67 protein-coding genes, 7 tRNA genes and 8 pseudogenes are annotated in these 84,266 nt (G+C 50.7%); 24 read left to right on the top strand and 58 right to left on the bottom strand.

Annotated features, from left to right (window positions below; translation table 11 throughout):
- The 6 genes and pseudogenes from ACRPFF_RS01495 to ACRPFF_RS01470 form a co-directional block, all read right to left on the bottom strand.
- A pseudogene (locus ACRPFF_RS01495) lies at positions 1-618 on the bottom strand (hypothetical protein); the annotation flags it as partial.
- 727 nt (positions 619-1,345) lie between these two features.
- On the bottom strand, positions 1,346-2,491 hold the full coding sequence (dapE, locus tag ACRPFF_RS01490; protein ID WP_432673608.1) for a succinyl-diaminopimelate desuccinylase: 1,146 nt from the start codon (positions 2,489-2,491) through the stop codon (positions 1,346-1,348).
- Between the two features lie 99 nt (positions 2,492-2,590).
- Positions 2,591-3,211, bottom strand: coding sequence for an HI_0552 family protein (locus ACRPFF_RS01485; protein ID WP_432673601.1), 621 nt, complete (start codon positions 3,209-3,211; stop codon positions 2,591-2,593).
- Positions 3,212-3,330: 119 nt separating this feature from the next.
- Positions 3,331-3,840 (bottom strand): hemerythrin domain-containing protein, encoded by a 510-nt coding sequence (locus ACRPFF_RS01480; RefSeq protein ID WP_432673600.1) that lies wholly within the window; start codon positions 3,838-3,840, stop codon positions 3,331-3,333.
- A 92-nt stretch (positions 3,841-3,932) separates the two neighbouring features.
- The gene (gene azu / locus ACRPFF_RS01475; RefSeq protein WP_050388281.1) at positions 3,933-4,487 is read right to left on the bottom strand and encodes an azurin; all 555 of its coding nucleotides are present in this window, start codon (positions 4,485-4,487) and stop codon (positions 3,933-3,935) included.
- Between the two features lie 279 nt (positions 4,488-4,766).
- Complete coding sequence (locus tag ACRPFF_RS01470; RefSeq protein ID WP_050388284.1) at positions 4,767-5,189, bottom strand: DciA family protein; 423 nt, start codon at positions 5,187-5,189, stop codon at positions 4,767-4,769.
- 130 nt (positions 5,190-5,319) lie between these two features.
- Between ACRPFF_RS01470 and secA the strand changes: the two genes are divergently transcribed.
- The 3 genes from secA (at position 5,320) to rpoD (ending at position 12,099) form a co-directional block, all read left to right on the top strand.
- Positions 5,320-8,070, top strand: a complete 2,751-nt coding sequence (gene secA, locus ACRPFF_RS01465) for a preprotein translocase subunit SecA (RefSeq protein WP_432673599.1) — start codon at positions 5,320-5,322, stop codon at positions 8,068-8,070.
- A gap of 143 nt (positions 8,071-8,213) precedes the next feature.
- Complete coding sequence (gene dnaG / locus ACRPFF_RS01460; protein WP_432673598.1) at positions 8,214-9,986, top strand: DNA primase; 1,773 nt, start codon at positions 8,214-8,216, stop codon at positions 9,984-9,986.
- Positions 9,987-10,170: 184 nt separating this feature from the next.
- Complete coding sequence (gene rpoD, locus ACRPFF_RS01455) at positions 10,171-12,099, top strand: RNA polymerase sigma factor RpoD (protein WP_432673597.1); 1,929 nt, start codon at positions 10,171-10,173, stop codon at positions 12,097-12,099.
- Between the two features lie 40 nt (positions 12,100-12,139).
- Here the strand turns inward: rpoD and cas4 (ACRPFF_RS01450) are convergent.
- The 27 genes and pseudogenes from cas4 (ACRPFF_RS01450) to ACRPFF_RS01320 form a co-directional block, all read right to left on the bottom strand.
- Positions 12,140-12,636: pseudogene (gene cas4 / locus ACRPFF_RS01450) on the bottom strand (CRISPR-associated protein Cas4).
- Positions 12,597-12,953 (bottom strand): annotated as a pseudogene (locus ACRPFF_RS01445) (CRISPR-associated endonuclease Cas1); the annotation flags it as partial. The pseudogenes cas4 (ACRPFF_RS01450) and ACRPFF_RS01445, both read right to left, overlap by 40 nt.
- A gap of 44 nt (positions 12,954-12,997) precedes the next feature.
- Positions 12,998-13,903: a hypothetical protein gene (locus ACRPFF_RS01440; protein WP_411712319.1), complete on the bottom strand. Its 906-nt coding sequence runs from the start codon at positions 13,901-13,903 to the stop codon at positions 12,998-13,000.
- A 193-nt stretch (positions 13,904-14,096) separates the two neighbouring features.
- Entirely contained in the window at positions 14,097-15,008 is a 912-nt protein-coding gene (locus ACRPFF_RS01435; protein WP_432673596.1) for a hypothetical protein, read from the bottom strand.
- A complete protein-coding gene (cas4, locus tag ACRPFF_RS01430; RefSeq protein WP_432673607.1) occupies positions 15,005-15,793 on the bottom strand; it encodes a CRISPR-associated protein Cas4 in 789 nt (262 codons plus the stop codon). The genes ACRPFF_RS01435 and cas4 (ACRPFF_RS01430) overlap by 4 nt, the downstream gene beginning before the upstream one ends.
- A complete protein-coding gene (cas7c, locus tag ACRPFF_RS01425; protein ID WP_432673595.1) occupies positions 15,703-16,569 on the bottom strand; it encodes a type I-C CRISPR-associated protein Cas7/Csd2 in 867 nt (288 codons plus the stop codon). The genes cas4 (ACRPFF_RS01430) and cas7c overlap by 91 nt, the downstream gene beginning before the upstream one ends.
- A gap of 11 nt (positions 16,570-16,580) precedes the next feature.
- Positions 16,581-17,709 (bottom strand): annotated as a pseudogene (locus ACRPFF_RS01420) (type I-C CRISPR-associated protein Cas8c/Csd1).
- Positions 17,706-18,310, bottom strand: a pseudogene (gene cas5c, locus ACRPFF_RS01415) (type I-C CRISPR-associated protein Cas5c). Before cas5c ends, ACRPFF_RS01420 begins: the two co-directional pseudogenes overlap by 4 nt.
- 123 nt (positions 18,311-18,433) lie before the next feature.
- Positions 18,434-20,263 carry an ATP-dependent nuclease gene (locus ACRPFF_RS01410; protein ID WP_411712322.1) on the bottom strand — a complete coding sequence of 610 codons (1,830 nt, stop codon included), beginning with the start codon at positions 20,261-20,263 and terminating at the stop codon, positions 18,434-18,436.
- Positions 20,264-20,333: 70 nt separating this feature from the next.
- A complete protein-coding gene (locus tag ACRPFF_RS01405; RefSeq protein WP_411712323.1) occupies positions 20,334-20,621 on the bottom strand; it encodes a hypothetical protein in 288 nt (95 codons plus the stop codon).
- Positions 20,590-21,135 carry a CRISPR-associated endonuclease Cas3'' gene (locus ACRPFF_RS01400; protein ID WP_411712324.1) on the bottom strand — a complete coding sequence of 182 codons (546 nt, stop codon included), beginning with the start codon at positions 21,133-21,135 and terminating at the stop codon, positions 20,590-20,592. The genes ACRPFF_RS01405 and ACRPFF_RS01400 overlap by 32 nt, the downstream gene beginning before the upstream one ends.
- Positions 21,136-21,440: 305 nt before the next feature.
- A complete protein-coding gene (locus ACRPFF_RS01395; RefSeq protein ID WP_127220657.1) occupies positions 21,441-23,075 on the bottom strand; it encodes a CTP synthase in 1,635 nt (544 codons plus the stop codon).
- Between the two features lie 111 nt (positions 23,076-23,186).
- Positions 23,187-24,857, bottom strand: coding sequence for an AMP-binding protein (locus ACRPFF_RS01390; protein ID WP_432673594.1), 1,671 nt, complete (start codon positions 24,855-24,857; stop codon positions 23,187-23,189).
- A 70-nt stretch (positions 24,858-24,927) separates the two neighbouring features.
- Positions 24,928-26,031 (bottom strand): tRNA 2-thiouridine(34) synthase MnmA, encoded by a 1,104-nt coding sequence (gene mnmA / locus ACRPFF_RS01385; protein ID WP_432673593.1) that lies wholly within the window; start codon positions 26,029-26,031, stop codon positions 24,928-24,930.
- Positions 26,032-26,155: 124 nt separating this feature from the next.
- Complete coding sequence (locus tag ACRPFF_RS01380) at positions 26,156-26,629, bottom strand: copper chaperone PCu(A)C (RefSeq protein WP_101036645.1); 474 nt, start codon at positions 26,627-26,629, stop codon at positions 26,156-26,158.
- Between the two features lie 136 nt (positions 26,630-26,765).
- Positions 26,766-27,149: a diacylglycerol kinase gene (locus tag ACRPFF_RS01375; protein WP_432673592.1), complete on the bottom strand. Its 384-nt coding sequence runs from the start codon at positions 27,147-27,149 to the stop codon at positions 26,766-26,768.
- A 311-nt stretch (positions 27,150-27,460) separates the two neighbouring features.
- Positions 27,461-28,417: a glutathione synthase gene (gshB, locus tag ACRPFF_RS01370; protein ID WP_432673606.1), complete on the bottom strand. Its 957-nt coding sequence runs from the start codon at positions 28,415-28,417 to the stop codon at positions 27,461-27,463.
- Positions 28,418-28,509: 92 nt separating this feature from the next.
- Positions 28,510-30,198, bottom strand: a complete 1,689-nt coding sequence (locus tag ACRPFF_RS01365) for a glutamine--tRNA ligase/YqeY domain fusion protein (RefSeq protein WP_432673605.1) — start codon at positions 30,196-30,198, stop codon at positions 28,510-28,512.
- Between the two features lie 110 nt (positions 30,199-30,308).
- Positions 30,309-31,082 carry a DeoR/GlpR family DNA-binding transcription regulator gene (locus ACRPFF_RS01360; protein WP_432673591.1) on the bottom strand — a complete coding sequence of 258 codons (774 nt, stop codon included), beginning with the start codon at positions 31,080-31,082 and terminating at the stop codon, positions 30,309-30,311.
- A gap of 42 nt (positions 31,083-31,124) precedes the next feature.
- Positions 31,125-32,027 (bottom strand): lysine exporter LysO family protein, encoded by a 903-nt coding sequence (locus ACRPFF_RS01355; RefSeq protein WP_432673590.1) that lies wholly within the window; start codon positions 32,025-32,027, stop codon positions 31,125-31,127.
- 149 nt (positions 32,028-32,176) lie between these two features.
- A complete protein-coding gene (locus ACRPFF_RS01350) occupies positions 32,177-32,893 on the bottom strand; it encodes a GntR family transcriptional regulator (RefSeq protein ID WP_308031590.1) in 717 nt (238 codons plus the stop codon).
- A gap of 255 nt (positions 32,894-33,148) precedes the next feature.
- Complete coding sequence (locus ACRPFF_RS01345) at positions 33,149-33,571, bottom strand: OsmC family protein (RefSeq protein ID WP_107996571.1); 423 nt, start codon at positions 33,569-33,571, stop codon at positions 33,149-33,151.
- 117 nt (positions 33,572-33,688) lie between these two features.
- A complete protein-coding gene (locus ACRPFF_RS01340; protein WP_432673589.1) occupies positions 33,689-34,360 on the bottom strand; it encodes a DUF3108 domain-containing protein in 672 nt (223 codons plus the stop codon).
- 15 nt (positions 34,361-34,375) lie between these two features.
- Positions 34,376-35,002 (bottom strand): phosphoribosylglycinamide formyltransferase, encoded by a 627-nt coding sequence (gene purN / locus ACRPFF_RS01335; RefSeq protein ID WP_432673604.1) that lies wholly within the window; start codon positions 35,000-35,002, stop codon positions 34,376-34,378.
- Between the two features lie 106 nt (positions 35,003-35,108).
- Entirely contained in the window at positions 35,109-35,930 is an 822-nt protein-coding gene (locus ACRPFF_RS01330; protein WP_432673588.1) for an FKBP-type peptidyl-prolyl cis-trans isomerase, read from the bottom strand.
- Between the two features lie 107 nt (positions 35,931-36,037).
- Entirely contained in the window at positions 36,038-36,478 is a 441-nt protein-coding gene (locus tag ACRPFF_RS01325; protein ID WP_432673587.1) for a DNA polymerase III subunit chi, read from the bottom strand.
- Between the two features lie 62 nt (positions 36,479-36,540).
- Positions 36,541-37,947 (bottom strand): leucyl aminopeptidase, encoded by a 1,407-nt coding sequence (locus ACRPFF_RS01320; protein ID WP_432673586.1) that lies wholly within the window; start codon positions 37,945-37,947, stop codon positions 36,541-36,543.
- 151 nt (positions 37,948-38,098) lie between these two features.
- On the opposite strand from ACRPFF_RS01320, the gene lptF reads away from it, so the two are divergent.
- From lptF to ACRPFF_RS01300, 4 genes are all read left to right on the top strand, one after another.
- The gene (gene lptF / locus ACRPFF_RS01315; RefSeq protein WP_432673585.1) at positions 38,099-39,214 is read left to right on the top strand and encodes an LPS export ABC transporter permease LptF; all 1,116 of its coding nucleotides are present in this window, start codon (positions 38,099-38,101) and stop codon (positions 39,212-39,214) included.
- Positions 39,211-40,281 (top strand): LPS export ABC transporter permease LptG, encoded by a 1,071-nt coding sequence (gene lptG / locus ACRPFF_RS01310; RefSeq protein ID WP_432673584.1) that lies wholly within the window; start codon positions 39,211-39,213, stop codon positions 40,279-40,281. The genes lptF and lptG overlap by 4 nt, the downstream gene beginning before the upstream one ends.
- Before the next feature lie 209 nt (positions 40,282-40,490).
- Positions 40,491-43,076, top strand: a complete 2,586-nt coding sequence (acnB, locus tag ACRPFF_RS01305; RefSeq protein ID WP_432673583.1) for a bifunctional aconitate hydratase 2/2-methylisocitrate dehydratase — start codon at positions 40,491-40,493, stop codon at positions 43,074-43,076.
- A 144-nt stretch (positions 43,077-43,220) separates the two neighbouring features.
- The gene (locus ACRPFF_RS01300; protein WP_411712337.1) at positions 43,221-44,216 is read left to right on the top strand and encodes an ornithine carbamoyltransferase; all 996 of its coding nucleotides are present in this window, start codon (positions 43,221-43,223) and stop codon (positions 44,214-44,216) included.
- A gap of 117 nt (positions 44,217-44,333) precedes the next feature.
- Here the strand turns inward: ACRPFF_RS01300 and ilvC are convergent, their stop codons facing one another.
- The 5 genes from ilvC to ACRPFF_RS01275 all read right to left on the bottom strand — a co-directional run bounded on the left by ilvC (position 44,334) and on the right by ACRPFF_RS01275 (position 48,664).
- Entirely contained in the window at positions 44,334-45,347 is a 1,014-nt protein-coding gene (gene ilvC / locus ACRPFF_RS01295) for a ketol-acid reductoisomerase (protein WP_250314224.1), read from the bottom strand.
- A 73-nt stretch (positions 45,348-45,420) separates the two neighbouring features.
- Entirely contained in the window at positions 45,421-45,714 is a 294-nt protein-coding gene (locus ACRPFF_RS01290) for a putative quinol monooxygenase (protein WP_107819372.1), read from the bottom strand.
- Between the two features lie 59 nt (positions 45,715-45,773).
- Positions 45,774-46,265, bottom strand: a complete 492-nt coding sequence (gene ilvN, locus ACRPFF_RS01285; RefSeq protein ID WP_107859720.1) for an acetolactate synthase small subunit — start codon at positions 46,263-46,265, stop codon at positions 45,774-45,776.
- A gap of 11 nt (positions 46,266-46,276) precedes the next feature.
- Positions 46,277-48,004, bottom strand: a complete 1,728-nt coding sequence (gene ilvB, locus ACRPFF_RS01280) for a biosynthetic-type acetolactate synthase large subunit (RefSeq protein ID WP_432673582.1) — start codon at positions 48,002-48,004, stop codon at positions 46,277-46,279.
- A gap of 575 nt (positions 48,005-48,579) precedes the next feature.
- A tRNA-Leu gene (locus tag ACRPFF_RS01275) sits at positions 48,580-48,664 on the bottom strand.
- Between the two features lie 287 nt (positions 48,665-48,951).
- Between ACRPFF_RS01275 and ACRPFF_RS01270 the strand changes: the two genes are divergently transcribed.
- Positions 48,952-49,608: an SCO family protein gene (locus ACRPFF_RS01270; RefSeq protein WP_411712339.1), complete on the top strand. Its 657-nt coding sequence runs from the start codon at positions 48,952-48,954 to the stop codon at positions 49,606-49,608.
- Between the two features lie 217 nt (positions 49,609-49,825).
- On the opposite strand, the gene ACRPFF_RS01265 is transcribed toward ACRPFF_RS01270, so the two are convergent.
- Positions 49,826-49,984 (bottom strand): hypothetical protein, encoded by a 159-nt coding sequence (locus ACRPFF_RS01265; RefSeq protein ID WP_308031581.1) that lies wholly within the window; start codon positions 49,982-49,984, stop codon positions 49,826-49,828.
- 35 nt (positions 49,985-50,019) lie between these two features.
- On the opposite strand from ACRPFF_RS01265, the gene ACRPFF_RS01260 reads away from it, so the two are divergent.
- The 4 genes and pseudogenes from ACRPFF_RS01260 to ACRPFF_RS01245 form a co-directional block, all read left to right on the top strand.
- A complete protein-coding gene (locus ACRPFF_RS01260) occupies positions 50,020-50,769 on the top strand; it encodes an endonuclease (RefSeq protein ID WP_308031580.1) in 750 nt (249 codons plus the stop codon).
- Positions 50,770-50,904: 135 nt separating this feature from the next.
- Complete coding sequence (locus tag ACRPFF_RS01255; RefSeq protein WP_432673581.1) at positions 50,905-51,774, top strand: NAD(P)-dependent oxidoreductase; 870 nt, start codon at positions 50,905-50,907, stop codon at positions 51,772-51,774.
- Between the two features lie 86 nt (positions 51,775-51,860).
- Positions 51,861-52,163 (top strand): annotated as a pseudogene (locus ACRPFF_RS01250) (ABC transporter six-transmembrane domain-containing protein); the annotation flags it as partial.
- Positions 52,164-52,267: 104 nt separating this feature from the next.
- A pseudogene (locus ACRPFF_RS01245) lies at positions 52,268-52,830 on the top strand (ABC transporter six-transmembrane domain-containing protein); the annotation flags it as partial.
- A 50-nt stretch (positions 52,831-52,880) separates the two neighbouring features.
- On the opposite strand, the gene sohB reads toward ACRPFF_RS01245, so the two are convergent.
- The 11 genes and pseudogenes from sohB to ACRPFF_RS01190 all read right to left on the bottom strand — a co-directional run bounded on the left by sohB (position 52,881) and on the right by ACRPFF_RS01190 (position 56,489).
- Complete coding sequence (gene sohB, locus ACRPFF_RS01240) at positions 52,881-53,933, bottom strand: protease SohB (protein WP_411712340.1); 1,053 nt, start codon at positions 53,931-53,933, stop codon at positions 52,881-52,883.
- Positions 53,934-54,036: 103 nt separating this feature from the next.
- Positions 54,037-54,126, bottom strand: a tRNA-Leu gene (locus ACRPFF_RS01235).
- A gap of 102 nt (positions 54,127-54,228) precedes the next feature.
- Positions 54,229-54,302: transfer RNA gene (locus ACRPFF_RS01230), tRNA-Cys, on the bottom strand.
- Positions 54,303-54,326: 24 nt separating this feature from the next.
- Positions 54,327-54,402 (bottom strand) — tRNA-Gly (locus tag ACRPFF_RS01225).
- A 21-nt stretch (positions 54,403-54,423) separates the two neighbouring features.
- Positions 54,424-54,499, bottom strand: a tRNA-Gly gene (locus ACRPFF_RS01220).
- A 23-nt stretch (positions 54,500-54,522) separates the two neighbouring features.
- Positions 54,523-54,598, bottom strand: a tRNA-Gly gene (locus tag ACRPFF_RS01215).
- 25 nt (positions 54,599-54,623) lie between these two features.
- A tRNA-Gly gene (locus tag ACRPFF_RS01210) sits at positions 54,624-54,699 on the bottom strand.
- Positions 54,700-54,779: 80 nt separating this feature from the next.
- The gene (gene pgsA, locus ACRPFF_RS01205; RefSeq protein WP_025456682.1) at positions 54,780-55,343 is read right to left on the bottom strand and encodes a CDP-diacylglycerol--glycerol-3-phosphate 3-phosphatidyltransferase; all 564 of its coding nucleotides are present in this window, start codon (positions 55,341-55,343) and stop codon (positions 54,780-54,782) included.
- 105 nt (positions 55,344-55,448) lie between these two features.
- Complete coding sequence (locus ACRPFF_RS01200; protein WP_250314927.1) at positions 55,449-55,871, bottom strand: hypothetical protein; 423 nt, start codon at positions 55,869-55,871, stop codon at positions 55,449-55,451.
- Between the two features lie 39 nt (positions 55,872-55,910).
- Positions 55,911-56,021, bottom strand: a pseudogene (locus tag ACRPFF_RS01195) (IS5/IS1182 family transposase); the annotation flags it as partial.
- Between the two features lie 132 nt (positions 56,022-56,153).
- Positions 56,154-56,489 (bottom strand): carboxymuconolactone decarboxylase family protein, encoded by a 336-nt coding sequence (locus ACRPFF_RS01190; RefSeq protein ID WP_003678017.1) that lies wholly within the window; start codon positions 56,487-56,489, stop codon positions 56,154-56,156.
- A 128-nt stretch (positions 56,490-56,617) separates the two neighbouring features.
- On the opposite strand from ACRPFF_RS01190, the gene ACRPFF_RS01185 reads away from it, so the two are divergent.
- A complete protein-coding gene (locus ACRPFF_RS01185; RefSeq protein ID WP_432673580.1) occupies positions 56,618-57,523 on the top strand; it encodes an AraC family transcriptional regulator in 906 nt (301 codons plus the stop codon).
- Positions 57,524-57,588: 65 nt separating this feature from the next.
- Here the strand turns inward: ACRPFF_RS01185 and ACRPFF_RS01180 are convergent, their stop codons facing one another.
- Positions 57,589-58,062 carry a prokaryotic membrane lipolipid attachment site family protein gene (locus ACRPFF_RS01180; protein WP_432673603.1) on the bottom strand — a complete coding sequence of 158 codons (474 nt, stop codon included), beginning with the start codon at positions 58,060-58,062 and terminating at the stop codon, positions 57,589-57,591.
- Positions 58,063-58,224: 162 nt separating this feature from the next.
- Here ACRPFF_RS01180 and ACRPFF_RS01175 point away from each other — a divergent pair, with 162 nt between their 5' ends.
- Positions 58,225-59,127: a DMT family transporter gene (locus ACRPFF_RS01175; RefSeq protein ID WP_432673579.1), complete on the top strand. Its 903-nt coding sequence runs from the start codon at positions 58,225-58,227 to the stop codon at positions 59,125-59,127.
- Between the two features lie 40 nt (positions 59,128-59,167).
- Here the strand turns inward: ACRPFF_RS01175 and ACRPFF_RS01170 are convergent, their stop codons facing one another.
- Positions 59,168-60,298, bottom strand: coding sequence for a polyamine ABC transporter substrate-binding protein (locus ACRPFF_RS01170; protein ID WP_432673578.1), 1,131 nt, complete (start codon positions 60,296-60,298; stop codon positions 59,168-59,170).
- Between the two features lie 203 nt (positions 60,299-60,501).
- Here ACRPFF_RS01170 and alaS point away from each other — a divergent pair, with 203 nt between their 5' ends.
- A complete protein-coding gene (gene alaS / locus ACRPFF_RS01165) occupies positions 60,502-63,126 on the top strand; it encodes an alanine--tRNA ligase (protein ID WP_432673577.1) in 2,625 nt (874 codons plus the stop codon).
- Positions 63,127-64,334: 1,208 nt separating this feature from the next.
- Here alaS and ACRPFF_RS01160 read toward each other — a convergent pair.
- Positions 64,335-65,018, bottom strand: a complete 684-nt coding sequence (locus tag ACRPFF_RS01160) for a 2,3-diphosphoglycerate-dependent phosphoglycerate mutase (protein WP_432673576.1) — start codon at positions 65,016-65,018, stop codon at positions 64,335-64,337.
- Positions 65,019-65,167: 149 nt separating this feature from the next.
- On the opposite strand from ACRPFF_RS01160, the gene parC reads away from it, so the two are divergent.
- From parC to ACRPFF_RS01140, 4 genes are all read left to right on the top strand, one after another.
- Positions 65,168-67,471: a DNA topoisomerase IV subunit A gene (parC, locus tag ACRPFF_RS01155; RefSeq protein ID WP_432673575.1), complete on the top strand. Its 2,304-nt coding sequence runs from the start codon at positions 65,168-65,170 to the stop codon at positions 67,469-67,471.
- A gap of 19 nt (positions 67,472-67,490) precedes the next feature.
- Positions 67,491-69,083: a sensor histidine kinase gene (locus ACRPFF_RS01150; protein WP_432673574.1), complete on the top strand. Its 1,593-nt coding sequence runs from the start codon at positions 67,491-67,493 to the stop codon at positions 69,081-69,083.
- On the top strand, positions 69,076-70,593 hold the full coding sequence (locus ACRPFF_RS01145) for a sigma-54-dependent transcriptional regulator (RefSeq protein WP_432673573.1): 1,518 nt from the start codon (positions 69,076-69,078) through the stop codon (positions 70,591-70,593). The genes ACRPFF_RS01150 and ACRPFF_RS01145 overlap by 8 nt, the downstream gene beginning before the upstream one ends.
- A gap of 105 nt (positions 70,594-70,698) precedes the next feature.
- Positions 70,699-71,451, top strand: coding sequence for a class I SAM-dependent methyltransferase (locus ACRPFF_RS01140; protein ID WP_432673572.1), 753 nt, complete (start codon positions 70,699-70,701; stop codon positions 71,449-71,451).
- A 1,313-nt stretch (positions 71,452-72,764) separates the two neighbouring features.
- Here ACRPFF_RS01140 and ACRPFF_RS01135 read toward each other — a convergent pair.
- From ACRPFF_RS01135 to ACRPFF_RS01125, 3 genes are all read right to left on the bottom strand, one after another.
- A complete protein-coding gene (locus tag ACRPFF_RS01135) occupies positions 72,765-72,971 on the bottom strand; it encodes a DUF2788 domain-containing protein (RefSeq protein WP_002212781.1) in 207 nt (68 codons plus the stop codon).
- 85 nt (positions 72,972-73,056) lie between these two features.
- Positions 73,057-74,226 carry an O-succinylhomoserine sulfhydrylase gene (gene metZ, locus ACRPFF_RS01130; RefSeq protein ID WP_432673571.1) on the bottom strand — a complete coding sequence of 390 codons (1,170 nt, stop codon included), beginning with the start codon at positions 74,224-74,226 and terminating at the stop codon, positions 73,057-73,059.
- A gap of 144 nt (positions 74,227-74,370) precedes the next feature.
- The gene (locus ACRPFF_RS01125) at positions 74,371-75,141 is read right to left on the bottom strand and encodes a hypothetical protein (protein ID WP_432673570.1); all 771 of its coding nucleotides are present in this window, start codon (positions 75,139-75,141) and stop codon (positions 74,371-74,373) included.
- 206 nt (positions 75,142-75,347) lie between these two features.
- On the opposite strand from ACRPFF_RS01125, the gene ACRPFF_RS01120 reads away from it, so the two are divergent.
- Entirely contained in the window at positions 75,348-75,599 is a 252-nt protein-coding gene (locus ACRPFF_RS01120; protein ID WP_432673569.1) for an NGO1151 family protein, read from the top strand.
- A gap of 51 nt (positions 75,600-75,650) precedes the next feature.
- Positions 75,651-76,457 (top strand): basic amino acid ABC transporter substrate-binding protein, encoded by an 807-nt coding sequence (locus ACRPFF_RS01115; protein ID WP_314169948.1) that lies wholly within the window; start codon positions 75,651-75,653, stop codon positions 76,455-76,457.
- 287 nt (positions 76,458-76,744) lie between these two features.
- Here the strand turns inward: ACRPFF_RS01115 and ACRPFF_RS01110 are convergent, their stop codons facing one another.
- Positions 76,745-76,960, bottom strand: a complete 216-nt coding sequence (locus ACRPFF_RS01110; protein WP_432673602.1) for a glutathione peroxidase — start codon at positions 76,958-76,960, stop codon at positions 76,745-76,747.
- Here ACRPFF_RS01110 and ACRPFF_RS01105 point away from each other — a divergent pair.
- From ACRPFF_RS01105 to ACRPFF_RS01095, 3 genes are all read left to right on the top strand, one after another.
- Positions 76,959-78,482 (top strand): fumarate hydratase, encoded by a 1,524-nt coding sequence (locus ACRPFF_RS01105; protein ID WP_432673568.1) that lies wholly within the window; start codon positions 76,959-76,961, stop codon positions 78,480-78,482. The genes ACRPFF_RS01110 and ACRPFF_RS01105 overlap by 2 nt on opposite strands.
- Positions 78,483-78,579: 97 nt before the next feature.
- Positions 78,580-79,992, top strand: a complete 1,413-nt coding sequence (gene trkA, locus ACRPFF_RS01100; protein WP_432673567.1) for a Trk system potassium transporter TrkA — start codon at positions 78,580-78,582, stop codon at positions 79,990-79,992.
- 522 nt (positions 79,993-80,514) lie between these two features.
- Positions 80,515-80,799 (top strand): GIY-YIG nuclease family protein, encoded by a 285-nt coding sequence (locus ACRPFF_RS01095; RefSeq protein ID WP_250314247.1) that lies wholly within the window; start codon positions 80,515-80,517, stop codon positions 80,797-80,799.
- Positions 80,800-81,224: 425 nt separating this feature from the next.
- On the opposite strand, the gene ACRPFF_RS01090 is transcribed toward ACRPFF_RS01095, so the two are convergent.
- Positions 81,225-84,212 (bottom strand): autotransporter outer membrane beta-barrel domain-containing protein, encoded by a 2,988-nt coding sequence (locus ACRPFF_RS01090; protein WP_432673566.1) that lies wholly within the window; start codon positions 84,210-84,212, stop codon positions 81,225-81,227.
- Positions 84,213-84,266 lie beyond the last annotated feature (54 nt).

Here is an 84,266-nt window from a genome sequence, read left to right as displayed (position 1 = left end):
GAAGCCGGATATCGGCAATATCGGCGCATTTTTGCCGACGTGGCCGCTGTTTGCCGCTTTGGGCGTGCTGCTGCCGTCCGTATTCGTGATAATGGGCAAATCTGTAGAAGCCGCCGGTATCGTCAAAGCGGTAATCAGTTTGCGGATTTGCCGCATCAGGTTGCCGCCTCCGTACACGGCAAAACCGATGCCGTCATGCTGCAACCACGCCAACACGCCGCAAAGTGCGGCCTCCGCCGCATTGTGCGGCACTTCTTCATCCGCCAGTACCGCAGCCGCATAATCAAACGCCGCGTTCATCCGCCCGGGATGCGGCAGCTTCACCGCATCGCACACTGCCTGCGCCGTCCCGTATTGTGCGGCAAACCTTTCTACGGTTTCCTGTTCGAAAGCAATCCATTGCGCCTGATAGAGGCCGTCTGAATCGGGAATATTGATGACGTCAAACGTCTGTCCGCCTGCCAAGGCGACCGCCTCACCCGCCGCAATCCTCAATTCGTGCCCTGCCCAGCGCAGCTTCTTGCATCCGCGCCGCACGATAAGCACGGTCGGTTCATGTACCGCCACGCTGCGGTACAAGGCGGTATGATGTTGCACGATGCCGCCCAAAGCACCCAATCGTTCGCGCGTATGAAAGTAATTTGACGGCACGGTTATATTCCTCAATGTTTCAACACACAGGGCCGCACATAAGGCGCAGCCCTGTTTACCCTGATTTGGGAGGGTTACTTCCCAAAAATAAACCAAAATCCCACCGCCCCGAATAGACGGGTTTCAACCATATTCCGTCGGCGTACCTGCAACTTGGCTCCCTCCCCTGTGAGGGAGGGTCGGGGAGAGGGTAAAACGGGGCAGATACAGGCAATATTTCCGTTGCCGCCCCAATGCCCTCTCCCTAACCCTCTCCCTCGGGAGAGGGAATGGATTGCCGTTCAAATAAATCGCTCTACATAAAAATCAATGCGTTATCTCAAACTCACATTAGGTCTAATCAAATGGTCGGATATCCATATTCGGCAAGCAATCTGCTTTCAGACGGCCTTGCAAATTTAAGTTTGACGTGCGTTCGAAATAAGGCAGTTAATGCGAAGCGAAATTCCGTCGGCGTGCCTGCAACTTGACCCCCTCCCCTGTCGGGGAGGGTCGGGGAGAGGGTAAAACGGGGAAGATACAGACAATATTTCCGTTGCTGACCCAATGCCCTCTCTCTAACCCTCTCCCTCGGGAGAGGGAATGGATTGCCGTTCAAATAAATCGCTCTACATAAAAATCAATGCGTTATCTCAAACTCACACTAGGTCTAATCAAATTGTCGGATATCCGTATCCGACAGCCCATTTTCTTTTCAGACGGCCTTTTCAGCCAACAACCGCGCCAATATCCCCTCATACACCGCCGACAGCTTCGGAATATCGTCCAGCCGCACGTTTTCGTTGATTTGGTGGATGGTGGCATTGGACGGGCCTAATTCGATGAGTTCTTTCGCAATGGCTTTAATGAAGCGTCCGTCCGAAGTGCCGCCGGTGGTGGACAATTCGGTCTCTACGCTGCAGGTTTCGGCAATGGCTGCGCGTGCCACGTCGGTCAGTTTGCCCGCATGGGTCAGAAAGGGCTGCCCCGAACACGACCACTGCAAATCGTATTGCACGCCGTGTTTGTCCAAAATGGCGTGGACGCGTTGTTTCAGCCCTGCTTCGGTGGACTCGGTGGAGAAGCGGAAATTGAATTTGACGTTCAGCTCGCCCGGAATGACGTTGGTCGCGCCTGTACCGCCGTTGATATTGGAAATTTGAAAGCTGGTCGGCGGGAAGTATTCGTTGCCTTCGTCCCAGATTTCCTGCGTCAGCTCTAACAAGGCCGGGGCAAAAGTATGCACGGGATTGATTGCCAAATGCGGATAGGCAATATGGCCTTGCTTACCTTTGACGGTCAGGTTGCCCGACAGCGAGCCGCGTCGGCCGTTTTTAATCATATCGCCCAATTTGTCCACGGCGGTCGGTTCGCCGACGATGCAGTAGTCGATAAGCTCGTTGCGCGCTTTCAATACATCGACGACTTTGGTCGTGCCGTCCAGCGCGTCGCCTTCTTCGTCGGAAGTAATCAGAAGCGCAATGCTGCCTTGGTAGTTGGGATGTTCGGCAACGAAGCGTTCGCAGGCGGTAACGAAGCAGGCGATGCTGGTTTTCATGTCCGCCGCGCCGCGCCCGTATAATCTTCCGTCGCGCTCGGTCGGTTCGAACGGGGGCGAATCCCATTTTTCGACAGGGCCCGTCGGCACAACGTCGGTATGCCCTGCAAAACAGACGACGGGAGCTTTCGTGCCGCGTCGCAACCAGATGTTTTTGGTGTCGCCGAAATGGAGTTCTTCAGCTGCAAAACCGATTTTGTGCAGGCGTTCGGCAAGGAGTTTTTGGCAATTTTGGTCATCCGGCGTAACGGACGGGCAGGAAATCAACGCTTTGGCGAGTTCTAGGGATCGGATTTCGGTCATTTTTCGGCTTTTCTGTTTGAGATGCCGTCTGAACGGAGTTTCAGACGGCATTTGATGTTGAATGGAACGGGCTAACGATAGCGAAGCGGGTTCTTCAGGTCAAGCACCATGACACGCTTCGTAAAGCGGCAGCAAATCTTCCACCGTTTCCGCTATCCATTTCGCGACATCCTGCCTGCCCAAATCGTCGCGTTCGATGTGTTTGCCGATGCAGAAAAAGTCTTCGTCGTTTTGCAACTTTCGGTCGGATTCATTTTGCTGCGCGACGGTGCGGTAGTCGTCGTATTCGCTTTCCGCGCCGTGCCACATATCGAATGCGGCGTATTTGTCGGTATCGAAATCATCCAGCCAGCGGTTGTATTCCGGCAGTGCAATCGGCGACACGTCGGCTTTGTAGCAGTGCCAATCCAAGCTGACGCTCAGACGGCGGCGGTTAAGTAGTATCGACAGGATGGCAGCAGAGTTCTTGTATTGGGCATATTTGAAATAGGCAAAGAAATGGGCGCGAACCTGCCAGCCGTTGCACCAGCGTTCGATATGCGGCGGGGCGAAAGGTTCGCCCAATTCGGCGGCAACCTGCTGAATCAACTGCTGCCATATCTGCCAGTTTTCCTTGTAATCGGCTTTGATTTGCGGAATGCTTTCGGGCTGGTATTTCTTGAGCTGGGCAAACTGGAAAAACGGGATATTGAACAAATCGCAGCGTTTCGGGGTCAGCATGGTTGGCTTCCTTTTCAGACGATGTGGTTGTGTTACGGGGGATACTGAGGCCGTCTGAAAATCTGTTTTCAAGTTTTCAGACAACTTTTGTTTGAAAAAACGGCAATCTGCAAACGACCTTATCTGCACCGACGCGCCGCCATAATTTCGCCGATTTCGGTCAGTTTCTCTTTGGGGATAAACGTTTTGCCCATGTCGAACAAAGGCTCTTCAATCGCCAGATGCACATCATATCCCTCCACAAAGCGTTTGAACGCTTCCGCATCGGGGATATAAGCGTTGTCTGCTTCGAGTTTGGCAAATTCAGTAGCCACGGCATCCCAGTTGCCATGTAGGCTTACATGTTGGCGCAAAAGCTCGTCCACGCTTTCTTGGGCTTGCGGCGCATATTGCAGCAGGAGCGGGAAGAAGTTTTCTTCTTCGTCTTCATGGTGCAGCGGCGCGGCAACGTTGAAATACTGGGCGATTTGGCGAATGGTTTGCAAAACAATCTGATTGCAGCCGTTTTTGGCGATATAGTCCGACAGCATGGCGACTTGTCCGCAGAAACGGCGCACTTTGCCGTGGCAGGCATACAGCATTTCAATCGGTTCGGCAAAGGTAACGCTTTTGGTTTCAAACGGATTCATGGTTTTTAGGTTTTATTCTTAAATTAACATTTCCAGATTATAACAAAACAGCCTGCGCAAGGCAGGCTGTCTGTTTTCAAGCTTTAGACGGATTAGTCAACCAAAGTAACTTTACCGTTCATCAAAGCACCGTGACCTGGGAAGGTACAAGCGAATTTATATTCGCCGCCGGCCAATTTAGCAGGATCCAGAGTCAGGGAAGCTTCTTCGCCGCCGCCAATCAGTTTGGTGTGGGCAACAACGCGTGCATCATCAGGTTTAACATAATCGGTATCGGCAGCACCTACGCCGTCTTTAAATACGCCGTCCATGTCTTCAGCTTTGGCAATCACGAGGTTGTGACCCATGCTGGCTTTGGGTTGCGTACCGGTATGTTTCAGAGTGATGGTAAACTCTTTACAAGCCTTGCTGACTTGGATGTCTTTGGTGTTGAACTGCATATTGTCGTTGGCTTCAACAGTAGTTGCACAGTTGCCGGCGGCAGGTGCGGCTGCGGCATCAGCCGGTGCAGCCTCAGAGGCTGCAGGTGCTTCAGCGGCAGGAGCCTCAGAAGCTGCAGGAGCCTCGGCAGCAGGTGCAGCAGGTTCTTGAGAGCAGGCAGCCAAACCGATAACGGCAGCAGAAATCAGAGCCAGATAAGCTTTCATAACAAATCTCCAATTGATGAAATTGTGTTAAATTTTACGAAAATTAAAATGCAACCGATATTAACAAACCTTAAAAAAGCATGGCAACGATTGCATAAACAGATGTCTCAGTACGGTATTTTGCTACAAACTTTACTTGAAATCAAAGCCTGTTTATAAGTTTACACCAGTTTACCCAAAAACCAAGAATACTCACCTTAAGACTATGTATTTAGTATTAGGTTAACCACCATTTTACTTCGAGAATTAACTTAAATTTACAATTTCCGAAAGTAAATTTTATGCACCGTGTTTCCTGACCAATTCCGCCAAAGCTTCTGCCAATTCAGGATGTCGCTTTTCCAGCTTGGCTGCTGCCGAATCAAAACTTTCCAATGCAGCTTTGCTCAAGTGTAAATTATTCGTTTTCGGTCGACTTTCCGGCTTCGGTACAACCTTAACCGAAACAGACCGTATTGCCTCATCCAAACCGGCCAATTGCGGCAGAACCGACGGCACAATCATCTTCAAACGCGATGCCGCCATATTGTTTGCCGCCAAAAGGACAAGTTCGCCGTCTTCAATACATGCCGTCTGAAAGTGCGGATGCAGATTAAGGGGAAGCAATTTTTTTACCGCAGCATCCAAACGCCGCCATTTCCCCGCCTGTTTCAAAAGCTCCGAAAGCAGTGAATCCTGCCTGCCCAGATGTTCCAGATTCATAAAACCCACACCCCGAAAGATTGAAATACCGCAAACGCGCCTTTATTTCAGACGGCATTAGCACTTTACGCAACCGCTTGTGTTAAAATTACGTTTTCGCCCACTATTATATCAGGCGTAGGAATTATTCATGCTGACAAACATCGCTAAGAAAATTTTCGGCAGCCGCAACGATAGGCTGCTCAAACAATACCGCAAATCCGTTGTCAAAATCAACGCACTCGAAGAACAAATGAAAGCCTTGAGCGATGCGGATTTACAGGCCAAAACAGCCGAATTCAAACAACGCCTGGCCGACGGACAGACTCTGGACGACATTTTGGTCGAAGCCTTCGCCGTCTGCCGCGAAGCATCCCGCCGCGTGCTCGGCATGCGCCACTTCGATGTGCAACTGATCGGCGGCATGGTGCTGCACAACGGTAAAATCGCCGAAATGCGCACCGGCGAAGGTAAAACCTTGGTCGCCACCCTTGCCGTTTATCTCAACGCACTTGCCGGTAAAGGCGTTCACGTCGTAACCGTCAACGACTACCTTGCCTCACGCGATGCGGGCATCATGGAGCCCCTCTATAATTTCCTCGGCCTTACCGTGGGCGTGATTATTTCAGACATGCAGCCGTTCGACCGTCAAAACGCCTATGCCGCCGATATCACCTACGGCACCAATAATGAATTCGGCTTCGACTACCTGCGCGACAATATGGTTACCGACCAATACGACAAAGTGCAGCGCGAATTGAATTTCGCCGTCGTTGACGAAGTGGACTCCATCTTAATTGACGAAGCGCGCACCCCGCTGATTATTTCCGGTCAGGCGGACGACAATATCCAGCTCTACCAAATCATGAACACCGTTCCGCCCCACCTCGTCCGTCAAGAGACAGAAGAAGGCGAAGGCGACTATTGGGTCGACGAAAAGGCACATCAGGTCATCCTGAGCGAAGCAGGTCACGAACACGCCGAACAAATCCTGACCCAAATGGGGCTGCTGGCAGAAAACGACTCACTGTACTCGGCGGCAAATATCTCCCTGATGCATCACCTTATGGCAGCATTACGCGCGCACTCACTGTTCCACAAAGACCAACATTACGTTATCCAAGACGGCGAAATCGTCATCGTTGACGAATTTACAGGCCGTCTGATGTCCGGCCGCCGCTGGTCCGAAGGCCTGCATCAAGCCGTGGAAGCCAAAGAAGGCGTGGAAATCAAACGCGAAAACCAAACCCTTGCCTCCATCACCTTCCAAAACTATTTCCGCCTGTACACCAAGCTCTCCGGTATGACCGGTACGGCAGATACCGAGGCTTTCGAGTTCCAAAGCATCTACGACCTCGAAACCGTCATTATCCCGACCAACCGCCCCGTACAGCGCAAAGACTTCAACGACCAGATTTTCCGTTCCGCCGAAGAAAAATTCGAAGCCGTCGTCAAAGACATCGAGGAATGCCACAAACGCGGGCAGCCCGTCCTCGTCGGTACGACCAGCATCGAAAACTCCGAACTGGTCTCCCGCCTTCTGCAAAAAGCCGGACTGCCGCACAACGTCCTCAACGCCAAAGAACACGAACGCGAAGCCCTGATTGTCGCCCAAGCAGGCAAAGTCGGCGCGATTACCGTTGCCACCAATATGGCGGGACGCGGTACGGACATCGTATTGGGCGGCAACCTGAAGCACCAAACCGATGCCATCCGCGCCGACGAAACCTTGAGCGACGAAGAGAAACAGGCACAAATTGCCGCACTCGAAAACGGCTGGCAGGCAGAACACGACAAGGTTATGGAAGCAGGCGGTTTGCACATCATCGGCACAGAACGCCACGAAAGCCGCCGTATCGACAACCAGTTGCGCGGACGCTCCGGCCGTCAGGGCGACCCCGGATCCAGCCGCTTCTACCTCTCCTTTGAAGACCCATTGCTGCGTCTCTTCGCGCTCGATCGTGCCGCCGCCATCCTCAACCGCCTTGCACCCGAACGCGGCGTCGCCATCGAACACAACCTGCTGACACGCCAAATCGAAGGGGCACAACGCAAAGTCGAAGGCAGAAACTTCGATATGCGCAAACAGGTTCTGGAATACGACGACGTCGCCAACGAGCAACGTAAAGTCATTTACAGCCAACGCAACGAAATTTTAACCAGCAAAGACATCAGCGACCTGATGAAGGAAATCCGTTTTGATGTCATCGGCGGACTTGTAGACATATATATGCCGCCGGACAGCATGGAAGAACAATGGGACATTCCGACTCTGGAAAACCGTCTGGCTGCCGAATTCAGACTGCACGAAGACATTCAGTCCTGGCTGAAAGCAGACAATACAATTGACGGTCAAGACATCAAAGAGCGCCTGATCGAACGCATCGAAAACGAATATGCCGCCAAAACCGAACTGGTCGGCAAGCAGGCAATGGCTGATTTTGAGCGCAACGTGATGTTGCAGGTCATCGACAACCAATGGCGCGAACACCTCGCCGCTATGGACTACCTGCGCCAAGGCATACACCTGCGCAGCTATGCCCAGAAAAATCCGAAGCAGGAATACAAACGCGAAGCCTTTACCATGTTCCAAGACCTGTGGAACGGCATCAAATTCCATATTGCCTCCCTGCTTACTTCGGTTCAAATCGAACAAAACCCTGTCGCGGCGGTTGAAGAGCAACCCGTCGGCAACATCCAATCTATCCATTCGGAATCCCCCGATATGGAAGAACTTTTGGGGCAATCGCAAACCGATCTGGTTACCGAAGCCTTTAATCCCGATGGGACGGATTTCAGCCCCGAAGCCTTGGAAGCGCGGGGACAAATCGTCCACCGCAACGACCCCTGCCCCTGCGGCAGCGGTTTGAAATACAAACAATGCCACGGCAAATTGGCTTAAGCGTTTGAACGCAAATGCCGTCTGAACATCCGGTTTCCGGCTTCAGACGGCATTTTGCCTGAATCGCCGTATCCGACCGATAATCCGAAAACTCCTGATTTGATACCATCCGAACTAAAAACAGGCATCCGCCCCGCCGAACTATGATTCCATCCGACTTCATTGACGAACTTCTAGCCAAAACCGATATTGTCGATATTATCGACGAGCAGGTTCCGCTGAAAAAAGGCGGGGCGAACTATATGGCGTGTTGCCCGTTCCACAAGGAAAAAACACCGTCGTTTTCGGTCAGTCCGACCAAGCAGTTTTATCATTGTTTCAGTTGCGGGGCGCATGGTTCGGCGATTGGTTTTGTGATGGAACATCAGGGGCTGTCGTTTCCCGAGGCGGTGCAGTTTCTTGCCGACCGTGTGGGCATGGTTGTGCCTAAAGTGCGCGGGCAGAACGATAATCCCGAAGTCCGTGCCGAACGTAAGAAAAAACAGCAGACGCTGGAGGAAACGACGGCTGCGGCGGCTGATTTTTACGCGCAACAGTTGAAATTCAATCCGACGGCGAAAGCTTATTTGGACAAGCGCGGTTTGAGTGCGGAAGTCATCGCGCATTATGGTTTGGGCTATGCGCCCGACGGCTGGCAGCCTTTAGCACAAGTGTTCCAACCGTATCCTAATACCGCGTTAGTGGATACGGGTATGGTGATTGACAACGAGGGTCGGCATTATGACCGCTTCCGTCATCGGATTATGTTTCCTATCCGCAATCCGCGCGGGCAGGTAATCGGTTTCGGCGGCAGGGTGTTGGACGACTCCAAACCCAAATATCTAAACTCTCCCGATACACCTTTGTTTGACAAAGGGAAAAACCTTTACGGCTTGTATGAGGGGCGTGCTGCTGTAAAAGAGGCAGGACGGATTTTGGTGGTCGAAGGCTATATGGACGTGGTCGCGCTGGCACAGTTCGGCGTGGGCTACGGTGTGGCGGCCTTGGGCACGGCAACAACAGCTGAACACGTCAAAATCCTAATGCGTCAGGCAGACAGTATTTATTTCTGTTTCGACGGCGACAGCGCGGGGCGAAAAGCGGCTTGGCGCGCGCTGGAAAACGCGTTGCCGCAGTTGAAAGACGACAAATCGCTGCATTTTTTGTTCCTGCCCGAGGAACACGACCCCGACAGTTACATCCGCGCCTACGGCAAAGCGCAATTTGAAGATGCGCTGTTGAATCAAAGCAAGCCTTTATCGGAGTATTTCTGGGAACATCTTTCAGACGGCATTAATCTCAATACGCAGGAAGGCAAGGCGGAATTGGTGAAAACCAGTTCGCCACTTTTGGCGCAGATTACCGCGCCGGCATTGGCTTATTTGTTAAAACAACGGCTTAGCGAACTGGTCGGCATCGACCCCGACAATCTCGCCCGACTGCTGGGACAGGAAGCGCCGAAGCGGCACGTCAAACAAAAAAGCTACAAACTGCCTCCAATTTCCGTCAAACAGCCCGTCATGCTGACGCTGGTACAGCGGCAAATCCGCAGCCTCTTGATAAATCCGGATTGGGCTGCATATATAGACCTGCCTGATTATCTGGCGTTGGACGGTGATTTCGCCTGCCTTGCCAACCTTGCCGAATCGATTAAAAGCCATGCCGCCGTACCCGAAACCGCTCAGGTTTTAGAGTATATGCGCGGCTCGCCTTACGAAGAAACGATAAACCGAATCTTCCATTCGACGCACCAGTCGGAAGAAATGAACAGCAGCAGTGAAGAAGATTACGAGAATTTCCAAATCGGCATGAAAAAACTGCTCAATGAGTTAAAATACAGCCAAATCGAAGCATTGAAACAAAAAAGCCTAAAATCGGGCTTAAGTGAAAGTGAAAAAAAACTTTTGCTGTCGCTACTGACCGCAAAACAGAACTGACCGGCAAAATACGCCGTCCATAAACCGTCATGCCGTCTGAAAAGTATTAGGCACAGCTGCATAATATACCGGCAGAACATCCGATTAGACAAACTTTCAGACGGCATCAGAGTACCCCACTCTGCCACGCCTTCAGGTGCGTTCAAACGCAAACCGTCGGCACCTTACCAACAGAAAGCAGACAATGTCCAGAAACCAAAATCACGAAGAATATCAAGACGACACCCGTCCGTTAAGCATTGAAGAGCAACGCGCGCGCCTGCGCCAGCTCATCATTATGGGTAAAGAACGTGGCTACATTACCTACTCCGAAATCAACGACGCCCTGCCAGACGATATGTCTGATGCCGACCAAATAGACAACATCGTCAGTATGATTTCCGGTTTGGGCATCCAAGTTACCGAACACGCCCCCGATGCGGAAGACATATTGTTAAGCGACAATGCCGCCGTTACCGACGATGATGCCGTCGAAGAAGCCGAGGCCGCCCTTTCCAGTGCAGATTCCGAGTTCGGCAGGACGACCGACCCCGTCCGTATGTATATGCGCGAAATGGGACAGGTCGACCTGCTGACCCGCGAAGACGAAATCATCATCGCCAAAAAAATCGAAAACGCCCTGAAAAATATGGTTCAGGCCATCTCCGCCTGCCCGGGATCCATTGCGGAAATCTTAGAACTCATCGAAAAAATCCGCAAAGACGAAATCCGCGTCGACGAAGTCGTAGAAGCCATTATCGACCCGAATGAAGTATTGCTCAACGAATTGGGCTTGGGGCACTTGGAAACCACAGTGCCCGAGAAACCTTCCAACGACAATTCGGATGAAAACGAAGACGACGAAGAGTCGGAAGAAGATGCGGATGAAATCTCGGCAGCCAATCTCGCCGAATTGAAACAAAAAGTCATCGGCCACTTTGCCCAAATCGAAAAAGACTACAAAAAAATGATCGGCCGTTTGGAAAAACACCACAGCCGGCACAAAGACTATCTCGCCTACCGCGATGCCATCGCCAACAAACTTTTGGAAGTCCGCTTCGCCACCCGCCAAATCGACAGCCTCAGCAGCAGCCTGCGCGGAAAAGTAGAAAACATCCGCAAACTCGAACGCGAAATCCGCGATATCTGCCTTGACCGCGTCCATATGGAACGCGACTACTTCATCCAAAACTTCCTGCCCGAAATCACCAATCTGCAATGGATTGAAGAAGAAATCGCCAAAGGCAGGGTTTGGAGCAACGCACTCGACCGCTTCCGCCACGCCATCCTCGAAAAACAAACCGAGTTGGCGGATATGGAAAAAGAAACCCGCATTTCCATCGAAGAGTTGAAAGAAATCAACAAAAATATGGTGTCGAGCGAAAAAGAAACCGCAGCCGCCAAGCAGGAAATGATTCAGGCAAACTTGCGCCTCGTGATTTCCATTGCCAAAAAATACACCAACCGGGGTTTGCAGTTCCTTGATTTGATTCAAGAAGGCAACATCGGCTTGATGAAGGCGGTCGATAAATTCGAATACCGACGCGGCTACAAATTCTCCACCTATGCAACCTGGTGGATCCGTCAGGCGATTACCCGCTCGATTGCCGACCAGGCACGCACCATCCGTATCCCGGTGCATATGATTGAAACCATCAACAAGATGAACCGCATCTCCCGCCAGCACCTTCAAGAAACCGGCGAAGAACCAGATTCCGCCAAACTTGCCGAACTGATGCAGATGCCTGAGGACAAAATCCGTAAAATCATGAAAATCGCCAAAGAACCGATTTCCATGGAAACACCTATAGGCGACGACGACGATTCGCACTTGGGCGACTTTATCGAGGATGCCAACAATATTGCGCCGGCTGATGCGGCAATGTACACCAGCCTGCACGAAGTAACCAAAGAAATACTCGAAAGCCTGACACCTCGTGAAGCCAAAGTCTTACGTATGCGCTTCGGTATCGATATGAATACCGACCACACGCTGGAAGAAGTCGGCAGACAGTTTGACGTAACCCGCGAACGCATCCGCCAAATTGAGGCAAAAGCACTCCGCAAGTTGCGCCACCCGACCCGCAGCGACCGTTTGAGAAGCTTCTTAGACAGTGAAGACAGCAAGTTGTAAACCAAAAAAACCGCAGGTTCAAAATACCTGCGGTTTTTTCTTACACAATAAACAACGCTTCCACATACCCCACACTCCTATCCCGTTTTCCCAACAATTCCGGCTGGCAAATCTCCATCAGCGAGCAGGCTTTGCAGCGTTTGCCGTAGTTGGGCGGCGGGGTTTGGCCGCTGTTCAGGAGTTCGCGCACAGCGGCGATGGTGGCGAGTGTTTGGGCGCGTAGGCCGTCTGAAAACACGACGGGGACACGGTGGCGGGTTTGCATATACCACAGTGCGCCCTCAGAGACGGTTTGCCCCGTCATTTCTTCCAAGCACAAGCCTTGGGCGCAAAGCTGGATTTCGTCCATCGGCTCGGGTTTTGGCTTGCCGCGTTTGTATTCCACGGGTTTCAGACGGCCTGTTTTCGTATCCACTTCCACCAAATCCAATATGCCGCTGATGCCCAACTTTTCTGCCGACACATGCACCGTCGCTCAAAGCACACGCCCTTACGCGTTTCCGGATCGCCCGAATCTTTGCCGCAATGATATTGCACGCAATCGGCATGGGACTTTGCTCCGACACCCGATACTGCGCCCGTCGCAACAGCACATTGCCGCTCTGCCGCCCCTGAAGCCGCTCCAAGAAACGACCGTTTTCGGTAAAAAACACCAAATTCACATTATTTTCGCCGCAAAACCCTAGCAAAAACGGTGACACCAGCACATTCCCAAAACAGAAAATATGCCCGATGGAATGCACCGGCAACTGCGATACCTTCTTACGCTCCTGCTCCACCACCAGTGTCTCCCGCTCCTTATGCAGATAGCTGCCTTGGGTGGTGATATAGCGCGTGTTTTGTAATTTTCTCATATGACATTAATCAAAATATTGCTAGAGAAAATTGATGAATACTTTTATTTTCTCAAACTAATAATTTCCAAAAATGGCAATCCATCAAGCATAAAATTAATATATTCTTTTGAAGAATTTAATGAAGGAGTATCTGCAAGAATAAAAACCTCTCTGCACCATTTATTATTAGCCAATTTATCCATTTGAGATTTAGAAAACTTTTCATACGGCGAATGCTTAATCCAATCTCTAGAAATAAAAAATGAGGGGCGAACAGCATTTTTATTAAGATCACAACTACTCATTTTATTATCAAATACAATACGATAATCTCTATTGGAAAGTTTATTTATCCACGCTTTTCCGTAATAAATTCTCCAGCAATTTTGTTCCAGATCTGATAAATCCTGCCCATCAATTCTGATAAATGCATCTTTCAAGAAAATTCTTTCTTGATATGGTTTTGGCAATGTTATTTGAAAGTTTTCATTATTTAAGAAAGACGAAACTAATACAGATAACGTTTTAGTTCGATTAATTGATAATTTTTCTTTTTTAGAATCTGAGAGCTGATGAGTTCGTGAAACACTGCTTTCTTTAGCCTCAGAAGCACTATCACTATTTTGTTTTTTAGGTGTAGGTTCTGCCAGATTTACCAAAATCTCGCCTGAAGCGACATTTTCATAAAACCCATTTTTATCAATCTCTCGCAACTTAATGCGTCTTTCTTCCTCTGCAAAAGGACAGCCGAATTTATGATTTTCAACCGATTTAAAATAAGGATCTACCTTTCTTTTGTATTTAGGTCGCTCCAAATTTGCACAAGTAACCGCAATACCACACGCTTGATGAGGGCATTGAAAGTTTTTTTGACCGCTAACCAAGCCTTTCTCATAAGCAATATCAGCTTCTTTCGCATTAATTATTTTACCCAAATCTAAAGAATATGCTTGCAGCAAACTCATCATATTACTCCTTTGCTTGCCATATTTAAGGCAACCTGAAATTTAGGACTTCGATTCAAACACCACAAACCCGCATGCGTGCGTTCCGCACACACCCTACGCGTTGATTTTGAAGTTTCGTGCCATTCCACAGGTAGGGTGTGTGGCGGAGCCACGCACTCGGTGGCTGGATATGGGCTACGGGCTTGCTAAATATTTAGGAATATCTTAACTCCCTATTTACATAATCTGAGCATATTATTTTTCTTACAGGAAAAGGGAATTCGGTAATAGGTTTTTTAATTATTGGTGAATTATTCTCCTTGAAAATTTTATAACATTGATTAAATTCATCCACTTCAAGACAATAATCTACGTTTTCATACCCTTGAAATTTGTTTTTTATGCGAGAAATGATAGTATTCTCAATTTTATCAATATAATTGATTTCATTCTCATAAGCGAAAACTACGGGGGCTGGAATTTTTAAAATTTTTCCATTTATATTATAGTAAATTAAATTAGAATGCATATGACCATCTAGTCCGCCTGGTTTAAACATATTCATTTGCAATCTTTTATCTAATGCATTTTGTTTAAAGAAATCTTTGCTAAAACTACTATTATTGTTATTTATTGAAGAATCTAATAATCCTGGCCAATTCTTATCGACTATTGAAACCAAATGTTTCAAATTATATGTATCATCATGATTTCCAATCAATATTCCATAAAAATCATTTTTTGTAAATATTCCAAAGACTAATTCATCTTTAACGCCTCCGAATTTATTTTTGGATAAATGAAAATGACTAATTCCTGCTGAATATAGTAATAAATCATGCTCCCTCCAATCTTTTATCCTTTTACTCATATAAGGGTTTATATTTTCTCCAGTTGAAATTATCTTTTTAATATTTTCCCACCCTTTGATTTCTTCATTGAACTCCTTGCTAAGACATATTCCTCTGGGATTCGGCAAGATCATTCTATTGATTAAACAACAATAAATTATTGGCATTACATCTAATTCTTCATCATCAATACTTTCATCATTCAAATTTAGATCAATGATTTTTCTTTTAAATATCTTAAACCATTGCTCTCTAAACAATCCTTCATTCATCATAACTCATCCTGTTTGTAATATATTTCATCAATACCCCCAAACAATCCCTCCACATACGCCACACTCCTATCCCGTTTCCCCAACAACACCGGATGGCAAATCTCCACCAGCGAGCAGGCTTTGCAGCGTTTGCCGTAGTCGGGCGGTGGAGTTAGTCCACTACCCAAGAGTTCGCGCACGGCGGCGATGCTAGCGAGTGTTTGGGTGCGCAGGTCGTCTGAAAACACGATGGAGACGCGGTGGCGGGTTTGCATATAACACAGCGCGCCCTCAGAGACGGTTTGCCCCGTCATTTCTTCCAAACACAAGCCTTGGGCGCAAAGCTGGATTTCCTCCACCGGGTCCGGTTTCGGCTTGCCGCGTTTGTATTCCACGGGTTTCAGACGACCTGTCTTTGTTTCCACTTCCACCAAATCCAACACGCCGCTGATGCCCAGTTTTTCTGCCGACACATGCACCGTCCGCTCAAAACGTACGCCCTTGCGCATTTCCGGCTCGCCCGAATCCACCCGCTCATGCAGCGCTCTGCCCTGCGCGGTCAAATAGTTCTCCGCCCACGCCTGCTCGTTATGAATCAAGGCACATTGGCACGGACAGAAGGCGTAGTGTTGCAGGGCGGAAAGGGGAATCAGGCGCGTGTCCTGATTTTCTTTTTCTACTTCTGCAATACAAGCGGTCATCTTTTCAGACATTTTTACAAATATTCTTCCACACTCACGCCATTCAGGCCGTCTGAAACCACGCTGATATTGTAATCGCCAAAACCGCTTGCAGGCGTACCGGATTCGCCGTTTAGGCGTTCAACTTTTACAGCATCAAACAGTTTATGTGTAGGCTGGCTGCCGAGCGCGCTGTCGTGTTTGAAAACAATCAATTTGCGCGCCGCCATTTCGCCACGGGCGGCGGAGCGGTCGTGTTCAAACATCAACGTCAAGGCTTGCCAGAGTTTGGCTAAGTCGTCATCTGAAAAACCGGTTTTGACGGCAAGGTTGGCGGAGATAAAGCCATGCACGCGGTAGAGCGCGTAAGGGACGATGTATTTGCGCCCCATAGTGCGTTCTTTTTCCAAGTCTTTTTCGTTGGTTACCGCCATGCGGGTGATGGAAACTTCCAGCGGCACAATCGGGTCGATGGATTGGGCAAACGCCAGTTGTACCGGACCGCGCACTTGTCCGCTGTTGACTTCGGTGGTCATCACGGCGCCAAAGGTGCGGATATCAAAGAAGTTTTTACACATCCAAGCGGTAATATCGCGGGCTTTGGCTTCGTCTTTTGGTAGTTTTTTGGCTTCCGACTCAATGCCAAGCGCCTCATAAGCGCGTTTGTTTTGCAGGTTTAACACGCTTTTTTCTTTGACGTAGATTTCGTAACCGGCTTCATTTTCGCTGCTGATTTCCACAAAATTACGGATTTTGCGTTTCAGGCAAACATCGGTTACCAAGCCTTTACTGGATTCGGGGTCAAGACGCGGCATATTGCCCGCATCGGGATCGCCGTTGGGGTTGCCGTTGTTTACATCAAAAAAGTAAACAAATTCATAGCGGTTTTGAATGGCAGACATTTTCTGGCTCCTTAGTTTTCAATAGTTTCAGCGGTTTCTTTTTTAGCAAAATAGCTTTGTTTTTGATGGTAATAGCCGATGGCGAAGCGGCCTTGCTCGTCAATGCTTAGATGGCGCGGAAAGGTTTCGGGCAGTTTGGCAATGATTTCGCCCAAATCTTTATCCAAATTCACCGCCATACCGGCTTTGTCTTTACGCAGGCGCGACAAATGGTGTTTTGCACCCGACAAAAGGCGCGGAAAAACGGAAAACGGCACGGCGGAGGCAGAGCCGTAATAGCGGTCGGCGATGCCGGCGTTTAATTCGCCCAACGCCTGATATTGAATGCGCTCCAACACAGCAAACAGCCGCCCTAAAAGATAGGCGCGATTCGGGCTTTCATTGTTCAAACTCATAGGAACTCCTTCTTCGATAAAACCTTTTCTAAAACGCCGCTCTAATACGGCTTTCATCATTGCCACGCGCAAGCCGTTTACGTCGTCGTCGGCGCGGATTCAGGTAAATCGCTGGATGCAGCCGTGCAATTGGCGCAGTGTCGCCGCTAATCAGGCACAAACCCTCGAGCGCTTCATCGCTTTTCAGGCAGCCTGCCCACAAGCTTTGCGCGGCTTCGCGTTTATGGATAAGTGCGGTCGGTTTTTCAAGAGAAAAAGCGATGTTGGCATCAAGCATTTCGGCTGGCAGATTTTCGGCAGCGAAATGTGCAGGCTGCCAGTTTTGCAGAAAACGGCACAAGGCTTGCAAGCCTTCATCTTCGCTGTTTTGCAGTAAATCGAGATGGTATTGCTTAAAGGCATCAAAAGTTTTTTCAGACGGCGTAAACGGTTTTTCTTTGGCTTCGGCTTTGTTTTTATTGGCTTCCATGCCAAGCGCATAAGAAGTTTTATCCTACAGAAAAAATGGCTTGGGTGTAGTGCCAGGGCGTTTGAAAGATTGAGGCACACTCATCAGCTTCGGTTGCGGCTTTTTATCGGCAGTCAGATTTGGCACAACGGTTTTCAGACGGCCTTCTTTATCCAACACCAAAACCCAGCCGATTTTCTCCTCGCTAAAGCCGTAAGGCGGCACTTTCGGATTGCCCATTTCATCAGTTTCTGCTGCCAAACGGCGGTAATAACGGGCAAGGGACGCTAGAATCATGCTTTTACTTCCTCGGCGTAAAACGGCGGCACATCAATCACGCCGTCTTTTATTTGTGCGCGGAAAAAATGCGGCGTGTTGCCATGGTCAAAATCAATGTCGTGCAGCATTCAGCCTAAATCGCGGTTTACCTCGCTTTCCGATAACGCCGACGGCGGTAGCGGATCACCCTCATCAATCAAAGCAAAATCGGCAGGGAATTCACGCACGCCCAAACAAGGCTACTGAAAACATTGCCTTTTTTCACACGGCGTTTGAACATCTCGATATGCTTGGTAACAGTCTCATCCGCCCCCGCTTTTGGCGTCAGCACCGCATGGGCTTCAATCACATAAGCCACGTTTTTAAGCACCGTCGCCGCGCGCTGCTGGCGGTCGTCTTCAATCAGTGTTATACTCTTACAATTCATCGCGCCGCTGACCTTGCCCGCCGAAATCTTGCCGCCCAACTCATTGCGCCGCACCGACTCGAACCGAATCGGCTTCAACACATAAATGCGGTCTATCACCCACCGAATCGCCGGCTTCCAATGCACCACCGCCAAAATCCCGCACGCCGCCGACGGCGTGATGACATCATAAGACACCCGCTCCACCTTCATCTCCGGACGGGTAAAACAGGCATAATCGCCCCAAACATGTAGGCGGATGGTTCATTTGGTTCTCCTTTTTGTACACACGCCCCTTCATAAGGAAGGGGCGGATCATAAGCCGTATTTACAGTTTTAAAATTTGTAACAAGGCTCGTCTTGTTTATGATTAAGGGCAATCCAATTTTTTAGAGTGTCTTCATAGTTAGTGCCATCATTGCTTGGAATATCATTGCATACGCTGATTAATTCTTTCAGTATTGATTCTATACTTGAACGCACATCTTCCTGTTCTTGAACAGCTTTCCAACTTCTAAATGGCTTATCTTTAGATGGTAAGTCCATTTGATGGTGAATTTCAAAATTAGGGCATGAACAACGATAAGTTACCTTTAATCCAACTCCACGCGCCTCAGTTACTGCATCTGAAATTGCTTTATTTATAGAGTATGCTGAATTAGCCCTATCGCCAGACGAAACTTTAGGAGAATCTATATCGTGTAAGACAGAAAAATCAATTTTAAAATGAGATAAAATTTTTACTAAAATAGTAATTGTCGCTTTTCCTCTGGCTCTAATAATAAGAGGGCGTTGACTAACAGGATAATCCTTTGGATTACTATTCATAATTTCATGAAAAGCAGCAAATTCAGTATCTCCTTCAACGATAATAACTTTATCTCCAAAGAAAATTTCAGAAACATTAGAATCAAAAATCATTAGGGCTTTCAGATTAGCGAGTTCATCATCACTAAAATTAATTGTTTCGGATTTATATATATTAGGTTCTAAATGCTTATCTAATCGATGTAAACGAACAATAGTTGTATGATCTTTGATAGGATCAACAAAAGCTGGATGATGAGTACTCAACATGACTTGCCAGCCAGCTTCAGATGCTAAGTTGTATAAATGTTCTTTCGCTGCTCGCACAGCTGAAGGATGTAACGCCGTCTCAGGTTCATCGATCAACAACATATACCCTGGCAAAAAGAAATCGCTTGAACCATCTTGAGATAATTGACTCTTAAGATTTTGAATTTTTTCTTTATCTCTCGGAGTTGGTGCTCTTTTGCTTTCTAATTTTTGTAATTCCTTTTGTATATCAGAAATTCTACTTAACTCAGATCTTACCTGAAGAATAGACCAAAATAATGCTCTCTGTGACCCCGTTCCTTGCTGATCCCAGCGAGCAAAGTTACCTGTTTCAGAAATATCAATTCTTGAACCTGATAGCAAAGACTTTGCAGGATCAAAACCAATATCTCCAATCCCAATGTTAAGATGAATTCCTGATGAACTAAATACTTTGCAATAGGATGAATTAATTTGCTCCTGTATTTTATCAATATCGTTACGAAGTTCTGATATAGGATTATTTGCCAATATCTCCAACTCCTTAATTTTCTTACTTAAATCAGATTCTTCATTTTCTATAATTTCTTTATATTTATTAATTATTGGTTCAAGTACAAGATTTAATAATTTTTTATGTTCTTCTTCAGGATTATCTAAAGAACCTATGCGAAATGGTTTAGGCAAACGACTATTAAATACAGTATCTAATCCAGCAGCTTTACCGTCATCTGCGTAGTCTTGAATCTCTGGATCCCAAGTACTTCTAATAGGCTTTCCTCCTTCTGTAGGCCATTCCCACTTAGAACGGACTAGTAATAATCCATCATCTGTTTCTTCTTTCCATTTTTCGTCAATATTACCTGCACTTTTAGGAATATGAACCCATAATTCGACCGTAGCAGGTTTTCCATTTGCATTACAATTAAAATCTTTTATATCTAGCTTTTCTTGCTGAACTGCCAACTCATAGGCTCTTAATACAGTTGTTTTACCAGCATTATTTGCTCCGACTAAGCATACAATATCATCTAATTCAACTGTTAAACCGTCATTACCGATACAGCCAATATTTTTAATATGCATACGTACAAGATGTGAACGTTCCATAGTGTTACCTTCTTAATAAATTTACAAGTTTGCTAAAATATTTTTAATAATAGATTGAAAAGTTTTTAAACTAAAAAATTAAATTATCCCCCCTTATAAAATCAATATTCTCCCAACTCAAACCCGCTACTTCATCATACAAATCCAGCCCGATCAGCGTATAAAACTGTTTGCCGAAGTTTTTCTCGTTAATCGGTTCGATACGCCCTGCTTTATATAAAGCAGCGAGGGCTTTTTCGGGGATTTGGACGGTGTAGGGTTGCAGTTTGCGTAGCAGACTGCCGATATGGTCGGTGTGGTGCAGGTTGCTAATGAGGTTTTTGGCATCAACATCGAACGGAATAATCAGCGGCTGCATATGGCTTTCGATCATGCGGAATTTGTCGACGATGGTTTGGAATGGGAAGCGACGGCACAGGCAAAGTTTTGGGTAGCTTGATTTCTTGCAGCCATACGCTATCGAGTTCCGGAATATCTTTACCGAATTGCAACGCCAAACGTTGTTTCAAGGTATTGCGGTTATCACCCTTGCCCGCACCGTTCGCCAAACCGGCATGGTGTCCCGCAATGCAAAACGCCATCAGCTTGCCGATAACACCTCCCCAACGCTCGACTGCGATTTTTGCCCCGGCGGTAGAATGGTCGACAGACCTGCTCCCGCCATTTAATCTAGCCTGAAATTCAAGCGAGTATTTTCCTAAATCGTGTAGTTGACCGGCGTGATAAGCGATGTCTTGCGCGCCGAAAACTTGAGCAAAATTTGCAGCCGAATTGCCGACATTTTGGGCGTGGGATTGAAGGGTTTGCCAGCGTTCGTAAGGCAAAAGGTTGCAGAATTGGCCTTGGGCGGAATGAGCATAATAAACCTTCATCTAAACTCCTTATTTTTACAATTAAATTTTGATATTCCAAATATATCAACTCAAAACCATCATCCCCATCAAACTAAGCAAAACTGATGTTTTAAAGCTATTTCCTGTCAAAACCAGACTTACACGACTATAAAAACAATAATCTTGAGTTTCACGCCCCGCTTAACAATATTCAGTTGGTAAATATTAGATAAAACCATAAAAATTAAATTGATGGCTTTTATAATCCCCGATTTGCAAAAATGCCGTCTGAAAGTCTTCATTCAGGCTTTCAGACGGCATTTTGATCATCAAGTAACGCTTTATCAGGCTTTTTTATTGTTCAACGCGGCTTTGACAAACGCGGTGAACAAAGGATGCCCTTTGCGCGGATTAGAGGTGAATTCGGGGTGGAACTGGCAGGCGAAGAACCAAGGATGATTCGGCAGCTCGATGGTTTCGACCAAGCGTTCGCGTCCGGCGGATACGCCGCCGATGACCAAGCCTGCTTTTTCCAACTGAGGAACATAATTGTTGTTGACTTCGTAGCGGTGGCGGTGGCGTTCGCGGATATGTCCGCTACCGTAGATTTTGGCGGCGAGGCTGCCTGCTTTCAATTCGACTTCTTGCGCGCCCAAACGCATCGTGCCGCCCAAATCGGCGGATTCGTCGCGGGTCTCAACGCTGCCGTCAGCAGTTTGCCATTCGTCAATTAGGGCAACGACGGGGGCGGCGCATTTGAGGTCGAACTCAGTGGAATTCGCACCTTTCAAACCTGCCACGTCGCGGGCGTATTCAATCAGCGCAATCTGCATACCGAGGCATATGCCCAAGTATGGCACGTTGTTTTCACGGGCATAGCGCACGGCGGCGATTTTGCCTTCCACGCCGCGAGAACCGAAACCGCCGGGAACGAGGATGGCATCCATATCTTTGAGCATAGAAACGTCGCCGTTGTTTTTCTCGATGCTTTCGCTGTCGACAAAGGTAATTTGTACGTCGGTTTCGGTGTGAATGCCTGCGTGTTTCAAGGCTTCGATCAGCGATTTGTAGGACTCGGTCAAATCGACGTATTTGCCGACCATGGCGATTTTGACGGTGTGTTTCGGGTTTTGGATGGCGTGGACGATTTTTTTCCACGCGGTCAAATCCGCCTGCTGCACATTAAGCTGCAACTGCTCGGTAATGATGTTGTCGATGCCTTGGTCGTGCAGCATTTCGGGGCATTCGTAGATGCTGTCCACATCGTAGCTGCCGACAATCGCGCGTTCTTCCACGTTGCAGAACAAGGCGATTTTGCGGCGTTCGTCCGCAGGCATTTTCCTGTCCATGCGGCAAATCAGGATGTCGGGTTGCAAACCGATGCTCAACATTTCTTTAACGGTGTGCTGGGTCGGCTTGGTTTTGATTTCGCCTGCAGCGGCGATGTAGGGAACGTAGCTCAAGTGGGCGAACAGGGTGTTGTTGCGTCCCAACTGGCTTCGCATCTGGCGGATGGCTTCCAAAAACGGCAGCGATTCGATGTCGCCGACCGTGCCGCCGATTTCGACAATCGCCACATCGTAACCTGCCGCGCCTTCATGGATGCGTCGTTTGATTTCGTCGGTAATGTGCGGAATGACTTGAACCGTGCCGCCCAAATAGTCGCCCCGTCGTTCTTTGGCGATAACGTTTTCGTACACCTGCCCCGTACTGAAGCTGTTGCGGCGGGTCATCGTGGAATCGATAAAGCGTTCGTAGTGTCCCAAGTCGAGGTCGGTTTCCGCGCCGTCGTCGGTTACGAACACTTCGCCGTGTTGGAACGGGCTCATCGTGCCGGGATCGACGTTGATATAAGGATCGAGCTTGAGCATGGTAACGTTCAAGCCGCGCGATTCGAGGATGGCGGCAATAGAAGCGGCGGCGATACCTTTACCCAGTGAGGAGACAACGCCGCCGGTTACGAAAATGAATTTGGTCATGATGGAATACCCATGTTGGAATGCGTGATTTTAACGTGAAGCGCGCGGTTCTGGCAAACAGGCGGATGCCGTCTGAACGGTGGACGGCTGTTTTCAGACGGCATCTTTTCTTTATTTCCCGGTACTTTGCCGCAACTCGCGACGCAGAATTTTACCGACATTGGATTTGGGCAGTTCCTCACGGAATTCAATGTTTTTCGGTACTTTATATGCGGTTAATTCGGTGCGGCAAAAGGCGATAAGTTCTTCTTTGGTCAATGACGGGTCTTTTTTGACGACGAATACTTTGAGTGCCTCGCCGGTTTTTTCGTCGGGAACGCCGATACAGGCGACTTCCATCACTTTGCCGTGATGCGCGATGACTTCCTCGATTTCGTTCGGATAAACATTGAACCCGGAAACAACGACGAGGTCTTTCTTACGATCGACCAGCTTCAACCAGCCTTTTTCGTTCATCACGGCAATATCGCCGGTTTCCAAGAAACCGCGCGCGTCTATGGCTTTAGCGGTTTCTTCGGGACGGTTCCAGTAGCCTTGCATCACTTGAGGGCCTTTTACCCACAATTCGCCCGGCTGCCCGACGGGGACTTCTTTGCCGTTTGCGTCGCGCAATTCTACTTCGGTGGACGAGACGGGCAAACCGATGCTGCCGCTGTATGATTCGATGTTTAAGGGGTTGCAGCACACGCCTGGACTGGCTTCGGTCAGACCGTAGGCTTCGACAATAGGCGTACCGGTAATTTTTTTCCATTTTTCGGCAACGGCTTTTTGGGTCGCCATACCGCCGCCCAAAGTCAGCCGCAATCCTGAAAAATCGACTTCGGCAAAATCGGGCCGGTTAACCATCGCGTTAAACAGCGTGTTCACGCCGATAAATACATTAACCCGCTGTTTTTTCAGTTCTCCGATAAAGCCTTTCATATCGCGCGGGTTGGTAATCAGGACAATTTTTGAACCGGCATTGGCAAAAATCATCAGATTCACGGTTAAGGCGAAAATATGGTACAGCGGCAAGGCGGCGATAACGGTTTCTTTGCCCTCGCGCAACTGGTTTTTAATCCATTCTTTTGCCTGAAGCATATTGGCGCAGATGTTGCCGTGGCTCAGCACTGCGCCTTTGGCAACGCCCGTCGTGCCGCCCGTGTATTGCAACAGCGCGGTATCTTCGCGGTTTAATGCGACAGGTTGGAAAACGTGCTTCGCCCCCTCTTGCAATGCCGTCTGAAAGGAAACGGTTTCCCGAATGCGGTATTCGGGAACCATTTTCTTGATTTTTCGGATGATGAAATTGATCAGCGAACCTTTAAGCAGCCCGAACATTTCGCCGACGGAGGCGACGATGACGTGTTTGATCTGCGTGCGCGGCAGCACCAGCTCCAACGTGTTGGCGAAATTTTCCAAAACGATGATGGCGGTCGCGCCGCTGTCTTTCAACTGATGCTCCACCTCGCGCGGGGTATAGAGCGGATTGGTGTTCACCGCCACCAAACCTGCCTGCAAAATACCGAAAAGGGCAATCGGGTATTGCAATACGTTCGGCATCATAATGGCAACACGTTCGCCGCGCGGCAACTTCAGGACGTTTTGCAGATAAGAGGCGAAATCTGTTGCCAGTTTGCCGGTTTCGGCATAAGTCAGCGTTTTGCCCATATTTTGAAAAGCGGGCAGACGGGCAAATTTTTCCACGCTTTGGCGGAATACATCGCTGATGGAATTGTATTGCGTGATATCGATTTCGGCACTGACGCCCTTCTCGTAGCTGTCTAACCAGATTTTTTCCATAGGTATCGGTCTTTAAAGTGGAATTGAGCGGAACAATGCCGTCTGAAAACCGTTTCAGACGGCATAAGTTTTATCGTGTGATGATGACGGGTTTGTCGGTCGTTTGGATGATGCCGCCGCCCAAACAGATGTCGCCGTCGTACAGCACGGCAGACTGACCCGGCGTTACCGCCCATTGCGGTTCGTCAAACACCAGCTCGGCGGTTTCATCATCCAAATAGCGCAATTCGCAAGGCGCGTCCGCCATACGGTAACGCGTTTTGCAGGTATAGCGTCCTGCTTTCGGGCATTCGGGCAGCGTGAAACTCAAATCGTTCATCACAAGGCTGCGGGTATAGAGCAGCGGATGGTCATGACCTTGTACGACGATGAGTTCGTTTTTCGTCAAATCTTTAGCCGCAACAAACCACGGCTCGCCCCCGCCGCCGATGCCCAAACCTTTGCGCTGACCCAATGTGTAAAACATCAGCCCGACGTGTTCGCCGACGGTTTTCCCTTCGGGGGTCACCATTTTGCCGTTGTCGGTCGGCAGGTATTTCTGCAGAAACTCGCGAAACGGGCGTTCGCCGATGAAACAGATGCCGGTGCTGTCTTTTTTAGCGGCAGTCGGCAAATTAAATTCGGCGGCAAGGCGGCGGACTTCGGGTTTTTCCAAACCGCCCAACGGGAAAATCGCGCGTTCGAGTTGGAAAGGTTTAAGGCGGTAGAGGAAATAGCTTTGGTCTTTGTTTTGATCCAAACCTTTGAGCAGGTAATGCACGCCGTTGCGGACTTCTTTGCGCGCATAGTGTCCGGTGGCAATGGTATCCGCGCCCTGCCCTACGGCGTAGTCCAAAAAGCATTTGAATTTGATTTCGGCATTGCACAACACATCCGGATTCGGCGTGCGCCCCGCACTGTATTCCTGAAGAAAATAAGCAAAGACTTTGTCTTTATATTGCGCGGCGAAATTAACGATGTCGATGTCGATGCCGACAATATCGGCAACGGCGATGGCATCGAACGAATCCTGTTTGATGCTGCAATATTCGTCGTTGTCGTCGTTTTCCCAGTTCTGCATAAACACACCGCGCACTTGATAACCCTGCTGCTTGAGCAGGGCGGCGGTTACGGAAGAATCGACACCGCCGGAAAGCCCGACGATGATATTGGATGGGTTTGATGTCGTATTCATACGCAGGATGGCTTGGAAACGGCGGTTTTTAAAGGCAGATTTTAACACATTTTAAAGGTGGGCATAAAAATGCCGTCTGAAAGCCCGGGCTTTTTCAGACGGCATTTCAAATATTTTCAGCAGATTAGTGCTGATGCGCTTCGCCGTGGTGATGACCGTGATCCATTGCCGGCATCGGCGCGGTTTTGACTTCCAGTTGGACGGTTTGCGCTTTGGCGTTTTTAAATTTCAGGGTAACGGGAATCTTGTCGCCCTCTTTCAGTTGTTTTTTCAAACCCATAAACATCACGTGATAGCTGCCGGGTTTGAGTTCGGTAACGGATTTCGCCTCCAAAGGCACGCCGCCTTCGACTTCGCGCATACGCATCACGCCGTTGTCGTTGATGTGGGTATGCACTTCGACGCGGTCGGCAACGGGGCTGCTTCCGCCGAGCAAAAAGTCTTGTTTGGCTTCGTCGTTGTGGATTTTCATGAACGCGCCGCCCATTTTCATACCTTCGACGGTGGTGCGCGCCCAGCCGTCCTCGACATGGACTCCGGCGGCGGAAACCACGCCTGCCAAACCTGCCATCATCACGGCTGCCAATAGTTTTTTCATCTTTCTACTCCTTAAATGTCAAACGAGGATGCGCTCATCTTACAAACAAATACCGTTCGGAAATTTGATATAGATTAAGCGAATAATAAATACTACATACTAATCCTAAAGGATTACAAATCCTGCTGCAAGCGTTTTACCCAAACAGGGCGGACAGCCAAACCGCCGCCAACATCAGCATCGCGAACAATTGTGCGGCAGAACCTGCGTCTTTGGCGCGTTTGGCCAGCTCGTGTTTTTCGGTCGAAGTATGATCGACGGCGGCTTCGACGGCGGTGTTGAACAGTTCGACAATGACCGACACAAAAGACGCGATAGTCAACGGCAGGCGGACGGCGGTTTCGGAAACCCAAAAAAATGCCGCGCACACCAGCAGCGCGTTCAGCCACAAAACCTGACGGAATGCCGCTTCGTAACGGTAGGCGGCGGCGATGCCGTCTATCGAATAGCCGAATGCGTTAATGACGCGCCTGATGCCGCCTTTTCCTTTTTTTTCTGCCGCGTAGGAGGAAGGTTCCATCGGTATCCTTTCAAAATGTCCTCAATATAGTGGATTAACAAAAACCAGTACGGCGTTGCCTCGCCTTAGCTCAAAGAGAACGATTCTCTAAGGTGCTGAAGCACCAAGTGAATCGGTTCCGTACTATTTGTACTGTCTGCGGCTTCGTCGCCTTGTCCTGATTTTTGTTAATCCACTATATATGCCGTCTGAAAACGGGGCGGCGGGGTATCCGTACGGCATTAAGCGCATCCCTGCCAGCTAAGGGAAAACCCTGCCTGCCCGAACAAACCAGGCGGTTGTGAAGCAAAAGCCTTTCAGACGGCATCGGTTTAACGTACCGACCACGCGGCAACGGCATCGGCAAACATTGCCGCCACGTCGAAATCTTTTTGTTTCATAATTTCTTGGAATCCGGTCGGGCTGGTTACATTGACTTCGGTCAGGTTGCTTCCGATAACGTCCAAACCGGCCAGCAGGATGCCTCGCCGTTTAAGTTCGGGGGCGAGCGTTTCGGCAATTTCTCGGTCGCGTTCGCTCAATTCCTGCGCCACGCCGCGCCCGCCTGCCGCAAGGTTGCCGCGTGTTTCGCCGTTTTGCGGAATACGCGCCAAAGCATAGGGGACGACTTCGCCACCGATAATCAGGATGCGTTTGTCACCGTGTACGATTTCGGGAATGTAGCGTTGCGCCATAATGGTACGGGAATCAAGCCGCATCAGGGTTTCGAGGATGCTGCCGATGTTAGGGTCTTTTTCGGTCAGGCGGAAAATGCCCATACCACCCATGCCGTCGAGCGGTTTGATGATGATGTCGCCGTGTTCTTTCAAAAATGCGCGGACATCGGCAGAACGGGTCGCTACCAGTGTGGGCGCGGTAAAGCGGCTGAAATTCAAAATCGCCAGTTTTTCGTTGAAGTCGCGCATCGCCTGTCCACTGTTGAACACTTTCGCGCCCTGCTGTTCCGCCAGCGTCAGAAGCTGTGTGGCGTAGAGGTATTGCATATCGAACGGCGGATCGGTACGCATAATCACGGCATCAAATGCTTTCAATGCCGTCTGAACTTTGTCCGCCGCTTTAAACCATTCATGGTCATCATCGTTTTTTGCACCCGAAAATTCAAATGCCGATGCCTGTGCCGTTACCAAACCGCCGTTTACAGACAATTCCTCGCTCAAGGTATGAAACAGCTGCCAGCCGCGTTTTGCCATTTCCCGCATCATCGCGTAGGTGGTGTCTTTGTAGGTTTTGAAACTTGCCATCGGGTCGGCGATAAAGAGGACTTTCATCATATTTCCTTTCCGGTGTGCCGAATGTGCCGCATTTCGCGGGTAAAGGAGAAATGCCGTCCGAACAATATTCAGACGGCAAGGATGGGGTTTTACTTAGGCTGCCAAGAATCTTTCAACGTCACCGTGCGGTTAAACACCGGCATGTCTTTGCCGTGGTCTTGGCGGTCGGTAACAAAATAGCCGATACGCTCGAACTGCCAACGGCTTTCTGCCGGCAAATCTTTTGCGGCAGGTTCGGCGTAGGCGGTGATTTCCTTGACGGATTCCGGATTAAGGAAATCGGTAAACGGCAGGTAGTGGCCGTCTTCGCCGCGCACGGCATCCGGACGCTCGACGGTAAAGAGTCGGTCGTACAGGCGGACTTTGATTTCGGCGGCATGTTCGGCAGACACCCAATGAATCACGCCTTTAACTTTGCGACCTTCGGGATTTTTGCCCAAGGTGTCGTGGTCGATGCTGCATTTGAGTTCAACCACATTGCCTGCCGCATCTTTTACGACTTCGTCGCACTTGATGACATAGCCGTGGCGCAAACGCACTTCGCCGCCGGGAATCAGGCGTTTGAAGCCTTTGGGCGGATTTTCGGCAAAGTCGTCGGCTTCGATGTAGATGGTTTGGGACACGGGGATTTCGCGCTCACCCATTTCCTCGTGGTTCGGATGGAACGCGGCACGGCGGCTTTGGGTTTTACCGGCTTCAAAGTTGGTCAGAGTCACCTTGAGCGGGTTCAACACCGCCATCAGGCGTGGCGCGGAATTTTCTAACTCTTCGCGAATCGCGCCTTCCAACACGCTCATATCGACGATGTTTTCAGATTTTGAAATACCGGCGCGTTTGGCAAACAGGCGCAGACCTTCGGGCGTGTAACCGCGTCGGCGCATACCGGAAATGGTCGGCATACGCGGATCGTCCCAGCCGGCAACGTGTTTTTCCACAACCAACTGATTCAATTTCCGTTTGGAGGTAATGGTGTACAAAAGCTCCAAACGGGAAAACTCGTATTGGCGCGGACGTGTGGCGTGCGGCTCAGGAATGTTGTCCAACATCCAGTCGTACAGCGGACGGTGTGCTTCAAATTCGAGTGTACACAAGGAATACGTGATGCCTTCGATGGCATCGGAAATGCAATGCGTGTAGTCGTACATCGGGTAGATGCACCATTTGTCGCCGGTGTTGTGGTGATGGGCGCGGCGGATGCGGTAGATGACGGGGTCGCGCATATTGATGTTGCCCGATGCCATGTCAATTTTCAGGCGCAGGGTTTTGCTGCCGTCTGGAAACTCACCGTTTTTCATGCGTGTGAACAGGTCGAGGTTTTCTTCGATACTGCGGTCGCGGTAAGGACTGTTTTTGCCTGCTTCGGTCAGCGTACCGCGGTATTCGCGCATTTCTTCGGGCGTCAAATCATCGACATACGCTTTGCCGTCTTTGATTAAACCGACGGCGTAGTCGTAAAGCTGATCGAAATAGTTGGAGGCGAAACGCGGCTCGCCTGCCCAATGGAAGCCCAACCACTCAACGTCTTCTTTGATGGCGTTGACGTATTCGTCGTTTTCTTTTTCAGGGTTGGTATCGTCAAAACGCAGGTTGCACAAGCCGTCGTAAATATACGCCAAACCGAAGTTCAGGCAGATGGATTTGGCGTGTCCGATATGCAGGTAGCCGTTGGGTTCGGGCGGAAAACGGGTTTGGACGGCTTCGTGTTTGCCGCTTTTGAGGTCTTCTTCGATGAGGGTGCGGATGAAGTGGTTGTCCGCGAATTGGTCTTTATTGAGCATGGTTTTCTTCAAATGGATGGTTTCAGACGGCATAAATATTATCGGGATGCCGTCTGAAACGGTTTGGGAATGTGTTTATTGTACCCGACTTGCAGGCTTTGATATAGCGTTCAGACGGCATCGGAAACCAAACATTCCACACCTGCCTCTTTCAGCATCTTCTGCATGGCGGTATCGGGCAAGCGGTCGGTAAATACTTTGTCAAACGCCGTAATGTCGCCAAGCCGGACCAATGCGTTGCTGCGGAATTTGCTATGGTCGACACCTAAGAAGCGGACGCGCGCGTTGGCAATCATCGCCTGCATGACGCTGACTTCCTTGTAATCGTAATCCAAAAGCGAACCGTCGCTTTCCACACCGTGTGTGCTCATCACGGCATAATCGACTTTGAACTGGTTGATGAAATCGACGGTCGCCACGCCGGTAATACCGCCGTCCAAAGGGCGGACGACTCCGGAAGTGATAATGACCGTATAATCCGTACGTGCCGAAACGATGGAGGCGACGTGGATGTTGTTGGTAATAATCCGCAGGCTGCTGCGTCGCTTCACCAGCTCCGATGCCACTGCCTCCATGGTCGTACCGATACTGACAAACAATGATGACTCGTCAGGAATATGTTCCGCAATCAGCCGGGCAATGGCATTTTTTTCATTTTGACATTGAATTTGGCGGTTTGAAGGCAGGCTGTCTGACAGGTTTCCGTTTGATGATGCGCCGCCGTGGTAACGCTTCAGCCTGCCGCTTTCGCTCAATTCCTGAATATCACGGCGTATCGTCTGCGGTGTAACTTCCAATCTGGCGGCAAGATCGTCAACCGTCATAAACTGATATTTTTGGACAAGGCTCAAAATTTGTCCGTGCCTTTGAATTTTCAGTTTCATATGTTTTTATTTCATTTCCTACGAATGTGGATTTTACCGCGTTCAGCCCAAAGCGGAAAACACCACCATCAGAAACGGGGCGGCGATATTGACCACCACGCCGAAGCTGACCGCTACCGGCACGACTTCCAAACCGCCCGCACCCTGAATTACGGGCAATGTGAAATCCATACTGGTCGCGCCGCCGACCCCCACCGCCGCATCCGGAAAACGCTTCATCAGCAGCGGAATAAATACCAGTGCAAACAGCTCTCGTGCCAAATCGTTCAGCAGCATGATGCTGCCCCATACCGCCCCGTAAGCCTCGGTCATGACCAAACCCGAGAGGGAATACCAACCGAAGCCGGAAGCCATCGCCAAACCTTTCGTCCACGACACACCGTCTGCCGATGCGGCAAACAGCAGCCCGCCTGAAAGAGATGAAAGCATAAACCAGACCGACAGCCGAATGCCCCTACGGTTGACCAAAACCTGCCGCAACGATACGCCGCTACTTTTGAGCTGTACGCCGATGAGGAACACCAGCAGCATCAGACAATACATGCCCGCGCTTTCAGACGGCATCCAAATATCGCGCATCAATTTGCCGAACACAAAGCCGAACACCACGCATCCGAGCTGCCTCACACTGCCCGACACACCGACTGAAACACCCTTCCCTTTCCCATTCGGCCGCCACGGAAATAACTTTCCTAAAACTGCCAAGACAATCAGGTTCGCCCCTACCGTACAAAAAAACAGCCATAAGGTCGTCAGTGCGATATCGTCCAACTGCGTACCCAAGTTTTCCACGCGGGCAAGCGATACACCGATTAGCAGAAGCACGGCATACACCAAAACCGACAATATTCTGTCCAACACGCTCAGATAAGGTTTGGGGACACGGATAAAAAATCCGGCGAACATCGGTACCAATACCGAAATCAATGTCATCAGGCTGTCCATCTCCTGCCCTCCTTTATTGCCGCATGATATGTGCGGCTTAAAAATTGCCGTCTGAAAATTGTAAATACCCGCATCCATATTTCAGACGGCATCCGAACTGCCATTAAAAAACCGCCTGAACACACTCAGACAGCCGGCCGTTCCAAAACTCAATCTTCCAAAGTCTTTTCCAAACGCTCCATGCATTTGCCCAAATGTTTGCGCAGAATCTTGACCACCCTGTTCCGTTTGCCCGCCAGCAGCAGGTCGAGGATTTCCCGATGTTCGGAATGCGTGTGCGTATTGATTGCGTGCTTTTCCTTCCGGTGCACGCCCGCCACGGCGACAATCAGGGAAGATCGCGCGCACAGCGTGTTCATAATATCAAACAGCACATCGTTGCCCAACAACCGGGCCAGTTCGACATGAAACGCATTGGACAGGCGGTTCCAACCCACGCGGTCGCCTTTTCCGGATGCCTCCTCTTCGCGCTCTATCATCGCATAAAGCGGTTTGAGGCGCGTTTCCAAATCAGGCAGCCCGGCAAGTATGTTTAAAATCATTGTCTCCATCTCAATGCGCGCATTGAACACATCACGCATCTCCTTCAGGTCGGGAACATGAACAAACGCACCCCTGTTGGGCTGTAAATCGACAATCTTATCGTGCGCCAAAAGCGACAACGCGCCCCGAACCGTATTTCGCGAACACACCATCTGACGGCAAAGCTCGGATTCGGTCAGCTTCTTACCCGGAAGCAGCACATGGTCGGTAATACCGTCCAAAATACGCGCATAAACACGGAAAAGTTCCGAATCGTGCCGCTCTTCAAGAATCAGGGAAGAAGTGGTGGGCGCATGGATAATGCTGTCATTTTCAAGGTTCATGATATCTCCCGTATTTTCACGCTTTCAAAAGTTTCTTAAGATATAATTAAAAATTGTTGACAATCTCAAATCAAGGCTGCACAATGTGCAGACAAAGCCAAGTGTTATAAAGGCTGGTAGAGAGAGAAAGAAGCAAGCAGATATATTCGGGGTGTAGCCTGAATATATCTGCTTTTTTATGCACTTCCGACTTATCCGCCACTCCTTTTCCTTTCAGACGGCATCGGATATTTTCCTCATGATGCCGCCTGATGCTTATTTCTCCGCCTCGACAGTTTCAAAACTATGGGTAATCTTTGCCGCTTTGCCCAACATAATCGAAGCCGAACAGTATTTTTCGGCAGACATCTGCACGGCGCGCTCAATGGCCGATTCTTTCAAATCATGCCCGATTACCTTAAAATGGATGTGGATTTCGGTAAACACGCGCGGCGCATCGTCTGCCCGTTTCGCCGTTACCGTCGCCTGGCAGTCAATAACTTTCTGACGCTGTTTTTCGGCAATCATCACAACATCGATACTCGAACAACCCGCCACGCCCAACAGCAGCATCTCCATCGGGCTGGGTCCCCGCTTGACCGCACCCTCTGCCGCCGCACCTTCCATAACGACACTGTGCCCGCCTTCAGTCGTACCGACAAAACACATCCCGTCTATCCATTTTGATGTAATCTGCATGATGGAGTTCCTAAAAATAACATTAAAACCGCCGTTTATATGGCATTATTGTAAACAATTTCAAGCGGTCTATACAAAAAAACCAAAAAAGGCGGCAATCTTCCTTCTAAAGCCTGCCTACTGTCTGACCGGCTGACCGTTGATTTGCGCCGACTTGAGTTTCAATGTATAGGTCTTGCCGTCGTCGGTGTACCCGATTTGCGCCGGAATATTATGCAGGGAAGGCGCAAAGAAATAAGTTACCGTATCATCACCCCTTCTGACATGATATTTGACAATCTCGGTTTCCACTCCGTCTATACTGTATCTGCCTACGCCTGTTTTATTCAGACCGCCGACGGGATAAAGTTTTTTACCGTTGGTAATTTTCAGACCAGAGGGAAGTTTCGCGTCGTTTGCCGCCAGCTGCCATGCCAATGTGAATAAATCCATAGCCTTGGGGCTTGGCTCGGTTTTACTCTCTCCGGCTTTGCCGTAAGTTACGCTACCGTCAGCGAACTTGGCTTCCGCATATAGTTTTCCACCACGTATATCTTTGTAGTAGGCAGGATGCAGTGTATTGCCGCTAACCGTACCTCCTGATTCGAAACGGATATTGTACAAAGGTACTTTGATCGTCGAAACGATTTTGTAGCCGTTGCCGCTACGCGTAAACACCATAGTGGCAGGAATGCCGTAACTGCCCGAATAGTGCAGCGTGGCAGACTGAGGCAGCTCTGCCGCATACGCATACGGTAATGCGGCAGATAAAATGACGGCTGAAAATATATTTTTAAGAGGCTTCATCATTTACTCCCGTTCGGTTCATGCCAGCAAGAAACAAGCGGCATCCGCACTTTCCTTTTTCTTCACACGGTTGCCTTCGATGCTCAGGCGACCGGCGGCAAAATCGGCAACGGCTTTCGGATAAAGTTTATGCTCGACCGCCAAAACCCGTGCGGCAATATCATCTGCCGTATCACCATCAAGTATCGGCACAATCCCTTGCGATACAATCGGGCCGCAATCCAGCTCGGCCGTAACAAAATGAATAGTACAACCGGCAACGCGGCAACCTGCCTCCAAAGCACGTTCATGCGTATGAAGTCCAGTAAACGAGGGAAGGATGGACGGGTGAATGTTCATCAGCCTGCCTTCGTAATGGGCGCAAAACTCGGGGGTTAGAATCCGCATAAAACCTGCCAAAACCACCAAGTCAGGTTGATATGCGTCGATTTTTTCCATCATGGCCGTATCGAAGGCAAGTCGTGATTCAAAGTTTTTATGATTCAGGCTGTCGGTCGGAATACCCTGACCGGCCGCCCATTTCAGTCCTTCCGCCGTTTCGCTGTTGCTTAACACGGCAGCAATACGGACATTTGGAACGGCAGCATTGACGATTGCCTGCATATTGCTGCCGCGTCCGGAAATCAGGATGACGATGTTTTTCATAATGGTGCGCTTTTGAAAGGGATGCCGTCTGAACCGCTGTTTGGTGGTTTCAGACGGCATTTGCCGTAAAAATGCCCGAAAACCTGTTTCGGGCAAGGGTTCGGACTTAATTTACTTTTTTGATGTCGACTTGAGCCGGCTGTTGGACAGGCGCGTTTTCGGGTGCGCCAACCTTAACCAGTTTCACATCAAATATCAAAGTAGAGTTCGGACCGATTTTTTCGCCCGCACCCTGTTCGCGGTAGGCAAGGTTGGACGGGATGTAGAACGTGGCTTCGCCGCCTTCTTTCAGAAGCCGCACGCCTTCGGTCCAACCCGGAATCACTTGGCTTAATGGGAAGGTTGCCGGACCGCCGTTGGCTTTGCTGCTGTCGAATACGGTACCGTCAATCAGGCGGCCTTCGTATTCCACGGTAACGATGTCGTCTTTTGTCGGCTGTTTGCCTTCACCCTGTTTGGTGATTTTGTACTGCAGACCGGAAGCAGTGGTCTTCACGCCGTCTTTGGCGGCATTTTCCTTCAGGAAGGCTTCGCCTTTTTCTTTGTTGGCCTTCGCATCCGCCTTGTGTTTTTCTACGGCTTTAGCCTGCTGCTCCTGCAGGAATTTCATCATCACTTCCTGAGCCTGCTCTTCGGTCATTTTGATTTCTTTGCCGTCATACATTGCCTGCATGGCTTCGGTAAAGACTTTCAAATCGATTTCCGCACCCTGCTCCTTCATTTGCTTCAGGGAGCGTCCGATGTCCACACCCATAGCATAGCTTGCCTGCTGCATGGTGTTGCCGATTGAAGAAGTATCGCCCTGCGTGGCAGAAGCTGCGGCAGGCTCGGATGCGGATGATGCGGGTACGTTTTCTTTTTTGCCGCAGGCGGAAAGTGCCAAAGTGGCGGCAAGGGTCAATGCGCTGATTTTGAAAATTTTGTTCATAATAGCTCTTCGCTGTTAATAAGGTCGGAAAAACGGGATTATAGCCGAGTTTGAATCAAATAGAATCAAAGCTGTTTAAATTTTGTAAGCATGGCGGCAAGACGACATTAACCCTTCCCGCCCATGCCATGGTGTTCGATGTGGAAACCGCTTCGGCGGTAGGCGGCAAAGCGTTCGCGCGCGTCAGCGAGATCTTCCAAGCTGTTGCCGACGATTTCCAAGATACGTTCCGGCAATACGGGCGCAGCATTCCAAAAATCATCCGATAAATTAAGAACCGTCATATTTTCCGCAATTTCGGGAATCCTATCGCCAGCCGCCAACAAAACCGGCGTATCCGTCGGCATCGGATACTCTGTTGTCCAGACTTCATGAGGAACAAAGCTTTCCGCTTCATATTGCCAGAGTGCTTTATCCAATTCTTGAACCTGCCCGAACGAGTCTGACCACACCAGCACCCTACCCCCGTCTCGGATAGCGCGCGCAATCAACCGACAGGTAAAAAGGGGGATTTGGTCAACATGGGTATAGAAGGTAACTTTCGGCATTTTGTTTGAGCATTTGACAGGATAATGCCGTCTGAAAGGCTTCAGACGGCATCATGATACCATTAAAGATGACGCAGATAGTTCAGCAACAAGGGAACGGGGCGGCCGGTTGCACCTTTTTCGCTGCCGGATTTCCACGCCGTACCCGCGATGTCGAGGTGCGCCCACGGGTAGTCTTCGGTGAAGTAAGACAGGAATGTTGCGGCGGTAATCGTGCCCGCGCCGGGTGTGCCGATATTGGGGATGTCGGCGAAATTGGATTTGAGCTGATCTTTATAGGTTTCAAAGAGCGGCAGTTGCCATGCTTTGTCGTCCACGTTGCGGGAGGCGGCAAGCAGGCTGTCGACCAAATCCTGATTATTGCCCATCACGCCGCTGACGTCATGACCCAAGGCGATGATGCACGCGCCGGTCAGGGTGGCAACGTCGATAACGGCTTTGGGTTTGAATTGTTCGGCGTAAGTGAGCGCGTCACATAAAATCAGACGGCCTTCGGCATCGGTGTTCAACACTTCGATGGTCAAACCTTTCATACTTTTCACGACATCGCCCGGTTTGTTTGCCACGCCAGAAGGCATATTTTCACAAGTGGCGACGACGGCAATCAGGTTGATCGGCAGTTGCAGTTTGACGGCGGCGCAGAAGGTGCTGATGACGGTTGCCGCGCCGCACATGTCGAACTTCATTTCGTCCATGTTCAGGCCGGGTTTGAGGGAAATGCCGCCGGTGTCGAAGGTAATGCCTTTGCCGACCAATACCACAGGCGCGGCTTCTTTGTCGGCCGCACCGAAATAGCTCAACTCGACCAAATAAGGGTCTTCGACGCTGCCTTTGGCGACCGACCAGAACGAACCCATGTTTTCTTTAATGTAGTCTTTTTCAATGATTTTGGCGTGTGCGCCCAGTTTTTCGGCTTCGGCTTTGGCGGTACGCGCGAGGAATTCAGGCGTGCATTCGTTGGGCGCGGCGTTACCCAAATCGCGGCAGAGGCTTTGTCCGTAAACTTGCGCTTCGGCAACGCGCAGTGCTTCTTTGACAGCGGCTTCGTATGCGGTATGGAACACGGCGGTTTCAAATTTGGCGGGCTTGGCTTCTTTTTTGTAGCGGTCGAAACGGTAGGCGGCATTGCCGAACGCAATCGCAAACGCTTCGGCAACGGCTGCTGCCTGCGCCTCATCAAAGGCGTGAACGTCCACATTGACCGTTTCCTGATTTTGCGCCCATTTGGCGGCTTCGGCAGCGGCTTTGTTCAGCGCGGCACGGTCGGTTTTTTCAAAGCGGACGACGGCGACTGCCTGCAAACCGTTGCCTGTCGGGATTTTGGTGTCGGCAAAATTCTGACCCTCTTCCAAAGCAGAGAAAAGCGCATGTGCGGCGGTGTTGTGCTCGGGTGCTTTGTCGGCACAGACAAACAGCAGCGCGCCTGCCTGCTGTTCCTGCAAAATTTCGGTTTTTGTGCTAAATTCCACGTTTATTCTCCTGATTGAGACGGTTTATCGGGAAATTCAGACGGCATCCGTTCAAATACCGTCTGAAAAGACGGTCTGATTGTACTCCATTTGAAAGCCTGTCCGAAACCTTACCGATACCGCCGCCTGTTGCCAGCCGAAGCCGGAACCCATGATTTACCAAAGAAACCTGATTAAAGAACTCTCTTTTACCGCCGTCGGCATTTTCGTCGTCCTCTTGGCGGTGTTGGTGTCCACGCAGGCCATCAACCTGCTCGGCCGTGCCGCCGACGGGCGTGTCGCCATCGATGCCGTGCTGGCCTTAGTCGGCTTCTGGGTAATCGGCATGACCCCGCTTTTGCTGGTGTTGACCGCATTTATCAGTACGTTGACCGTATTGACCCGCTACTGGCGCGACAGCGAGATGTCGGTCTGGCTTTCCTGTGGATTGGCATTGAAACAATGGATACGCCCGGTCATGCAGTTTGCCGTGCCGTTTGCCATTTTGATTGCCATCATGCAGCTTTGGGTGATGCCGTGGGCAGAGTTGCGCAGCCGCGAATATGCCGAAATTTTGAAGCAGAAGCAGGAATTGTCTTTGGTGGAAGCCGGCGAGTTCAACAGTTTGGGCAAACGCAACGGCAGGGTTTACTTCATCGAAACCTTCGACACCGAATCCGGCATCATGAAAAACCTGTTCCTGCGCGAACAGGACAAAAACGGCAACGACAACATTATCTTCGCCAAAGAAGGCAATTTCTCGCTGAACGACAACAAGCGCACGCTCGACCTGCGCAACGGCTACCGTTACAGCGGCACACCCGGCAAAGCCGACTACAACCGCGTTTCCTTTCAAAACCTCAGCCTGATTATCAGCACCACGCCCAAACTCATCGACCCCGTTTCCCACCGCCGCACCATCCCGACATCCCAACTTATCGGGAGCAGCAACCCGCAACACCAAGCGGAATTGATGTGGCGCATCTCGCTGACCGTCAGCGTCCTCCTGCTCTGCCTGCTTGCCGTGCCGCTTTCCTATTTCAACCCGCGCAGCGGCCACACCTACAACATCCTCGTCGCCATCGGGCTTTTCCTGATTTACCAAAACGGTCTGACCTTCCTGCGCAATGCCGTGGAAGACGGCAAAATCCATTTCTGGCTCGGACTACTGCCTATGCACATTATCATGTTTGTGATTGCCGTCGTTCTGCTGCGCGTACGCAGTATGCCCAGCCAGCCTTTCTGGCAGGCGGTTGGCAAAAGTCTGACATTGAAAGGCGGAAAATGAACCTGATTTCACGTTACATCATCCGCCAAATGGCGGTTATGGCGGTTTACGCCCTCCTTGCCTTCCTCGCTTTGTATAGCTTTTTCGAGATCATCAACGAAGTCGGCGATTTGGGCAAAGGCAGCTATAACGGCACAACCATGGCGCAATACGTCCTTATGCAGATGCCCGCGCGCGCCTACGAACTCATGCCCCTCGCCGTCCTTATCGGCGGACTGGTTTCCCTCAGCCAGCTTGCCGCAGGAAGCGAACTGACCGTTATCAAAGCAAGCGGCATGAGTACCAAAAAAATATTACTGATTCTGTCGCAGTTCGGACTGATTTTCGCTATCGCCACCGCCGCACTCGGCGAATGGATTGCACCCGTCCTCAGCCAAAAAGCTGAAAACATCAAATCCGCCGCCATCAACGGCAAAATCAGCACCGGCCATACCGGCCTTTGGCTGAAAGAAAAAAACAGCATTATCAATGTGCGCGGAATGTTGCCCGACCATACGCTTTTGGGCATCAAAATTTGGCAGCGCAACGATAAAAACGAACTGACGCAGGCGACGGAAGCCGAATCCGCCGTTTTAAACAACGACGGCAGTTGGCAGTTGAAAAACATCCGCCGCAGCACGCTTGGCGAAGACAAAGTCGAAGTCTCCACCGCTGCCGAAGAAAACTGGCCGATCGCCGTCAAGCGCAACCTGATGGACGTATTGCTCGTCAAACCCGACCAAATGTCCGTCGGCGATCTGACCACCTACATCCGCCACCTCCAAAACAACAACCAAAACACCCAAATCTACGCCATCGCATGGTGGCGTAAACTCGTTTACCCCGTCGCCGCATGGGTCATGGCGCTCGTTGCCTTCGCCTTTACGCCGCAAACCACGCGCCACGGCAATATGGGCTTAAAACTCTTCGGCGGTATCTGCCTCGGTTTGCTGTTCCACTTCGCCGGACGGCTTTTCGGTTTTACCAGCCAACTCTACGGCGTCCCACCCTTCCTCGCCGGCGCACTGCCTACCATAGCCTTCGCCCTGCTCGCCGTTTGGCTGATACGCAGGCAGGAAAAACGTTAAAAACATGCCGTCTGAACTTCTTTTCAGACGGCATTCGTTTTCATTGACATGTCCATACCGACAGATAGCCAAGCTCTATTATATCGGGCAATATAACAGTTCCATTTTTGTTAAAACTAGTCTATGATAGCGGTGTAAATATTGTTTACAATCTTTAACGCAAATCATTTGCAACAGACAGAAGAAAAACAGAAAAAAGGAACAAAGAGATGTTAGAAGCCTATCGTAAAGCCGCCGCCGAGCGCGCCGCCCTCGGTATCCCCGCCCTTCCGCTGACTGCTCAGCAGACTGCCGATTTGGTTGAGCTGCTGAAAAACCCGCCCGCAGGCGAAGGGGAGTTCTTGGTCGAACTGCTTGCCCACCGTGTCCCGCCCGGTGTGGACGATGCCGCCAAAGTCAAAGCCTCATTCCTGGCTGCCGTTGCCGAAGGCAGCGCGTCCAGCCCTCTAGTTTCCCCCGAATATGCGACCGAACTTTTAGGTACGATGCTCGGCGGTTACAACATTCACGCCTTAATCGAACTCTTGGACGAGGACAAACTCGCGCCTATCGCTGCCAAAGGCTTGAAACATACGCTTCTGATGTTCGATTCTTTCCACGACGTTCAGGAAAAAGCCGAAAAAGGCAACAAATACGCGCAGGAAGTTTTGCAATCTTGGGCGGATGCCGAATGGTTTACCTCACGCGCCAAAGTTCCCGAAAAAATCACCGTTACCGTCTTCAAAGTTGACGGCGAAACCAATACAGACGACCTCTCTCCTGCACCTGATGCATGGAGCCGTCCTGATATCCCTCTGCACGCGCTGGCTATGTTGAAAAACCCGCGCGACGGCATTAATCCTGACAAGCCTGGCGAAGTCGGTCCGATTAAATTGTTGGAAGAACTCAAAGCCAAAGGCCATCCGGTTGCTTACGTCGGCGACGTGGTCGGTACCGGTTCTTCACGCAAATCCGCGACCAACTCCGTCATTTGGCATACAGGCGAAGACATCCCGTTCGTACCGAACAAACGTTTCGGCGGCGTATGCCTGGGTGGCAAAATTGCGCCAATTTTCTTCAATACTCAAGAAGACTCCGGTGCATTGCCGATTGAAGTCGATGTATCTGCTCTGAAAATGGGCGATGTCGTCGATATTCTACCTTATGAAGGCAAAATCGTGAAAAACGGCGAGACTGTTGCCGAGTTCAGCCTGAAGTCTCAAGTATTGCTGGATGAAGTGCAAGCCGGTGGCCGTATTAACCTGATTATCGGTCGCGGTTTGACTGCCAAAGCGCGCGAAGCCCTGAAACTGCCTGCCTCTACTGCATTCCGTCTGCCTCAAGCACCTGCTGAAAGCAAAGCCGGTTTCACGTTGGCTCAAAAAATGGTTGGTCGCGCCTGCGGTTTGCCGGAAGGTAAAGGCGTGCGTCCGGGTACTTACTGCGAACCACGCATGACGACTGTCGGCTCGCAAGATACTACCGGCCCGATGACTCGCGACGAATTGAAAGACCTGGCTTGCTTGGGCTTCTCAGCAGATATGGTAATGCAGTCTTTCTGTCACACCGCCGCTTATCCAAAACCTGTCGATGTAAAAACCCATAAAGAACTGCCCGCCTTTATTTCTACCCGTGGCGGCGTATCTCTGCGTCCTGGCGACGGCGTAATCCACTCATGGCTCAACCGCCTGCTGCTGCCCGATACCGTCGGCACTGGCGGCGACAGCCATACCCGTTTCCCTATCGGTATTTCCTTCCCTGCCGGTTCGGGCTTGGTTGCTTTCGCAGCAGCTACCGGCGTAATGCCGCTCGATATGCCTGAGTCCGTATTGGTACGCTTCAGCGGCAAACTGCAACCGGGCGTCACCCTGCGCGATTTGGTGAACGCCATTCCGCTTTACGCAATTAAACAAGGCTTGCTGACCGTTGCCAAAGCCGGTAAGAAAAACATCTTCTCCGGCCGCATCCTCGAAATCGAAGGCCTGCCTGATTTGAAAGTGGAACAAGCCTTTGAATTGACCGATGCGTCTGCCGAACGCTCCGCTGCAGGTTGTACTGTGAAGCTCAACAAAGAGCCGATTATCGAGTACATGAAATCCAATGTCGTATTGATGAAAAACATGATTGCCAACGGCTATCAAGATCCGCGCACTTTGGAACGCCGCATCAAAGCCATGGAAAAATGGCTGGCAAATCCTGAGTTGCTCGAAGCGGATAAAGATGCAGAATACGCCGCCGTGATTGAAATCAACATGGACGACATTAAAGAGCCGATTATCGCCTGCCCGAACGACCCGGACGACGTATGCTTCATGTCTGAACGTTCCGGCACCAAAATCGACGAAGTATTCATCGGTTCGTGCATGACCAACATCGGCCACTTCCGCGCTGCTTCCAAACTCTTGGAAGGCAAGAGCGACATCCCCGTCCGCTTGTGGGTAGCACCGCCGACCAAAATGGACGCGAAAGAGTTGTCCGACGAAGGCCACTACGGTGTGCTCGGTCGTGCAGGCGCGCGTATGGAAATGCCGGGTTGCTCATTGTGTATGGGTAACCAAGCCCAAGTACACGAAGGCGCAACCGTCATGTCCACTTCGACCCGCAACTTCCCGAACCGTTTGGGTAAAAACACCTTCGTTTACCTCGGCTCGGCAGAGTTGGCGGCGATTTGCTCCAAACTGGGTAAAATCCCGACCGTTGAAGAATACCAAGCCAACATCGGCATCATCAACGAGCAAGGCGACAAAATCTACCGCTATATGAACTTCAACGAAATCGACAGCTACAACGAAGTAGCCGAGACCGTGAATGTTTAACCGGAGCAACCCCGTGATATAAGGGGTTGGTAACCATGCCGTCTGAAAGTTTTTCAGACGGCATTATAATATTCTGCCAATCTCCCCTTTTAACGGGCAGTATAATGTAATCCTCCCCATCCGCCATACAAGGCAGACGATAATATGAACCTGAAAAACCGCCATTTCCTGAAACTCTTAGACTTCACGCCGGAAGAAATCACCGCTTACCTCGACCTTGCCGCCGAATTGAAAGCCGCCAAAAAGGCAGGGCGCGAAATTCAGCGGATGAAAGGAAAAAACATCGCCCTGATTTTTGAAAAAACATCCACGCGCACACGCTGCGCGTTTGAAGTCGCCGCACGCGATCAAGGGGCGGGAGTGACCTATTTAGAGCCGTCCGCCAGCCAAATCGGGCACAAAGAAAGCATCAAAGACACGGCGCGCGTCTTGGGCAGGATGTACGATGCCATCGAATATCGCGGCTTCGGTCAGGAAGTTGTTGAAGAATTGGCAAAATATGCGGGCGTACCCGTATTCAACGGGCTGACCAACGAGTTCCACCCCACTCAAATGCTCGCCGACGCGCTGACCATGCGCGAACATAGCAGCAAACCTTTGAACCAAACCGCGTTTGCCTACGTCGGCGACGCGCGTTACAACATGGGCAATTCCCTGCTGATTTTAGGGGCAAAATTGGGAATGGACGTGCGTATCGGAGCACCGGAAAGCCTGTGGCCATCTGAAGGCATTATCGCCGCCGCACACGCCGCCGCCAAAGAAACTGGAGCAAAAATTACCCTGACCGAAAACGCGCATGAAGCCGTCAAAGGTGTCGGTTTCATTCATACTGACGTATGGGTCAGCATGGGCGAGCCGAAAGAAGTCTGGCAGGAACGCATCGATTTGCTGAAAGATTACCGCGTTACGCCCGAACTGATGGCGGCATCGGGCAATCCGCAGGTCAAATTTATGCACTGTCTGCCCGCCTTCCACAATCGGGAAACCAAAGTCGGAGAATGGATTTATGAAACCTTCGGCTTAAACGGCGTAGAAGTAACGGAAGAAGTATTCGAAAGCCCTGCCAGCATCGTGTTCGATCAGGCGGAAAACCGTATGCACACGATTAAAGCGGTAATGATCGCGGCTCTGGGCGACTGACAGAACTGTACCTGTTTAAATTCATCCGCAACACAGATGCCGTCTGAACACGATGTCCAGACGGCATCCATATAAAAACTGCCTACACGATGTGTAGGCAGTCCCGTTTGAAAACAATCAGTTTTTGTCTTGGTCAACCAATTTGTTGGCAGTAATCCAAGGCATCATGGCACGCAGTTGTGCGCCGACTTTTTCAACTTGGTGGTCGGCATTCAAACGGCGGCGGGCAGTCATAGATGCGTAGTTTACATTACCCTCTTGGATAAACATTTTTGCGTATTCGCCGGTTTGGATGCGTTTCAGAGCATTGCGCATGGCTTCTTTGCTGGAAGCATTGACCACTTCAGGGCCGGTAACGTATTCGCCGTACTCCGCATTGTTGGAAATGGAGTAGTTCATGTTGGCAATACCGCCTTCGAAGATTAAGTCGACGATTAATTTCATTTCGTGCAGACATTCGAAGTAAGCCATTTCAGGTGCATAACCTGCTTCAGTCAAAGTTTCAAAACCGGCCTTAATCAATTCGACCACACCGCCACACAACACCGCTTGTTCGCCGAACAGGTCGGTTTCGGTTTCTTCGCGGAAAGTGGTTTCAATCACACCGCCTTTGGTACCGCCATTGGCAGCCGCATAAGACAGGGCAATATCTTTAGCTTTGCCGGAATTGTCTTGGTAAACGGCGATCAATGAAGGAACACCGCCGCCGCGTTTATATTCGCTGCGTACAGTATGACCCGGTCCTTTAGGAGCAACCATAATCACGTCCAAGTCGGCACGCGGAACGATTTGGTTGTAATGTACGTTAAAACCGTGCGCAAAAGCCAGCGTTGCGCCTTCTTTCAGATTGGCTGCAACTTCGGCGTGATAGACGGCAGGCATGGTTTCGTCAGGCAGCAGCAGCATAACGACATCGGCTTCTTTAGTCGCATCCGCAACGGTTTTAACAACATGACCGGCGGCTTCTGCCTTCTTCCAAGAAGAACCGTGACGCAGACCGATCACCACGTTTACACCCGAATCTTTCAGGTTGGCAGCATGGGCATGACCTTGCGAACCGTAACCGATGATGGCAACGGTTTTGCCTTTAATCAGAGACAGGTCGGCATCTTTATCGTAATAAACTTGCATTTGATTTCCTTTGAATAAAATGAGTTCCGGCTTTGTGTTGAGAACGCCGGACGGTTGGATTGAGGGTAAAGGGTTAAACAGGGATATCTTCCATCAAAACAATTTCGAGCGCATCAGTTTTGCCGTCGATGGCTTTAACGAAACCTTGAAAATGTTCGCTGGCATTGTGCGCATCGATGGCAGCCTGAGACTTCCAGTTTTCGACGAAAACGAAACGGTTTGGCTTGCCGATTTCCTGATGCAGGTCGTAGCTGATGTTGCCTTCTTCCGCGCGGCTGGCTTTGACCAGGCTTTGGAACAAGGGTTTCAGCGTTTCCGTGTATTCGGGTTTGACGGTAACCAGTGCAACGATTTTAATGTTTGACATCAATCTCTCCTACCGCTTTGTTTTTCAGACGGCATATTGCCGTCTGAAAAACAGCGGTATTAAATTTTCAAGATACGCTCGCCACGGCCGATGCCGGCTGCGCCTGTACGTACGGTTTCCAGAATCTGAGCGCGTCCGACAGTTTCGAGGAAAGAGTCGAGTTTGTCGGTTGAGCCTGTGATTTCGATGGTGTAGCTACGGTCGGTTACATCGATGATGCTGCCACGATAGATTTCTGTCAGGCGTAAAAATTCGTCGCGGTCTTTGCCAACGGCGCGGACTTTTACCAGCATCAATTCGCGTTCGACAAAACGACTTTCGTTCAAATCAACCACTTTAATCACCTCAATCAATTTATTGAGTTGCTTGGTGATTTGTTCGATAACATGCTCGTCGCCGTGGGTAACGATGGTCATGCGTGAAAGCGTTTTGTCCTCGGTCGGAGCTACCGCCAAGGAATCGATGTTGTAGTCTCGAGCGGAGAAAAGACCGACCACGCGGCTCATCGCGCCTGATTCGTTTTCCATCAGAACAGATAAGATATGTCGCATTGTCGTTCTCCTTACGCTTTCGGGTTTTCGCGCATATGCGGCGGCAGGACCATTTCGTCCAAACCTTTGCCGTTGCCGACCATAGGCAGCACGTTTTGTTTCTTATCGGTCANGAAGTCGATAAATACCAGACGGTCTTTTTGTTTGACCGCTTCCAACAACGCACCTTCAACATCGGATTTTTTGTCCACACGGATGCCGATGTGTCCGTATGCTTCCGCCAATTTGACGAAATCAGGCAGAGAATCGAAATAGGTTTCCGATTCGCGGTTACCGTAGTACAGTTCCTGCCATTGGCGAACCATGCCGAGGTAGCCGTTATTGAGGGTAACGACGTTCACCGGAACGCGGTATTGGAAACAGGTGGACAATTCTTGGATGTTCATCTGAATCGACCCTTCGCCGGTAATACAGAACACATCTTGATCAGGAGCGGCAAGTTTCGCACCTATTGCATACGGCAAACCTACGCCCATCGTGCCCAATCCGCCGGAATTAAGCCATTGGCGCGGGCGTTCGAACGGATAATATTGCGCCGCGAACATTTGGTGTTGCCCTACATCCGAAGTAATGATGGCGGAGTTGTTGGTGATTTCGGCAAGTTTCTGTACGACGTATTGCGGCTTGATGATTTCGCTGTCGTTGTCAAACCACAAGCAATCGCGGGAACGCCATTCTTCGATGCTTTTCCACCATTTGTCTAAAGAATCGGGAGCAGGGGTCGTATCTTGCTTGCCCCACAAGCCGATCATTTCGGTCAACACGTTTTTCACGTCGCCGACAATCGGAATATCGACTTTGACGCGTTTGGCAATGCTGGACGGGTCAACATCAATATGAATGACTTTTTTGGCTTTTTCAAAGAATTTGGACGGAACGGATACGACACGGTCGTCAAAACGCGCACCCACTGCCAACACGACATCTGCGTTTTGCATGGCGAGGTTGGCTTCGTAAGTACCGTGCATACCCAGCATACCCAAGAATTGTCGGTCACTTGAAGGATATGCGCCCAGCCCCATCAGCGTACCGGTACACGGTGCGCCCATCATGCGGACGAATTTTGTCAGCTCTTCCGAAGCATTGCCCAATACCACGCCGCCGCCGAAATAAACAACCGGACGTTTGGCAGAAGCCAACATTTGAACGGCTTTTTTAATCTGCCCGATATGACCTTGAACAACGGGTTGGTAAGAGCGGATAAAGATATCTTCCTGCGGATAGCTGAATTTCGCCATCGCCTGAGTTACATCTTTGGGAACATCAACCACAACCGGACCGGGACGGCCGCTGGCGGCAATTTGGAATGCTTTCTTGATGGTCTCGGCAAGCTCGTTGACATCGGTTACCAAGAAATTGTGTTTGACGCACGGACGGGTAATACCCACCGTATCAACTTCTTGGAACGCATCCGTACCAATCAGGGAATTGCCTACCTGTCCGCTGATAACCACCATCGGAATCGAATCGCTGTATGCAGTGGCGATGCCGGTCAGCGCATTGGTAACTCCCGGACCGGAAGTAACCAGCGCGACACCGACTTTACCGCTGACGCGCGCATACGCATCTGCCGCATGTACCGCCGCCTGCTCGTGTCGGGTCAGAATGTGCTTGAATTTATTGAGTTGGAAAATAGCATCGTAGATTTCGATGACTGCGCCGCCCGGATAGCCAAAAACATACTCTACGCCTTCGGCTTTGAGACTTTGCACTATGATTTGTGCACCTGATAATTGCATAACGACCTCTTTTATATGGTTTCAAACCAATAGGGACAAACTGCTTTACCACAGCACCTGTAATGCAATTCCNCCAAGCAGCGATTTAGGGTACGCGCATTGAGGGAACACGGTAACAGACAGACCATCCAATCAATTGGGAAGAAACACAGAGTTTATGAAATGAAAGAGCGTCAACGATAACGCAAACTGAAGATTCAGGCAAGGAAAAAACTTTTACTTTTTAACATTAAATATCTGTAAAATTATTATATTATGATTTATATGAATTTTTATAAATCAGAGAAACAGCAAACAACTACATTGTTGACATTTCACACTCCCATACCGAATACAAAGAACGTACATTACTCCCTACTTTAACAGATTAGCCATTCTTTATTTAGCAGCCTTCACAATATATTTCCGGAGGTATTTTCAGATTGCGTCTACAAGACAGGTTGATTCAATTATACGGAAACAGATAGGATTAGATGATTATAGATACAAAATCACATGAACACTTTATCTGCTTTGACTGTGATTTACGGTACGGAGTACGATGAGACAAAAAATAACCGCTCTAAAGGCGGTTGTGGTGCCCAGGGTCGGACTCGAACCGACACACCTTGCGGCGGGGGATTTTGAGTCCCCTGCGTCTACCAATTTCGCCACCTGGGCTGGTGAAGAAGCTGCCATTATAATGGCTTTTAAAACTCTGTAAACCTTTTTTTTAATTTTTTTTACTAATTATTATTTACTATTTGATTCTAAAGATAATTAAACCATGCCACATCTATACCGCAATCTAAGAAACTTACTGAATAAAAAATTATGCCGCATTAACTCTGATGACCACTGCCATACTGCAGTGCAAAAAATACTACATTTAATCTAATAAACGCGTTAAGATGGAAACATTCAAGTTCTGTACGAATTCGGTTGTTTATATTTATTAGGATATTGTCATGCTTTCTATACCACGTTCCTTTCTGCTGAGTATCTTCGCCCTTGCATCGCTTGCCGCCTGCAAACCTCAAGAAAACAATGCGGCACAAGCCACTGCATCTGCCGCATCTGCTGCATCTGCTACCGAAAACTCGCCGAAACCGCAAACACGCGGCACAGATATTCGCCAGGAAGATATCGGCGGCGACTTTACACTGACCGATGGCGATGGCAAACCGTTCAGCCTGAGCGGCTTAAAAGGTAAAGTGGTGATTCTGTCTTTCGGTTATACACACTGCCCGGATGTCTGCCCGACCGAACTGCTGACATACAGCGACACGCTAAAACAACTTGGCGATCAGGCTAAAGATGTGAAAGTCGTGTTCGTCAGCATCGACCCCGAACGGGATACGCCTGAAATCATCGGCAAATACGCCAAACAATTCAATCCCGACTTTATCGGACTGACTGCGACCGGCGATCAAAGCCTGCCGGTTATCAAACAGCAATACCGCGTGGTTTCTGCCAAGGTCAATCAAAAAGACGACAGCGAAAACTATTTGGTCGACCACTCTTCCGGTGCTTATCTGATTGATAAAAACGGGGAGGTAGCGATTTTCTCTCCTTACGGAAGCGAGCCGGAAACCATTGCCGCCGATGTAAGAACCCTGCTCTAAATGTAACCGTATGCCGTCTGAACCACAAACCCGTTCAAACGGCATCATCATTCCAAGATATTAAGGTATTTGCATACCATACCAGATAGTTCGCCAGCCATCGCCTTGTCAGTAAAGCAGCTTCGTAATCGGGATTCCGCCCAAAACTTACGCGCAATATCCAGAATAAACGTATATCGTTTTGCACGATAAGGTGTCTGCGTTAACCTTGCCAAACTTACAGCCTGACGAGGTTTGTGCCACCCGACGGGTCAAATGGCATAGTTTTGGATTTAGTTTTCTGCGATAACACGCCAAAGGTAAAATAAGCATTGCCCGAACCTGTTACCCGTATCTTTAAAGGTTTGGACGGCACATGGTTTTCTTCAGACGGCATTTCTGTTTTTTCCCACAACTATAACGGAGGACGATATGGATACTGAGGACAAAGGTTTTTCTGAAAGCGCACAGGCCGCCTTGGGTAGCGGTACCAACCGTTTTTACGTGTACTGCCTGACCGATTTGAAAAAAGGCAAAGTACTGTATATCGGTACAGGCTGTGGCAACCGTATTTTCGAATATGACCATTTCGACGCACCTACGGCAAAAGCCGTATCCAAATGCCGCAAGCTCGGACGCTTTATCTTGGCCCATCACCTAACCGAAAGTGAGGCACTGGTCGCTCAACAATCTCTGATTGCGTTTGCCCGCAGCGTTTGCGGTAAAAAGCTGAAGAACCTTGACGGTTCGATACAAGGCATCCGTACCGAAGATTGGGAAAACCGTTTCGGCTTCGAGCCGGCAGATGTTGGCAAACTGAATCCGGACGGTCTGATTTTGGCAGTCAAACTACCTCAAGCCGCAAACCGTAACGAATCTGCCGCAGAACGTGAAAATCGGGCACGCGGCACTTGGACGGTTGCCAAAGATTTGGTCAAAAAAGTGAAATATCTCATCGGTATTGATACGGATTCGGACAACGCGGTCGTATGTGCCTATAAGGTAGCAGGTTTCGAGACGGAAGAGACCGTCAGAAACGGTAAAACCCTGACTGCCTACCGCTTTACGTTTACCCAAGAAAAGGATGTTGCCGAAACATTAGGGCTGCAGCAGAAATCCCTGCCGGGATTAAAATTTGCCAACGGCTCGGATAAAACCTATATCCGCCCCCAAAACATATAATTGTAGGCTCTGCCTTCAAAAGGAACCGGATACCGTAATCTTCCGCATTTCTACCTTGCAAAATCGGAAGCAGGCTTTTCAGACGGCATCGGAGCCTATAAGATTACAGAACACTACAAACAAAGGAGCAGATACATGCCTGTAAACGAATATACACGAATCGGCTGGATAGGTTTGGGTCAAATGGGCAACCCCATGGTAACACGGCTTTTAGACGGCAATATCGAAGTCGGCATATACAACCGCTCGCCCGGGAAAACTGATTCCCTTGCCGCCAAAGGTGCAAAGGTCTATGGCAGCACCATCGAACTTGTCCGCGACTATCCCGTTATTTTCCTGATGGTTTCCGACTATGCCGCCGTGTGCGACATCCTGAACGGAGTCCGCGACGGATTGGCCGGCAAAATCATCGTCAATATGAGCACCATCTCCCCGACCGAAAACCTCGCAGTCAAAGCACTTGTCGAAGCCGCAGGCGGACAATTTGCCGAAGCACCCGTTTCCGGATCGGTCGGACCAGCCACCAACGGCACGCTGCTGATTCTGTTCGGCGGCAGCGAAGCCGTTTTAAACCCGCTGCAAAAAATATTTTCCCTCGTCGGCAAAAAAACCTTCCATTTCGGCGATGTCGGCAAAGGTTCGGGCGCGAAACTCGTCTTGAACTCGCTCTTGGGCATTTTCGGTGAAGCGTACAGCGAAGCGATGCTGATGGCTCGGCAGTTCGGCATCGATACCAACACCATCGTCGAAGCCATCGGCGGCTCGGCAATGGACTCGCCTATGTTTCAAACCAAAAAATCCCTGTGGGCAAACCGCGAATTCCCGCCCGCCTTCGCCCTAAAACACGCCTCCAAAGACCTCAACCTCGCCGTCAAAGAGCTTGAACAGGCAGGCAACACCCTGCCCGCCGTCGAAACCGTTGCTGCCAGCTACCGCAAAGCAGTCGAAGCCGGCTACGGCGAACAGGACGTTTCCGGTGTTTACCTGAAACTGGCGGAACACTGACTTCCCTTTCCAAACAATATGCCGTCTGAAATATTTTCAGACGGCATTTTTATCGCCCCACGCTAAATAAAAAATAGGGAGCAAATATGTGGAAAATGTTGAAACATATAGCCCAAACCCACCGCAAGCGTCTGCTCGGCACGTTTTCTCTGGTCGGACTGGAAAACCTTTTGATGCTGGTGTATCCGGTGTTTGGCGGCTGGGCAATTAATGCCGTAATTGCGGGGAAGGTGTGGCAGGCGTTGCTGTACGCTTTGGTTGTGCTTTTAATGTGGCTGGTCGGTGCGGCGCGGCGGATTGCCGATACGCGCACGTTTACGCAGATTTATACCGAAATCGCCGTGCCGGTTGTGTTGGAACAGCGGCAGCGGCAAGTCCCGCATTCAGCAATATAGTGGATTAAATTTAAACCAGTACGGCGTTGCCTCGCCTTGCCGTACTATTTGTACTGTCTGCGGCTTCGTCGCCTTGTCCTGATTTTTGTTAATCCACTATAACTGCGCGGGTTGCCCTGTCGCGTGAGTTTGTCAGCTTTTTTGAAGAACACCTGCCGATTGCCGCGACATCCGTCGTATCCATATTCAGCGCGTGCATCATGCTGCTGGTGCTGGAATTTTGGGTCGGCGTGTCGGCAGTGTGCATACTTGCGTTGTTTTTATGGCTTTTGCCGCGTTTTGCCGCCATCAGCGAAAACCTGTATTTCCGCCTGAACAACAGCTTGGAACGCGACAACCACTTTATCCGAAAAGGCGACGAGCGGCAGCTGTACCGCCATTATGGACGGTTGCGCGTCTGCGTGTGCTGATTTCCAACCGCGAAGCCTTCGGCTATCTCTGCGTCGGCGCGGCGATGAGTATTTTATTCGGCTTTGCTTTTGTGATGATGACACTCAAAGGCTACGGCAGCGCGGGGCATGTCTATTCGGTTAGCACTTATCTGTGGATGTTTGCCATGAGTTTGGACGACATGCCGCGATTGGTCGAACAATATTCCAATTTGAAAGACATCGGACAACGGATAGAGTGGTCGGAACGGAACATCAAAGCCGGAACTTGAAAAATGCCGTCTGAACACGCTTCAGACGGCATTTCCATCCGTTCGGCAAACTACATCACATCCGCCCGCCGGTTGACAAGTTTGGCAAACAACTTTTCAACAGAAGCTTCCGCCTGCAAACCAATGCGCTGGATCAGACTTTGCTTCTCCTGATATTTCACTTCGATAACCTGTTTGTTTTCAAACGCTTTCAACAACAAATCATCACTAGTTGAAATCTCGTCAATCAAGTTCAACGCCAACGCCTGCCGACCGAACCAATGTTCACCCGTCGCTATTTTTTCAATATCCAACCCGGGGCGGTTTTCACTGACAAACTGCTTGAACAACTGATGCGTTTCCTCCAATTCCTGCCGGAATTTCTGTTTGCCCTTTTCCGTATTTTCACCCATAAAGGTAACCGTGCGCTTAAATTCGCCCGCCGTCATCACATCCACATCAATATCATGTTTTTTCAACAGGCGGTGGATATTCGGCACTTCCGCCACCACGCCCACCGAACCGATAATAGCAAAAGGAGCAGAAACAATTTTATCCGCCACACACGCCATCATATAGCCGCCGCTTGCCGCCACCTTATCGACAGCAACAGTCAACGGAATATTGCGTTCGCGCAAACGCCTAAGCTGCGAAGCCGCCAAACCGTAACCGTGAACCACGCCGCCCGGACTTTCCAATCTGAGCAGAACTTCATCTTCAGGCTTGGCAATCGAAAGCACCGCCGTAATCTCATGACGCAAGGATTCTACGGCGTGTGCATACAAATCGCCGTCAAAATCCAACACAAAAAGGCGGGATTTTTGCGTTTCGGCAGATTTCTCCCCACCCTCCTTCAAACGCTTTTTCTCTGCTTTGGCTTCCGCCTTTTCCTTTTTCTTTTCTTCTTTTTCCTGATGTTTTACCTCTTCCCCGCTTAAAAAGAATGCTTCAAACGATTGCCGCTGTTTTTTATAATTTTCCGAAAAATCCGTCAGTACGACACTGCCGCTTTCCGATTGTTTCTTACTCTGTACGATAGCCAACACAATCAGCGCAATTGTGCCGAACACGGTAAGCAGTTCGAGCAGGAAAATACCGTAATTCAGTAAAATTTCTTTCCACATTAATTGGATTTCCTCTTGTTCAGGCATGAACATGTCAATATTGTCCATCCCCGTCCGACAGATAAAAAAATAACCGCTTGGAGCGGTATTGTTATTTTCAGCTTGGTGCCCGGAGCCGGAATCGAACCGGCACGGGATGTTTAGTCCCGACGGATTTTAAGTCCGTTGTGTCTACCTATTTCACCACCCGGGCATTTGTGAAAGGTGGAGGCGGGGGCGCGGATTTTAACCGGCCTGTATGAAGATTGCACTCCTCATAGCATAAACACTCTGCCACCCCGCCATGGTACGATAATGGAGGCGAGAGTCGGAATCGAACCGGCGTAGACGGATTTGCAATCCGCTGCATAACCACTTTGCTATCTCGCCTAAAACTGGCTTAATCTAAAAACCTGGAGCGGGAAACGAGTCTCGAACTCGCGACCTCAACCTNGGCAAGGTTGCGCTCTACCAACTGAGCTATTCCCGCGCGTTCAAACATATCGGTTTTTGGAGCGGGAAACGAGTCTCGAACTCGCGACCTCAACCTTGGCAAGGTTGCGCTCTACCAACTGAGCTATTCCCGCGTTGATATGTTTGAAATAAAACTTGGAGCGGGAAACGAGTCTCGAACTCGCGACCTCAACCTTGGCAAGGTTGCGCTCTACCAACTGAGCTATTCCCGCAATGATTGTGGGAGAATGAAATTTTTGGAGCGGGAAACGAGTCTCGAACTCGCGACCTCAACCTTGGCAAGGTTGCGCTCTACCAACTGAGCTATTCCCGCCCTATATCATTCTCCGACATCGAAGAAGACGCAATTATTATGGATTCTGTTTTTACCGTCAAGCTATTTTTATGTTTTTTTCAGGCGATTTCTTTCCACGCCATTTTCAGGTAATACAACATCGACCAAACCGTCAGCAAAGATGCGATAAACATCAATATGTTGCCGATGAATGCGAGGTTAAATCCATAAAAATCGGGAAAATTCAGCAGCAGCAGGAAGATTGCCAGCATTTGCGCGGCGGTTTTGAACTTGCCGACGGTGGCGACGGCAACGCTGCTTCTCTTGCCCATTTGCGCCATCCATTCGCGCAATGCGGAAATAGTGATTTCCCTACCGATAATGATCATGGCAAACAAAACATAGGTCCGATCGAGTTTGACCAGTAAAAGCAGCGATACGGCAACCATCAGCTTGTCGGCGACAGGGTCGAGGAATGCGCCGAAATCCGAGGTCTGTTTCCACAACCTTGCCAAAAATCCGTCAAACCAGTCGGTCAAGGCGGCAACGGCAAAAATGACGGCGGCGGCAACATTGACTGCTTCTTCCGAAAACCATGAGAAAGGCAGGTAAAAAAGGGCTGTCAGGACAGGAATGAGCAAGACCCTCAACCATGTGAGGAAGATGGGGAGATTCCAAGGCATCGGTTTTCTCTGTGCAGACTGTAAAGTTGTGATTATAGCGGTTATCCTCATAACCCAAAACGTAAAATTGCCGCATGGGCATTCCCCCGCCCCGCCAATCTGTTTTCACATTCTTTTCAAACGCAGGAAAATGGCGGGCAATAAAAGCAAAATACCTAGTTTCAGGCTGAAAATGGCAGGTTGTGCCAACACTTCGATAAGGCGGTCTTCCGGATGTGCGAACTCCTTATTGGTATGGATACTGCCACTGTTGCGGTATTCCAACAGAACGCCGTTTAAAAAACCTTTGCCGACGGTGTCGCTTAAAACAATCTTAACCTGCCGCGCCCTGATGACTCTGCCGATATTGTCGCCTGTGCACAAATCGTCGAACCCGTAGCAGGAAAGTCGGTAATGTTGCCCGTCTGCATTCAGTTTGATTGCCCGTCCGCTGCGGTTGGGTGCGGTAACGGTCAATTCTGCATATTCGAATGTTTTTTCTTGTTCGTGAAATGCCGTCAGGTAAGGTGCAATAAAAACGGCGGACAACAGCAGACAGCTTATGGCGGCAAACCATACCCAGCGATAATATAGTGGATTAAATTTAAACCAGTACGGCGTTGCCTCGCCTTGCCGTACTATTTGTACTGTCTGCGGCTTCGTCGCCTTGTCCTGATTTAAATTTAATCCACTATATTTCACGCTTACCCCTTGTTTCTCAAATGCCGTCTGAAAAAACGGCTGCATATGTTGTCTGCAAAATATCGGGAAGCATAACAGACAAAATGCCGTCTGAAATGTTTTCAGACGGCATTTCTTATCCAAAACGGATTATTTTTGCGTTTCAACCGCTTCCAATGCACGCAGGGCATAAGTGTAAGCGGCACCCGCATTCAGGGCAATGGCAGTTGCCAATGCACCTGCGATTTCGCTGTCGGTCGCACCGGCTTTGGCGGCGGCGGCAGCGTGAACACTGATGCAGCTCTCACAACGTGTGGTAATGGCAACGGCGATGGCAATCAGTTCGCGCGTTTTAGCATCAAGTGCCTCTGCAGCTGCCGCTTGTTCCAATGCGCCGTAGGCCTGCAGCATTTTAGGATGCTCTTTACCCAGCTCGCCAAATGATTTTTTAACCAATGCTGTATGTTCTTTCCAATCTTTAAACATTTTCTTTTCCTTTATCTTACGTTTAACCCTGATACGCGGTTGCGTATCCGTTTTTGATGTGTGTATTATTGCAATTATTCAGTTGTGTTTCTCGTTTAATCATCTCATTTTATGGTTCAAAAAGATTTATGGACATTCTCGACAAACTGGTTGACCTGGCCCAATTGACGGGTAGTGTGGATGTACAGTGCCTTTTGGGCGGACAATGGTCGGTACGGCATGAAACCTTGCAGAGCGAAGGATTGGTACACATTGTTACATCAGGCAGCGGCTATCTCTGCATCGACGGTGAAACTTCCCCGCGTCCGGTCAGTACGGGGGATATTATATTTTTCCCGCGGGGATTGGGGCATGTCTTAAGCCACGACGGAAAATACGGAGAAAGTTTACAACCGGATATACGACAAAACGGCGCGTTCACGGTCAAACAGTGCGGCAACGGACAGGATATGAGCCTGTTTTGTGCCCGTTTCCGCTATGATACCCATGCAGATTTGATGAACGGGCTGCCTGAAACCGTTTTTCTGAATATTACCCACCCGGGTTTACAATATGTCGTTTCAATGCTGCAACTGGAAAGTGAAAAACCTTTGGCGGGGACGGTTTCCGTGGTCAACGCATTATCGTCCGTTTTACTGGTACTTATCCTGCGCGCCTATCTTGAACAAGAAAAAGATGCCCAACTGTCAGGCGTATTGAAAGGTTGGCAGGACAAACGTTTGGGACATTTAATCCAAAAGGTGATAGACAAACCGGAAGACGAATGGAATGTTGACAAAATGGTGGCGGTCGCCAATATGTCGCGCGCGCAGCTGATGCGCCGTTTCAAAAGCCAGGTCGGACTCAGCCCGCACGCCTTTGTAAACCATATCCGCCTGCAAAAAGGCGCGTTGCTGCTGAAGAAAACCCCGGATTCGGTTTTGTCGGTCGCACTGTCGGTAGGCTTTCAGTCGGAAACGCACTTCGGCAAAGCATTCAAACGGCAATATCACGTTTCGCCGGGTCAATACCGGAAAGAAGGCGGGCAACAATAAAATATCTGAACCTTAAAACGCAAATGCCGTCTGAAAATACTTTCAGATGGCATTTGCGTACCGTATCATTTTAACGGCTGCATCTTCATCACTTCCAAGAGGAAATTGGTAAATGCGGGATTATTGGGTTTGGCATCCATATTTTTCCAACGCTGCTGCCAGCCGCGCAAGGCATTCTGGATATACAGCTTGGACTGTTCCGTATTGATTTCGCCGCGCTGGCTGTCTACCGCCGAACGCAGGTAGATTTCATACATACTGTCATCGACGGCATTGCGTCCGACCAGGCGTTTTCTGAAATTGTTCAGATATTGCGCGGCCTGAACCTTGGTCATTTTACCGATACTCACCTGATAGCTCAGGCGCGTCGCCTCATCACGGATTTTGGAAACATCAGTCCAATGCGAAGGCGCGAGGTGGAAACCTTTTGCGGGTGCTTCCGTTTTGACGGTATTGACAGGATTCACGGGGATTTCCGTCAATGTGGGTACATAAACAGACTGACAGCCGGAAAGGACTGCCGCAATGGAAAGAGGGATAAGCTATTTTTTCATGCCCGCCATTATAATCAAGTTTGCCTTGAAAAAACAAATTGTTCGGCAAGAAAAATAAAATTTCGGCATCAGAAGCAGGCAAAAACACATTCCACAAGCCTTGCCGCAAGGTTTACAATCCGACCGTCCTTATCGCAACGACCGTTTATGGATATCGAAAAAAAAGACGTTTTGGGTTCCGGCTGGATGCTGGTTGCGGCGGCCTGCTTTACCATAATGAACCTGTTAATTAAAGATGCGGCGGCCCGGTTTGCCTTCAGCAGCGGCGAGCTGGTATTTTGGCGTATGCTGTTTTCCGCCGCCGCACTCGGCGGTACCGCGATATTGCGGCGCGACACCTTCCGCACACCTCATTGGAAAAACCACCTGAACCGAAGCATTATCGGATCGGGGGCGATGCTGCTGCTGTTCTACGCGGTAACGCATCTGCCTTTGGCAACCGGCATAACCCTAAGCTACACCTCGTCGATTTTTTTGGCGGTATTTTCCTTCCTGATTTTGAAAGAGCGAATTTCCGTTTACACGCAGGCAGTGCTGTTCTTTGGCTTTACGGGTGTCATATTGCTGCTTAATCCATCGTTCCGCAGCGGTCAGGAACTGGCGGCACTCGCTGGTCTTGCTGGCGGCGCGATGTCCGGCTGGGCGTATTTGAAAGTGCGCGAACTGTCTTTGGCGGGCGAACCCGGCTGGCGCGTCGTGTTTTACCTTTCCGCGACAGGTGTGGCGATGTCATCGGTTTGGGCGACGCTGACCGGCTGGCATATGCTGTCTTGGCAGTCGGCGGTTTATCTGTCGGGCATCGGCGTGTCCGCGCTGATTGCCCAACTGTCGATGACGCGCGCCTACAAAGTCGGCGACAAATTCACGGTTGCCTCGCTTTCCTATATGACCGTCGTCTTTTCCGCCCTGTCTGCCGCATTTTTTCTGGGCGAAAAGCTTTTCTGGCAGGAAATACTCGGTATGTGCATCATTATCCTCAGCGGCATTTTGAGCAGCATCCGCCCCATTGCCTTCAAACAGCGGCTGCAAGCCCTCTTCCGCCAAAGATAAAAAATGCCGTCCGAACATCCTTCAGACGGCATATCGGGCTTTATTTCCCTGCCTTCACATCCTGCCACTGGCGTACCATAAACTTCAACGCCGCCGGCTGGATGGGAATCATAATAAAGCTGTTTTCCAAATCCCCGTCGCTCGGGAAAATCGTGTTGTCATCCCTAAACTCCTTATCCATCAGCTCACGCGCCGGCTTGCTCGAAGGCGCATAAGTAACGAAATTGCCGTTCTTCGCCGACACTTCCGGGTCGAGGAAGTCGTTGATATATTTGTGCGCGTTGGCGACGTTTTTCGCATCTTTCGGAATCACGAAAGAATCCACCCAAATCCCTACGCCTTCTTTCGGCATCATCACGCGGATTTTTTCCTTGCCGCCTGCTTCTTCGGCACGGCGTTTGGCAATGTTCAAATCGCCGCCGAAGCCAATCGTTACGCAAGTATCGCCGCGCGCTAAATCATCAATAAAGCCGGACGAGGTAAAACGCTTGATGTACGGACGGTTTTTCTTAAGCAAGGCAGTTGCCGCCTTAATATCCGCCGTTTCGCTGCTGTTTGGGTTTTTACCCATGTAGTTCAACACCATAGGATAAATTTCTGCCGCGCTGTCTAAATAACTGATACCGCATTGTTTGAGTTTGGACGTGTATTCGGGGTTAAACACCAAATCCCATTGATTGTCCGGCAGCTGATCCGTGCCCAAAGCCTTTTTCACGCGTTCGGTATTGATGGCGAAGGTATTTGTCCCCCAATAAAACGGCACGGCGTATTCGTGGCCGGGATCGACCCCGTCCATCAGCCTCATCATTTCGGGATTGAGGTGTTTATAATTGGGAATCAGCGACTTATCGATTTTCTGATACGCACCTGCCTTAATCTGCCTGCCCACAAACGCATTGGACGGCGCGACAATGTCGTAACCGGATTTTCCGGTCAGCACCTTGCTTTCCAGCGTTTCATCACTGTCGTACACATCATAAGTAACCTTGATGCCGTTTTTCTTTTCAAAATCGGCAACGGTTTCCGGATCGACGTATTCCGACCAGTTATAAATTTTCAATACGTTTTGGTTTTCCGCCGGTGCCGGTTTTTCGGCAGGCGGTTTGTCCGAACCGCCGCACGCTGCAAGCAGCAAAGCAGTCAGGACGGCGAGTGGCAGATGTTTGACCATTATCATTCCTTGCATATCTGGTTGGAGAAAGCGGCCATTATAGCCGATATTGGCAACAGGGCTTCAGACGGCATTCAAAATCCCGCAATGCCGTCTGAAAGCCGCCGTTTCCATAGCTAGAAACAGGGATTTGCGGTAATATACCGCCGTTCGTTTTCCCTGCTTTTACCATGACAAGACATTTGAGAGATATTGAAAAAATTATGAAAACCTCCGAACTGCGCCAAAAATTCCTAAAATTTTTCGAAACCAAAGGCCACACTGTCGTCCATTCATCCTCGCTCGTGCCGCACAACGACCCGACCCTGCTGTTTACCAACGCGGGCATGAACCAATTTAAAGACGTATTCTTAGGTTTCGACAAACGCCCGTACAGCCGTGCCACCACCGCGCAAAAATGCGTACGTGCAGGCGGCAAACACAACGACTTGGAAAACGTCGGCTACACCGCCCGCCACCACACCTTCTTCGAAATGATGGGCAACTTCTCCTTCGGCGACTACTTCAAACGCGATGCCATCCACTTCGCTTGGGAATTTCTCACCTCCCCAGAATGGCTGAACCTGCCCAAAGACAAACTCTTGGCGACCGTATATGCCGAGGACGACGAAGCCTATAACATTTGGCTGAACGAAATCGGTATGCCTGCCGAGCGCATCGTCCGCATCGGCGACAACAAAGGCGCGAAATACGCGTCCGACAACTTCTGGCAGATGGGCGACACCGGTCCCTGCGGCCCGTGCTCCGAAATTTTCTACGACCACGGCGAAGAAATTTGGGGCGGCATTCCCGGCAGCCCTGAAGAAGACGGCGACCGCTGGATTGAAATTTGGAACTGCGTGTTCATGCAGTTCAACCGCGACGAGCAAGGCAATATGAACCCGCTGCCCAAACCGTCCGTCGATACCGGCATGGGCTTGGAGCGCATGGCCGCCGTCATGCAGCATGTTCACAGCAACTACGAAATCGACTTGTTCCAAGACCTGCTCAAAGCCGTTGCCCGCGAAACCGGCGCGCCGTTCAGTATGGAAGAACCCAGCCTGAAAGTCATCGCCGACCACATCCGCTCCTGCTCCTTCCTGATTGCAGACGGCGTATTGCCATCCAACGAAGGCCGCGGCTACGTATTGCGCCGCATTATCCGCCGCGCCGTGCGCCACGGTTACAAACTGGGTCAAAGCAAACCGTTCTTCCACAAACTCGTTACCGATTTGGTCAAAGAGATGGGCGATGCCTACCCCGAGTTGAAAGAAAAACAGGCGCAAATTGAAGAAGCATTGAAAAACGAAGAAAGCCGTTTTGCCCAAACTCTAGAAACCGGTATGGCTTTGTTGGAAAACGCGCTGGCCAAAGGCGGCAAAACACTCTGCGGCGAAATTATCTTCAAACTCTACGATACTTACGGTTTCCCATACGACTTGACCGCCGACATCTGCCGTGAACGCAATATTGAACTGGATGAAGCAGGCTTCGAGCGCGAAATGGAAGCCCAACGTGCACGCGCACGCGCCGCACAAAGCTTCAAAGCCAACGCCCAACTGCCTTACGACGGTCAAGACACCGAGTTTAAAGGTTATAGCGAACGCCAAACCGAAGCCACCGTGTTGGCACTCTACAAAGACGGCGAGCAAGTCAACGAATTGAACGAAGGCGACAGCGGCGCAGTCGTTATCGACTTTACCCCGTTCTATGCAGAATCCGGCGGCCAAGTCGGCGACGTCGGCTATATTTTCGCAGGCGAAAACCGCTTTGAAGTACGCGATACCCAAAAAATCAAAGCGGCTGTATTCGGCCAATTCGGCATACAAACCTCAGGCCGTCTGAAAGTCGGCGACAGCGTTACCGCCAAAGTGGATGACGAAATCCGCAATGCCAATATGCGCAACCACAGCGCGACCCACCTGATGCACAAAGCCCTGCGCGATGTATTGGGCGAACACGTCGAACAAAAAGGCTCTTTGGTTACCGCCGAATCCACCCGTTTCGACATTTCCCATCCTCAAGCGGTAACTGCCGAAGAAATCGCCGAAGTAGAACGCCGAGTCAACGAAGCCATCTTGGCCAACGTTGCCGTCAACGCAGCCATTATGAGCATGGAAGATGCCCAAAAAACCGGCGCCATGATGCTCTTCGGCGAAAAATACGGCGACGAAGTGCGCGTACTGCAAATGGGCGGTTTCTCCACCGAATTGTGCGGCGGTACACACGTTTCACGCACCGGCGACATCGGCCTCTTCAAAATCATTAGCGAAGGCGGTATTGCCGCAGGCGTGCGCCGTATCGAAGCCATCACCGGCCTGAACGCACTCAAATGGGCGCAAGAGCAAGAGCGTTTGCTTAAAGAGATCATTGCCGAAACCAAAGCCCAAACCGAAAAAGACGTACTGGCGAAAATCCAAGCAGGCGCGGCACACGCCAAAGCATTGGAAAAAGAATTGGCACACGCCAAAGCCGAACTTGCCGTCCATGCAGGCGCAAAACTCTTGGACGATGCAAAAGACTTGGGCGCAGCCAAACTCGTTGCCGCACAAATCGAAGCCGACGCAGCCGCCCTGCGCGAAATCGTAACCGACCTGACCGGCAAATCAGAACAAGCCATCGTATTGCTCGCCGCAGTAAACGACGGCAAAGTTTCCCTGTGCGCAGGCGTATCCAAAGCCCTGACCGGCAAAGTCAAGGCAGGCGATCTGGTTAAATTTGCAGCCGAACAAGTCGGCGGCAAAGGCGGCGGCCGTCCCGACTTGGCGCAGGCCGGCGGCACAGATGCCGGCAAATTGCCAGAAATGCTGGTAAGCGTGGAAGAATGGGTAAAAGCCAAACTCGCGTAATCCCTCTGCCGAAGCAAAATGCCGTCTGAACGCCCAAGCCTTCAGACGGCATTTTTCCGCAAACAAAAATCTAATTTTGCGTAGGGTGGGCTTCAGCCCACCGTTTTTTTTATTTTTGATTGTTGATTGGTGGGCTGAAGCCCACCCTACGGTTACTAAAATCCCGTCATTCCCGCGCAGGCGGGAATCCAGACCGTTCGGTTTCGGTTTTTTTGGCTAGTGCCGCAACATTAAATTTCTAGATTCCCGCTTTCGTGGGAATGACGGCGGAGCGGTTGCTGTTTTCCCGATAAATGACCCTAACCTAAAATCCGTCATTCCCATGCAGGCGGGAATCCAGAACGCGGGACGGCGGCAATATTCAAAGGTTGTCTGAAAATTCAGAGATTCTAGATTCCCACTTTCGTGGGAATGACGGCGGAGCGGTTTCTGTTTTCCCGATAAATGACCCCAACTTAAAATCCCGTCATTCCCATGCAGGCGGGAATCCAGACCTGTCGGGGCGGAAACTTATCGGATAAAACGATTTCCCCTGCATCCTGGATTCCCACTTTCGTGGGAATGACGGGATATAGGTTTCCCTACGGACGTGTTCAGATTCCCGCCTGCGCGGGAAGTTGCTGTTGTTTCGGATAAATTCCTGCGGTTTCGGGTGTCCGGATTCCCGCCTTCGCGGGAATGACGGCGGAGAAGTTTCTGTCTTTCCGATAACTTACCGTAACTTAAAATCCCGTCATCCCCACGAAAGCAAAAATCCTGCCTGTCGGATTTCGGTTTTTTCGGGCGTTTCGGGAAACTTATAAATCGTCATTCCCGCGCAGGCGGGAATCCAGAACGCGGGACAGCGGCAATATTCAAAGGTTGTCTGAAAATTCAAAGGTTCCAGAAAACCGCGTTGGTGCGAATTACCGCCGTGGAGGGTATGACTTTCGGATAACTTACCGTAACTTAAAATCCCGTCATTCCCGCGCAGGCGGGAATCTAGGACGTTCGGTTTCGGTTATGTCGGAATTTCGGGAAACTGATGAATCGCCAATCCCGCTTTCGCGGGAATGACGGCGGAGCGGTTACTGTTTTTCCGATAACTTACCGTAACTTAAAATCTCGTCATTCCCACGCAGGCGGGAATCTAGGGCGTTCGGTTTCGGTACCGTCAAAAATGCCGTCTGAAACGCTGTGCTTCAGACGGCATTTTTTATTTCAAACCCTTACAGGTAGAATTTTTCGATGACTTTCAGGTTGTCGTCTAATTTGTACACCAGCGGCTGACCGGTCGGGATTTCCAAGCTCATGATGTCTTCGTCGGAAATGCCCTCGATGTGTTTTGCCAGTGCGCGCAGGGAGTTGCCGTGCGCCGCTACCAAGACGCGTTTGCCGCTCAAAATCGCGGGGGCGATTTGGTCTTCCCAAAACGGTAATACGCGCTCCAGCGTTACTTTCAGGTTTTCGCCGTCGGGTACGACATCGGCAGGCAGATGGGCATAGCGGCGGTCTTTGTGTGCGGAAAACTCATCGTCTTTGTCCAAAAGCGGCGGCAGGTTGTCGTAGCTGCGCCGCCAGATGCGGACTTGCTCGTCGCCGTATTTTTCGGCGGTTTGTTTTTTGTCCAAACCTTGCAGTTGGCCGTAGTGGCGTTCGTTCAGCCGCCATGTTTTGATTTGCGGTACGAACAGTTGGTCGGATTCTTCCAAAACGATGTTGCAGGTCTTAATCGCGCGGGTCAGGACGGATGTGAAGGCGATGTCGAACTCATAGCCGTTTTCTTTCAGTTTTTTACCGGCGGCGGCAGCCTCGGCAAGCCCCTGCTCGCTCAGCTTCACGTCGCGCCAGCCTGTAAACAGGTTTTTCGCGTTCCATTCGCTTTGTCCGTGGCGGATAAATACCAGTTCCATATCGTCTCCAATGTGTGAAAGTGGGAAAACGGTATTTATAACATATTTTCACATTTCCCGTATTTTGATTCAGATTTAGACACGGTGCCCACTATGGTTTGCCGTTTTGATTTACAATAATGTCCTTTGCTTTACATTCCGCATACACAATGAATACGCAACCGCACGCTTCCCATACCGATTCCAATACGCTGATCCTCGGTCAATACGCTGAACGCGCCTATCTCGAATACGCCATGAGCGTGGTCAAAGGCCGCGCGCTGCCTGAAGTTTCAGACGGCCAGAAGCCTGTGCAACGGCGTATTTTGTTTGCGATGCGCGATATGGGTCTGACGGCGGGCGCGAAGCCGGTGAAATCGGCGCGCGTGGTCGGCGAGATTTTGGGTAAATACCACCCTCACGGCGACAGTTCTGCCTATGAGGCGATGGTTCGCATGGCGCAGGATTTTACCTTGCGCTATCCCTTAATCGACGGCATCGGCAACTTCGGTTCACGCGACGGCGACGGGGCGGCGGCGATGCGTTACACCGAAGCGCGGCTGACGCCGATTGCGGAATTGCTGTTGTCCGAAATCAATCAGGGGACGGTGGATTTTGTGCCGAACTACGACGGCGCGTTTGACGAGCCTGTACACCTGCCAGCACGTCTGCCTATGGTCTTGCTCAACGGCGCGTCAGGCATCGCGGTGGGCATGGCGACCGAAATTCCGTCGCACAATTTGAACGAAGTCACGCAGGCGGCGATTGCGTTGTTGAAAAAACCGACGCTGGAGACCGCCGACCTGATGCAGTACATCCCCGCGCCCGATTTTGCCGGCGGCGGTCAAATCATCACGCCGACGGACGAATTGCGCCGCATTTACGAAACCGGCAAAGGCAGCGTGCGCGTGCGTGCGCGTTACGAAATCGAGAAGCTGGCGCGCGGACAGTGGCGCGTCATCGTAACCGAGCTGCCGCCGAACACCAATTCCGCCAAAATCCTTGCCGAAATCGAAGAACAAACCAACCCGAAACCGAAAGCGGGTAAAAAGCAGCTCAACCAAGACCAGCTTAATACCAAAAAGCTGATGCTGGATTTAATTGACCGCGTGCGCGACGAGTCAGACGGCGAACATCCCGTGCGTCTGGTGTTCGAGCCAAAATCCAGCCGCATCGATACCGATACCTTCATCAACACGCTGATGGCGCAAACTTCGCTGGAAGGCAATGTGTCCATGAACTTGGTGATGATGGGTTTGGACAACCGCTCCGCGCAGAAAAACCTGAAAACGATTTTGCAGGAATGGCTGGATTTCCGCGTCGTTACCGTAACACGTCGTCTGAAATTCCGTTTGAACCAAGTGGAAAAACGGCTGCACATCCTCGAAGGCCGTCTGAAAGTCTTTTTGCACATTGACGAAGTGATTAAAGTCATCCGCGAATCGGACGACCCGAAAGCCGATTTGATGGCGGCGTTCGGGCTGACCGAAATCCAAGCCGAAGACATTTTGGAAATCCGCCTGCGCCAGTTGGCACGTTTGGAAGGTTTCAAACTCGAAAAAGAATTGAACGAATTGCGCGAAGAACAAGGCCGTCTGAACATCCTTTTGGGCGACGAAAACGAAAAACGCAAGCTGATTATCAAAGAGATGCAGGCGGACATGAAGCAGTTTGGCGATGCGCGCCGCACGCTGGTGGAAGAAGCCGGACGCGCCGTGCTGACACAAACCACCGCCGACGAACCCATCACGCTGATTCTGTCGGAAAAAGGCTGGATACGCAGCCGTGCCGGACACAACCTCGATTTGAGCCAAACCGCGTTCAAAGAAGGCGACCGCCTCAAACAAACCCTTGAAGGCAGAACGGTTTTACCCGTCGTCATTCTCGATTCATTGGGCAGAACCTACACGCTCGATGCCGCCGAAATCCCCGGCGGACGCGGCGACGGCGTGCCGGTTTCATCCTTAATCGAGCTGCAAAACGGCGCGAAACCCGTTGCGATGTTGACAGGATTGCCGGAACAACATTATTTATTATCAAGCAGCGGCGGCTACGGCTTCATCGCCAAGCTGGGCGACATGGTCGGGCGCGTGAAAGCGGGTAAAGTGGTCATGACCGTGGACAGTGGCGAAACCGTTTTGCCGCCGGTTGCGGTTTATGCCTCCTCGCTCATCAACCCCGACTGCAAAATCATTGCCGCCACCAATCAAAACCGCGCCCTCGCCTTCCCCATCGGCGAATTGAAAATTATGGCGAAAGGCAAAGGACTGCAAATCATCGGATTAAACGCCGGCGAATCGATGACGCATACCGCCGTTTCTTCCGAGCCGGAAATCCTGATTGAAAGCGAAGGCAGGCGCGGCGCGGCGCACAAAGACCGCCTCCCCGTCGCCCTGATTGAGGCAAAACGCGGCAAAAAAGGCAGACTGTTGCCCATATCGGGCAGCCTGAAACAGCTTTCTTCCCCGAAATAAACCCGATTCTGCACATATTATGGTAATTTCCAATGCCCGCGAACTTGAGAAACTCAAAGACCGGATTCCCAATCTGATCAACATCGCCCGCATCCCCATCGTCCTCCCCCTACTGATTATGCATATCTTCGGGTTGGAGGTCAGCGGGCATGAAAACCTGCACGCCTCATGGACGGCATGGGCGTTTTACTTGTCGCTTGCCATTGCCTGCTGGCTGATTTTCTTTTCCACCCTCAACCCGCAATGGCAATGGCAGGCTTTGAGAATACCGAGTTTCAGCGCCGTGGCCGACATCACGATGATCGGCGTGCTGACCTACCTGTTCGGCGGCATCGATTCGGGGTTCGGCATCCTGATCCTGCCCTTCGTGGGCAGCTCCTGCCTACTCAGTTACGGGCGTTATCCCCTGCTCTATGCCAGCTATGCATCCATCCTGCTGATATTCAACGCCCTTGCAGACAGCAATATCAATATGTATCCGCTGATTCTGGATGCAAAAACCGTCACCAACACCTTCGTCCTCGTAGCCGGCTCCTATTTCGTCGCTATGATTGCCTCGCTGTCGGTCAGATACATCGACCGTGCCGGCAAACTTGCCCATGAAAACCACGTCGCCTACCGCCGCATCAGGGGCTTGAACCAAATCGTGCTCAACCGCGTTCAGGAAGCGGTCGTCGTCATCAACGTCGAGCATCAGACCATACTGTTCAATAAAAAGGCAAAAGATCTGCTCCCCATGCTTGAAATCGGACAGCATACCGCCCTGTTCGACCCTATTACCGTTTTATGGGACAAGGCCTCTTCGCGTACTTTCGAACGCAATATCGACACGCCCGCCCTGACCGCCCGCATCCGCGCCGTGCCGATGAACAAAGAGCAGAACAAGCTGCTCATCCTCTACATCCGCCCGCAAAGCGAAATTCAGGCAGAAGCTCTGTCCGTCAAACTTGCCGCACTCGGACAACTGACCGCAAACCTCGCCCACGAAATCCGCAACCCCATGTCCGCCATCCGCCATGCGAACGACCTGTTGCGCGAAAATGCAGAGGAAGAAGAAACCGACCCATTCAAGGTCAAACTTTGCGAAATCATCGACGGCAACGTCCGCCGTATCGACAAAATGCTCGAAGACATCTCCTCGCTCAACAAACGCAACAAAACCGAACGCGAAGCCATCGACCTGATGCAGTTTTGGATAGGCTTCAAACAGGAATTCCTGCTCAACAATCCCGATGCCGTCGGCTGCATCCGCTTGGATATGCAGGGCAATCACCTGACTGCCTATTTCGATTCCGCCCACTTGAGGCAAATTATGTGGAACCTGTGCAACAACGCATGGCGGCACAGCAGCAAACGTAACGGCTCGATTTCCGTCACCATCCGCCCCGCGCAAAAAAACACCATCAGCATCCTGTTTGCCGACGACGGCGGCGGCGTTCCGCCCGAAGTGCAGGAGCACTTGTTCGAACCCTTTTACACCACAGCAAAAAACGGAACCGGCTTGGGACTGTATGTCGCCCGCGAACTGGCACACGCCAACTTCGGCGATTTGACCTACCTGCCCGAAGCCAAATGTTTCGAACTCGCATTACCGGAAAAAAGCAATGACTGAACTGCAACATCCCGTTCTCGTCGTCGATGACGAAACCGATATTCTCGACCTGATGGAAATGACCCTGATGAAAATGGGGCTGCGCGTCCATACCGCGTCAGGCGTTACCGAAGCAAAAAACAAGCTCGACAGCCAACGCTATTCGCTCGTCCTGACCGATATGCGTATGCCGGACGGCTCGGGGCTGGAAGTCGTCCAACACATCAACAGCCGCCTGCTCGATACGCCGGTTGCCGTCATCACCGCCTTCGGCAATGCCGATCAGGCACAGGAAGCGTTGCGTTGCGGCGCGTTCGACTACATCCAAAAACCCATCACCCTCGCCCGGCTGCGTTCCCTCGTCAAATCGGCAATTTCCGTTTCCGAAAACCAAAACAAAATCGCCGAACCGCCTGTTCAGACGGCATCCCCCGTTTCTTCCCCCATGCCGTCTGAAGCCCCGAAACCTACAAACGCGATACCGACGGCACCGCCCGTTTCCGCCGCCCTTCCCTATGCGGAACCCGATATGCCCCGTCTGCTCGGCAGCTCTCCGCAGATGGTCGAAGTCCGCCACCTCATCCGCCGCCTCGCGCCCGGCAACGTACCCGTCTATATTTCCGGTGAGTCCGGTACAGGTAAAGAACAAGCGGCGCGCACCATACACGAACTGTCCGACCGCGCGGACAAACCCTTTGTCGCCGTCAACTGTGGCGCGATTCCCGAAAACCTGATGGAAAGCGAATTTTTCGGCTACCGCAAAGGCAGCTTTACCGGTGCCGACAAAGACCATGCCGGTTTCTTCCGCCATGCCGACGGCGGTACGCTCTTCCTCGACGAAGTGGCCGACCTGCCCCTTTCCATGCAGGTCAAACTCTTACGCGCGATTCAAGAAAAAGCCGTGCGCCGTATCGGCGACGCGACCGAGCAGCCCGTCGATGTCCGCATCGTCTGCGCCACCCACAAAAACCTCGAAGCCCTTGTCGAAAGCGGCGCATTCCGCCAAGACCTGTATTACCGTCTCAATGTCGTCAGCCTCAATATGCCGTCCCTGCGTGAAATGCGCGAAAATTTGAAGCTGCCCACCCCCTACCTCCTGTACAAACACAGCCACAACAACCGGCCCTACACACTCTCCCCCGCCGCGCAACAGATGCTCCTGAATTACAGTTATCCGGGCAATTTCCGCGAACTCGAAAACATCCTCGAACGCGCCGTCGCCCTGTGCGTCGGACATACCGTGCAAATCGACGACCTGCAAATCCAAGATGTGCGCCACAAACCCGTCCGGACGGAAACCGCCGTCCCCGTTGCCGATACCTTGCCGTCTGAAACAGCCGCCGCACCGTCCCGCCTTCTCCCGTTCGACCCCGATACCATGCAGATACAGGACTATCTCGACAAAATCGAACGCGACATCATCGAACAAACCCTCAAACAAACCGAAGGCAACCGCACGCAGGCCGCCAAACGCTTGGGCATCAGCTTCCGTTCCATGCGCTACCGTATGGAACGCCTCAACATCGGCTGACGGCAAAACGGCATCCGCACCATCTCCGCCCACCCGAAAAAATGCCGTCTGAAACGGCACGGGAAAGCGGGTCCCGCCCCTTGCTTCCGAACAAACAAAACTGCCATGACCGACATCCTTATTGACAACACCGCCACCGAAACCGTCCGCACCCTGATACGGGCATTCCCCCTTGTGCCCGTTTCCCAACCGCCCAAACAAGGCAGTTACCTCCTTGCCGAACACGATACCGTCAGCCTCAGGCTTGTCGGGGAAAAAAGCAGCGTCATCGTCGACTTTGCCTCGGGAGCCGCACAATACCGGCGCACAAAAGGCGGAGGCGAACTCATCGCCAAAGCCGTCAACCATACCGCGCACCCCACCGTATGGGATGCAACCGCAGGATTGGGGCGTGACAGCTTCGTCCTCGCCTCGCTCGGACTGTCCGTTACCGCCTTCGAGCAGCATCCCGCCGTCGCCTGCCTGCTTTCAGACGGCATCCGCCGCGCCCTCCTCAATCCCGAAACGCAAGACACCGCCGCCCGCATCAACCTCCATTTCGGCAACGCCGCCGAACAGATGCCCGCACTTGTTCAAACACAAGGCAAACCCGACATCGTCTATCTCGACCCCATGTATCCCGAACGCCGCAAAAGTGCCGCCGTCAAAAAAGAAATGGCCTACTTCCACCGGCTCGTCGGCGAGGCGCAAGATGAGGCCGTCCTTCTCCATACCGCCCGACAGACTGCAAAAAAACGCGTCGTCGTCAAACGCCCGCGCCTGGGAGAACACCTTGCCGGACAAGCTCCTGCCTACCAATACACCGGCAAAAGCACCCGCTTCGACGTTTACCTGCCCTACGGGACGGACAAGGGATAACGCCCATAAAACAAGACACCGAAAAATTTGCCGTTCTTATGCAAACGAGAAACCGGTTTTTGCGTTTCGACTGTTTTGGATAAGTCATCACACCTTAAAGTTTGTCATTCCCACGGAAGTGGGAATCCGATTCGTTCAGTTTTATAGTGGTTTAAATTTAAACCAGTACAGCGTTGCCTCGCCTTATCGTACTGCTTGTACTGTCTGCGGCTTCGTCGCCTTGTCCTGATTTAAATTTAAACCACTACAGTTGTTTTCGAGTTTCAGGCAACTTCCAAACCGTCATTCCCACGGAAGTGGGAATCTAGAAATGAAAAGCAACAGGAATTTATCGTAAATGACCGAAACCGAACGGACTAGATTCCCGCCTGCGCGGGAATGACGAGATTTTAGATTGCGAGAATTTATCCGCTCCTCCGTCATTCCCACGGAAGTGGGAATCTAGAAATGAAAGGCAACAGGAATTTGTCGGAAATGACCGAAACCGAACGGACTAGATTCCCGCCTGCGCGGGAATGACGGGGCGGGAGGATGCCGTCTAAAATTCCGTCATTCCCGTGAAAACGGGAATCTAGAACTTCTGATTTTTCAGACGACTTTTGAACATTACCGCTACCCAATGATCTGGATTCCCGCCTGCGCGGGAATGACGCGGTCTCAGGTTGCTGTTTTTAAGTTGCTGTTTCGGGTTGCTGTTTTTTTATGGAAATGACGAAGTTTTAGATTGCGAGAATTTATCCGCTCCTCCGTCATTCCCGCGAAAGTGGGAATCTAGAAATGAAAGGCAACAGGAATTTGTCGGAAATGACCGAAACCGAACGGACTAGATTCCCGCCTGCGCGGGAATGACGAGGTGGGAGGATGCCGTCTGAAATTCCGTCATTCCCGTGAAAACGGGAATCTAGAACTTCTGATTTTTCAGACGACTTTTGAACATTGCCGCTACCCAATGATCTGGATTCCCGCCTACGCGGGAATGACGATGTAAAATTATCCGGGATTCAAAAAGACAGGCTTTCGCGTCCATGGGAATGACTGCGGAAAGATGATTTTTATAGTGGATTAACAAAAATCAGGACAAGGCGACGAAGCCGCAGACAGTACAAATAGTACGGAACCGATTCACTTGGTGCTTCAGCACCTTAGAGAATCGTTCTCTTTGAGCTAAGGCGAGGCAACGCCGTACTGGTTTTTGTTAATCCACTATATTTTGTCATAAAAATCCGCACCTTAATCAGTTGGCGGTTAAATCAAACTTTTAGGGTGCAGATTACTTTTTATGATTTCAGACGGCATTTTGACAGGCGGCAAACCTATTTCGGCAATACCAAAAACTTAATCAATAACTCTTTGAACACAAAACCGAACACGCCCAAGCCCAAGACCAAAAACAAAATGGCGATGCCGAATTTGCCCGCTTTAGACTCCTTGCCCAAATTCCAAACGATAAAACCTAAAAAAATAATCAAGCCGGTCAGACAGATTTTCAACGCCCAATCGGCAAAAACTGCTTCATCCATATTTTTTCCTATTGTTGATGTGTATGCCATACGCGATAAGGGTTTCAGACGGCATCTGCTGTCCAATGCCGTCTGAAACACACAATCAGCGCGCGAGTGCCTGTTTCAAATCGTCAATCAAATCGCCAACATATTCCAAACCGACCGACAGGCGCACCAATCCGGGGCGGATACCGGCGGCGAGTTTTTCTTCGGGCTGCATCCTGCCGTGCGTGGTTGTCCACGGATGGGTGATGGTCGAGCGCACGTCGCCGAGGTTGGCGGTACGGGAAAAGAGTTCCACGCCGTCCACAACTTTCCACGCCGCTTCTTGNTCGACAACTTCAAAGCCGATGACGATGCCGCCGCCGTTTTGCTGTTTGCGGATAAGCGCCGCCTGCGGATGGTCGGACAATCCGGTGTAGTACACGGCTTGAACCTGCGGCTGCGCTTGCAGCCATTGCGCGATTTTCAGGGCGTTGTCGAACTGTTTTTCCATACGCAGCGACAGGGTTTCCACGCCGCTCAACAACTGCCACGCATTAAACGGCGACATTGCCAGCCCGCAAGAGTTGCAATACATGGCGACCTGTGCCATCAGTTCTTCCGAACCCGCCAACACGCCGCCCATCACGCGTCCGTGTCCGTCTATGGCTTTGGTTGCGGAGGAAACGGAAATATCCGCACCGTGTTTCAAAGGCTGAGAGCCGACTGGAGACAAGAGGCTGTTGTCCACCACCAAGAGCGCGCCGATGCCGTGCGCCAATTCCGCCAAGGCTTCCAGGTCGGCTACTTCGCCCAAGGGGTTGGACGGCGTTTCCAAAAACAGTAGTTTGGTGTTGGCTTTGACGGCGGCTTTCCATTCGTTTATATCGGTCGGCGACACGTGGCTCACTTCGATGCCGAATTTGGTAACGATGTTATTGATAAAGCCGACGGTCGTGCCGAACAGGCTGCGGCTGGAAACCACGTGGTCGCCCGCCTGCAGGAAGGTGAAAAACGCCGCCTGAATCGCGGACATACCCGTCGAAGTGGCGACCGCGCGTTCCGCACCTTCCAAAGCGGCGATGCGTTTTTCAAAGGCGGCTGTGGTCGGGTTGGCGGTACGGGTATAAGTGAACCCTTTGATTTTTTTTGAAAACAAATCGGCAGCGTGTTGGGCGTTGTCCCACATGAAGCTGCTGGTCAGAAACAAGGCCTGATTGTGTTCGCGGTATCCGGTTTGTTCTTTGCCGCCGCGTATGGCGAGCGTCTGCGGGTGGAGTTTTTTGCTCATCGGTAATTCCTCGGTTTTGTCCGTTCGGCAACGGGGCGTGCGCCCGTTGTTTAATTTATTAATATTTTGCGCCTGTTCCATAAGGCTTTCAAGTCGGATGAGAATGCAAATGCCGTCTGAAACGGCTTTCAGACGGCATGGCAATCAGCGTTTGTATTTTAATTCGTACTTGATGTCGTTGAGGATTTTGCGGACATCGTGTTCCAACACGTCTTCGACTACCGCACCCGCCTGCTCGTGCAGCATTTGCTGGAGCTGATAAGTAAAGAGCGCCATCTGCTTTTGCACCGCCGTTCGGATGATGCCGTTGACGGTATCGGTCAAATGTGGGCGCAGGCGNTTGATCAGCCGCTCGGTCAGCTCCTGTTCGGACAGGCAGAACACTTCGCGCCGGTTGACGGCTTTCGGATTCAGAATATTGATTTGGACGGGCATCAATGTTTCTTCCTCATCGTTTTCCCCGTTTTCCGAAACCGCCTGCTCCTTCATGCCGGACTCTGCCTCGTCGGCGTTTTCCCCGCCCTCAATCTGTGCGGTTTCAAATTCGACACTGTCTTTTTTTGCATTGAACCAGATTTTCCGCTGCGATTCGATGTGTTTTTCCGAAACCGACATTTGCAGGGAAGCCTGTGCATTGAGCCAGTTTTCCTGAAGCATGACCATCGGGTCGGTTTCGACTTCTTCTCCGCAATCGGCAACGGTGCTGTTGTGTTCCTCCTGCCATTTCTTCAGATAAGCCTTTAACACACGATCTCGGTTTGCATCGTCCAATTTCGGTATCGGCTCTTCCTTTCCGACTTCAGAGGGTTTGGTCAGCGGCGCATAGGCAGGCGCGGTATTCATACGGCGCGTCTGACGCAGGTTTTCCAGGCGTTTTTCCCAATTCGGCTCTTTATCCTGATTGTTTGTATCCATTTTTTCGGCTTCCGGTTCTTGTAGTGGATTAAATTTAAATCAGGACAAGGCGACGAAGCCGCAGACAGTACAGATAGTACGGCAAGGCGAGGCAACGCTGTACTGGTTTAAATTTAATCCACTATAATCTTTGCAGGCGGGCAAACCCGCGCCCAAAGCGCAGTTTGATATAATGGCGCATTTTAACAGATTCGCGAGGATACATCATGGGCAGCATCGAACAGCGTTTGGAATATCTGGAAGAAGCAAACGATGTGCTGCGTATGCAGAACCACGTCCTGTCCACCGCCTTCAAAGCCCTGATCCGCGCCCTTCCCGCAGACACCGCCGAAATCGCGGTCGAGTCGATTCAGCTTGCTTTTGAGGACGCCTTGGCAGAATTGAGCTATGAGGACAGCCCGCATACGGATTTGTTCCACGACGTTACTTATGCGTTTTTCCGTGAAAAAGAACATTAATTTTGTGTTAAACTGATTTTTTAGGCTTTTTGATTACCGAAAGGAATATTGATGAATATGAAAAAATGGATTGCCGCCGCCCTTGCCTGTTCCGCACTCGCGCTGTCTGCCTGCGGTGGTCAGGGCAAAGATGCCGCCGCGCCTGCCGCCAACCCCGACAAAGTGTACCGCGTGGCTTCCAACGCCGAGTTTGCCCCTTTTGAATCTTTAGACTCGAAAGGCAATGTCGAAGGTTTCGATGTGGATTTGATGAACGCAATGGCGAAGGCGGGCAATTTTAAAATCGAATTCAAACACCAGCCGTGGGACAGCCTTTTCCCCGCCTTGAACAACGGCGATGCGGACGTTGTGATGTCGGGCGTAACCATTACCGACGACCGCAAACAGTCTATGGACTTCAGCGACCCATATTTTGAAATCACCCAAGTCGTCCTCGTTCCGAAAGGCAAAAAAGTATCTTCTTCCGACGATTTGAAAAAGATGAACAAAGTCGGCGTGGTTACCGGCTACACAGGCGATTTCTCCGTATCCAAACTCTTGGGCAGCGACAATCCGAAAATCGCGCGCTTTGAAAGCGTTCCCCTGATTATCAAAGAATTGGAAAACGGCGGCTTGGATTCCGTAGTCAGCGACAGCGCGGTCATTGCCAATTATGTGAAAAACAACCCGGCCAAAGGGATGGACTTCGTTACCCTGCCCGACTTTACCACCGAACACTACGGCATCGCGGTACGCAAAGGCGACGAAGCGACCGTCAAAATGCTGAACGATGCGTTGAAAAAAGTACGTGAAAGCGGCGAATACGACAAAATCTACGCCAAATATTTTGCAAAAGAAGACGAACAGGCCGCAAAATAAGCCCCGTCTAAACAAAATGCCGTCTGAAACCGTTTCAGACGGCATTTCTCATAAGAAACAGAGAGCGCACCGATTTCAAATAAAACCGCATATACCATCCTCTGAATAAGGTTCATTCATATCTTTCCCAACCATGCCGTCTGAAAACACGAAATAAGATATACGGGCAACTTTGCTCATCCGACAAACTATTGTAGACTACGCCCAATAGCTTGGAAGTTCCCGTAAAATAACGCTGCCGGTACTGAAAATCAAATTTGGGGCAAGCCCGTAATAAAACCTGCCTTCTACTGTTTCGCCATGTCGGCAAAGTTTAAGCCGTAAATCACAGGCTTGAAACCGGCATTGCGGCAGGTCATTAAAATCAGAATATTATCATTTTTACATTGCCTTACCAGATAACTACCAGCACGATTACATTTCAAATGAACAATCCACGCCATACGTTTTAAAACAACAGCCAAACCACCTGCTACCATAACTTTGAAAAGGAACACAATCATGACCGTCATCAAGCAAGAAGACTTTATCCAAAGCATTTGCGATGCCTTCCAATTCATCAGCTACTACCATCCGAAAGACTACATCGACGCGCTTTATAAGGCGTGGCAGAAGGAAGAAAATCCTGCCGCCAAAGACGCGATGACGCAGATTTTGGTCAACAGCCGTATGTGTGCGGAAAACAACCGCCCCATCTGCCAAGATACCGGTATCGCGACCGTCTTCCTCAAAGTCGGCATGAACGTCCAATGGGATGCGGACATGAGCGTGGAAGAAATGGTTAACGAAGGCGTACGCCGCGCCTACACTTGGGAAGGCAATACGCTGCGCGCCTCCGTCCTCGCCGACCCCGCGGGCAAACGCCAAAACACCAAAGACAACACCCCTGCCGTCATTCATATGAGCATCGTGCCGGGCGACAAAGTCGAAGTAACCTGCGCGGCAAAAGGCGGCGGCTCTGAAAACAAATCCAAACTCGCCATGCTCAATCCTTCCGACAACATCGTCGATTGGGTATTGAAAACCATCCCAACCATGGGCGCAGGCTGGTGTCCTCCCGGCATCTTGGGCATCGGCATCGGCGGCACGCCTGAAAAAGCCGTGTTGATGGCGAAAGAATCCCTGATGAGCCACATCGACATTCAAGAGCTGCAGGAAAAAGCAGCGTCCGGCGCAGAATTGTCCACCACCGAAGCCCTGCGCCTCGAACTCTTTGAAAAAGTCAACGCGCTGGGCATCGGCGCACAAGGCTTGGGCGGTCTGACCACCGTGTTGGATGTCAAAATCCTCGATTACCCGACCCATGCCGCTTCCAAACCGATTGCCATGATTCCCAACTGTGCCGCCACCCGCCACGTAGAGTTCGAATTAGACGGCTCAGGCCCTGTCGAACTGACCCCGCCGCGCGTTGAAGACTGGCCCGATCTGACTTACAGCCCCGACAACGGCAAACGCATCGATGTCGATAAGCTGACCAAAGAAGAAGTCGCCAGCTGGAAAACCGGCGACGTATTGCTGCTGAACGGCAAAATCCTCACCGGCCGCGATGCCGCACACAAACGCCTCGTCGATATGCTCAACAACGGCGAAGAATTGCCCGTCGATTTCACCAACCGCCTGATTTACTACGTCGGCCCCGTCGATCCGGTCGGCGATGAAGTCGTCGGCCCGGCAGGTCCGACCACCGCCACCCGCATGGACAAATTCACCCGCCAAATGCTCGAACAAACCGGCCTCTTGGGCATGATCGGTAAATCCGAGCGCGGTGCGGCCACCTGTGAAGCCATCGCCGACAACAAAGCCGTGTACCTCATGGCGGTCGGCGGCGCGGCATACCTCGTGGCAAAAGCCATCAAATCTTCCAAAGTCTTGGCGTTCCCCGAATTGGGTATGGAAGCCATTTACGAATTTGAAGTCAAAGACATGCCCGTAACCGTCGCCGTGGACAGCAAAGGCGAATCCATCCACGCCACCGCCCCGCGCAAATGGCAGGCGAAAATCGGCATCATCCCCGTCGAATCTTGAGGCGCAATGCCGTCTGAACGCAAAATCTGCCTTCAGACGGCATTTCCGCCCCCGGTTGCGGTACAATCCCCCATTTCATCACTCGGCGACCCATACCGTGAAAATCCTCATTTTAGGCAACGGGCAGGTAGGTTCTACCGTCGCACAAAACCTTGCCGCCATACCCAACAACGACGTAACCGTTATCGACATCGACGAAAAAGCATTGCAGGAAACAGGCAGCCGCCTCGATGTCCAAACCGTTTTCGGCAACGGCGCATCCCCCTTCACATTAGGACGCGCTGGTGCGGAAGATGCCGACTTGCTGCTCGCGCTCTCCCGCAGCGACGAAACCAACATCGTCGCCTGCAAAGTTGCCGCCGACCTGTTCAACATCCCCGGCCGCATCGCGCGCGTCCGTTCCAGCGAATACCTCGAATACCTCAGCCCCAAGCTCGAAAACAACGAAAACGGCAGCCTTTCCATATTCGGCATAACCGAAACCATCAGCCCCGAACAGCTCGTTACCGAACAGCTTGCCGGTCTGATAGACTGCCCGGGCGCATTGCAGGTTTTACGTTTTGCAGACGACCGCGTGCGGATGTTCATCATACAGGCGCGGCGCGGCGGGCTGCTCGTCACCCGCGAAATTGCCGACATCGCCCAAGATTTGCCCGACGGGGCCGACTGCCAAATCTGCGCCGTTTACCGCAACAACCGCCTCATCGTCCCCGCGCCGCAAACCGTCATCATCGAAGGCGACGAAATCCTGTTTGCCGCCGCCGCCGAAAACATCGGGGCGGTCATACCCGAATTGCGCCCCAAAGAAACCAGCCCCCGCCGCATCATGATTGCCGGCGGCGGCAACATCGGCTACCGCCTCGCCAAGCAGCTCGAACACGCATACAACGTCAAAATCATCGAATGCCGGCCGCGCCGTGCCGAATGGATAGCCGAAAACCTCGACAACACCCTCGTCCTGCAAGGTTCGGCAACCGACGAAACCCTGCTCGACAACGAATACATCGACGAAATCGACGTATTCTGCGCCCTGACCAACGACGACGAAAGCAACATTATGTCCGCCCTTTTGGCGAAAAACCTCGGCGCGAAGCGCGTTATCGGCATCGTCAACCGCTCAAGCTACGTCGATTTGCTCGAAGGCAACAAAATCGACATCGTCGTCTCCCCCCACCTCATCACCATCGGCTCGATACTCGCCCACATCCGGCGCGGCGACATCGTTGCCGTCCACCCCATCCGGCGCGGCACGGCGGAAGCCATCGAAGTCATCGCGCACGGCGACAAAAAAACTTCCGCCATCATCGGCAGGCGCATCAGCGGCATCAAATGGCCCGAAGGCTGCCACATTGCCGCCGTCGTCCGCGCCGAAACCGGCGAAACCATTATGGGCCACCATACCGAAACCGTCATCCAAGACGGCGACCACATCATCTTTTTCGTCTCGCGCCGGCGCATCCTGAACGAACTGGAAAAACTCATCCAAGTCAAAATGGGCTTTTTCGGATAAACCGCCCCATTCCGGACACATTGCCGCCGCATCGTGATGCCCCATCCCCCGTTTGCCGTCATTCCCGCGTAGGCGGGAATCCAGACCATTGGATAGCGGCAATATTTAAAGATTATCTGAAAGTTTGAGGTTCTAGATTCCCGTTTTCACGGGAATGACGAAAAGTTGCAAGAATGACGGAGTTTCAGACGGCATCAAATGCCTTGTCGGGCTTCAGACGGCATCGTCCACCCTCCACCGTCATTCCCGCGCAAGCGGGAATCCGGTCTGTTCGGTTTCAGTTGTTTTTGGGTTTCGGGTAATTTCCAAATCGTCATTCCCGCGCAGGCGGGAATCCAGACCTTGGGATAGCGGCAATATTCAAAGGTTAGCTGAAGCTTTAGAGATTCTAGATTCCCGCTTTCGCGGGAATGACGAAAAGTTGCAGGAATGATGGAAAGCTATGGAAATAACGAAGGGTTAAAGTAATCACGGGATGGTGTTCGCGGGAATATAAATTTAAATAATTCAAAAGGGTATCATATGCAGCCTGCGGTTTATATTTTAGCAAACCAACGTAATGGCACGTTATACATTGGCGTTACATCTGATTTGGTGCAACGTATTTACCAACATAGGGAGCATTTGATTGAGGGATTTACATCACGGTACAACGTTACTATGCTGGTTTGGTATGAACTGCATCCTACGATGGAGAGTGCAATTACTCGGGAAAAACAGTTGAAGAAATGGAACAGGGCTTGGAAATTGCAACTGATTGAAGAAAATAATGTTTCTTGGCGGGATTTATGGTTTGATATTATTTAGCCCGTCATTCCCGCGCAGGCGGGAATCCAGACCATTGGATAGCGGCAATATTTAAAGATTATCTGAAAGTTTGAGATTCTAGATTCCCGCTTTCGCGGGAATGACGAAGAGTGGCGGGAATAACGGAGTTTCAGACGGCATCGTCCCCCACCGTCATTCCCGCGCAGGCGGGAATCCGGCCCTTGGGATAGCGGCAATATTCAAAGGTTGGCTGAAAATTTAGAGATTCTAGATTCCCGCTTTCGCGGGAATGACGAAGAGTGTGGAAATAACGAAAAGTCGTGATAACGGCGTGCGCGGATGCCGTCTGAAACTCCGTCCCCCGCCCCAACAAAAAAACCGACCCAATCAACAAATCCCCCCGACAAAAAAACAATCCGGAACGCGTCTGACCGTTCCGGATTGTTTTCAGGCGCATCCGCGCATCAGAACATACTGCGCACGCCCATATTGACCTGCCAATTCTGGCGCATCGTGTGCATCGAAGACCTTTGCGCCTCAAAATAAAACTGCCGTCCGTTTTCGGCATTGCGGTGTACCACGCCCAAGCCGTATTCCAACCAGCCGCCTCGGTGTTTGAATTCCTCCACGGCAGAGCCGTTGAACCTGTGGCGGATCGTGCCGATAAACTCGCGTTTGTACATCAGCTTGCCGTAGATGTTCAGCCTGCCGCCGTCCAAACCGTCCACGCCCGCCCGAAAGCCGAACCGCCCCATCAGGCTGCGGAAATTGTCCGTCTCGGTAGACAGCCCGTTTGACAGCGAAAAGCCGTAGCCTCGCGTAAACCAGTAGGACAACTGCGCTTCCGGCTGCCACCAATAGGTTTTGCCGCCGTCTTGTTTTTCCATCCGCCTGCCGACTTCGGCGGAAAGCATATAGGCATTCAGGCGCGCCTCGTTCGATTCGACCCGTTTGCCGACGTAATTGGTCAGCCCGTAGCTGCCCTTATATCGGGCGATGTTGGCGACCAAATCATAATAAGCCCTGCTTTCCCGGTTGAGCCAGGTGGAATAAACGCCTGCCGACCTGCCGTAGATTTTGCCGCTGCCGGCATAGTCTTCGGGGGTGTAGGACGATTGGAGGTGGCGGAGCATCAGCCCTTTGTAATGAATCCATTTGTCGCCGAACCCCGTCCTGTTGAAGCCGCCGGCAAAGCCCCAATAGCGGTTGCTGTACCTGCCTATCCTGTCATCGCTGCGGCTGCCGGTAAATTTTCCGCCGACGCGTTTGATCCAAACGTTGTTGTCTTTCTGCGGCGTTTCGTCGGCGTGGATTTCGCCCATACGCTGCACCAGCGTTTCATCGGAAATCGCGTTGGCAACCGCGTTCAACTGATACAGCGCCTCGCCGAAAAGGACGCTGCTGCCCGCGCCCGGCGTCAATGTGGACGGATAGAGGTAGAAATCGTTTTTGGCGTCGGGGGTAATCATAACCTCTTTAGATTCGCCCGACCCGCCCAAAGAGTAGCACCACCCTCCCTGTTCCGTACAACGGACATTCAATTTGTATGTCGCTTTATTGTCTTCTTGATTGCCCTTGTTTTCGACCAGTTTTAAAAATTCCTTACCGGTTGTTTCGGCAGTTGCATTGTCTTTATATTCGATGATGTGCGTCCCTTCGCTGCCTTTCCGAGTAACCAGCCGGTCCGATTCGCCTTTGACGATGTCGCCGTACATCGTCAAAACGCCCCCATCGCCCTTGAGCTTGCTCACAGACACTTTGACAAATTTATTGTTGTCGCTAAATTCGACCCGCGCGCCTTTCGACAAATCCAATTCTTTCAGCATCGAATCATTGGTCACCTTCCAGCGTGCGCCGTTGCTTATTTTGAGGTTGACGGTGTTGTTGGTTTTGTCGTCGATTGCGCTGTCTTTAATCCAACCGTTTTCATCGAAGAAATCTTCAGATCTTTTGATTTCTTCTTCGAGTACCGCAACCCTTTCTATGTCGTTTTCTTTTATATGTTCTATTTGCCTTTTTTTGCTCCGAATTTTGTTTTCTTGCTGTTTTACTTTTACTTCTAGTTCTTTTCTCTTTTTATTATTTTGGTTGTCATTTTCACCTAGTTCAGCCAATTCTTTATTTAGTTTATCCAATTCTTGATTGTATTTATCCAAATCTTGATTGAATCTATCCAAAGCTGCTTTTTTTTGGGGCAATCTTTTCTGCTTAGTATCCAGCTCTTTCTTTTTCTTTTCAATCGACTTTGTATCGGGGGTTAATTCATATCCGTCCGCATCCACGGTTAAGGCAAACATATCTTTCCCTTTGGCAAAGCTCCTTTTCCCGATATGGGCTTCCCCTTCAAAATAAGAGTCTTTGTTGGCGAGGTTCACGCTCACGCTGCCGCCGTTATAGGCGAAAATATCGCCTTTGATTTTGACAACCTTGTCTTCCCCACCGACAACCTCGACTTTGCTGTTTTTCCCGTCAATCGCAAACGCGCTGCCTATACTTTTGGGTCTGCCTTGCTCGTCATAAACCGGCGTTGCAACGATATCGACATTCCCACGGAAAATCGCTTCCATCTTAGAACCTTCCGGAATCTGCTTCTTATTGCCTAGTCTGCGGCTTGAATAGAAGCCAAAACCGTTTGCTTCCGCCTCTTCCTGTCCGTTCCTATCGATTTTAATGTTTACATCGCCCTTGAACTCCATCGTGGTGATGCTTGGAGAAGCGTTGTTGAGGTTGGTGCCGTAGTCACCATAGTGGTTGGCGGTAATGCCTTGTCCTATATTTTTTCCTGATTTGATGTTGATATTCAGCGTCGAGCCTTCTTCGGAAACAAGACGATATTCCCCCACTTTTTCACCATTATTAAGCAATGTAATACCTTCGACCCTGGGATTGGCATTCGGGTCCGCGTCTGCATTGATGGTATTGCGCCCTTTAAAGGTAAGCGTTGCCGGCGCCAAGCTTTCGGATTTTTGCGTATTGATTTTGTCATAAGACAAAATGCCGTAAGGCGCGTTATGGGCGGCTATGGTTACGTTTTCAAAAGTGATGTTGTTTTTACCCTCATAGCTTTGATCCGCCAACATCACCGCGCCGCCTCTATGTTTCCCTGATTGGAACTTCTCGGTTAATTCGTATGTATAACCGTTTGTATTTATATTTCTTTCAATCGATTTATTGTCAATCGTCGGCGGGGCATCGGCAGAACCGTCTGCCAATTTGCCTTTTATCGTAATGTTGTTCGTACCGCCGTTGGCGGCAATGATGAGGGAATTTAAGGGTTTGACTTCGGTTTCGCCATCGTAGGTGTAGTTGTTCTCTTGCCCTTTTTGTGCGAGGACGAGGGTGTAGTTGTCTTCTTTAACGATTGTTCCTTTATTTGCGTCCGCCCCTTGAGCGTGCATAGAAGCGGCCGCGAAGCCAAGTAAGATGCATTGAACTGTCTTCTTTTGTTTCATTAGTTTTCCATTTTGCGAGTATATAATTTTTATTATTATATGCTTAAATCATTG

The sequence above is a fragment of the Neisseria sp. SLRRB23 genome (genome assembly GCF_050896295.1).
Lineage (GTDB): Bacteria > Pseudomonadota > Gammaproteobacteria > Burkholderiales > Neisseriaceae > Neisseria.
Note: the sequence above shows the minus strand (reverse complement) of the source record. Positions and strands in the feature narration are given on the sequence as shown.

Excerpts from the sequence above, each read along its gene's own strand:
- dapE (WP_432673608.1), bottom strand. The coding sequence starts at position 2,491 with ATGACCGAAATCCGATCCCTAGAACTCGCCAAAGCGTTGATTTCCTGC.
- ACRPFF_RS01485 (WP_432673601.1), bottom strand. The coding sequence starts at position 3,211 with ATGCTGACCCCGAAACGCTGCGATTTGTTCAATATCCCGTTTTTCCAG.
- ACRPFF_RS01480 (WP_432673600.1), bottom strand. The coding sequence starts at position 3,840 with ATGAATCCGTTTGAAACCAAAAGCGTTACCTTTGCCGAACCGATTGAA.
- azu (WP_050388281.1), bottom strand. The coding sequence starts at position 4,487 with ATGAAAGCTTATCTGGCTCTGATTTCTGCTGCCGTTATCGGTTTGGCT.
- ACRPFF_RS01470 (WP_050388284.1), bottom strand. The coding sequence starts at position 5,189 with ATGAATCTGGAACATCTGGGCAGGCAGGATTCACTGCTTTCGGAGCTT.
- secA (WP_432673599.1), top strand. The coding sequence starts at position 5,320 with ATGCTGACAAACATCGCTAAGAAAATTTTCGGCAGCCGCAACGATAGG.
- dnaG (WP_432673598.1), top strand. The coding sequence starts at position 8,214 with ATGATTCCATCCGACTTCATTGACGAACTTCTAGCCAAAACCGATATT.
- rpoD (WP_432673597.1), top strand. The coding sequence starts at position 10,171 with ATGTCCAGAAACCAAAATCACGAAGAATATCAAGACGACACCCGTCCG.
- ACRPFF_RS01440 (WP_411712319.1), bottom strand. The coding sequence starts at position 13,903 with ATGATGAGTTTGCTGCAAGCATATTCTTTAGATTTGGGTAAAATAATT.
- ACRPFF_RS01435 (WP_432673596.1), bottom strand. The coding sequence starts at position 15,008 with ATGATGAATGAAGGATTGTTTAGAGAGCAATGGTTTAAGATATTTAAA.
- cas7c (WP_432673595.1), bottom strand. The coding sequence starts at position 16,569 with ATGTCTGCCATTCAAAACCGCTATGAATTTGTTTACTTTTTTGATGTA.
- ACRPFF_RS01410 (WP_411712322.1), bottom strand. The coding sequence starts at position 20,263 with ATGGAACGTTCACATCTTGTACGTATGCATATTAAAAATATTGGCTGT.
- ACRPFF_RS01405 (WP_411712323.1), bottom strand. The coding sequence starts at position 20,621 with ATGCAGCCGCTGATTATTCCGTTCGATGTTGATGCCAAAAACCTCATT.
- ACRPFF_RS01400 (WP_411712324.1), bottom strand. The coding sequence starts at position 21,135 with ATGAAGGTTTATTATGCTCATTCCGCCCAAGGCCAATTCTGCAACCTT.
- ACRPFF_RS01395 (WP_127220657.1), bottom strand. The coding sequence starts at position 23,075 with ATGACCAAATTCATTTTCGTAACCGGCGGCGTTGTCTCCTCACTGGGT.
- ACRPFF_RS01390 (WP_432673594.1), bottom strand. The coding sequence starts at position 24,857 with ATGGAAAAAATCTGGTTAGACAGCTACGAGAAGGGCGTCAGTGCCGAA.
- mnmA (WP_432673593.1), bottom strand. The coding sequence starts at position 26,031 with ATGAATACGACATCAAACCCATCCAATATCATCGTCGGGCTTTCCGGC.
- ACRPFF_RS01380 (WP_101036645.1), bottom strand. The coding sequence starts at position 26,629 with ATGAAAAAACTATTGGCAGCCGTGATGATGGCAGGTTTGGCAGGCGTG.
- ACRPFF_RS01375 (WP_432673592.1), bottom strand. The coding sequence starts at position 27,149 with ATGGAACCTTCCTCCTACGCGGCAGAAAAAAAAGGAAAAGGCGGCATC.
- gshB (WP_432673606.1), bottom strand. The coding sequence starts at position 28,417 with ATGAAAGTCCTCTTTATCGCCGACCCGATGGCAAGTTTCAAAACCTAC.
- ACRPFF_RS01365 (WP_432673605.1), bottom strand. The coding sequence starts at position 30,198 with ATGCTCAATAAAGACCAATTCGCGGACAACCACTTCATCCGCACCCTC.
- ACRPFF_RS01360 (WP_432673591.1), bottom strand. The coding sequence starts at position 31,082 with ATGAAACTGAAAATTCAAAGGCACGGACAAATTTTGAGCCTTGTCCAA.
- ACRPFF_RS01355 (WP_432673590.1), bottom strand. The coding sequence starts at position 32,027 with ATGGACAGCCTGATGACATTGATTTCGGTATTGGTACCGATGTTCGCC.
- ACRPFF_RS01350 (WP_308031590.1), bottom strand. The coding sequence starts at position 32,893 with ATGAACCTTGAAAATGACAGCATTATCCATGCGCCCACCACTTCTTCC.
- ACRPFF_RS01345 (WP_107996571.1), bottom strand. The coding sequence starts at position 33,571 with ATGCAGATTACATCAAAATGGATAGACGGGATGTGTTTTGTCGGTACG.
- ACRPFF_RS01340 (WP_432673589.1), bottom strand. The coding sequence starts at position 34,360 with ATGATGAAGCCTCTTAAAAATATATTTTCAGCCGTCATTTTATCTGCC.
- purN (WP_432673604.1), bottom strand. The coding sequence starts at position 35,002 with ATGAAAAACATCGTCATCCTGATTTCCGGACGCGGCAGCAATATGCAG.
- ACRPFF_RS01330 (WP_432673588.1), bottom strand. The coding sequence starts at position 35,930 with ATGAACAAAATTTTCAAAATCAGCGCATTGACCCTTGCCGCCACTTTG.
- ACRPFF_RS01325 (WP_432673587.1), bottom strand. The coding sequence starts at position 36,478 with ATGCCGAAAGTTACCTTCTATACCCATGTTGACCAAATCCCCCTTTTT.
- lptF (WP_432673585.1), top strand. The coding sequence starts at position 38,099 with ATGATTTACCAAAGAAACCTGATTAAAGAACTCTCTTTTACCGCCGTC.
- lptG (WP_432673584.1), top strand. The coding sequence starts at position 39,211 with ATGAACCTGATTTCACGTTACATCATCCGCCAAATGGCGGTTATGGCG.
- acnB (WP_432673583.1), top strand. The coding sequence starts at position 40,491 with ATGTTAGAAGCCTATCGTAAAGCCGCCGCCGAGCGCGCCGCCCTCGGT.
- ACRPFF_RS01300 (WP_411712337.1), top strand. The coding sequence starts at position 43,221 with ATGAACCTGAAAAACCGCCATTTCCTGAAACTCTTAGACTTCACGCCG.
- ilvC (WP_250314224.1), bottom strand. The coding sequence starts at position 45,347 with ATGCAAGTTTATTACGATAAAGATGCCGACCTGTCTCTGATTAAAGGC.
- ACRPFF_RS01290 (WP_107819372.1), bottom strand. The coding sequence starts at position 45,714 with ATGTCAAACATTAAAATCGTTGCACTGGTTACCGTCAAACCCGAATAC.
- ilvN (WP_107859720.1), bottom strand. The coding sequence starts at position 46,265 with ATGCGACATATCTTATCTGTTCTGATGGAAAACGAATCAGGCGCGATG.
- ACRPFF_RS01270 (WP_411712339.1), top strand. The coding sequence starts at position 48,952 with ATGCTTTCTATACCACGTTCCTTTCTGCTGAGTATCTTCGCCCTTGCA.
- ACRPFF_RS01265 (WP_308031581.1), bottom strand. The coding sequence starts at position 49,984 with ATGCCGTCTGAAGAAAACCATGTGCCGTCCAAACCTTTAAAGATACGG.
- ACRPFF_RS01260 (WP_308031580.1), top strand. The coding sequence starts at position 50,020 with ATGGATACTGAGGACAAAGGTTTTTCTGAAAGCGCACAGGCCGCCTTG.
- ACRPFF_RS01255 (WP_432673581.1), top strand. The coding sequence starts at position 50,905 with ATGCCTGTAAACGAATATACACGAATCGGCTGGATAGGTTTGGGTCAA.
- sohB (WP_411712340.1), bottom strand. The coding sequence starts at position 53,933 with ATGTGGAAAGAAATTTTACTGAATTACGGTATTTTCCTGCTCGAACTG.
- pgsA (WP_025456682.1), bottom strand. The coding sequence starts at position 55,343 with ATGCCTTGGAATCTCCCCATCTTCCTCACATGGTTGAGGGTCTTGCTC.
- ACRPFF_RS01190 (WP_003678017.1), bottom strand. The coding sequence starts at position 56,489 with ATGTTTAAAGATTGGAAAGAACATACAGCATTGGTTAAAAAATCATTT.
- ACRPFF_RS01185 (WP_432673580.1), top strand. The coding sequence starts at position 56,618 with ATGGACATTCTCGACAAACTGGTTGACCTGGCCCAATTGACGGGTAGT.
- ACRPFF_RS01175 (WP_432673579.1), top strand. The coding sequence starts at position 58,225 with ATGGATATCGAAAAAAAAGACGTTTTGGGTTCCGGCTGGATGCTGGTT.
- ACRPFF_RS01170 (WP_432673578.1), bottom strand. The coding sequence starts at position 60,298 with ATGGTCAAACATCTGCCACTCGCCGTCCTGACTGCTTTGCTGCTTGCA.
- alaS (WP_432673577.1), top strand. The coding sequence starts at position 60,502 with ATGAAAACCTCCGAACTGCGCCAAAAATTCCTAAAATTTTTCGAAACC.
- ACRPFF_RS01160 (WP_432673576.1), bottom strand. The coding sequence starts at position 65,018 with ATGGAACTGGTATTTATCCGCCACGGACAAAGCGAATGGAACGCGAAA.
- parC (WP_432673575.1), top strand. The coding sequence starts at position 65,168 with ATGAATACGCAACCGCACGCTTCCCATACCGATTCCAATACGCTGATC.
- ACRPFF_RS01150 (WP_432673574.1), top strand. The coding sequence starts at position 67,491 with ATGGTAATTTCCAATGCCCGCGAACTTGAGAAACTCAAAGACCGGATT.
- ACRPFF_RS01145 (WP_432673573.1), top strand. The coding sequence starts at position 69,076 with ATGACTGAACTGCAACATCCCGTTCTCGTCGTCGATGACGAAACCGAT.
- ACRPFF_RS01140 (WP_432673572.1), top strand. The coding sequence starts at position 70,699 with ATGACCGACATCCTTATTGACAACACCGCCACCGAAACCGTCCGCACC.
- ACRPFF_RS01135 (WP_002212781.1), bottom strand. The coding sequence starts at position 72,971 with ATGGATGAAGCAGTTTTTGCCGATTGGGCGTTGAAAATCTGTCTGACC.
- ACRPFF_RS01120 (WP_432673569.1), top strand. The coding sequence starts at position 75,348 with ATGGGCAGCATCGAACAGCGTTTGGAATATCTGGAAGAAGCAAACGAT.
- ACRPFF_RS01115 (WP_314169948.1), top strand. The coding sequence starts at position 75,651 with ATGAATATGAAAAAATGGATTGCCGCCGCCCTTGCCTGTTCCGCACTC.
- ACRPFF_RS01105 (WP_432673568.1), top strand. The coding sequence starts at position 76,959 with ATGACCGTCATCAAGCAAGAAGACTTTATCCAAAGCATTTGCGATGCC.
- ACRPFF_RS01110 (WP_432673602.1), bottom strand. The coding sequence starts at position 76,960 with ATGATTGTGTTCCTTTTCAAAGTTATGGTAGCAGGTGGTTTGGCTGTT.
- ACRPFF_RS01095 (WP_250314247.1), top strand. The coding sequence starts at position 80,515 with ATGCAGCCTGCGGTTTATATTTTAGCAAACCAACGTAATGGCACGTTA.
- ACRPFF_RS01090 (WP_432673566.1), bottom strand. The coding sequence starts at position 84,212 with ATGAAACAAAAGAAGACAGTTCAATGCATCTTACTTGGCTTCGCGGCC.